Raw genomic sequence first — 115,343 nt, 5'->3', positions numbered from 1 at the left:
AATCACGAACATCTGTCCAAGGCTTCATAGGACCAGGCCCTTTTTGAATGCTATTCGCTTGGGTAAATGGCGCCATAACGGTTGAAGCTGATTTTGTTCCCGCCTTATAAAGACTTGGTGAACTTGCAGCTAACTGGTAGCCCTTCATGGCAAGCTTTTCAGCAAATGGCGATTTTTTCTCATCTTCGACAATTTTTCTCCGGTGCTTAATGAGCAATTCATGCAGCGGTATTTTTACAGGACATGCTTCCGTACATGCAGCACATAAAGAAGAAGCATATGGCAGCTCCTTATAATCTTCATAACCGCCTAATAATGGTGTTAAGACAGCCCCGATTGGACCAGCATAAATCGATCCATAGGAGTGGCCGCCAATATGGCGATAAACCGGGCAAACATTCACACATGCTGCACAACGAATACAATGGAGCGCACTTTGGAATTCAGTGCCTAATATATTGGAACGTCCATTATCGACAATGACAAGATGAAACTCCTCAGGACCATCAACATCCCCTTCATCCTTCGGCCCTGTTAAGCCTGTAATATAGCTTGTTAGTTTCTGCCCGACAGAGCTTCGGCACAGTAAACTTACAAGGATATCAAGCTCTTCCCAGGTAGGAACAATCCGCTCCATCCCCATAACCGTAATTTGCGTTTTAGGTAAAGCGGTTACAAGTCCTGCATTTCCTTCATTTGTTACAAGGCTAATTGATCCAGATTCCGCAACAGCAAAATTACAGCCTGTAATTCCTAAATCTGCAGTTAAAAATTCCTGGCGAAGCTGCTCTCTTGCAAAAAGCGCAAGCTCTTCGGGAATCTCCGACTTATCGTAGCCCCGTTTTTCCTTAAATGTGTCCCGAATTTGCTCTTTATTTTTATGAAGTGCAGGAACGACAATATGGGATGGCGGATCATGATCATCAAGCTGAAGAATATACTCGCCTAAATCTGTTTCAATGACCTCACAGCCAGCCTCCTCAAGGGCAGCATTCAAATGAATTTCTTCTGTTACCATTGATTTCGACTTTACAACCTTCTTAGCTTGCTTTTCTTTGACTACTTTGGAAATATACTCATTTGCTTCTTCCTTTGTTGAAGCAAAGAAAACATGACCCCCGCGCTTCGTGACATTTTCACTTAGCTGTTCTAAATAGTAATCAAGATTTTCAAGCGTGTGTGTACGAATTTCCTCACCAAGCTTGCGCCATTCCTCCCAATTTCCTAATTCTTCAGCCGCTGCCAAACGCTTTCCCTGCATACGCTCCTGGGCGGAGACAACTGCATTGCGCATAAATGTATTGTTAACACCTTTATCAACCCGTTCAAAAAACTTATCATCGCTAATTTTCATTGCCATCTTACTTCACCTCACTATTCAGTACTTCTGCAATATGCATCACCTTGATTGGCTTGCCCTTACGGTTGATTCTCCCACCGATATTCATTAAGCAGCCGCAATCCGCGCCAATTAAAATTTCTGCACCTGTTTCCTCAATATGCTGCACCTTTTCATCGACCATTTGCTCAGAAATCGGCACCATTTTCACTGAGAACGTCCCGCCGAAGCCGCAGCAATCCTGACTGTTCGGAAGCGGATTCACCTTTAAGCCTTCTACATTTTCTAAAAGCTTTCCAGGGGCATCCTTCACACCTAGCAGCCTTGTCATATGGCAGGATTTATGATAAGTGGCACATGCTGGTAAACTAGCATTCACGTTTTCGACCTTTAATACTTCTACAATAAATTGTGTTAATTCATATGATTTGCTTGCTAATTTTTCAGCTTTTTCCTTCCAAACTGGTTCATTTTCAAATAAATGTCCGTATTCACGCAGCATGGCCACACATGACCCTGATGGACCGACCACATAGTCAGATCCTTCAAACGTACGAATCATATGCTTTGCTACTTCCTTTGTTTCCTTATGATAACCGCTATTATAAGCAGGCTGTCCGCAGCATGTTTGTTGTTCAGGAAAATCAACTTCACAGCCCAGTTTCTCTAAAAGTTCTACTGTATGCTTCCCAACATTTGAATAAAATACATCTGCCAAGCATGTAATAAAAAGAGAGACCTTCATTTCATAACCTCCATTCAATATGAACCAATTTCCTCTTTCCTATCTATTAATATGATTATACTACTTTTCTTTTTGTTTTAACACCCGTTTTTGTTTGTTTTTTAAATATATAGCATTTGTTTATTTTGGTTTAATTTGTTTTTCTTCATTGATGGGCTAATTCTAACACGTTTCTCTTCATTAAATTAAAAAATAAGGCCGACCATTTAAGTCAACCTTCTATCTAATAAAAATTCGTTATGTTGAAGGTTCTACCTTTTCCCAGTTAATTATTTTTCGATAAATATCTATAAAATAACTCCTATGATTAGCCCATTACCGATAATTGGTTGAAAATAGATTGGTAAACTTGTAAAGATCTTACTGTCTAACGTATTTTATTACTATTTTCAAATAAAATCGAGAAGCAGTTAACATATTTGTAACATTTTCCCTAAAAAATCATGTAAATACCTGTTGACGAATATTTTAAAATAGCATATGATTTACTCAAATAATATATCGTATCTCCTAAAGGGGAGTAGCTTTTACAATAAAGTCGTCATTACAGAGTGGATGTTAAGCTCTCGGCTTTGTTGGCAACATTCCGTTGTTAGCAAGACCTTTACTTATTGGTAAAGGTCTTTATTTGTTTTCTAAAACCTTTACCAAGACGGTAAAGGTTTTTTTCTGTTGAACATCCTTCTTTAGGGTAACGAAAGGAGAACTATACTATGAAAAAAATGTCATTCGTTGAATTAATAAAAAAGAATAAGGAAGAGCTGCTAAATGATAAAAAACAACTAGAAAAAATTGAAAAACGTCTTGATCAAAAATATATTAAACAAAGCAAATAAAAGGAGAATACGGGAGGAACATGATGTTACTTAGAAAATATATGTCACTATTAGGTGTAGGTTCAGCAATTATTGACCTCATTTTGCCAAAGGAAACGTATCGACGCGGCGAGCTAATAAACGGACACTTTTATATAAAAGGCGGAACCATTGAACAACAGCTTAAACGTATTGACTGTGATTTAGTGATGCACGACCAAACGACTGGTCAAGAAAAGGTAATCGATACCGCGACCATTTTATCATCAAAGAATATTCATTCAGATGAATCAAATACCGTTTCCTTTACATTTAAGCTGCCTGAAACAATTCCTATTTCAAGCGAGAAAATCTCTTATCGCTTTAAAACTCGATTGACCTTTAACGAAGGGGTTGAAAGTAAAGACCAAGACATCATCCAGGTAATCTAAGAAATAAGCAAGCATGAAAATTACCTTAAAAGGGGTGATTCGTTTGATTAAGTTTTTTAAAAGAATAAAATTTATCCTTAAGTTCTGGAAGTTCATTCCTTTCTTAAAAGATTTTTTTCTTTCAAGAGAGGTTGTACTCCATAAAAAGGTACTAGGGGTTTTATTAATATTAACCTATGTCTTTTTCCCATTTGATTTAATCCCAGACTTTTTATCACTACTTGGGATTGTCGATGATGTTGTAATTGCAGGATTTATTTTAGATGGAATGATTAAAATGGCTCCAGCGTCATTAAAAGACAAATATCAGCTTCACTAATCAAGATATATGGAGTTACACCATTTTATAAAAAATAACAAAACCTATAGCATTAGCTTTTTGCTCAGCTTGTAAAGAAAAGGATTCTATTTTCTTTACAAGCTTTCTTTTTTTCAAAAATTAATATTACTATGAAACTTTTTGCAAAATTGGTGCGTATATGTATTCAATGAAAAGAATAACGGAGGGCTATGTTAATGATGGAATGGATTCAACAAACTGATGGAATATGGCAATATGTTATATTATTTGTGCTCGCAGCAGCACCGTTATTAGATGTATTTCTTGTAGTGCCACTTGGGGTAGCATTAGGTCTAAATCCGATGGCAGTCGGGGTTATTGGTTTTGCTGGGAACTTTTTAATAGTACTTCTTTTTGGCTTCTTCTTTAAGCAACTTTCAAAATGGAGAGATAAAAGACGACAAAAGAAAGGTATTACAACTCCGTCAAAAAGGGAAACAAGAGCAAGAAGAATATGGGAACAATATGGACTTCCCGGTCTAGCTTTAGTAGCACCAGGGATAGTTGGAACAGACTTAGCAGCAATCTTGGCCCTAAGCTTCGGATCTTCTCGTCCTCGTGTTATCTCTTGGATGGCTATTAGTCTTGCACTATGGACCATCGCATTGACAGTTGGTTCTGTATATGGTTTCGGTTATATGAATTTAATATAATCATAGATCAAAATATCACTTAGTTTTTCTTATACTATCATCCATAAAATTTTAAAGATCGCTACCTAAAAAGTAGCGATCTTAAATTTTTTTTTCCTTATAAGATTAAGCGGATGTCACTTGCATTTGGACACGAGGCGAGTTCCATAGGTCCAACCATTTCTTAATTGCTGATACCAAAATGACGACCCCAAGTATTAACATAATGACTGATAAAATACCATTTAGAACACTGAAACCAGCTGCCTCAGGATTTAAGTAAACATTTTTTACCATCCAATAGCCGGCATAGTTTACAGTCATAAATAAGTATGACAGCGGAATAAGGCATGTTAACATATATCTTCGTTTATCAGCTATTTTCAAGATCACCGTTGCACCGATTATTAACCCAATTGATGCCATTAGCTGATTCGATACACCAAATAATGCCCAAACAGAACCTATATCTCCCGAATAGAGAAGATATCCCCACATAAAGCATGCAATAGCACTAGCCATAATGTTTCCTGGAAGCCAATCCGTTTTCTTCAGCGGTTGATAAAATTCACCAAAGAAATCTTGAATAAGATAGCGTGCTACACGGGTTCCTGCATCAATGGCCGTTAAAATAAATACCGCTTCAAACATAATAACAAATTGGAAGAAGTAAGATGACAAGGTCTCAAACCACGGAATGCTTGTAAAAATATAGGTCATACCCACAGCCAATGTAACAGCTCCACCTGTTCTTCCCTCTAAATCCAAGCCTATTTCACGGGCAAGCTCAGGCAGGTGAACGACCTCCATTCCTAACGTTTTAAAAACCTCAGGTGTTGAGTTAATGGCAAAATAATCTGCCGGCTGAAGAGCAGTGGCTGCGATTAATGCCATAATGCCAACCAAACATTCAACCAACATTGCTCCAAAACCGACTACTTTAATATCACTCCAGCGATTGAGCATTTTTGGTGTTGTTCCCGAACCGACAAATGCATGGAATCCAGAAATAGCTCCACAAGCAATTGTAATTGAAATAAACGGCCATACCGGTCCGGCTAAAATCGGGCCACCCCCTCCAACAAATTCCGTAACAGCAGGAAAATGAATGGATGGATTAATTATGAAGACACCAATAATTAATGCAATAAAGACGCCAATTTTCATAAAGCTGCTTAAATAATCCCTTGGAGCAAGCAATAGCCACACCGGCAAGGCTGCTGCAAAGAAAGCATAGACTGGTAAAATAATAGCTAATGTTTTTGTGTCAAATGTAAGGAATTCCCCAAATGCAGTACCCTGTATAGATGGTCCTGCAAAAACACCTATCATAAGTAAAATAAAACCAACTGTTGAGGCTAATTTTAGATTTCCAGTTTTCTTATAAAAGAGACCTACTCCCATTGCAATTGGAATGGTGATCCCTACAGCAAAGGTACCCCATGGATTATTTTCAAGAGCATGAAGAACAACCATAGATAAGCCGGCCATTGTAATTGTAATAATAAATAACATGGCAAGACCAGTACAGAAACCAGCTACAGGTCCTAGTTCTTCTTTCGCCACTTCTGAAAGGGACTTCCCTTTTTTACGCATTGATGCAAATAACACGACAGCATCATGTACAGCGCCTCCAATAACCGCTCCAATTAATAACCAGAGCAAGCCAGGCAGATAGCCGAATTGTGCTGCGAGGATTGGACCTACTAGCGGCCCTGCAGCGGCAATCGCTGCAAAATGGTGTCCAAAGGATACCCATTTATTAGTAGGAACATAATCCTTTCCATCATTTAATTCATGTGCTGGGGTTGCCTTTGAATCATCAAGCTTTAACACTTTAACAGCCATAAATGTACCGTACAGCCGATAGGCAATCATCAAGATACACATAGAAGCAACCACTATTGTAACCGCATTCATTTAGTTGCGACCTCCTTTTTATAATGTCTACTTTCATCTTACTATTTGTAAACGCATTGATAAGGATTTCAGCATAGAATGCAAGAATAAGAGTTTGAGTTACAAATTTTTTAAATTGAAATGCATATTAAAAATCAAGTAATTGTTTAAGATCCTTTGTATATGTTCTACTAACCGGTACTTTTTCTCCATCTTGCATAATTAAATTATACGTAGAGTGAAACCAAGGCTCAATTTCCACAATGGCATTCACATTTATAAGATAAGCTCTATGAACCCGAATGATATCATGAGACCTAAGTCTTCGTTCAAAGTTTACCAGCGGTTCACTCACTTGATATTTGTTTTTATCCGTTACAACAATTGTTTTTCCCTCAATCGCACCTAAATATAGAATGTCACTGACTTTTATAATGACAATCCGTTCTTCCACCGTAATGGCTAATCGGTCATTTTCCTCTTTACGTTGTCCCTTGTGAGCTTTCACAGCTCCCCTTGAGTCAAGCAATTGAGAAAGCTTTTTTATCGTTAATTGAACTCGAGATTCATCAAATGGCTTTAATAAATAATCAGCGGCCTGCAATTCAAAAGCTTTTAAAGCGTATTCATCATAAGCCGTCGCAAAAACAATCTCTGGACGATGCTTTAGCTTCAGAATTCTATTTGCTAAATCCAATCCACTTTCATCTGCTAACTGGATGTCTAAAAAAATGACATCCGCTTCAACGATAAGAAGCTGTTCCAGTGCACTCTCAATCGATTCCGCTTCTCCTGCTATTTCTACCTGTTTTGTTCTTTTTAAAAGATATGATAACTCGTCTCTTGCCAGAGGTTCGTCATCAACTAAAAACGCTTTTATCACCCTAACTCCTCCAATAGCTCCCATGATAATGGTAATGTAATGGATACCTTTGTTCCATGATTTTCTATACTATTTATTTGAAAAGAACCCTCTTTCCCATAGAGCTCTTCAATTCTATTTTTTATATTCCAAAGAGCTGTACCAGTCCCTTCATCAGATTGAACGGTTCCCCTTCCGATTGATTCGAGTAAATGCTGAGGAATTCCCTTTCCATTATCCTCGGCTATGAGAATCATTTTTCCACTTTTTATCTGCGCACTAACCAGCACTTTTCCATTTTTCATCTTTGGAAAGGCATGGCGTATAGCATTTTCTACTAGAGGCTGTAAGGTAAACGGCGGAATTAAAACAGACATTAAAGCAGGATCGATGTTAATATCAACCTCATATTTATTTGGAAACCGAGCTTGTTCAAGAGTTAAATAAGCTTTTACATGCTCAAGTTCTTTCTCAAGGGGAATTAATAATTGCCTTGCCCCTTGCAGATTGCTCCGAAAAAATGTACTTAAATTTAATAAAAGTTTCCTTGCTTGATCTGTATCTGTGCGAATTAAGCTGGAAATAGTATTGATGGCGTTAAACAGGAAATGAGGATGAACCTGAGCATGTAAGGCTTTAATTTCAGCATCCTTCAAAAGTTTACGCTGCAATTCCGCTTCAGCAAGCTCTAACTGTGTAGAAAATAGTCTGCTAAGACCTTCAGCAAGTTCTTTTTCAACCTTGTCCAGTTTGCTTGGCTTCATATAATACAGCTTTAAAGTACCAACAGTCTGCTCATGTGCCTTTAATGGCAAGACAAGGGCTGCATGTAAAGGACAATCCCCTTTATAACATTGAATCTCCGCTTTTGAAAGGGCAACTTCAATTTCTCCTGACTCCAGCACTCGCCTTGTTAATCCCGTTGCTAGCTGATGTGAAGGTTTATGATGGTCTTCTCCTGCTCCTACATGTGCTAGTGCACGCTTTTGATTCGTGATGGCAATCGCATCAGCCTTGGTACCGTTTAAAATAATTTCTGCAGCTTCCCTGCACGAATGCGGGTTTAACCCTTGTCGAAAAAAAGGAAGCGTTTGCTGTGCGATGTATAGAGCTTTTTGTGTTTGCAAGGCACTTAACCTTTCTTTTTCAAGAAAAATATTTTGAATAATAAAGATAAATAATAACGTCCCGAAACCGTTAATCACAATCATCGGAAAGGCAATCACTTCAACAAGGTTAAGAGCGGCATAAAAAGGCTTCGCAAGTAGTAAGATAATGCCCATTTGCACACATTCCATTAAGATTCCGATGGCCACAGCTCCCCAAGGTGAGCGGTTTTTCTTCATTCCAAACCTTTTTCCGATTAGACCTGTTACGATTCCAGCTAAAATTGTAGAAACCGCACAGGCAACAGCTGTAAACCCTCCTAAGGTAAGACGGTGTATGCCTGCAATGAGTCCTACTCCAAGTCCAACAAAAGGACCTCCTAACAACCCGCCAATCGCAACTCCCATTATTCTTGTATTTGCAATGGCACTATCCATATCAACATCTGTATTCCAGGTGTGCGCCATGATTGTACCATTATAAACTAAAACTCCCGTATAATTACTAATGATCCCAAACAATCCAAATACAACAATTAAAAGGACTTTTTCTTTTAATGAATGCTCATTATGAATAATTTGACGAAACGATTGCATCCTTGAAAGTAAAAAAGCAACAATAATGAGAATTCCGACCCGCTCAATCATTAACGGCAATAGTTCAATCATAGATAATTCTCCTTCTCACAAGCTTGCACTCCTTTTATACAATTCTTGCATAAATGAAGGATTTTTTCAAAATGTATTAGCGATTAGAAAAACAATGAATATAATAATTCGTAATGAAACTGCAAGTATTAGAAATGAGAAAACATCTGTGTTTAGGCTTTTTATAAAAAAATTAGCTGAATAGTAAGAATTTTATTTACTAAACAAGGCTAATGGGTTAAAATCATATAAACATACTCGGATTTTGATCAGGAGGCTACCAAATGAGTATTAGTATTATGATTATGGGATTAGCAGTTGGTATATTAGTAGGTTTAACAGGTGTTGGCGGTGCCGCTTTGTTAACTCCTCTTTTAATAGCTTTAGGGATTAATCCTACGATTGCAGTAGGAACAGACCTTGTCTATAATTCCATTACAAAATTATTTGGATTTGCACAGCATTGGAGACAGAAAACCATCAATTTTAAACTAGTAAAATATTTAGCTTTCGGCAGTATTCCTAGTGCAGTGCTTGCGATCGGAACTCTTCATTTATTTCCAGCACTTCATCAGCACCAGGAGAAAATCATTACTCATGCTTTAGGATATGTTCTGACATTAGTTGCTATCTCGATATTACTTCGAGTATTTTTCGATAAGAAAATTCGCCCGAACAAGTGGCAGAGCCTGCCATTAGAAAACAAAAAAGCCTTAACGATTTTCATTGGGGTCATCTTTGGATTCATCGTTGGCTTAACATCGATTGGCTCTGGATCTTTATTTGCAATTGCCATGTTATATCTATATAAAATGAAGACATCTGAGCTCGTTGGTACAGATATTGCACATGCCTTTTTGCTAGTCACAGTGGCCGGTATCTTAAATGCTAGCTTTGGCAGTGTGGATTATCTGCTTACACTTAACTTATTATTAGGTTCAATTCCCGGAGTAATTGCAGGCAGCATGCTGTCTACTAAAGTATCTCCTAAACCTCTTCAAGCCGTAATGGCTACAATCATATTAGTTAGTGGATTGAAGCTCATTTAAACAAAGAACCTCTTCAATAAGAAGAGGTTCTTTGTTGTTCTCTGCTATTATTACCGTATGCTGTAGTGCCAAAAAAAATCCTTATGCAATTTGCTTATTGGGAGCAGCACTTGGTCTGAACTCTCCCTCCCACTTGGAGATAACCACTGCTGCCAGTGAGTTTCCTACGACATTCACTGCTGTTCTAGCCATATCTAAAATACGGTCAATCCCTGCAATGAAAGCCAAACCTTCAATCGGAATACCAACTGTACCTAAGGTAGCTAACAGGACAACAAACGAAACGCCTGGAACACCTGCTATACCTTTAGATGTGACCATTAGCACAAGCAGTAAAGAAATCTGTTGTGATAGCGATAAATCAATGCCATACATTTGCGCAATGAAAACAGCTGCTAATGCTTGATATAAAGTCGAACCGTCTAAATTAAACGAATAACCTGTAGGTATAACAAATGAGGAAATGGCTTTCGGACATCCGAATTTCTCCATTTTCTCCATAATTCTTGGCAATACTGCTTCAGAGCTGGCTGTTGAATAAGCTAATAGCAATTCATCCTTTATGATGCGGATAAAGTGAAAAATATTAACTCCTGCTAATTTCGCAACGAAACCTAGTACGACAATGATAAAAAACGCCATCGTTAAATAAACAGTAATCACTAATTTTCCTAGTGGTATAAGAGACTCTAAACCAAATTTTGAAATTGTTACCCCTATTAAAGCAAAAACACCAAAAGGAGCAAACTTCATAATTTGATTTGTCATGTAAAACATGGCGTCAGCTGTGCCTTGGAAAAAGGCAAGGACAGGTTTCCCCCTTTCTCCAATTGCTGTAAGAGCAAAACCGAATAGGACAGAGAAAAAGATAATCGCCAGCATATCGCCTTCAACAAATGATGTAAAGACATTACTTGGTACAATATGGACAAATGTTTCAGCGATGCCATGACTTTCTACATCCTCAGATGTTTCAACATAACTATTAATATCTGTTTTTTCAATTGCTCCCATATCCACACCTGCACCAGGCTGGAAGATGTTCGCAACTGCGAGACCTAATATGATGGCAATCGTCGTAATAATTTCAAAATAAAGTATGGTCTTGCCGCCTAAACGACCAAGCTTTTTTGTATCACCTACACTTGCAACACCAACGATAATACTTGAAATAACAATAGGTACCACAATCATTTTAATCAATCTTAAGAATATATCACCAATCGGTTGTAAGTATGACGCCACTTGTTCATTTCCATAAAAAATGGCTCCTACAATAATTCCGAGGATGAGTCCAATAAGAATTTGCCAAGCTAGCCCAATTCTTTTCAAATTGATTCCTCCTATCTAAATCTAGTTTACATCAATCCCAACTATTTATATTATATTAAATTTTATTTTTTCGCAAAAATAATAGACGCGATATTGGTTAATCTAAAATCGTTGGTTATTCGGCTTCATGACCAACTTGACTGTTAGTTTTTTTACGATTTACAAACGGATAAATAATAATACCTGCTAGAAATAATCCAATTCCCAACGAAAATGTCGTTAAATCTGAGATTCCTGATTTAATAACCCATACCGAATAGATAAGTGCTAAAACTGCAATCAAACCGTCGAACCATCTAGAACCTGCTATACGATCATATGTTTCTCCTTTTATCACAAGCTTTAAGAAGAATAACGCTGAAACAAAATAAGGAATAAGATAGGCCAGTGTTGCAGAAGTTGTCAAAAATGTATATGCCTCACTAATCGTACCTGAAATGACGGAAAGAATAAAAATTTGCGACATAGCATTTGTAACGGTTAAAGCACGAACCGGGCTTCCTTTCTTATTTACCTTGGCAAAAAAGCTTGGAAAAGTTCCTTTTTTTGCCGCTTGATAAGGCACTTCAGCACTTAGAAGGATCCAACCGATTGTCGAGCCAAGCAATGAAACAATCGCAAGGATGGCCATAACGGTTGCACCCATGTCGCCAATCATAACAGAAAGCGCATCTACGAATGGTTTGTCAGAAGCTTTTAATACCTCCTGCGGTAAAACGCCCATGATCAGTAATGTAATTCCTGTATAGATCGTTAACGCGATAAACAAGCCAATAATAGTTGCGCGGCTGACATCGCGTTGAGATTTTGCCCGTCCAGATAAGATCACAGCAGACTCAATCCCAACAAATGCCCATAGGGTCGAAATCATCGCTAAATTGATTTGACTGGATAATCCATGTGTTTGTCCATTAGCATCAACAACAGGTGAATATAAATCTCCTAAATTTGAGGATTGAAATGCAAAAAGCGCTGCGACAATAAATAAAACAAAGCCAATAATTTTTGTAGAAGTTGCTACAACATTTACTTTTCCTCCAACATTTAGGTTCGTTACCAAAATGAAATGTGTTCCCCATAGTAACAGGGTACAAACAATAAATGTCACAAGTCTCCCTAATTCAACATCTTGGTTTCCAATTGTAAACAAAATGGATGGGTTGCTCATGATAGGAAAGAAAGTAGATAGATAGCCTGCAAAGCTTGTAATAATCGCAACGTTACTTATCCAGTTTGCGATCCAATATCCCCAAACCATACCAAAACCGGCAACATTTCCCTTATTCTTTGATGCAAATAATTCACGTGCATAGCTTTGAGGCCCAGCTGTTAAATCAGGCCTGCGGATTGCTAACTTACCAAAGACAAGGGCAATCATCAAAACACCCAGCCCGGTAATGATCCATGCAAAGGTTACCCCTAAAGGACTTGCTGTCTGTGCAAGTGTGCTTGGAAGCATAAAGATGCCCGAGCCTACCATATTTCCAACTACTAAGGAGGTCAAAACTTAAAGCCCCCATTTTTTGTCTATCATAAGAATTCCTCCGAATTGATAAATGATATTAAAAAAACGCATAGATTCATACTCTACGCGTTCTTATTCAAAAAACCCGCATCCTATCCCGTAATAGCTCTCCATAGAAAAAACCTATGACAGTCCTGCACTTATTCAGTGCAGTCCCAGCAAGGATAGCTGTGTGGTCATTCCTTGCTTCGGCAACAATTCCTTTTGTTTCTTCTTCCATGATCCCACCAGATCTCAGTAAGAACTACTCTTAATTGTTGCAACCTCTACCTCACCAGGATAGCGATGAGGATTTTAACTCTATTTAATTAACTAGATTTGAGAATAGCAAATCATCTTATGATGGTCAATCATTCAGCAAAAAGCTCTAATATTCTGTTTCTTCAGAATGATTTCCTTGCTAAAATACAAAAACCTTCTATTCCTTAAAATAGAAGGTTTTATCACAATTTACTCACTTAAGCTAAGATAGATTCATGGTATAAATTTTCATATCTACCAACATTTTATTCCTTTAGATGATAAGGAACTGTAGTAACTACAACATCTTTCCTATACAAAAGCACAGCCCGAATTAACAAGCTTGACTGATTATGAAGAATATAGTGCCATCTTTTCTTCGGAATAAATTGCGGGATTAACACCGTGACCCGATAATTTGACTCATCTGCTTTATGTTCCACTGTATCAATAAATTTTGATAGCGGCTGGATGATGCTTCTATAATATGAGTGTAATGTCACTAGCCGAATATCCGGCTGCCATTTTTCCCATTTCTGTTCAAAGGTTTTTTCATCCTTTCGTTCAAACGAAACATAAACAGCAATGATTTGGTCAGCATTTAAAGATTTCGCATAATTTAATGAATTCTCTACAACATGAGTAATTCCTGCGACTGGAACAATAATCACATTTCCCTCAATTGGTTTAACTGGTTCACATGTTGTGATTCTTAATTGGTTTCCTACTGCGTCATAGTGCTTTTTCACCCGATGAAAAATGAACACAAGAATTGGCAGGAAAACCAACAGACCACACCTGGCCAAATTTAGTGATAAAGAACGTCATCATAACTAAAAAGCTAATGAATGCCCCGACAAAGTTAATTGTCAGCTTTACCACCCAGCCATCAGGCTTTTCACGAATCCATTTAACCAGCATCCCTGTTTGAGATAAGGTAAATGGTATGAATACACCAACTGCATAAAGCGGAATTAATTGCTCAGTATGTCCTCTAAAGGCGATAATCAAAAGAATGGAAGCCACTCCAAGAAATATGATACCATTAGAATACCCTAAGCGATCTCCTCTAATGGTAAACATTCTTGCCAAATATTTATCCTTTGCAAGATTAAAAGCCAATAGAGGGAAAGCAGAATAACCGGTATTTGCCGCTAGAATAAGAATCATAGCTGTTGTTCCTTGAATGAAGAAATACATGAAATTCCTTCCAAAGGTTTCTGATGCTATTTGTGAAACAACCGTTTCCTCTGCTTTTGGTGTTATACCATAGTAATAGGCTAAATAAACAATACCCGAAAATAAAATCGCGAGCAATATCCCCATTGCTGTCAGCGTTTTCGCTGCATTATTCGGAGCTGGGTCCTTAAAATTGGGGATCGCATTCGAAATCGCTTCTACACCAGTTAAAGCAGAACAACCTGACGCAAATGCTCTAAGCAGCAAAAACAAGGTTATACCAGTAACCGGCGACCCAACAGGTGCATGAAGCTCTGGTGAGACATGACCAGTCACAATCTGATATAAGCCTACTCCAATTAAGACAAACAAAGCGAAAACAAATAAGTAAACTGGATAGGCTAAAAAGGAAGCTGATTCAGTAACCCCTCTTAAATTCAAGATAGTTAAAAACACAACAAGTAAACATGCGATGATGACATTGTATGAATGTAAGGCAGGAAAAGCGGAAGTAATCGCATCTGTTCCCGCCGACACACTAACTGCTACAGTCAGAATATAGTCAACCAATAATGAACCGCCTGCAACAAGCCCTGGATTTACTCCAAGATTCTCTCGTGAAACGACATATGCCCCACCTCCGTGCGGATAGGCAAAAATAATTTGCCGATAGGAGTGCCAATAAGAGAAATAATACGCCAATTGCGATTGGGATTGAGTACCAAAAGGCAACGGCACTTACTGTCATTAAAACAAGCAAAATTTGTTCTGGCCCATATGCAACAGATGATAAAGCATCAGAAGATAAAATAGCCAGAGCTTTCTTCTTATTCAGTTTTTGTTCCCCTAATTCTGTTGACTTTAAGGGGCGACCTATTAAGATTCTTTTTACCGTAGATACCATTTCTTACACCACCACGTTTTTTTGATTACACGCTTATATTCCCCACATTCAGGGATATAAGCCTTCAATAAGATCAATTTATATCTTTTTTAGGAACGCCAAAAAGCCCACAAAGGCACCGTTAATAGCTTGTGGACATTCATTTTGTCTGTCACACCAGCTCCACCTTCCTCTCATAACGCTTACGGAGTTAGCTGTCGGGTTCGGGACAAAAGAGTATCCCTACCTGTTAAGGATTCACCCCAAAGGATCAATGATCCACGTGAAAATGGGTCCCCCGTTCCTAATGGATTAAGCGATTTGAATTATGAAACTGATGATTATCATACTCCTAAGATTTTGCTATGTAAATACCTAATCGTAATTTTTTCTTGTTGAACATAAAAAATGAGTCTGGAATATTCATGATGAAAACGTCAATGATAATGATAGGTAAAACGAGTAAAGGGTGAATGACATGTCAAAGGAAAAGAAGCTCTTATTATCGGACGAGTTTTTAAATGAGGTGGCAAGAGAAATTAACCTGCTATATGGACATCCCCAGCCAATAGAAGATCATAATGAGGCAATAAGAGAAGATGGTAATGAAGGTAAATAACCCAATCTCCTCATAAGAAAAGCGTAAGCGCCTTGATCAGCCTAGGGCAAATAAGACGCTCATGAATAGAAGGCGTTCTTTGCCTTCAATTCATGAGTGGCTAGACCCTAGAGGGGCTAGGCGCTGGAGCTAGACACTAAAACTAAGTACAAAATTTTATACTTTCTTACCTTTAAAAAAATACACAGAGGTTTACTCACCTCTGTGCCTGATCTAACCTTTTTTATTCTAGCATCGCAGCTTACACTTGTGGTTCATCTGAATACACACGTTTCTCTTTAAAGGTCTTAATAACACCTTTCTTCTTCAATTCCTTATGCTTCCACTCTCCCCAAAGCTGAGCAGCGATAAAAATAGAAGAGTAGGTTCCAACGATCAAACCAACTAATAATGCAATTGAAAACGGCCGAATCGCCTCGCTTCCAAAGATCAGCAGCGAAAGAACAGTGATCGCAACCATTAAAACGGTGTTAACAGAACGCCCCAATGTTTGTCGTAAACTTGTATTGACGACATCAACGATATCCTCATATGTCTTCAAATACCTTCTTCTTTGCATATTCTCACGCATGCGGTCAAAGGTGACAATTGTATCGTTAATTGAATAGCCGACAACCGTTAAAAGCGCAGCAATAAACGTGATATCTACTTCCAGACCCGTCACACTAAAGAACGGAATGACAAAAAATGTTGCATATAAAAGCGCGATGACGGCTGAAACAGCCATTCGAAGTTCAAAGCGGAAGGTGACAAAAATAATCAATCCTACAACAGAAATAAGCAATGCGGTCAAAGCATTTTTGGCCAGCTCTTTACCAACAGTCGGCGTCACACTGCTTACATTTGGCTCTGCCCCTAATTCCTTGCTAAAGTGGCTCTTTAACGTTGCGATTTCTGATTTTGAAAGGATTCCTTTATATCTTGCAACCGCTAAATTGCTTTCTTCTCCTGAAATGACGATATCATCTGTCGGCAGTTCAATTTCTTCAAGCTCAGCTGCAACCAACTCCGTATTTAGAGGTTTATCAGAAAGCAGCTCCACTCTTGTCCCGCTTGTAAAGTCAATGCCTAGATTCAAACGAAGCACGAATAGGCATATGATCCCTAACAGCAGGATGATTCCTGAAAAAGCAAAGAACTTTTTACGATGCTTTACAAAATCAAAACGATCAAATTTAGTAGGAAGATCAAGAGTATCAAAGTTTTCAGATATATCATGTATTTCTTTTTGCTTAACCCCAAACCAACCAGGTTTTTTATTGAAAATTCTACTATTCACCCATAGGCCAAGCAACCATCTTGACAGATAGACGTTGGTCAAAAAGCTTCCGAGTATCCCAATGATTAAGCTTGTCGCAAACCCTTTTACCGAACTTGTCCCATAAAAGAAAAGAACAGCAGAAGCTAAAAGCGTTGTTAAGTTTGCATCGGTAACGGCAGAAAACGAGCTTTGATTCCCCGCTTTAAACGCAGCTTGCATTGATTTGCCAACTTTAATTTCCTCTCTTATTCGTTCATATGTGATGATATTAGCATCTACCGCCATACCAACACCTAAAATAAGCGCTGCAATACCAGGCAGTGTTAAAACGACGTTCATCCAATCAAAAACGAGAACAGTCAAATAACTGTAAATGGTCAAGGTGATCGTGGCAATAAAGCCGGGAAAACGATAGTAAAAAATCATAAAGAGATAAACTGCCAGTACGCCAATAATACCTGCAAATACTGTTTTATCCATTGCTTGTTCACCAAATGAAGCACCTACTGAAGTGGAGTAGATTTCATCAAGTTTAACAGGCAGCGCACCAGCATTTAAAATGTCTGCTAAATTTTTTGCTTCGTCTATCGTAAAATCCCCTACAATGGATACCGTATTTTGATTAAAAACCTGGTTTACAACTGGTGCTGAAATGTATTTTGGTTCCGGCTTCGCACTTTCTTTAGCAAAAGAGTCCTTGCCTTCTTCGAAGTCCAGCCAAATTACTAAAACGTTGTTTGGAGTGAGATCAACAATTTGCTGGGTTACATCACGAAATTTATCAGCACTTTTTAATTTTATTGAAACACTTGGCTTACCATTCTCATCAAAGGTTTGTTCTGCTCCTCCTTCGGCAAGATCAGAACCATCCATCATGAGACGATCATTTGCATCACGAAAAGACAGGTTTGCTTCTGTTGATAAAATCTCTCTTGCCTCATTTTGATCCTCAACACCTGCTAATTGAACCCGAATGCGATTTTCACCTTCAATTTGGATATTAGGCTCACTCACACCTAAAATGTTTACCCGTTTATCTAAAGCTTCTGCAGTTGCTGCAAGTGCTTTTTGGTCAATCACTTGTCCTTCTTTTGCAGGTTTCACCTCATATAGAATTTCAAAACCACCCTGCAGATCAAGGCCTAATTTAATATTGTTTAAGATGTCCTTAGAAGTCGCCAGCATGATGCTTGAAAAAACGACAAGAAATATAAAAAATGCGACGATGCGATTTTTTTTAACCATTGTTTAAAATCTCCTACCTTCATTATGATAAATCATTACCTTCAAATATTGATAATCAATAGTTAGCTGAGATAATTTGATTGGTATTTCTTCACAATGAGAAAGGACTTATCATGAGGAAAATAGTCGATTATGTTATGTAAGATTTGATCCATCCCTATTAGATGTATAGCGACGTTTTTTTCATTACTATGAAATGCAGTCAACATCTTTGTCACTTTCATTTCTTTAAACACCGCTAATTTGGAAGCTTCTATCTCCAGTTCAGAAATAATAGAAAGAAATTCTTTTTCCAAATCATCATCAGTCAAATGGCCCTTTATCTGAAGAACAGGTGAAATAAACACATAAATAATTATGATGAAAGAAATAGATAATTTCAGCATGTGATTCCACCTTTCCAATGTTTACTTAACCTCCATTATTATACTATAAATAGCGCAAGACAGATAATAGCATTTCTATTCATTATGTATTATTTGCAAAACTGTAGCAAGAATTGACAAAGAATAAGTATATAATGACTTTTCATATGTATAAAAAAGAAGCCATTCACCTTGAGTAAATAAGGCGAATGGCTTCTCTATTAATTACTTTGTAAATGCTTCTGTTAATACAGGAACAATTTGTTTTTTACGTGAAACAACACCTTTTAGTAGGGCTTGGTTGTTGTCAAGCTCAACATTAAATGCTTGCTCTACTTTGCTTGCTTCGTTACCGATGGCTACAGCAACAGAATCATTTGTTAAAATATCTGTTACAACGAATAGGAATAAATCTAATCCCTTTTCAGCGACAACCTTGGAAAGAGCTGCTTCAATTTCAGCTTTATTTACAAGCACATCATTTGTATCAACAGCATTAACCTGTGCGATTTCCACTTTGCTTGAGCCCATTTGGAATTCTTTTGCATCAAGCGAGATTAACTGCTCAACTGTTTTATCGCTTAGATCAGCACCAGCTTTTAGCATATCTAATCCATATGTATTTGCATCAACTCCAGCGATTTCAGCTAATTCTTTTGCTGCGTCAACATCTTGCTGTGTGCATGTTGGTGATTTAAATAGTAAAGAATCAGAAATAATCGCTGATAGCATTAATCCAGCTGTTTCCTTTTCAATTTGTACGCCATGCTCTTTATACAGTTTGTTAAGAATGGTTGCTGTACATCCAACAGGCTCAGCACGGTAATATAGCGGATCGCTAGTCTCGAAATTTGCGATTCTGTGGTGGTCGATTACCTCTAGTACTCGTACCTCTGTAATATCATCCGCACTTTGTTGACGCTCGTTATGGTCAACTAAAATAACTTCGCTTACTTCACCGGCTACTTTTTCTACTAAACGTGGTGCATCTTTTTTAAAGTAGTTAAGCGCATATTGTGTTTCACCGTTAATTTCACCTAAGCGAACAGCCTCAGCGTTTTGTCCGATTTTATTTTTCAGCTCAGCATACGCAATCGCAGAACAGATTGTATCTGTATCCGGATTTTTATGACCAAAAACAAGTACTTTTTCCATAAGAAAGCTCCTTTACACAATAAAATATATTCTATCATATCATATTTTCATCTATTAAAATAACCATCAAATTTGAAAATTATCAAATAATAATCCCAATTTTATCGGATTACACGGCATTGAAGGAGCATTAGTTTTTATTTATAAGCCGCAATGACTCTTCCATTTCCGCTAGCACCTCTTTGATGATTTTTTCAGCTGGCTTATCCTCCTTTAGCAATCTCGTTCCCTGCCCAGACCATAATGACATATAGTTAGGATTATTCTGTGCTGCAGCGGCCTTTCGGATGTCTGCTGTTAATGTATTTTGACTTGGAAAAGGTAAAGGCGGAACACCTGTCTTTTCAAATTCCGTAATAAACTCATTTTGAATCCCTCTGGCAGGACGTCCTGAAAAGCTTTTTGTTAGTACTGTGCTTTCTTCCGTACTACTAGATAATGCTTGTTTATAGATGTGGTGAATTCCAGATTCTTTGCTTGTTAAAAATTGTGTACCCATTTGTATTCCTTGTGCACCTAAAACAAACGCTGCGAGCATTCCTCTTCCATCCATAATCCCGCCTGCAGCAACGACTGGCACTCTCACATGATCAACAACTTGAGGAATAAGCGAAAATGTTCCGATATTCGCTCCATTTGGATGCTCGTGGATATCAAAGGTGCTTCGATGTCCGCCTGCATCACTTCCTTGTGCAACAATAACATCGGCTCCAGTCTCTTCAGCCATGATCGCCTCCCGGACCGTTGTGACCATAGAAACCACTTTTATCCCTTTTCTTTTCACTTGCTCCATTTTTTCTTCCGATAGCAGACCAAATGCAGTACTTATGATCGGCACATTTTCATCGATCACGGCCTGAAATTGTTCCTCAAAATCATCTGCTGTCTTGACTGTTCCTTCTCCTTCTGGAATTCCTAATTTGTTGCGAAAACAATTTAGGACTGGTTGGACCTCTGTGAAATTTTTATCATCATCCTTCATTGAGGTACAAAACAAATTAACAGCAAAGGGACGAGCTGTCCGGTCTTTTATTTTCTTAACGGCTTCCCTTATCATTTCAGGCTTCATATATGCAGCACCTAAAGTACCAAGGGCTCCAGCTTCAGATACATTCACTACTAAATCAACGGTCGTTGCACCGCCAGCCATCCCTGCTTGAATAATCGGATGTGTAATACCTAACACTTTACATAGACTTGATTGCATGGCTTGCCCTCCTTAAATGATCCTCTCTATAGAATTCTATCTTTTTAAATCATTTCCTTTTTCCCTTCCATAGAGACAGGCTGACCCAATTTAAGTCAGCCTTTTTCCGTAATTCATATAATAGTTTATTTTACTGCTGCACCGACAGATGTTTCATAACTCGATGTACTTGCTTCCGGTTCATTAATTGCTGCTTCTATATACCCATTTGGATCAAACTCATTTTCTGACTTCGCAACAACTACTGTTGCAACTCCGTTACCGATTAAATTCGTAATGGCACGGGCTTCTGACATAAAGCGGTCCACACCTAGCAGAAGCGCCATTCCTTCAACTGGAATCATCGGAAACGCCGCTAATGTTGCCGCCAATGTAATAAATCCTGAGCCGGTTACCCCTGCAGCACCCTTTGATGTCAGCATTAGAACACCTAATAATGTTGCAAGCTGCCAGATTGATAGATCAACTCCATAGGCTTGGGCAATGAAAATGGCCGCCATCGACAGATAAATCGACGTTCCATCTAGATTAAAGGAATAGCCTGTTGGCACAACAAGACCTACTACCGATTTAGAACACCCGTATTTTTCAAGCTTTTCCATCATTTTTGGAAGAGCAGATTCAGAAGATGAAGTACCTAAAACAAGCAGAATTTCCTCTTTAATATATTTGATGAAGCTAAAAATATTAAATTGATAAAATTTTGCTATCGCACCAAGAACAAGGACGACAAAGAAAAACATCGTGATATACACAGAGCCCATTAATTTACCTAAATTTACGAGGGATCCAAGACCAAAGTTCCCAATTGTGTACGCCATGGCACCAAAAGCTGCAATTGGTGAAATTTTCATGATCATATTAACAATTGCAAAGAAAATATCTGTTAATTTTTCAAATAACGTGATAACCGGTGATGCTTTTTCGCCTAATGATGCCGTTGCAATTCCGAATAATACCGCAAAGAATAGAATTGGTAATAATTCCCCTCCCGCCATGGCTGCAACCGCATTTTCAGGAACAATACTCATGATAAAATCCATCATTCCATGACTTGATTCTTCAGCTTGTTGTGTGTACTGCGAGACATCTGCCCCTTCTGCTCCATTTGTATTAAAGCCATTGCCCGGCTGAATAATCGTAACAACTAAAATACCGATGGCTAAAGCAAAAGTCGTCACAATTTCAAAATAAAGTAAGGCTTTCCCGCCTATTCGGCCAACCTTCTTTAAATCTCCCATGCTGCCAATTCCAATGACAATCGTAAAAAAGATAATTGGTGCGATTACCATCTTAATGAGCTTAATAAAAATGTCAGCTAATACCTTTAACTGTGCTCCAAACTCCGGGAAAATAAAGCCGATTGTAATCCCGAGGATAATCCCGATAATCACCTGGACAGTTAAATTTCTAAAGTTTACTTTCATTCATCATTCACCCCTTATTGATACCGCTTTCACTTCTTGATTTTTATAATAACTGATAATTTTGAAACTTTATATTTATGGTTTTAATGGTCTTTTTGTTCTTTTTGGTCTTTATTTAGAGTTAGGAATTCCTTTTAAAATAAAAAAGAGCAGACCCAATAATAGGTTTGCTCTAATCATCATATTTTTCATTACTAGAAAATAAAATTACTAGGTAACAATCACCACTCAGCAATACTGCCATCAGCATGTCTCCAAATTGGATTTCTCCAATTATGACCGATTTCTGCCATCTTTCTTACATAATCTTCATTGATTTCAATTCCTAACCCAGGTCCATCCGGGATGTTTACGTACCCGTTTTCATATTGGAACACGCTGTGATCGACAATGTAATCTAATAAATCATTCCCTTGGTTATAATGAATGCCAAGACTCTGTTCTTGGATAAAGGCATTGTGGCATGTAGCATCTACTTGGAGACAGGAAGCTAATGCAATGGGCCCTAACGGACAGTGTGGAGCTGCCGCAACATCAAACGCCTCAGCCATTGAAATGATTTTTTTGCATTCCGTAATCCCGCCTGCATGGGATAAATCCGGCTGAATAATGTCAACATATCCATCCATTAAAAGGTTTTTAAAATCCCATTTTGAAAACATTCTTTCACCTGTTGCAATAGGAGTGGTGACAAGATTGGCAATTTCACGCAGCGCCTCATTATTTTCCGGCAAAACAGGCTCTTCAATAAACATAGGACGGAAAGGTTCAAGCTCTTTTGCTAAAATTTTTGCCATTGGTTTATGTACCCGGCCGTGGAAATCAATTCCGATTCCTATATAAGGACCTACCGCCTCTCTAACCGCTGCAATTCGTTCAATCACCTGATCAATTTTTTCATGGGAATCTACATATTGAAGCTCTTCCGTCCCATTCATTTTTACAGCTGTAAAGCCTTGGTCCACAACCGCTTTTGCTGCATTTCCAACATCAGCAGGACGGTCCCCGCCAATCCATGAATAAACCTTGATTGATTCTCTTGCCTTACCGCCTAACAACTGATGCACTGGTGCGTTGTAGTATTTTCCTTTGATATCCCATAGCGCTTGGTCAATACCGGAAATGGCACTCATTAAGATAGGACCGCCTCGGTAAAAACCAGCCCGATACATCACATTCCAATGATCTTCAATTGTAAGCGGGTCCTTATCCATAAGATATTCCATCAATTCTTCCACTGCCGTTTTTACTGTAGTTGCTCTTCCCTCTATGACTGGTTCACCCCAGCCGGTAATCCCTTCGTCTGTTTCAATTTTTAAAAATAACCAACGTGGCGGTACTTGGAATAATTCATAATTTGTAATTTTCATCAATAACACTCTCCTCTTTAATTGTCAGATGTTACAGCGACTACAAATTGTCTTGCTTTTTCTGCTATTTTTTCGAGATATTCAGCTGTTATCTTTTGCTTCGTATTCACAAGCGCGCTGCCGATTCCACAGCCAACTGCACCTGCTTTCAAATAGTCCTTAATATTGTTTACATCAACACCGCCTGTTGGAAGTAGCGGTATTTGCGGGAGAGGTCCGCGGAAATCCTTTATGTAGCTTGGTCCTAATGTTGCAGGGAATACTTTAATAAGATCTCCGCCATTTTCATAGGCTGCTAGAATTTCAGTTGGCGTAAAGGCACCTGGAATGCTTACTGCTCCATATCTTTTGGTCATGTTTATGGTTTCAAGATGAATAGTAGGAGACAAGATAAACTCGGCACCTGCTAAAATGGCAGCTCTGGCCGTTTCAGCGTCTAACACGGTACCTGCTCCAACCAGAACCTGATTTCCAAGCTCAGCTTTTACTGCTTCTATACCAGCTAATGCTTTTGGAGAATTCATTGTGATTTCGATCATGTTTACTCCGCCTTCATGCAATGCTTTCGCAATCGATACAACATCTTCCGGGTTTGCTCCGCGGATAATAGCAATCAGTTTGTTTTCAAGAATGCTAGACAGTGTATTCATTAACATGCTGTTCCTCCTTTATTTTTCACCTGGAAACATCTTCTTTTCCTGATAGATTTACAAGCGCTTCCAATTAATCTATTAAGTATGAGGAGAAAACTTCCATGTTTCTCCTCCATTTCTGCTTTATGAATATCCAATGCTTTCGGAAATGTTCTTTGCTGTTTGCAGGAGCTTTTCGACGATAAAATCCTTCCTGTTGATCATTCTTTCTTTTGGCCCGGCAACACTAATCGCAGCTTGGATTGTTCGATCTGCGCCAAAAATGGGGGCTGCCAGACAATATAGACCTTCCTCATTTTCCTCATCATCAATAGAATATCCCCATTCAGCAAACTGTTTTAATTTCTGTTCAAACTCCTGGCGATTCGTAATTGTATTATTTGTAATCGGAGTAAGATCAGTTTCGTCTAAAATAGCGTTTTTTTCATGTTCAGGCAAGAATGCAAGAAAAGCCTTTCCTAATCCTGTGCAATACAACGGTTTGCGATAACCTGGCTGAGCTGTTGTTCGTATCGAACGGTTATTGTCTATTTTGGCAATATATACTAACTGCCCCTCAGATAAAACAGCCATGAATACCGTTTCTTGTACATCTTCCATTAACTTTTTCAGAAACGGTGTTCCTTGGGATGAAATATCAAGCGACTCCATTGCGAGCGTTCCCATTTGAATCAACTTTGGCCCTAATCGATATCGTTTATGAGAGTCCTGGTTTAAGTATCCTTCCTGATAGAGAGTACCAATAAGATTAGACGTACTGCTTTGTGGAAATGAAAGCTTTCCACTGATTTCTTTAATCGTTAAACCTTCTGTGTGATGAGCCAATAGCTCGAATACTCTTAAAACCCGTTCAGCAGATTTTACTGACATGTTATTACCTCCAAAATCACATATGAGATTAATCATCATATATATGATTTATTAATTTTATCCTAACATGTCTTTCTACTAAATAACAATAATTTTATTTTTAGATAAAAAAAAGAGGATAAAATAATCCTCCATCCTCGCTCCATAAAGGTAGCTGCCTAAAAAGTAGCAACTTAACAATAATCACTATTTTGAGCAGCGATTGACTCCATATTCTCGCTTTATATAACTTATTTGCTCATTTTGTGATTATTCCAAAAGCCATCATTCATCCCTAAAAGTTTTAAAGTGTTATAGAAATATAAGTAATTGTTGAGCATCATTCATATTTCAAATAATAATAAAAGAAGACACAGATTAATGCGTCTCCAGTTGCTTCCTTCTTTGCTCAATAAAATCCTTCACAAATTCTTCATTCACCTGATTATAAAGCGTTTGATATATAGGCATCAGCTTGTTTAACCACGCTTCCCTTTCTTCATTTGTTAAATAATGAATTTGAATCGAGGAATCTTTGTCGATCACTTTTAGCTGTTGTTTGTTCATTTTCATGGATTCGTTGATCATCCAGGTTGTTGTCTCCTCCATAGCTTCTGTTAAGCTTGTTTGCACATCTTTAGGTAAGCTATTCCAAAACTCCTTGTTCATTAAAACAACATACCCTAAAAATCCATGATTGCTGATTGTCATATAGTTTTGAAGCTCATATAATCTTCGAGAATAAATATTGGAAATGGTGTTTTCCTGTCCTTCAAACCTATTCGCTTCAAGAGAAACATACACTTGATCAAACGGCAGCGGAATTGGCACTGCTTCTAATCGCCTAAACTGCTCTGCAATGATGTCACTCGGCATGATCCGAAAACGCTGTCCAATAAAATCCTCAGGCTTCTTTAGCGCCTTTACGCTGCTGGTCATCTGTTTCAGCCCATTGCTCCACAACGCCATTCCTTTGATGTTTTCATCTTCATGGAGCTTTAAAAAATTTTGGCCAATTTCATTCGTAAAGACAGCTGTGACATCCTCATTTGTTTGAAACAAGAAAGGCAGGTCGAATAATCCCCATTCTGGTGCTAATTTTGTCATTTTTGATACGGATGGGGCGATCATCTGGACATCGTTTTTCATTAATGCATCCAATTCCTCTTCATCTGTATATAACGTCCCATTAGGAACAACCTCAACATTGACTAATCCGTCTGTTTTTTCGGAGGCTAATTGGGCAAATTTTTGTGCTGCTAGTCCCTTTGGTGTGTTTTCTGCAACCACATGACTAAACCGAATCGTAATTTGTTCAGACAAGCCTTTTTGTTCGTCATCGTAACTGATGTTTTCATGTCTAAATAACTCAAAAGGATAGAATAGGAAACATAGGATCACGATGATGACAAGAATACTTGAGGCGAATAAATATTTCATTTTTAACATCTACTCCCATTATTCATCCTGATCATTGTAACATGTGTGATTTTCCATGGTAAAATAAGTTCATCCTCTTTGGAAAGAAAGGAACTCTCAGGATGCATTACGTTTCCATCAAAACAAAAATTATGGGGCTCACCTTTTTTATCGTTAGTTTTTCCTTGTTGCTTGCCGGTATCGTGATTATTGGCAATTTTATTGATTCCCGCGAGGATGATTTAAAGCAGCGCGCCCTGCTGGCAGCCCGTACTGTTGCCGAGGTCCCGGAGATCAGCACTAGTATAACAGGTACGAAAGATGAACGGAACACGATTAATAGCAGAGTCGAAAGCTTACGAATCATCCATGATGCTGATTATATTGTTGTTATGGATATGAACCATATTCGGCTGTCCCATCCTGTTCCCAGCCTGATTGGCAAAAGGTCTCAAGGTGATGATGAGAGGCCAGCCTTCGCTGAGCTTACCTATACAACGAAAGCAAAAGGAGATGCCGGAACCGTTATTCGCGGATTTGTTCCGATTATGAATAAAGACCACCATCAAGTCGGTGTCGTTGTTGTTGGCTACATCCTTCCGACATTTTTAGAAATGATCTGGAATGTCCGTTTTGAAATCCTCTTAACAGGAGGGATCTCCCTTTTATTCGGCGGCTGGGGTGCATGGCTTTTAGCCTTGCGAATCAAAAAAGAAATGTTTAATCTTGAACCACATGAAATTGCTCAATTAGTGATCGAGAGAACAGAAACCTTTAATGCGATGCATGAAGGCATTATTGCGATTGATACAAATGAAACGATTACGATCTTTAATGACAAAGCGAAAAGCATGATGGGCATTACAGGTGACGTTATTGGTCACAACATTAATTCCATTATACCTGATACAAGACTACCAGAGATTCTTGAGCTGCAAAAACCGCTCTACAATAAAGAGTTAACCGTTCGCAATCTAAATATTGTCTCAAACCGCATCCCGATAAAAGTGGAGGAAAAAACCGTTGGAGCTGTCGCGATTTTTCAGGATCGGACGGAAGTGAAAAAGCTCGCCGAAGAATTAACAGGGGTAAAAGCGTTTGTAAGCGCTTTGCGCATTCAAAATCATGAACATATGAATAAGCTTCATACAATAGCGGGCTTGCTCCAGCTTGGCCATAAAGAGAGAGCGTTAGAGTATGTGTTTCAAATAACCGAGGAACACGAAGAGCTAACACGTTTTTTATCCAAAAACATTCATAGCGAGAGTCTATCAGGCCTCCTATTAAGCAAAGTGAGCCGCGGGAAGGAGCTTGGCATTACCGTTCATATTGACCGTCACAGCAGATTGACTTCATTCCCCCCTCCCCTTGATGATCATGACTTTGTCGTCATCCTTGGAAATCTGATTGAGAACGCTTTTGACGCCTTTAAAGACTGCAACGGAAAAGAACAAGAAATATATGTAAGTATAGAACAGCATGAAAAGCTTTTATCCATCCTTGTTGAGGACAATGGAAAAGGAATACCAAAGGAAGCAGAAGCTTTCATTTTTCAAGAAGGCTTCTCTACAAAAGATGGCTCCAACAGAGGGATCGGTTTGTTTTTAGTAAAAGAGATTGTTAAGAAAGCAAATGGCACGATCAAAGTTGAATCCACATCCGAACAAGGTACCTCCTTTATCATCACCTTTAATCTGTAAAGTTATGGAGGAATTTTTCTATGAAGAGTACATCTACACGTGTCTTACTGATTGAGGATGATCCGATGGTTCAAGAAATCAACAAACAATTTGTTGAACAGGTAGAAGGCTTCACGGTTATTGGTTTAGTGTCAAATGGAAAGGAAGGAATCGAGTTTATTAAAAAGGAAAAGCCTGATTTAGCTTTAGTTGACATTTATATGCCTAATCAGGATGGGCTAACAACAATCAAGCAAATTCGTTCCGAAGGGCTAAATACCGATGTGATTGCAATCACAGCTGCCAGTGATATAGAAACGGTCAGACAGGTGCTTCAGCACGGAGCAATTGACTACATTATGAAGCCTTTTAAATCTGAACGCATCAGACAAGCCCTAACAAATTACCGAAACTACCATTTAAAGTTTAAGGAAAAGGACGCAATTACTCAGCAGGAATTGGATTTACTCCGATTTCAAGCATCTAAAACCGAACAAAAGGAGCTTCCTAAAGGTCTAAACGCTCTTACACTGGAAAAAATAAGTGATTATTTAAAAAAGCAAAGTCAAGCCGTTTCCGCGGAAGAGGTGGCAGAAGGGATCGGCATCGCCCGTGTTACGGCGAGAAGATATCTTGAATATATGGAGCAAACGGGAACTGTACAAATCCATATCGAATATGGGGGAATTGGGAGGCCGATCAATCGCTATCGTTTCCTAAAATAGTCAGGGTCTGACTCAAAATCAAGAGTCAGACCCTTCTATTAAAAGTGCGTATATCCTTTTGAAAAATGAATCGTTACCCATTCATTCGTTTGTGCTTTTTCTTTAATAGAAAACCCGCCGGATTCAAATACAGCAATCAATTGATCAATATGCCATTCAACCAAACCTGAGATGATAAAATCATTGCTGTGTTTTAAAAGGTCATGTCTTTCTAAGATGCTCATCGTTTCATTTGCCCCAATATTGATTAAAATCAAATCATATTGATCATCAATTGTATAATCACCTGTAATCAAATCAGCCTGCTCGACCTCAAGTCTATTCGTCAGCTGATTTAGCTCAGCATTATGATAAAGCTCCCTTGCAACCTCCTCATAATCAACGGCAACAACTTTTTCAGCCCCTTTTAGGGAAGCGGCAATCGTCAGCATTCCTGAACCAGTGCCTAAGTCTAGAACGCTTTTTCCTGTTAAATCCTTATCCAAAATCATTCTCAAACAGCCTTGGGTCGTTTCATGAAGGCCTGTTCCAAATGCAGCCAATGGATCAAATTTCAACACATGCTGATCATCATATTGTGCCTTTGAATTTGGATACATGATAACCCAGCCATTCCCTAAATCGATATCTTCAAATTCATAAGTCTCTTCCCAGTCTGTTTCTTCACGGGAAATATAGCTTATACTGTTTCTTGAAATAGACAATGTTTCTTCTAAAAGGGCAAAATATGCTTCTGGTAAATGATCGACCTCTGCATCACTTGCGTAAATTTTTAAATCAACCTTCTCGTTTTCTTTTTCTTCATAGCCATAGCCATTCTGGACTTTAATGATTTCAATGGGTGATTCATAATAAAGATTATAGATTCCCGCTGCATTCAGCAGTTCCGTGTATTCATCAATCCGCTTAAACGGTACATGTAAAGTAAATTCGTGTAACATTAATCGATTCCTCTCTGTTTGGATCAAACTAGTTTGATGGACAGCAATTATCCCTTCACAGTGTAATATATTTCGATTTAGGATAGCAAATAGTTTTTCATAGTTGATGCTGAGAAAAGGGAATTTTTGTTTAGATCCGCCGGAATTTTTTCACATTAAAATAGAGAAGGACAATAAATAGTTATCTATTTATCGACCTTCTCCATAACCCCATCAAGAGGTTAATTATAAGCTATTTCTCTTTATTTTAGAATCTCTTCAATTCTTGAAATGACTTCCTCCGTTAATGTCACTTCAACCCCTTTAACATTTTCAATGATTTGCTCAGGCTTTGTTGCCCCAACCAATGTACTGGCAACACCCGGCTGGCGTAAAATCCAGGCAATTGCTAATTGTGATAAGCTACTATCAAGCTCTTTTGCAATTCCGCCTAATTTTTCCACCTTTAACAAGGTTTCATCTGTTAAAAGATTTCCTATATGCATGTTTGCCTTCGAATCTGTAGCACGGCTTCCTTCTGGTGCACGATTGCTTAAGCTGTATTTTCCTGTTAGAACCCCTTGGGCTAATGGCGAAAACACAATCTGACTAATACCATGCTGTTCACATACCGGTAGGACTTCTTTTTCAATATAGCGCTGTAACATACTATAGTTTGGTTGATTGACAACAATACGGTTTAATAAAAACTTATCAGCTGTGCCTACCGCTTCTTGAATTTGCTGTGCTGTCCATTCACTTACCCCTGCATACAAAATTTTCCCTTGACGAATTAAATCATCAATTGTTCTTAATGTTTCATCAACAGGTGTTTCTGGATCATAACGATGGCAATAATAGATATCAACATAATCTGTTTTTAATCGCTTTAAACTTGCGTGAAGCTGTTCAAATACATGCTTTCTTGACAGCCCTCGATCATTCGGGCCATCTCCCATCGGCCAAAACACTTTTGTTGCCAGTACATATGAATCTCGTGCATATTTGCTAAGCGCTTCACCAACTACTTTTTCAGATTCGCCTCTTGCATACACATTTGCTGTATCAAAAGAATTTATCCCCAAATCGTAAGCGGTCTCAATTGTTTGGATAGCCTTATCCTTTTCGGTCGATGCACCAAATGTTAACCAGCTTCCCAAGCTTACCTCACTTACTTTTAATCCGGATCTTCCTAAACGACGATATTTCATTCATCCCATCCTCCTCTTCATTTACAAACCAAAAATGGTTTCTTTTGGTTCTCCCACTAAAATTATAAATTTTACGAATTTTGTGTACAAGTACTGAAATATTATTGATATACTAAAAATCTAGTAACCTACTATAAATTTTATAGTAACTACCTGAGGGGGATATGATGGAAAAATTAGAGGAAATACAGATTGAATGCTCAATCGAAAAAGCGCTTGAAATTATCGGTGGAAAATGGTCTTTCCTAGTTATTAAAGAACTTTTTGATGGAACGAAGCGATTTGGAGAATTGCAGCGTGCCATTCCAAAAATAAGTCCGAAAGCTTTAACAGATACTCTGCGCCATTTAGAAGCACATGAAGTATTAACACGCGAAACATTTCCTACAGTCCCTGTGACGGTTGAATATACATTAACTGAAAAGGGTCATTCACTTAATAAAATGTTGAAGGAAATGAAAAAGTGGGGAGCGCAGTGGGGGAAATAAATGAGGGATGACATACGTCATCCCTCATTTATTTTATGATTGAAGCATTTTATAAACTTGCTCCACATCCTTGTCTCCTCTTCCGGACAGGTTAACAATAATCGCATCATCTTGATCAAGCTCTTTTGCCAGTTTTATAGCATAGGCAATCGCATGTGAGCTTTCAAGAGCCGGGATGATCCCTTCCACTTTAGAAAGAGTTTGAAACGCTTCTAATGCTTCTTGTCCGGTAACTGTTACATATTCAGCTCGGTTCGTTGTTTTTAAATAGCTGTGCTCAGGACCGATACCTGGATAGTCTAATCCAGCTGCAATCGAATAGGTTGGCTGCGGCTCACCGTTTTCGTCGAGCAATGTTAAACATTTAAAGCCGTGGATGACTGCTGGAGTTCCTTCGGTTAATGATGGAGCCTCTGCAGGTTCAACACCAATTAAACGAACTGATTTTTCGTCAATATAATGGGCAAACGCGCCAATTGCATTACTTCCCCCTCCGGCGCAGGCTACAACTGCCCTAGGAAGCTTGCCTTCTTTCTCGAGGATTTGTTTTTTGGATTCTTCGCTAATAATTGATTGGAAATGTTTCACCATTGTTGGGAATGGATGTGGTCCAACTGCGGAGCCCAACAAATAAAAGGTTGTTTTATAGTTTGCCACTAAATCATTTAATGCTTCATCAACCGCGTCCTTTAGCCTGCCTTGTCCTTTGTCAACAGGAACAACCTTTGCACCTAACAGCTCCATGCGGAACACATTTAATGCTTGTCTTTCTGTATCCAATTTTCCCATGTAGATCGTGCATTCCATACCGCCTACAATCGCACAGGCTGTCGCAGTCGCAACCCCATGCTGGCCCGCCCCGGTCTCGGCAATGATGCGCGTTGCTCCCATACGCTTCGCTAATAATATTTGTCCAATCGCATTGTTAATTTTATGTGCTCCAGTATGGTTCAAATCCTCACGCTTTAGATAGATTTTTGCTCCACCGACCTGCCTTGTTAAGTTTTCAGCGTATGTCAGCGGATTTTCCCTACCGATATATTCCTTCATATAATAATTAAATTCCTTAATAAACTCCGGGTCATTCTTATATGTTTCAAAATTCTCATCTAATACATTCAGCACATTTTTTAAATCCTCAGGTACAAAACTTCCCCCAAATTCTCCAAAATAACCTCTTTCCATTGTTCGATTTTCCATCTCGCCACTCCCCTTCGTCGAATAAAAATGCAAATATTCAGAAATGATCGTCTTTAATGATTATACCATTTCTAAATCGACAAATGTCAGCAAATCTACTACTTTCTAATTTCGTTTAAGCACCAAAGCATTATACCAAACAGCACGATATTCATCAAAATGACTAGATGAAAATACGAAATCTTTCTTTTCATACAAATATCCACCTTTTCTTATAAGTACATCTATAAAGACGCTTTGGGCCGGAGAATAGTTCCATACTCTATAAAGAAAACTCACCGTTTAGGGAGCTTGTAAAGGCGAAGAAAGAGGCATAGTTGCCCTGATACTTCATACCTAAAATTGGCCGCTACGTTGAATAGTCTTCCACGCTGCCAATTTATGCTTTCTTAATGTATAAAAAAACAGACCCCCTGCGGAGTCCGTTTTTATGTCTTTACTTCTCTTCCTCTTCTTGACTTAAATAATTTTTCACCTTATATTCTTCTTTTTTCTCTTCCAACCATGTTGGATATTCAGTCTGCATTTTTTCATCAAATAAGATGTCTTTAATTTCTTCTTTGCTGTCCTCAAAGTTAGCTTCGGCTGCTTCCTGGATGTCTGTTACTTTAATAATATGATAACCATATTCTGATTTAACTGGTTCGCTGATTTCGTTCACCTTCATTGAAAAAGCTGCTTTTTCAAATTCAGCAACCATGCTGCCTTCACCGAAAAATCCTAAGTCACCGCCATTTTCTGCTGAGCCTGTATCTGTTGAATATTCTTTTGCAAGTTCAGCAAAATCTTCACCTGCGTCGATCTTTTCTTTGACCTCATTCGCTGTTTTCTCATCTTCTACTAAAATATGGCTTGCTTTTACTTGCTTTGTTTTGGCAAAGGATTCTTTGTTTTCATCGAAATATGTTTTCATTTCTTCTTCGGTAATTTCAATACTTGGTTCTAATATTTTCTCAATTTGAAGATTTGTTTTCACATCTTCCTTTACATCTTCTTCCGTTAATCCGCTCGCAGTTAGCTGTTGGTTAAATGTTTCCTCACCGCCGTAGGAATCGATCAGCTCTTGAAGCTCTGCATCGACTTCTTTATCAGAAACAGAAACCTTTTCCTTTTTTGCTTCTTGCTCGATGATGCTTTTCGTAATCAGTGTATCGACTGCCGCTTCACCGTTTTGTTCAACAAAGAATGTATATAAATTGTCTTTTGTTATAGATTCATCCCCAACCTTTGCGACAACTTCGCCTCGTGTGGAAAGAAAAATAAATACTGCAGCTGCTGCTACAACAAGCACTGCCAAAATCGCAATTGTTTTTTTACTCGAAAATAGTTTCTCAATCATCATACGTCTCCTTAATCAAAATAATCTGCATATTAGCCTTCTTTTTATTGTAACGGAAAATTATTAATAAACTATGAACAAATGATGAAAAAATGAAAAAAGTTACTAGAATTGCTCCAGTAACCATTAATCATGAAATTGGCAGCTTAATCGTAAACTTCGTCCCTTTATTTTGCTCGCTTGAAATAGAGATTCTCCCTTCATGCAGCTCGACAAGACGTTTAACAATCGAAAGTCCTAAGCCAAATTCGCCGAACTGGCTGCTGGTTCTTGATAAGTCCGCTTTATAAAATCTCTGCCAGATGGATTCAACCTCATGCTTATCTATGCCTATTCCGGTATCTTCAATTTCAATGATTGTTTCATGACTTGTTTGGCTGCCGCGAAGCCAGACTGAGCCTTGATTTGTAAACTGAATGCTGTTCTTTGTAATGTTCATTAAGATCTGAATAAGCCGGTCATAGTCAGCAAAGACGATACTCTTCTCATCAACGTCAATTTGCAGCTCAATTCCCTTTGCTTCCGCTTGATAGAGTAAATGATCCTTAATGACTTCCAGTACCTCTTTCAACTGGATCTTTTCTTTCAGCAGCTTCAGTTGATTTGAACGAATCCGTTCATAATCAAGATTTTCATTCACAAGACGAATTAACCGTTTTGTTTCCTGGCTTACAAGCTGAATGCCTTTTTCCTTTTCACTATCGGCAATCATATTGTTTTTAAGCCCTTCAATCACACCGCTAATCGTTGTCAGCGGTGTACGGAGCTCGTGGGAAACATCGGCAATAAATTGTCTTCGCCGTTTCTCCAGGCGATCGATTTCATCGTTTTGCGATTTTAATTGATCAATCATTTCATTAAAATCATTCGCCATTTCTGCTATTTCATCGAAGTTAGAAGCAGGAATATAGGCATCATAATCACCTTTGGCAATTTTTGAAGTGGCATTTCTTATTTTTTGGATCCGATTGACATGAATTTTTGAAAGAATCCAGCTTAACAGAAAGGACACTGATAACGCAATAACCACAGTGTAGAGCAAAAATTGATTCATTTCACTAATAATTTGCCGGGAGCCGCTAACCGGGGAGATGAGCAATATTCCTCCGATCAGCCCTCCTCCGCCAATATATGGGATAGCGACTAACGAAACCTGTTGGTCGGCCCATTTAATATTATGCCTTGTTACAACTTTTTCACCATTAACAAGCTTGTTCCAGTCTTCTTCCGTTATTCGCGTTCTTGGCGAGCTCGGGGAAAGAGGATAAACAATTCTGCCTTGCTGATCAAAAATACTGAAAAAGATATTTTGTGAGCTTAAGACATTATTATATTGGGCTAAAACAAATTCCTGTCCGGTCTGGTTAAAATCATCAAGGATCTGTTCCCCAAACTCGGTTAGTTCTGATACTTTATTTTCGTACACCAAATTTTCAACATAGTGGGCAAACAGCAAACTTAAAATTAAAAAGGCAATGATCAATATACTGATATGACTTAAAAAAAGCTGATAAATATATTTAATCCTCATTCGCTTCTACCGATTCATCAAATTTATAGCCCACTCCCCATACGGTATGAAAAAATGGATGTGTTTCTGTCTCGATCTTCTTTCTCAATCGCTTAATATGGACATCAACCGTACGTTCATCGCCATAAAATTGATAACCCCAAACCCGTTCTAACAGCTGCTCTCTCGTGAATACTTGGCGGGGATGTTTTAGAAAATAATAAAGCAAATCAAACTCTTTTGGAGTAAGATTCGTGATTTTCCGCCCTTGCAAATAAACCTCACGTGTTGATTGGCTCATTTTAAAGTTTTCCGTTAGCAAAACATCTGAGCTGCTTACCTGCTGATCCTGTTCGGCTAGCTGATAGCGGCGCGTGACAGCCTTTATTCTTGCCATTAAGGCTAATGGGCTGAACGGTTTTGTCACATAATCATCTGCCCCCATTTCAAGTCCAAGCACTTGATCTGACTCACTATCTTTTGCTGTAAGCATGATGATGGGGATCGTGCTTTTTTCTTGCCTAATCTTTCTGCAGAGTGTGACACCATCCATTCCTGGAAGCATCCAGTCGAGAATTAATAAATCCCACTCATGCTTTTTATACTCCTCATAGCCCTTAAGTCCATCATGAACAAATTTACCGGTTATTCCTTCTTTTGAAAAGAACATCTCAAGCATCGAACAAACACTTGGATTATCTTCAATCACTAAAACGTTCATTTTCCACCTGCCAGTTGTATCTAATACCTAAATATAGTTCTACATTTATTCATTTTATCGTTTTCTCACCCGGTGTACAAATAATTCAAGATTGGACTTCTCCATTTAGCATGTAACGGCTTGTTGGGCGTAAAAAAAAGACCCCGAAACCGGAGTCTTTTATTAGAGCTGCCTATGCAGCGTTATTTCATTATTTTTGAACGTTTGCAGCTTGTGGTCCACGAGCGCCTTGCTCAACTTCAAAAGTAACTGTTTGGCCTTCTTCTAAAGTTTTGAAACCTTCACCTTGGATAGCAGAGAAGTGTACGAATACATCGTCTTGGCCTTCTACTTCGATAAATCCAAAACCTTTTTCTGAATTAAACCATTTTACTTTACCTTGTAACATTGTTTTTCCTCCTGTGTGGAATAATTAACCCACATTGTATTACTATTCTTGCTAGACAACGACCTTTCAAGAGGAAACTTTTAAAGCAACTTCCATCAATAATCCTTATCCGAACAAAAATAATTAATATTATTCTAACACTTTATTTTCCCAAAATCAAGGATCGAAACAGATATCTTTGATTTACATAATTATTATAAAGGTGATCAGAAAAATAAGAAAGTTTCCCCACTATCTTTATTGGAAAGGGAGGTTCTATGAATACACCTGACTTTGACGACGTGCAAAAGGTAAGGGAAAAGCTTCAAGAGACCAGCTTTGATCATTGGTTTCATGATGATGTTTTTGCATTAGCATGGTGGATCTTGCTTTTATCGACAATCCTTCCTTATATTCTATGGTGGAAAATTGTTGATAAAACCAATTTATTTGAAATTGCTGCATTCGGGTTGATATGTGCTGTTTTTGCTTCCTTTTTGGATTTAATTGGTGTATCGCTAGGTCTTTGGGGATATCCAGATAAATTAATCTCCATTATTCCTCCACTCATTCCAGCTGATTTAATCGTTATTCCAGTTGGCTCTATGATCGTCTATCAATACTCTTCTACTTGGTTTTCTTACATTTGGCGCTATGTCCTATTTGCATTTTTGCTGGCCTATGTCATAGAGCCTTTATTTACCCTCCTTGATATATACCAAAGCTACAAGTGGTGGAATCACACCTGTTCATTCATTGGATTGTTACTATTCGGAATCAGCATCAGGGCGTTTATTAGCTTTCTCAAAAAACATGATCGGTCTTAAAGGAAAGAGGCCGTCTCTATCTATTTGAGACAGCCTCTTCCTAAACATCACTTATGCTCGTTTAAACGGCCACCAGTTTGCGGCACCAAATGTTTTGACCATAACCGGAACAAATAGAGGTAAAACAATTAATGCGTAAAGGAGCAAGCCTGTTAAAATAATTGAAGCAATTTGGATAAGGGAAAGCATGCCTGAAGGAATCATAGCTGCAAATGTCCCGCCAAGGATGACTACAGCCGAAATAATAACGGTTCCCATCTTTTTCATCGATAAAAGCATGGCCTCTCCTACTGATAAATCCTTATACTCATTAAAACGATCCATTAAGAAAATACTGTAGTCAACACCCAGGGCGACGAGAATCACAAAAGCAAAGAATGGAACAGCCCAGCTGATTCCTGTATATCCTAATAGATTCACAAAGATCACTTCATTTATTCCAATGGCTGTGTAATACGTTAAGATCAAGGAGCCAATCAAATAAAGCGGCATGATGAGTGATCTAAATAAGAAAACTAGAATAATCGAAATACCGACAAGCATTAAAATAACGGTACGTGTATAGTCGTTATTAGACATTGTATTTAAATCAGCATTTGTACTTGTAATTCCTCCGATTGCGACCTTGGCATTTTCTAACTTCGTAGCCTTTGTCGCACGTTCAATCGCCGCATTAATGGCATCAACCTGATTGATTGCTTCATTAGAGTAAGGATTTGCCTCAAAAATCACATCAAATGTCATGACTTTACGGTCACCAGATAAATAGGTATCAAGCGCCTGTTGGAAATCCTCACTTGTTAACACGTCTTCAGGCAAGTAAAAGCCTGCTGTCTCGGATGTTTTCGCTAAGTCGGCTAAATAATCCTGAGCAGAGCCGAGTCCATTTGATACTTGATTTAATCCTGTAACACTTTGATTTAATCCACTTGTTAATTGATTCATTTGTCCATCAAGATCGCCAAAACCATCTAGCAGCTGCTTTTGACCTGTTGTGACACTTGAGAGACCATCTGATAATTTTGGCATATTGCTTACAATTTGGCTCTGTCCGTTTGCAAGCTCATTTAAGCCTGCTTGCTGCTTTTCTATTCCGGCAATAAGTTGTGCTAATCCTGCTGAGATTTGTTTATGGCCCTCAATCAGCTGAGCGAAGTTTTCATTTGCCTTACTTAAGCCGTTGCTGATACCACTTTGTGTTTCGGTTAATTTACCAATTCCTTCTGCTAGCTTAGGAAGCTGTGTAGCTGTAGTTTGGACCGTAACTTTGATATTTTTATAATCTCCATCGTCAGTCAGCTCTGGATACTTCGCTTCTAGATTTTTAAAACTTTGATCTAATTGAGACAAGGCACTAGATAGCCCTGTAATCCCGTTGCCAATCTTGCTATACTCTGAAGTTAAAGCATACAGACCATTTGCTGCATTTTGATATCCCGAAAGCAGCTGGCTGCTTCTGGCTTGAAGCTCTTCAACTCCTGCCTTCGCTTGAGCTAAACGCTTCTTTATCTCATCAGAACCGGCAGATCCTTGACGAATTCCAGCCTCAATTTTGGCTAGGTTACTCTGAACTTCTGACATTCCTGATTGAATTTCCTCAGTACCCGAGATCAAATCATTTATTCCACTTGTTGCCTCTTGAAGCTGTGGCGACGATTTGGTGAGTTCGCTTACCGCCTCTGCCATTCCTTTACTTATCGTGTCAATCCCATCTTTTCCATCATTAAGACCTTCTTCAAGCGTTCCCGCTTGGTTAGCCACATAGAACTCGTCTATTTTTTCACCAGTCGGCCTAGTCACAGAACGGACGGAATCGACTAAATCAACTGTTTCGAGCTCCTGACTAATCTTTTCAGCTAAGCTGATATATTCTGTTGAATCCATTTCTTCATCATTTTTTAAAACAATTTGTGTCGGCATAGATTCCCCTGGACCAAAGCTGTCTGAAATCGCATTAAACGCTTTTATTGAGTTGACATCACTCCCGATTTCCTCTAAGGAGTTATATGATAATTCGCCATCATATTGCACTAAAAATGGGACAGATATCGCTGCAACAATTAGCAGAGCGATGAGTGGACGGGTAAGCGAAAAACGGCCGACAATTGCCCATAATTTACTATCCTTATGTTCAAGAGTTCCTTTTGATGGCCAAAAGATTTTATTCCCAAGTACCGCCATGAAGAAGGGAACAACGGTAAACAATGCGACCAACAAGACGGCAACTCCAACCGCTACAGCTGATGCGGATTGATAAAGCTTAAATTGGGAAAACCCAATGGCAGCAAAGCCGATCATGACAGCTATCCCGCTGAAAAAGACAGTGCGTCCAGCATGGCGATACGTCGCAACAATCGCTTCTGGCACACTTTCATGATGTGACAGTTCTTCTTTAAATCGACTTAACAACAAAATACAATAGTCTGTACCAATTCCGAATAAAACAGCCACTAAAAAGATCTGTGTAAAATTTGAGATTGGAAAGTTCACAACATCAACTAAAATCGCAACAATTGATTGTGAAGCCAAATAGGTAATCCCGACGGTAATAAGCGGAATAAGTGGTGCAATAACAGATCGAAATACAAGGAGCAGGACAGCTAAAATAAACACAACGGTAATCCCTTCCGTTTTCTTTAAGCCTTCCTGTGAGCTTGTCATGACATCTTGATCAATCATCCAGCCGCTCGTATAGTAATGATCCACATTGACATCTTCAATTGCCTTATAAAGTAATGCTGATACTTCCTTGGCTTCCCGGTCATTCCAACTAACCGACACAGACGCTAAAATGGTTTTACCGTCCTTTGATACTAGCTGTTCCTTTAAACTTTCTTCATTAAAGTGAGTAAGAATTTCTGTGACGCCAAGCTCTTTGTTCTCCTCGAGCAATCGAATCGCTCTTTCAGCTTCCTTGATTTCCTTAGTTGACAGTTTATCTTCATTATGAAAAACAAGGGCCACCTGTGTTTCATCTCCGGCATTTTCCTGCCTCTGAACATCCTCCAAAATCTCACTTGCTAAGGTTGAAGAATATCCTTCCGGGACGCTAATCTGCCCTTTCTCACGCACAAGGTCTGCCATATTAGGCGCAGCAAAAAATAACCCTGCTACTACAGTAATCCAAGCAACAATAACAAGCCATTTTCCTTTAATGATGGTGTTCATCGCTATTCCTCCAAATGACAGTTTTTAAGAGACTTTAAAAGTCTATCAAGCTTTTCATATGTTTCAATAAATGCGACAATTTCGCTTTCCTCAAAACTTGTAAGTATGGATCCTACTAAGTTGCAAATTTTATCCTCTGTTTTTTTGTATAACGCTTCCCCTTTCTCCGTTAGTGTTAAGTAGATGACACGGCGATCATTTTCATCACGTGTCCGCTTAATTAACTCTTTGTCTGTTAGGCGATTGATGATCGCAGTAATCGCGCTTTTCTTTACCTCAAAGACCTCTGCAAGCTCGGTGGATGTACATGTTCCGGCCTGGTGGATGTACCGCAATGTGTAATGCTGGTCATTTGTAATTTCTTCACCGATACTGTCCTTAATTAGGTTTTCACCCTTTTTTGTTACGGAAAAGGACACGGAAAGGTACCGGTTAATCAAATCTTCTATCTGTTTTTCCTTCATAAAGAAGCCGCCCCTCTTATTAGTTCAATGATTTAACTATTCAACTATTTAACTATATATCGGCATTCGACTGCATGTCAATGAATATTCTGATACGTATTAAACTAGAACATGGAATCATCATTATAGGCATATAATAGGAAACAATAATCGGAATGAGGAGGGAAAACAGTGAAGCTTTTGTTCAGTCGTAAGCAGTTTTTCAAGAGAAATCAACAAGATCTTTCATGGCTCTTTTTTTTCATTTTCGTTATCCTGCTAATCGGCTATGCAATTGATTTTCTCATTTATAAGGATTGGTCTTTTTTGTATGTAACAATTGCAGCACCACTTATTTTTGGCTTGATTTATAGAGGGAAAAGCAAAGGATAGAAACCCTCACCATTCCTGAAGAGTTTTCCTCGTATCCCTCAATGTATTATCCAGCAATGCTTCCTCTTTCTCGTTTTTTAAAGATGGCATACTTTACTTTTTCGCAGGGAAAAATAATGAAAATGAAATGCTTTGGGGGTGTCAAAAGTGAAAAAAATGCCATTGACCTCTATCACGAGTGGAATGGGAATTGAAGTTCTTCCAGATGTTTTTTGTTTATCAGATCAAATTGTCAATCTCTGTTTTATTGGAAACCCAAGAGAGACGAATGAGTTTGTCTTGATTGATGCCGGAATGCCGGGATCTAGTGAATTCATTATAAACGAAGCGGAAAAAAGATTCGGGGAAGGCTGCAGGTTGAGCAGCATCATCCTGACACATGGACACTTTGATCATGTTGGTGCTTTACCTGATTTGCTGTATAAATGGGATGTACCGGTCTATGCTCACCCTTTGGAAGCGCCCTATTTAACCGGAAAAAGTGATTATCCGCCGCCAAACCAAGAAGTGGAAGGATTTGTCGCAAAAATGTCTAAAAAGTTTCCAAGACATAGCATCGATATTAGCTCACATCTAAAGCTGTTAAGTAACGATGGTATCCTGCCTTCCTTACCGGACTGGCGTTATATCCACACACCAGGACATACACCAGGTCACATTTCATTGTACAGAGAGCATGACCAAGCATTAATTGCTGGAGATGCGTTTACCTTGGTTGAACAGGAATCATTATATGATGTCATCACACAAAAACAGGAAATGCATGGCCCGCCAGCCTACTTCACGATTGATTGGCAGGATGCATGGGAATCTGTCAAAAAACTAGATGCATTAATGCCCTCAATCGCTATTTCAGGACATGGACTGCCAATGGCAAATGATGAGTTAAGGACAGAGCTGAGAAAACTTGCACTTCACTTTGATCAAACCGAAATTCCGAAAAATAGAAAATGATATCATACAATTTTGTTTCCTATCTCTAACCTTTCTTCTCTCCACATACACTTTAGTGATAGGAGGGAGAAGATGATTTATATAGGAAATAATTTTGTGCAGGAAAATCAATTGTACACATCGACACTTTCAGAGGAAGAAAGAGAAATGATTGATCGTATGGGCCGGTATCCAATCAAGTATACCTTTTTGAATAATGATCATTTTCTGTTTGTCCTTCATTTGCGCTCTTCAATTATTAAGGCATCAAGAGATTTGTTTGCTAGTGAAGCCAGGTTCACCACTTTTGAAAACGCCCGTTGTAATGAACGGTATTGGAGATTAACAGTGCAAGGAGGCTTTAAGCTTAGAGACGGAATTCGTCCGTCCGATGCGATCAATGATATTTTTCAAAATGGCGCCAAGTACGGGTTTGAGTGTGCGACTGCGATTGTAATTATTTTTTATAAAGCCGTTCTTGATTCGATAAATCGCACCCAATTTGACCGAATCTATCAAGGCATGTACTTACGTGACTGGCAATCGGATGATGACCTGCCCATTTATACAAGAAGGGGAAATGATTTTATTCCCGGTGATTGCCTATATTTTAATAACCCGCAATTTGATCCAAAAAGGCCACAATGGCGCGGGGAGAATGTGATTGATTTAAGTAAAGGACTATATTTTGCTCATGGAATAGGGATAAAAACAGCAGAAGGTGTTATCGAGGCTTTAAATAAGCGGAGATATCCTAACGCAACTATATCAGCCTATTTACTGTCACAGGTGACTCGAATTGATGATTATTATCTCTATCAATTTGAAAATGACAGTCATCGTCAAGGAAATGTTCCGCGATTTATCTCACAAAAGAAAATAGTCGGCAGGATTGGCACACACTTATATTATGATTAACTGAAAAAGGCTGTCTAAAATGGATTAGGCCCATTGAGACAGCCTCTTTATTTATTCAGGCCGTTTTTTTAATGATCGCCATCAGAAAAGAAATGATCGTTGATAACAATGTATATCCGAGCACCCAAATAAAAAATGTTTCGTTAAAAAACAGGAGCAGAATAAATGATAAGAGAACAAAAACAACAGCAGGTGCAACATAGATTTTTTTGGTCATCATAAACCCTGCAATTGAAACTAAGATGACTATAACAAAAAAGAATATTAGTAAGAATTCCATACATCACCTCATACTGACACTTCCTAATAGATCATATTAACATATCAAACATAGAGTAAGCATTCCAAATTAACTCCCATTAAGATTGGGATAAAGATTTTATATAAAAGGTTCTTTGTCTTGGACCGTCAAATTCACAAAAGTAAATGCCTTGCCATGTTCCTAAAAGCAATCTCCCATTCGTAATAATTACTGTTTGTGATGCCCCAACAGTGCTTGCTTTCATATGCGCTGCCGTGTTACCTTCTGCATGCAAGTCTTTTACGACATTCCACGGATAGACTTCATCAAAGCGTCTAATCATATCCCGTTTTACATCTGGATCGGCATTTTCATTTATCGTTATTCCAGCCGTTGTGTGCGGACAATAAATTAAGACAGCCCCTTCTTGTATTCCTAATTCACTCACGAAGGCTTGGACTTCTTCTGTTACCTCAATCATCTCATCGCGTTTATTTGTACGCAGCGTTTGTTTTTTTAACATGTCAGTCTCTCCCTTTATCAGAGTTACATTCCGTTGGATAAAACCCTTTGCAAGATATTTATTACGGATAATCCCATTGGTTTATTTAAAGTTGACAATCTCTCTTCTTATTTTAAACCATCCTGCTATTTTTTCCAGCAGACTAATTTTCATTACCATTAAATTGTATAATTTTCGCAAGCTATTTTAGGAAGTGCGCATACTAAGAAAAGCGAAAGCGCCTTAAAGAGGATATGTTGAGAAGGTGTGGTGATTTTTTGAAAGTCAGTGAAGAGGAAAAAAAGCAGCTTAGTGAAGCAATTGATAAGATGAACGAAGGCTTAGATACATTTATCGGATTTTATAATGATTCTGAAGAAGATAAAGGATTAATTGAGTTCTCAGAGGAAACCATCAAAACGATCGAAAACGCAATCGAAGTTTATGGGAAAGAAGAAGTCACAGCAAAAATAAATACGATTATTAAAGAAGTTTTATCATTCTTACCTAATAAGAAGGGTTGAGTTCAATGGCCAAAACGAATAAAACAATTATCCAATGGCTGAGATGGCCCATACATTACCGAATATCATTAATCGTGCTTTTTATGATCCTTGTCTTTGGAGAAATCATCTCACTAGTGGAACCTAAAGAATTTCCTACAACGTTTGACGGGATTTGGTGGGTTGTTGTGACGGTCTCAACTGTGGGATTTGGTGATTATGTTCCTGAAACCTATTTAGGACGGGGAATAGCGATCATCATGATCTTAGCAGGCGCAAGCTTTGTTTCAGCTTATTTTGCCAGCATCTCTGCAGCGGCGATTAAAAGGCAAAATTCACATGCAGAGGGCACTATTTCATTTAAAGGCTCAGATCATGTTGTCATTATTGGCTGGAATGAAAAAGCAAACGAAATGATCGAATCACTTCAATCCGTAAAACCGTATAAACAAATTGTCTTAGTAGATGATTCTTTAAAAGAATCACCGCTAATTGAAAATGTCCACTTTGTACGCGGAAACCCGCTCCATGATAAAACCTTACTGAAAGCAAATATTTTAAAAGCCGATGCGGCCATTATCACTGCTGACCAGCATAAAAATGAGCATGATGCAGATATGCATTCCATTCTTGTCTTATTAACATTAAAAGGAATCAACCCTAGTCTGTACTGTATAATTGAAATTTTAACCGAGCTGCAAACGAAAAACGCAGATCGTGCCGGTGCCGATGAAATCATTCGCTCCTATAAGCTAACTAGCCATTTTATGATGAGCAGCTATTTAGCAAAAAATGGACTATCTAAGTTTTACTCTGAGCTGAATCCAGCAAGTGGAAATTTATTTAAAATCTTGCCAGTATCAGATGAGCTAATTGGAAAAACATTTAAAGAAGCAAGCCATGAGCTTCTTGAAAAAGAATCGATTTTAATTGGAATAAATAGAGGAGAGGAAACAAAAGTCAATCCCCCCCTCACCTATGAAATTCAACCCTTGGATTCATTAATTGTTTTTACACACTAACTAAGCAGCTCCGCTTCCAATTGCTTAACAAGCTCCTTCCCGGTCTCAACATATTTTTCAGGGAAGGCAGCATCCTTTTCTTCCGGCTCCTGGAACTGATTAAACGAAGCACTAAAATTCCCAATTTTCGCATGATCATCCATATCTTCCTGATATCGATGGGATAATAAAAATGGTGTGCCAATTTCAACCATCGTATTAGGTGTGTCAAGCTGACCATCTGTCGCTTTGAAGGGAACTCTTAAATATTGATAGCCATTTTGAGAATCAATTTTATAATCAAAATATCCATGATCATACTCCCAATTGCCGCCAATTGAATACCCCATAGGCTTTAGCTTTTGTTCAAGATCATACAATTCAATCGTTTGCCCTTCTAATCTTGATTCAATCTCGATCATTGTTTAACCCCCTTTTACCTTTAGATTTTCCTAATGATAAAAAAACATTCTTTTGCAGCTAAAGATGTGTTGAAATGAGTGGGGCTGCTTTTTCGCTCGCGCCAATCATTGCTCGATTACGTCGATATCAACTTCAATTCTGCCGTTCTTATTTCTATTTCGCCAATATCAACCTTACTTCCGCTATTTTATTTTCTATTCCGCCGATATCCTCCCTCGATAACTTTTAGATTCATTTTAATTCAAATGAACTTATAGACAATTATTTTTATCTATGGACAAATGTCCACCCAATTTTTCACTAAGTGAATACAATGTAAAAACAAAAATACCCAGGGAAGGAATGACTAGTTTTGGAGCAGCTTATTACACCATGGGATTCAGATGAAATATTAGATGATTTATACGTTCCACAATATATAGAGGAAATGGCTCAACAAGTAATTAATCAATACGACTTTAAAGTGAACAGCATGGAAGTTATTACAACAAAGGCGGATAAGGGTGGACTAATATGGAAAATCAATACGAGCAAGGGGCCAAAAAGCTTAAAAATACTCCATCGGAGACCATCCAGGAGTTTATTTAGCATTGGTGCACAGGAATATTTAGTCAATGTTAAAAAGGCTAGAGTACCACCGATTGTAAAGACAAAATCGGGCAGCAATATAGTGGAAATGGGAGGGAAAATCTGGTTTGTTGCTGATTGGATTGAACCTCTTTATCAAGTATCTGCAGATATTGAAGGGGCAAAGCTACTAAGCAATGCCATTGGCGAATTTCATCAACTTTCTCAAGGATATGTTCCTCCTAAAGGAGCAGAAAATGCTTCAAGACTATTTCGATGGCCAAATGCATATAAAAAGATTGTTAGAAAAATGACCTGGTTTAAAGATGTAGCCAAATTATATTCAGAAATGCCCGCTAGCAGGACCATTTTAAACACAGTAGATATATTTGAGGAGCAAGCAAAAAAAGCATTAACTATGCTGGAACAATCCTCATATCAACAAATGGTCTCCAAAGGAAATAAGGAATGGGGATTAGTGCATCAGGATTATGGATGGTCGAATGGACAAATGGGACCAGGCGGCATGTGGATCATCGACCTTGATGGAGTAGCGTATGATATTCCTATTCGAGATTTACGCAAGCTCATTACCGGCTCTATGGATGATCTAGGAAAATGGGATATCAATTGGATTGTAGGAATGCTGGAAGCATACAATGAGGCGAACCCTATCACAGACGACTTGTTTGAAATTCTATTGATCGATTTTTCATTACCTAATTTATATTATAAAAATGTAAAAGAAATGTTGATTGAGCCAACCATAGCTTTAAATAGTGAATTGGATTCTGTTGTCCAAAGAATCGTAGAAATTGATAAGACAAAATGGCCAATAATTGAGCAATTGCGGAAAGAATGGAGAGGGGGAAATAGGAAGTGAAAATACTAATAGTTAGTACGGAAAAACTCCCAGTGCCACCAGTAAAAGGGGGGGCAATCCAAACATTCATCGCTGGAGCTATTCCAAACTTAAGAAAAAACCATACTATTACAATAATAGGAAGGGACGATGAAACATTACCAGATACGGAAACAAAAGATGGTGTTCATTATGTAAGGGTCCCAGGCGGGTTATTGGAGACATATCAGGAGGGTGTTGTAAATTTTCTTAAAAACAATACCTTTGACTTAATTCACATTTTTAATCGCCCCCGCCTCGTTTTACCGATACGGGAAGCGGCACCAGGTTCACGTATCATTTTAAGCATGCACAATGATATGTTTAAGAGGGAAAAAATAGATCCTGAAGAAGCTCAGAATGCAATTAATCAAGTAGATAAAATTATTACAATAAGTAATTATATTGGAGGAGAAATAGTAAAGCTTTACCCTGATGCCCAACCTAAAATTCAAACGATTTATTCTGGTGTGGACCTGGATCGATTTGTTCCAACATATTCGGAAAAAGGCAAAAGAATTAGAGCTTCCATGCGTCAAAAACACGGCCTTGAATCAAAAAAGGTTATTTTGTTTGCTGGGCGGCTTTCAGTGAACAAGGGGGCAGATGTGCTCCTGCGAGCGATGGTGGATTTAGCTAAGAAGCACCCAAATGTGGCTTTAGTTCTAATGGGAAGCAAAGGCTTTAGTGATAATCGAATGACCGATTACATTTCTTATATTAAAGCGATTGCAGACCGCCTTCCTATCCCAGTGATCACTACTGGTTTTGTGCAGCCAGATCAAATTCAAGACTGGTTCGCTGCTGCAGATATCTTTGTTTGTCCTTCTCAATGGGAAGAACCGTTAGCCCGGGTACATTATGAAGCAATGGCAGCAGGATTGCCAATCGTGACAACTGCCCGTGGAGGAAACCCTGAAATAATCGAGATTGGAAAAAATGGGTTTATCGTTGAGAAACCAGACGATCCTCAGGAATTTGTCACACACTTATCTAAATTACTCTCTAGTCCTTCCCTCTGTAGGGAAATGGGACAATATGGACGGCACATTGCAGAAAAAAATCATAACTGGAATCGAGTCATCGATGATATATCCCAAGTTTGGAGTGGGATTGAGCATAAAATTAAAAATAACATTGACATTAGCAGTCCTTCAATAATTCATGATGAGAAAGACATTAGTACTCCTTCAATAATTAACGAAAAGAAAGATGAGCAACCGTTAACTGAAAAAACAGCAACTGAAAAGACCCCATTAGAGAAGAAGCAAGTTCGAGAAAAACTAAAGAAGCCAATTAAGAAATTCCCTCTTCCTTCAACGCCATGGTTTAATAAAGAAAATATGGCTATCAAGGTAAATACGATTGAATCTTAACCTTTTGAATGGCGGGTAAAAGGTTGGCTGGCAACCTAAAGTTTCCCCTTTGGAAAGGACATTTTAAGAAAAGCACAAGGCGCTAAGCATTCGACGACAAGCATAAGTCAAATAGGAATAAAAAGTGCTCTTTACCTTCTATTCCTATTTGACTATTTTTTCACGTTAAAAAAGTATAAATGCAACTAGGCAATCGCCGGCGCCTTAAGGCATGGCGCTAGCCAATTTTTCTTTACACTTTAAGAAAGCATAAATTGTCAGCAAAGATGAAAGTTCGACGTAGAGGACAATTTTAAGTTTAAAGTATAAGGGCAACTAGGCAATCCCCGGCAAACTTAATGCATGGCGCTAGCCAAGTATTCTTTATCATTATACATATAAGTACCCTATAAAGCAGACATAAAAATAAAGTCTACCCTATAGGGTACGGTTTAACTTTTTGCTTACCCTAAATATTGTTAAATGAATCAGAATCGAAATAACGGCAATCCAAACTTTTTATGAAATTGATCTTCCTTGAGTTTTGGAATCAATTCAGAATAAACGTTGGTTAATCGGCTTGCTACATGATGGAATTGGAAATTTGATTCCACCAATTTTCTAGCATTTCTTGTAATTCTATCTGCTGTAACAGGATTCATCAAATAAAAATGGATTCCCTTTGCAAATTCACTAACTTGATCGTACGCCTCTATTAAATAGCCAGTTTCTTTATGGGAAACGACCTCTGCATTTCCTCCTCTATTAGTTGAGATAGTTGGAATTCCAGCAGCAAATGCTTCATAGTGAACCCGTGCTAACGGTTCTTGCCATTGGGAAGAGCAGACGAAAATATCACTCATTAAAAAAATATTCGAAATTTCCTTTGCAGGAATAAAATTCGTGAAAATAACTTTGTCTCCTAATGGTTGGGCTAATTTCTTTAAATAACGAATATATTTATTGATCCCATCATCACTAAACCACTTTCCCCCTGTAATCACAAGGACCGCGTTAGGATGTCTTTTAGCAATGGCTTTAAAGGCAGATATCAGAAGATGAGGACCTTTATTTTTTGTGAGCCTTCCAACAAATAATATGACCTTCTTATCTCCGATATTGTATTTTTGTCGATATTCCTTGCGAATTTGTTCTCCCTCTGGCGACCAGACAGGGGGATATTCCATTAAATTTACTCCTGAGTAAACTACTTTTATTTTGGACTCTGCTTCAGGAAACCGCTCCAAAACAGTTTGTTTTATATAATTACTTACAGTAACAATTCTTTCCACAGAGTTTACAATTTCCTTCCCTTTCTCCAGAGAAACTTTTTTTTCGGAAAGCATTTCATTATGAAGTCCTAAAACAAATTGGCTTGATGGGGAAGCCTTTTTATAAAGGGGGATACTTAATGGTCGGTTAAAAACATGAACAATGTGAAACGCTTTTTCAGCAAGTATTTTAGCAATATTTACTTCATAATTTTCAGGCGGTAATCGAATGTATTGTACGCCGCTACGTACTTCATAATCAGGAAGGGATGGATCGGTGACAGAGAAAATAGTAAAATTATATTCTTTACTGATAAATGGCGTTACACCGTCGATCATCATTTGAATAGCTCCACCCTTTATGGCAGGAGAAGGGAGCTTTTCTGTACAAATAAAAGCGAGTCTCATTACTCAACCCCCTTATAAATAACTAGTAAATCCTCTATTTCATGGAGTAGCCCCTCTTTTAATGACACTACTGGCTTATATTGAAGTATTTTCTCCGCTTTTGAAATATCTGCCCAAGTATGTCGCGGTTCCCCACGAGTTTTCCCAATAAAGTCAAGGGTTGCTTTTTGCCCCATTATCTCTTCTAATATTTCAATGACTTCTAATATAGATTTACGTTCCTTGCCACCGATATTAATTGTTTCTCCAAGGGTATGCTCCGCATAAAGAGCGGCAACAGTTCCTTCAACACAATCTCTTACAAACGTAAAATCACGTGTTTGTTTCCCATCACCGTATATTGGAATAGGTTTATTCTTTAACATGCATTCAATAAATCGATGAAACGCCATATCAGGCCGCTGTCTAGGTCCATAAACAGTAAAATATCGAAGAATGGTGATAGGAAGGCCATCGTTTTCACTGTATACCTTACATAAATACTCACCTGTAAGCTTTGTTACTCCATAGGGAGAAAGAGGGGAAGGCATACTATCTTCCGAAACCATGCCAACCTTTTCTCCATATATAGAAGAGGTGGAAACATAAATAAACTTCTTTAAAGGAACATTCTTACAAGCCTCTAACAGTCGTTGGGTAACGAGTATATTATTTTCTACATACAATTGGAAGTTGTTCCCCCAGCTAGAACGAACACCAGGCACAGCTGCTAAATGAAAAATTACATCATCTTTAGAAAGAATTTTACTCCAATCAATTTCTAATAAATTTTGATTAAAAAATTGAAAACGGGGATGGATCAGAAGATTTTCTAAATTTTTTAATTTAATTTGCTTCTTGGAAGGGTCAATAAAGCCATCAATGCCAATAACTACATTCTGTTCTTCCTTTAATAACCTTTCGCATAAGTGAGAACCGATAAACCCAGCAGCTCCCGTTACGATAATTCTCATTTTCTAGCCACCCCAATATAATGAAATTGATGGCTTGTTACGATTTTAGGGTCAATAATATTCCGGCCATCCACTAAAATATTTCCCTTCATAAAATCCTTTACCTTTTTCCAATCAACGGTTTTAAACTGATTCCATTCTGTAGCAATAATTAATGCGTCTGCTCCTTTAATAGATTCATACATATCTTGATGAATGGTAATGGCAGGTTCATATAAATGGACAATAGGGTCATAGGCATGGATCTCTGCCCCTCTTTCGAGCAATTTATCGATTAATAATAATGATCTTGATTCGCGTATATCATCTGTTTCAGGCTTAAAGGATAATCCCCAAACGGTCATTTTTTTCCCATCGAGGCTTGTTAATTTATTCACTAGTTTATCAATATATAAATCAATTTGAGAGTCATTCACATTTTGAACAGCCATTAACATCTCAGGAACGATATTTTTCTGTTTGGCAGCATATTCTAATGCCCGCACATCTTTTGGAAAACAAGATCCACCATAGCCTAATCCGGCATTAAGAAAATAAGGACCAATTCTTTTGTCCGTTCCTAACGCATTTGCAATATGGGATATTTCTACATTATAGGCGTCACAAATACGTGCCATTTCATTAATGAATGATATTTTTGTTGCCAAAAAGGCATTACTGGCATATTTAATCATCTCTGCACCCGTTAATGAAGTAATAATATAAGGGGCATGCAGCTTCTCATACAGCGTTTTTACTATTTCAATAGGTTTCGTTCTTCTTGCACCCAACACAATTTTATCGGGATTCATCATATCAAATACAGCATTTCCTTCTCTAAGAAACTCTGGGTTGGATACAACGTCAAACATACTAGAGTCAATCCCTTTTTCTATTAAAGACTGATGTATCCATTCATTTGTTCCTGGTAATACCGTACTTTTAGTGATTATGGTTTTATGGGAGGTTATCGTCGTCTGTACTATGGTGTTTATGACTTCTATAATGGCAGTCAGGTTTTGACTTCCATCCTTATTTGTGGGAGTACCGACTGTGATGTAAAGGATTGGGCAGTCTTTCATCACGCCCTGAATATCAGTTGAAAAATGAAGGAGACCCCTTTTTTTATTTCGGACAATCAGTTTCTTTAATCCTGGTTCATAGATGGGGATTTCCCCCTCCAGTAATTTCTCTATTTTCAATTTATTCTTATCAACACAGTGAACCTCATGACCTAAGTCCGCCAACACAGCACCAGTAGTTAAACCAACATACCCTGTACCAATGACACATATTTTCATCATTATCAACCCTCATTGGCTATATGTTAGAAACATTCAATATACTAATATCTTATTTAGCTTTATACAAAACGTGAAAGTGGGTTAAGTATTTAGAATGAAATGGGTGCAAAAATAAGAAATGCGCAAGCGCCTTGGTCATCGCCGTACAAACTGGAGGAGCATCGACTGAGATAAAGGAAACACGGTAAGCGAAGCGAACCGATGTTGACTTATCGTAGGGAGATGATCTGAAGTTTGATAGGCGATAGGCGCTGGAGCTGGACACCAAAACTAAGTACAAAATTTTATACTTTCTACCTTTGAAAAAAAGCGCAAACGCCTTGATCAGCCTAAGGCAAATAAGACGCTCATGAATAGAAGGCGTTCTTTGCCTTTAATTCTAAATTGGCTAGACGCTGCAGATAGACACCAATACTAAGTAAAAAATTATACTTTCTCACCTTTTCTGATCGGACAAATTACCAAGTAAATATTATAGATTAAAATATAGAAAGTGAAGAGGAGAGGTTTATGATGAAGACAGTAAAAAAAGCAATCATTCCTGCTGCAGGTTATGGAACGAGAAGTTTACCAATAACAAAGGTAGTTCCAAAAGAAATGTTTCCCATTGCAGGTAAACCAGCCATACAATATATTGTTGAAGAAGCCATAGAATCAGGAATTGAAGAAATCTTAATTGTGGTATCCCGCACTAAAAATATGATTTTAGATTATTTTGACCGCTCACTAGAATATGAAGCTTTTTTAGAAAAGACAGGGAAGCATCATTTATTGAAAAAAATCGTGGAGCCTGCTATTTCTATTCAATATATACGCCAACCCTTTGCAGATGGACTAGGTGCGGCGATACTTTTAGGCAAGGGATTTGCTAATAAAGATCCATTTGCTGTTCTTCTTCCTGATGATATATTTCTAAAAAATGATCAGCCAGCTTTACGAGAGCTTTTAGACGTATATAAAAATTATCAATCTACAGTAATTGCCCTAGAAAAAGTAAATGAAAAATTATTAAAGAACTATGGGGTAGTAAAAGGAATTGATATAAAAGATAATATCTATGAGATTTATGATATTGTAGAAAAACCTCGTTCCAATCCCCCATCTAATTTGGCGGTAAGCGGGAGGTACATTTTTGAACCATCTATTTTTTCACATTTAGAAAAGGGACACAAAGGAGTTGGAGGAGAAGTTCAACTGACCGATTCAATAAAAGAATTTTTAAAGCTAGAAAAGTGCTACGGAGTGGAAGTCTCCAGCAAACGTTATGACATTGGTACTGAAGAAGGATATTTCAAGCTAATCCAAAAAGTAATGAGCAAATCAGAGCAAGAGGATGAATAGACAAAAGGATCACTCGTCCTATAACAGTGAGCTTCAAATTTGCTTCGTGTACCTCAGACAGAGGATTTGTCCCCAGGGTTGCCTTCAGATTCCGCGTTACCAAGGGGGCACCCTTGCCTTCATCTAATTGTTCGTATCCCCCACACATAATGACTCTCACAACCAAGTTGATAAACATTCCCGGCACACTAAAATGACTCCCAACATAAAAAATGCTGAGAGCCTTTTGCATTATATTTTAGTACTTTTTCCCTTTTATTTCAGATTATTAAGATGTTTTCTAAGATAATCATTGCGATTCGAAATAAATTCTAGGATAAATTCTGGCTCTTGATCAAATAACTCAATGGTATTCTTTTTATAAGGATCTAATGATATATAGGGGCGCAATAGCTTGTGGAGATTTGTAATTCGGGGTTCAAATTCCGAAACTGTAAAATATTTGTCTAATATTTCTTCTAGGAGTAAGCGATATTGAACGCGGAATTCCTTTACATCAAGAAGTCGTGCAGTGAGTGTATTATATCCTTCTATGGGCACCCGATTAAACTTCATAACTCCTCCATTCCAATTCCTTCCAAATGTTGCATCAAAATCCCATGGAATCATTTCGTACAACCCTGTTTCACCATTTCGATAAAGGGCATAATTTTGAATGAATGCATCATAGTTCTGTGTACAAACCACACCACAAAGCCAAATTAAATATTTTTTGACATCCAAGTACTTTACAATTTCTTTGCCAAAATCAAATCGCGGAATCGTATTGATTTTTATTATTAGACTTTCTAAATCAAGGTCATCCTCATCATTTCCTAATTTGCGCAAATATCCTGAAATAAGTGAAGCTTTGGGCTCTCCCTTCGTGGTTAATAAAGAAAAGTTAGTTTGATGATTTGTTGCATAATAAATAGGTCCATATAATAGCTGTCTTTTTTGCAAAAACAAATCATCGACAGATTCAAGCTGCAAGTAAATTCCTGAAGGCATTCCATTAACCTCAATTAAAACATACCTGCAATCAGGTGAAATACTCCCTATTTGCTTAAAAAAATCAAAAGATAGCTTATTTCGAATGAAAGAAGGATCACAATATTCTGCATTAAGGTGAACTTCACGCGCTGCAAATTCCTCATTAAATGTTCCAAAGTCGATTTTATAAGATTTTTTACTAAATTTTCGTGTGTGATTTCCACGATAAGTAATACCGATATCGTATGAAGTATTGTTTGCAACTAATTTTGAAGGAATAGGTTCTTCATGCCAAACATTTCCTTCTAAAAATTCAAGAAGTTTGGGTTGAATAGAAATACTTAATGTAGGTATAGTATTTTTCTGCATCTACATCATTGCCTCCCACTTTTCTCACTATCATATGAAAAAATAGGGCGTTTGATAATAAATTAATGAACTAGTTTAGAACCAATTAAAAAATATTTCATAAAATACACTACCTTATTTATTAAGGATCATTGTTGAAAGGTGGTTTTATAGATGGGAAGAGAAGAGATAAAAAAGATACTTAAAGAGGCAAAAGATGCTGGAAATGAAGAATTCCTAAGTAGAAACCCAGGATCAAAAGCTAATGGTAAACATTCTGGCTCCGGTTCTGGCTCTGGTTCTGGTTCCGGCTCTGGCTCTGGTTCTGGTTCTGGTTCCGGCTCTGGTTCTGGCTCTGGTTCTGGTTCCGGCTCTGGCTCCGGCTCTGGTTCTGGCTCCGGCTCTGATTGATAATGCGATCCTGTTTATGCTTCGGAATAAACCTGAAATAAAAATGGTACCCTTCAATAAATATACTTTCGCGATATCTAAATATGTTAACAATAACATTCTCGAAAAAGTAATCTAATATTACGTGCTGCGTTGACATTCCATTTGGAAGTTTTGTAATTGAAAACGCTTATTTAATGTTATTTATTCGATTTATTATTTTGTTAATTTATAACTTTAATTGTCAGGAAATGAAAACTGAATCAATTGATCATTTGCAAATCATATGGCTGATGTGACCAATTTTAACTAAATATGGTCACATCATTTTTTCACCCATATGATTAAAGCTTAAGTTCAGTTTTAAAATATACTATTTTTAGTGGGAAAACTCTTATTTCTCCAGACGGCTCTCTAATTCAGCCTTTTTCTCTTCAAAGCCTGGTTTGCCTAGTAACGCAAACATGTTTACTTTATAAGCTTCAACACCTGGTTGGTCAAATGGATTTACTCCAAGCAGATAGCCGCTCATTGCACAAGCTTTTTCGAAGAAGTATGCTAAATAGCCAAATGTATACTCGTCCATTTTTGGAATGGATACAACTAAGTTTGGTACTCCGCCATCTGTGTGAGCTAGCATTGTACCTTGGAATGCTTTTTTGTTAACAAAATCAACAGATTTTCCTGCTAGGTAGTTTAAGCCGTCTAAATCGCTTTCTTCTGCCTCAACAATTAGCTCATGACGTGGAGTTTCTACATTGATAACTGTCTCAAAAATGTCACGACGTCCTTCTTGAACATATTGTCCAAGTGAATGCAAGTCTGTTGAGAAGTTTGCAGATGAAGGATAGATGCCTTTTTGATCTTTCCCTTCACTTTCACCAAATAATTGCTTCCACCATTCAGAGAAATATTGAAGCCCTGGCTCATAGTTAATAAGCATTTCGATTGTTTTCCCTTTGTTGTAAAGGACATTGCGAACTGCTGCATATTGATATGCAGGGTTTTCTTCTAGCTCAGATTTACCGAAGTCCTCACTTGCAGCTGCTGCACCTTTCATCATTGCTTCAATGTCAACACCTGTTGCCGCAATTGGCAATAAACCAACAGCAGTAAGAACTGAATAACGACCGCCAACATCATCAGGAATAATGAATGATTCGTAGCCTTCTTCTGTTGCTAGAGTTTTTAATGCGCCGCGCGCTTTATCTGTTGTTGCATAAATACGCTGCTTCGCTTCTGCTTTTCCGTATTTCTCTTCAAGAAGCTTTCTAAAGATACGGAATGCAAGCGCAGGCTCAGTTGTTGTACCAGATTTAGAAATAACGTTAATTGAGAAATCTTTGCCTTCAAGTAGATCTTGAACATCCTTCATATATGTAGAGCTAATATTGTTTCCAACGAAGATCACTTGAGGAGCGTTTCTTTGCTCTTTAGATAAAGAATTGTAGAAAGAATGGTTCAGCATTTCGATTGCTGCGCGTGCTCCTAAGTAAGAACCGCCGATCCCGATTACTAAAAGAACATCTGAATCAGATTTGATCTTTTCAGCACTTTTTTGAATGCGGGAAAACTCTTCCTTATCATAATTTTTAGGCAGATCAACCCATCCTAAAAAGTCGCTTCCAGCACCTGTTTGTTCATGAATTGAATGATGTGCAACTTTCACAAAGTCACGCAAGTATGTAAGTTCATGCTCATTAAAAAAAGAAAGTGCATTTGAGTAATCAAAGCGTACATGTGTCATACCATTTTCCTCCAATATTCATCAAAATAATTATAGCTATTATCACTTTATCTAAACTAAAGAGGTAAATCAAGACAAGCTTCCTATGTAAGCGTAACCAATAATATTTTTTTCGTTAATACCAAAAGACTAAAAGGGCTGACCACTTAAACACAATCTGTTAGAAGAGTGTTTCATGAATGGGTCAGCCCCTATTGAGTAAGCCTTGAAATATTATAATGATGCTGTCAAAATCGCCACTACATCCTGTTTATTTAGCTTTTTAAAGTTGCCGAATTCACCATTTACCATCGCTTTATCTGCCATGAGTTCGATATTCTCATCACCAATTTGGTAGTCTTGTAAACGGCTTGGCGCTCCGATGCTGCTCCAGAATTCACGAAGCTTTTCAATCCCTTCTAATGCAATCGTTCTGACATCTTTTCCGCTTGGATCAACATCAAAAACATTTACGGCAAGCTTAACAAATCTCGATACATTTTCATCAAGAGTATGCTTCATCCAATTTGGGAATAGAATGGCCAGTCCCCCGGCATGCGGAATATCGTAAACGGCTGAGACTGCATGCTCAATATTGTGGGTTGCCCAATCTCCACGATAGCCCATTTGCAATTGGCCATTAAGAGCAATCGTTCCAGAATAAAGAATCGTTTCACGCAGTTCATAGTTCTCTAGGTCTTCGATTAATTTTGGTGCCGTTTCAATCACCGTTTTTAATAGTGATTCACAAAAGCGGTCCTGGAGCGGTGTGTTTTTCGTATGATGAAAATACTGCTCAAAAACATGTGTCATCATATCAACCATTCCATATACCGTTTGATCCTTTGGAACTGTGAACGTATTTACCGGATCTAAAATAGAAAATTGCGGGAAAGTAAGCGGGCTGCCCCATCCATACTTTTCTTTCGTTTCCCAATTTGTGATGACAGATCCTGAATTCATTTCAGACCCAGTAGCTGCGAGTGTTAAAACTGTGCCAAAAGGAAGCGCCTCTGTTGGAATATGTTTTTTTGTCACAATATCCCAAGCATCTCCGTCATATTTTGCGCCAGCAGCAATGGCTTTAGTACAGTCAATAACACTGCCTCCGCCTACGGCTAAAATAAAGTCAATCTTCTCCGCTTTGCATATTTCCACACCACGATGAACCGTTGATAATCTAGGGTTTGGTTCGACACCTGATAACTCATATAAGTTAACATTAATTTTCTTTAACACATTGACGACATCATCATAGAGACCATTTCGCTTAATACTTCCTCCACCATATACAAGCAGAACATTTTTTCCATATTTTGGAACTTCAATTTCTAATTGTTGAACCTGCCTTTTCCCGAAAATCAGTCTAGTTGGATTATAGTATGTAAAGTTTTCCATTTTCAGATCGCCTCCATAGTTAGATTATGTACATTACCATTTTTATTGTAAAGAAAACTGCTTTTCCCATGAATTCCCACTGAATATAATTTCCTTTTCTACACAATCTAATCATGTAGTCATATTCAAAGGAGGTTGCACAATGAGCGCCATTCAACGTATAGCACTTGTTCTTACAATAATCGGAGCAATTAACTGGGGTCTTATCGGATTTTTCGATTTCAATTTAGTAGCTATCATCTTCGGCGATACTGCATTATCACGTATCATTTACGGTCTAGTTGGAATTGCAGGATTAATAAACCTCGGTTTGCTCTTCAAGCCTTCAGCTGAAGTTGCAAGAGAACCTCGTCCAGAAGCAAGATAATAAGAAAAGCGCAAGGCGCTAAGCATTCGGCGACAAGCATAAGGCGAATAGGAATAGAAGGTGTTCTTTACCTTCAATTCCTATTTGACTTATGACCTCGAGCCGATGGCGCCTGGAGCTAGACACTAAAACTAAGTACAAAATTTTACATTTTCTTAAACTTTAACAAAAGCGCAAGCGCCTTGCTCAGCCTAGGGCAAATAAGACGCTCATGAATAGAAGCCGTTCTTTGCCTTCAATTCATGAGTGGCTAGGCGCTGGAGCTAGACATCTAACTAATCTTGCGCTTACCAATGAAAAAAGGATGGAACGCAATGCGTTCCATCCTTTTTTTGTACGTTAAGCGAAAGTATAAATTGGCAGCGTAGAAGACTATTCGACGTAGTGGCCAATTTAAAGTATGAAGTATAAGGGCAACTAACCCCTCTGTCTTCACCTTTACAGGCTCGCCAATCGGCGAGTTTTTTTTATCCGATCATTTATTTTTTGATTTCTTCACGCTTCGATTGTTCGATCCATTCTTCGAGCTTATCTTTTAATGTATTGAATCCTTGTGGAGTTTCAGTATCGGTTTTAACAGTTGCTTGGTGTTTTTTAGGTTTTTTCGGTGCTTCTTTCTTTTCTTCAGCTGGCGGCTCTTGTGTTGCGCGAATGGATAAGCTGATTTTCCCTGAATTTTCGTCTACAGAAAGCACCTTAACTTGTACTTCGTCGTTAAGCTTTAAATGTTCGTTTACATCCTTTACAAATCCATGAGTAATTTCTGAAATATGAACTAATCCTTGAGTTTCTTCATCAAGTGCAACGAACGCTCCGTATGGTTGAATTCCTGTAACTTTACCTGTATGCACACTTCCTACTTCGTACTTTGTTGTCATGATAACACTCCTAATTTTCTTATATTTAAAGGTCTCTTTATACGCAATAAAAAATTATATCACATTTACACCTTTTTTTCAAAAGGTTTTTCTATTGTCAGCCATAGTATGCCAAAAAAGCAACGATTGAAGTCGTTGCTTAAGAAAGTGGTTGATACTCAACTTTTGGAAGACCGTTCTCACGTCTCATCTTAAAAAGGACTGATTCGCCAGTTTCTTTGATGAGAACATGCTCGATTACTTCACCTTCCTCTTTATAATTTGTTCTTACATATTTTACCTCGTTTGATAATGCTTGATAATCAGCCTGTGCAGCTTTCATTTGTTCAATAAACACATCTAACTCAGGCAAATCAGAGTCTTTTCCATGATATGAAAGTTGATAGGCAGTCTCAAAATCGCCTTTTGTAATGGCATGCATGTATATTCTTGCGACTGCAAATTCTATTGAAGTATTAGCCCCGCTATATTCTTCACTGTAAACAGTTGTATCGCCATTTTGTTTCAAAGCCTTATATCGAGCAAGCATTTCCTTTGTAATTGGCAATAAATGCTTTTCCAAAGAATATTCTTCAATTTTTGGCTTTAACAAATCGGGCAAGCTAATTTCTTCTGCTCTTATTTCATCAGTCAATATAAATTGTGCATCCTTTAATTTTTGATAAAATGCTTCTACCGTTTTTGCCGTTTCTGAATATTTATTGTCACTAATTAAATTTTCAAAATTGGTTTTTATCTCCTCTTTTATTTTCCCACCATCCGTTACAATGCTTGTGTTGTTTGTTCCTTTTAAATAGAGAGTAAGGTAATGCCGATACTGTAGTTTAAGCTCCTCTACTATAGGTGAAGATGGTTTTTTTAAAATAAATTCTTCAATTGCGAGTAATCGTTCTCCAAGTTCAGTATGACTAATTACTAAAGCCCCATCCATCATTGCTTTCTTCTCTGACTTGATTTTCAAATATACTTTCGCATCATCTGTTAAAGCTCTTTCTAAATCGTTATAAACGTTCGTATAATCAGGCGCAAAATTAATACTTCCCTCACCTTCATGGAAAAAGGTATAGCCATATGATCGAAGTCTATTTGTATAGTCAATAAATTCTTGATCACCTGTTATGGTTTCACCACTATTGATACCTTCTACGTAAGCTTCAATATCCGTAATATTTTGCTGATTTTCAATATATAATGGATACCATTCTTCATAGAACAATTCGGAAAGCAGCTCCAATTTATCAAGATAGCTATATATCTGGCTGACAGGTATTTCTTCCCCATCTTCTGCCGTCTGTTCGAAAGTTTCAAATTGTTCATTAGGCATTGAAACGCGATCGTCTATAATCTCCATTACCTTGTCCCTATATGTTGTAAGTTCTCTTTGTGTTGCATAATTTTTCCGTTGTTCAAATTTCTCTACGGCCGCTTTTGCTTCCTGTACAAATTTATATTGCTCAGCCTCTTCGAAGTCTAGCTCCTCAATAAGCTCATCGAGTCTTCGTTCATAATAACCTCTAATTTCATTATTGGCGGTTTCTATATCCTTAGCTGAGACAGGTTCCTTTATTGGTGTTTTTTCTCCGCTTATAAAAAGGTTTGATTGTGAAAGCAATTGTATTCCTAAAATTCCTCCGATCAGGAGAACCCCAATAAAAGATGCGACAAATGGAAGCTGAAAGAAGATTCGTTTCTTTACTGGCTTTTCTTGTCTTTTTAGCTGATCCATTATTTTATCTGGCGATGATACCGTTGGGATTTTCCCGTAGGATTGTTTTAAATTTCTCATTCGTTGTTCAAATTGTTTGTCATCCATTTATGTCACCCTCTTTCTTATTAAGGTCCTCGATCACTTTTTTCAGCATCGTCTTTCCTCGTAAAATTCTTGTTTTGACAGTTGATAGCGTAATCGACATGATTTCAGCAATTTCCTCATATTTTTTCTCGTGAAAATAATATAAAACGATCGGTATTCGATATTTCTCATCAAGTTTTTGAATCGCTAAATGTAACATTCGATCTTCTTCACTTTTTAACACGGCTGCTTCTGTTTCAGGATAATCATCATTTCGAAAGTCCTGTTGTATTTTAAAAACCTTCCGAAGGTTTGATTGTCGTTTTCTAGCAAAATCCCTTGTAACATTTAAGGTGATTTTATATAACCAGGTTGAAAACTTCGCCTTCGAAAATTGGTCAATAAACCGGTAGACACGAATAAAAACCTCTTGAGTGATATCCTCGATTTCATCATGTCTATTCCCTAATTGATAGGCAAACTTTTCAACAACAGGATAATGAAGCTCAACAAGCTGCTGAAACGCATTCATATTTCCTTGCTTAGCCTTTTTTATCAGTTCTTCTTCAGACATTTTCAACTACCCTCCCTTTTCGCTTATAAAACGGGACTTATTATTCAATTGTTTCATAATGGAATACATTTTAGGTGTGGTAAATGAGGCAGAGATGAAAGATTTTTCCTTTAGAAAATATCTTAAAAGTGGTTTATGTTCATAAGAAAGGGGGAATAAGACAAGCGCAAGGCTTTCTAGTATTCCCCCCTTTCTCTATATGAGACTGACTGAACTAATCAGGACAGTCTCTTTTTTACACGAGCTTTTTTACAAAGCGATTCATTCTTTTTAATGCCTCTTGCAGCTGATCTAATGAAGAGGCATATGAGCAGCGAATGTACCCTTCCCCGCTTTCGCCAAACACACTTCCAGGAACAACGGCTACTTTTTCTTCTAAAAGCAATGCTTCCGCAAATTCATCTGATGAAAGATTCGTTATTTTAATTGATGGGAAAGCATAAAAAGCACCACCAGGCACATGGCATGTCAAGCCAATATCATTTAAAGCGCCAACAAATAAATTTCTCCGCTGTCTATAGCTTTTCTTCATATGAAGAACATCTTCTTTCCCATTTTTCATCGCTTCGATTGCAGCGTATTGTGCCATTGTTGGTGCACACATCATGGAATATTGATGAATCTTTAACATTGCACTTAAAAATTCAGGATTTGCAGCCACATAGCCTAAACGCCACCCAGTCATAGCAAACCCCTTTGAAAATCCAGAAACCAGAATGGTACGTTCAGCCATCCCTTTAATTGAAGCAAAGCTTGTATACGCATCATCATATGTAAGCTCCGCGTAGATTTCATCTGAAATGACCAGTAAATCATGCTTTTCAATTACTTCTGCAATTCTCTCTAGATCTTCTTTTGCAAGAACAGTACCTGTTGGATTATTTGGCGAGCATAAAATAATCGCCTTTGTTTTTTCTGTAATTGCCGCTTCAAGCTCTGCCGGCTGGAGTTTAAACTCCATTTCACCACTTGTTTGGATAGACACAGGAACACCGCCCGCTAATGAAACGAGCGATGCATATGATACAAAGCTAGGTTCAATCACGATAACTTCATCACCAGGATTGACGATTGCTCTTAACGCAATATCTAATGCCTGGCTCGCACCTACGGTTACGAGTAGTTCTGTTTTTGGATCGTAGTGAATCGCTGTTTTCTCTTTTAAATAATCGCTAATTTCGCTTCTCAATTCAATTAATCCTGCATTTGCTGTATAAGAAGTATATCCTTGCTCAAGCGAGAGGATACATGCTTCCCTGACGTTCCAAGGTGTTACGAAGTCAGGTTCTCCAACACCTAACGAAATAACCCCTTCCATACCGGCAGCTAAATCGAAAAATTTGCGAATACCGGATGGTTTTAAATTTTTGACTGTACTCGAGAGGTAATGAGAAGGCTCGATCATGGTGACACCACAATTCTCTTATCCTCATCATCTTGTTCAAATATTGTTCCATCATGCTTATATTTCTTTAAGATAAAATGAGTTGTTGTTGATAAGACTGAATCTAATGTAGATAATTTTTCTGATACGAATTGAGCGATAGCTGACATAGATTTCCCTTCGATAATTACAGATAAGTCATAGGCACCTGACATTAAGTAAACAGATTTCACTTCATTAAATCTATAAATACGGCTTGCGATTTCATCAAATCCGACTCCGCGTTTAGGCTGTACCTTCACATCGATCATTGCTTTTACACCTTCATGACCATCAACCTTTCGCCAATTTACTTGGGCAGTATAGTCAACAATGATGCGCTGATCCTCTAAATTTTTTATTAACTGTTTTGTTTCTGCTTCGGTTAAATCAATCATTTTGGCGATTTGTTCTGCAGATAGGCGACAGTCATTTTCTAAGATCTCTAAAATCTCGACTTCCTTGTCTGTAAACTTCATCTTCACCACTCCCACTATTCAAATCTTCAGATAATTATACCATTATACAGCATGGTTTCATATGTTTCACCGAAAGAATTAAGGGTAGATTTTACATGAGTGATTCTTTTTTTTTCGGTGAAAATATAAAAAAAATAAAATTCATTTGCATTGCTGGTAGATGATCTCGCACTTTTTTTGCAAAGTGGCAATGCTAATCGACATTTCATTTTAACATAAGATTACTTTTTATCTATAGGAAAAACGGAGTGAATGCTTATGGAAAAGAGTCATTATTATTGCAGTACTATGAACATTCTTGGTGTAAACGTTCACTATGAAGTATATGAGAAACACCCTTCAAAACCGACCATGGTGTTAATACATGGATTTTTATCTTCTAGCTTTTGCTATCGAAAAATAATTCCGTTATTGGAAAATGAATTTAAACTTATAGCAATTGATTTGCCGCCTTTCGGGAAAACAGAGAAATCAACAAGGTTTGTTCATTCTTATCGGAATATGGCAAAGCTGGTAATTGAATTAATCGAAAGCCTGCAAATCAAAAAGGCATATATTGTCGGTCATTCGATGGGAGGACAAGTTTCGCTGATTGCTGCGAAGGAAAGACCTGATTTATTTGAAAAGGTTGTACTCCTTTGCAGCTCTGGATATATGAAACGAGTTCATCCAAGCTTGATCGTTGGCTCATACATTCCTTATTTTTATTTAGGGATCAAACATTGGCTTGCAAGCCAAGGAGTATTAAAAAATTTATACAATGTTGTGTATGACAGGTCGCTGATTGACCAAGAGATGATGGATGGATATATGGAGCCATTTCATGATGACCGAATTTTCAGGGCGCTTAACAGAATGATACGTGATCATGAGGGAGATCTGCTTCCAGAGGAGTTAAAGAAAATCGAACAGCCCAGTCTTCTGATCTGGGGCAATGAGGACAAGGTCGTCCCTGTCCATATCGGCAAAAGACTCAAAAACGACCTGCCTAATTCCAACTTTTTTTCCTTTAAAAACACGGGTCATTTAGTCCCTGAAGAAAGACCGGAGCATGTGTCAGATATGATTTTTGAATTTTGTCATGCCAATTAAGTTTTCCTGCCTGAGGCAAAGTGTTAGCACCTTTTGCCTCAACCTTTATTATAATTCACAGCTTAAATTATTTTTTATCAGAAGCAGCTGCTTAGCTAAGCTTTCGCATTTTTGCAGAGGGATAATTTCTTCAAATGAAAACTCATAGATCGCTTGAATTTTTCTAGCAAGGAGCATGACATCATCATATTGATGAACAGCTTGAAGGACGTCCACTACTTCCGTTTCATAGCTACCCTCTCCATAGCCTAGCGGATCCCACTGTAATAAAAGCTCCATTAATTTTAGATTCGTTTGCTGTGATTCCATTTTTTCACCTTTACCAATCTTATTTTTTGCACTGTCATTGTATCACATTTATCATTAAAGATAATAGGAAAAGCAAGGTGAGCAAGCAATCTTATACCTGAGGTGAAAACAAGTGAGCAGATTTGATGAGGTACTGAATCGAATGAATACAAATTCCGTGAAATGGGATACAAAGAGAATCTTTGGCATGGACGATATCTTGCCAATGTGGGTAGCCGATATGGATTTTAAAGCGCCGGATGAGGTGCTCAATGCTCTGCATGCACGTGTTGAACATGGGATTTTTGGTTATACCATCCCTAGTGCGCAAACAGAGCAAGCTATTCAAAACTGGTTAAAAACCCGCCATCATTGGGAAATTGACACAAGTATCATTACATATAGCCCTGGAATCGTAACGGCGATTAGTTTGGCAATCCAGGCATATACAGGTCCCGACGACAAAATTGTCGTTCAGCCTCCAGTTTATTATCCATTTTTTGAAGTAGCCAAAAAGCATAATCGCGAGGTCTTATATAATCAGCTTTTATTAAACAATGATCATCGTTATGATATTGATTTTGATGACCTTGAAGCAAAGCTTTCTGATCCAATGACGAAAATGTTTATTCTCTGTAACCCGCATAATCCGAGCGGGCGTGTATGGAGGAAGGAAGAGTTAGAAAGAATTGGGGAACTTTGTATCAAGCACGATGTTCTGATAGTTTCAGATGATATCCACTCTGACTTGTTATTATTTGATAACCACTATACACCAATCGCTTCAATTAATCATGAAATAGCGGATCGGACCATTACATGTATTGCCCCAAGCAAAACATTTAATTTAGCAGGACTTCAGGCATCAGCTGTCCTCATTTCAAACGATACACTGAAAAGAAAATATAATGCTGTCCTTCAGCTCTATGGTCTTTTTACATTAAACACACTTGGTACAGATGCTATGGAAGCAGCTTATACCCATGGAGCTAAATGGCTTGATGAGCTTATTGACTATTTACAAGGAAATATTCATTTTATTGAAGATTTCCTGAAAGAGCATCTTCCAGAGTTAAAAGTGATGCGGCCAGAGGCTACCTATCTTGTTTGGCTTGATGCCCGCTATCTAAAGAAGACAGACAAAGAAATAAAAGAACTTCTTCTCACAAAAGGAAAGCTTGGTTTAGAACCTGGCTCTAAATTTGGTGAAAACGGTGCTGGATTTTTAAGAATGAATATTGCCTGCCCAAGAGAAACGGTTGAGGATGGATTAAATCGTTTAGTTAGAGCATTAAAATAGAAGTTGTCAGAAGGGGCAGTCTCAATGAGTCTGCCCTTTGAGCACTTCTTTAATAAAATGTAAACGTAAATTTATTAAAAATTAACCCTTCTTGCGAAGATTTAATGGTATAATTAGGCAAACTACTTCTAAGGTGACAATCTAATGGAACTGTTAAAAGATATCATCCTGCAAATTACATTTATTATCTTTCCAATTTTCATCTATCATTTATTTTGGCTAAGTAAAACACATGTTCAAGTATTAGAGCCAAACAAAATTCTTATTTCTTGCAGTACGATTCTATCTTCCATACTATGTATTCTTTACCCGATTGAACTTGCGGAAGGAATATACGTTAACCTTCAAGGGATTCCTTTATTTATCAGTATTGTTTATGGAGGATTTATTCCAGGTTTATTAACATTGATGCCAACTTTAATTTACCATTTTTTCCTATTACATCTAGAATGGTATTCGGTTATTTTATGTTTAATTGCTTATTGCACGCTTCCCTATCTGCTTCGAATCAAATGGCAAAGTTTCGGGTTAAAACGGAAGCAAGGCTGGGCAATTGTTTATGGTGCAGTCCTCTTTGGATTTTCAATTTGTTCGCTCGTTGTTGAAAGCGTTTTTAAAAATGCGATCATTCCAGTAAAAGACCTTTATATGACGAATGCATTCAACCTTGTACTGACGATGATCCTTTTAGTTACCATCTATTTAATTGAATATACGAAAGAAAATGCATTGATTCGCATGGAACTGGTGAAAGCTGAAAAAATGTCGATGGTCAGCGAGCTTGCAGCAAGTGTTGCTCATGAGGTTCGCAATCCTTTAACCGTTGTAAGAGGCTTTGTTCAATTAATTGGAAATTCAACAGATAACAATATAACCGAAAGAAAAGAGTATATGAATCTTGTGCTTGCTGAATTAGATCGTGCTCAATCGATTATTTCGGACTATTTAGGTTTAGCGAGCCAGCAATACATAACGAAAGAAAAAATCGATTTAGCAGAAACACTAGAAGAAATTAAAACACTGATGACCTCCTATGCCAATTTTAAAACAGTAACAATTAACGGAAACATTAACAAGCAACTATATGTAATAGGCGATCATGCCAAATTAAAACAGGTATTTATTAATATTATTAAAAATGCCATTGAAGCAGTACCTAATGTTGATGGCAAAGTTTCAATTCAAGCATATGTTTCACATGAATTTGTTAGAATAAAAATTATGGATAATGGAATAGGCATGTCACCAGAACAAATTGCCAGAATTGGGGAGCCTTATTTTACCTTAAAGGAAAAAGGGACAGGCTTAGGATTAACCGTTACCTATTCGATTATAAAAAATCACGGTGGCTCCATCCGCTATAAAAGTGAACCAAACAAAGGAACAATTGCTATAGTTTCTCTGCCTTACTATGTTTCGGATAATGAGCAAGATGCAGGCTAAACAGCTGTTTTAAAAAAAGCGCAAGGCGCTTAGCATTCGGCGACAAGCATAAGGCGAACAGGAATAGAAGGTGTTCTTTACCTTCAATACCTGTTTGACTAGACCCTAGAGGCAGTTAAAAACTAGGGCGGCCTTATCTCTTAACTGCACTTGCACGTCCTGTGCTTCGCCGATGGCACCTGGAGCTAAATTCAGAAACGCAAGCTATGTTAAGAAAATATATAAATTCTGGTGTATTATTAAAAAGGTCAGACCCTCTAAAAATCACAATATATAAGTTCTGACTTTCTTAGATCTTGTATATTGTGGTTTGGTTAGGGATCTGACCTTTTTGGTTACCTAATTTTTTTCTTTCTGCTCTGACTTTTTTATCAGCTCGTCTACTTCTTGCTGTTCTTTCTTCGATAGCTTTATGATAAAACGAAAAGCGATGAAGGCTAAGATGGTAAAGACCGCCATCGTAATACCTGCTGGAATATATTCCGTTTTATCTTCCGGAAAATATAAAAACAAACCTAAAACAGGGATGAATTGGATCATATTGTCACGACCTTTCTTACCCTTACTATAACAAGTTTTGCTCCGATTCACTAGGCTGTATTTGCTTTTCATAAAACATTCAATATTATTTTTTTATTCTAGCATGTTAAGATAACAATAGATTAAGCTCGTACAATTAGAAGAAAAGGGATTGATGCGAAATGGAAGAAAGAAAGTTAGGAGAAATCGTTACAGGAATCTACAAAACCGGAAAATATATTGGAGAAATTACGGATATTCGTCCAATGCATTATTTGGTTAAAGTAAAAGCTGTCCTTAAGCATCCGCAACAAGGCGATTTACATCATCCAAAACAAGCAGATGTTCAGCTTTTTCATGAAAGACGTGCATTAGCGTACAATGAACAAACAAATATTCCTAAGCAAATGGTCAAACCTTATGATGGATCTATCCCAGAATATGAGGATTCGCTAAAGCAAGCGGTTGTTGCTCTAAAAAGCGAATTAGAAGTGATGGATACCCCATGGGCGCAAAAATCACTCACCATGATTTCTTCATTAGAGGCAGATTACTTCCCCAATAAAGCGTAATCGGTCAACATGACTCAATAACAATAAGTATTCGTACACCAAAACGACAACTATTGTTATTGAGTATGTTATCTATGAATGGTATAGTCTGTGTTTGGTTATGTTGCATACTTATTTAATACCTTCGCTAGATCAATTCTATCACCAATTGTAGGAGGCGTTGGTTTCTGTAAGTATCGTTTGTCCTCTTCAACCAACTTAAATATATTATAGGTTGTTAACGCATCATCTAACGCACAGTGATGCTTACCTGTTGCTTTTTTCCCATATTCCTCCACCGCCTTCCACAGGCCAGTTTGGTTACGGTCACCAAAAAATTTTTTATATTCCATTGATAGGTCTCTGATATTCCCGGTAAACGGAAAGACCTCACCATTCATCTGACAATTTTGCCGCAATACCTTCATGTCCATGTTCCCCCAAGTAATGATAGTAGCAGGAGATGGATCATTGTATTTTGTTAACGTTTTTAGAAGTTCTGAAAAGGAAATTCCCTCATCAATTTTAGCTTGAGAGATCTTTAGAAAGGTTTTACAGCGCTCGCTTAATAAGGGGAATCGCATCGGTTTAACATATGAGGAAAATTGCTCTTCTATTTCATGGTTTAAAACAGAAACAATGCCAACTTCAATTATTTCTGGATAAAACCCTTTAGGCTTTGCCTTTCCTTCCGGCATTGTAAATTCAAAATCGATAAAAATTAATCGCTCTTGTCCCTTCATACTATCTCAACCCTCCTTTTTGTAAAGTCAACAGTTTGTTTCTATTATTATATCATCGGAGCTGCCAATTTAACTTCAATTTTTCAAAAAATAATGAATTATCCCTTGTCTATTTTTTCAATTGGATTAAGTAATAAAAGGTTTTCCTCCTTCATGCAAAAAATTTTTCCGCTAATTGGAAAGAATCGGTTACAATGAAGTTAGTAGGTGGATTTTCCTACTGTGATGGCAAAACTTATCGAAACTTTACATGCAGATTCTTCACTACATATTAAGATTAAGATAAGACTAGAATAATTGTTAAGAAAGAGTGTGACTTAGATTGCGAAGTGTATTTGGATGGATTTGTGTTGTCCTCATGGTGCCAATTTTTCTTTTCAGCGGATTTGCTGCTGGTAAAGAATCGAAAGCCGTTAAAGGACTAGGGACTGTTTTGGAGAAAAAGATCCCGATCGAAGCAATAGAATTAGCACAAAACAGTTATATCTTTGATCATGAAGGAGAGCTGATTTCAGAAATCACCTCTAACCAGCAAAATCGGGTATATATACGTTACGAAAACATACCTGAGGCTGTTAAAGTTTTATATATTGCATCTGAAGATCAACGATTTTTTGAGCATATTGGGTTTGATGCTGCCGGAATGCTGAGAGCCGTTTTTATCAACGCGAAAAATCAAGCTGTGGAGCAAGGCGGCAGTACGATTACACAGCAACTTGCACGTAATGTTTATTTATCTCATGAACAAACCTATAACCGCAAGCTGAGTGAACTCCTTTATTCTTACCAGCTTGAGAAAAACTTTACAAAGGAGCAGATTCTTGAGGCTTATTTAAATGCAATCTATTTTGGAAACGGCACGTACGGGATCGGAACAGCAGCAACCTTCTATTTTAGCAGACAGATCCAAGAGCTTCATTTAGCAGAGCTTGTTTTTATCAGTGCTATCCCTAATAACCCAACCATGTATGACCCAATAAAAAACTTTGGTAAAACAAAGGATCGCCAAGAGCGCCTGTTAAGCCTGCTTTATCAAACCGGGACCATTTCAAAACAGGAAATGGAAGAAGCTGTCCACTACCCTATTACTCTTTCAATTAACAAAAAAGTGGATAGTTATCCTGATTATGTTACGTTTGTTCATGAAGAATTAAAACAATTAATTTCAGAAAAAGAAGGCTATGCTAAAAAGCTTGCTAAATCACAAAACAAAGAGCAAATCGAAAAACAGCTTTCAGAACGAGTTAACGACATCATAAGCAAAGGGATTATTATTCATACAGCATTAGATTCGTCCATACAAACGAAGCTTGATAACGCACTCGAGCAGCATATACCTTCTGACCGAGTGCAGGGTGCAGCGGCAGTAATTGATCATCAATCACATAAGATTGTTGCCCTTTCTGGCGGAAAGGACTATAAAAAGTACTCGTTCCATCGAGCATATCAAGCATATCGCCATCCGGGTTCTGCGATAAAACCTTTGCTTGATTATGCACCTTATATTGATTTAACCGGGGCAACAGCAAATTCTAAGATTGACGCAGGAGCTTTCTGTAAAGCTGATTACTGTCCGGAAAATTATAGTAAAAAGAATTATGGGATGGTGAGCCTCGAAACAGCCTTAAAATATTCATATAATACTGCAGCGGTACGCATGCTAGATAAAATAGGAATTGATACAGGTTTATCCTACTTAGAGCCATTTGGATTTTCTGCTTTATTACAAAATGATTATGAACTATCAGCAGCATTAGGTGCTCTTGACATTTCACCGTTAGAAATAACCGGGGCCTATACAGCATTTGCTAATAATGGACTTTATGTTGAAAATCATGCGATACATAAAGTCACCGACTTATCTGGAAAAACGCTCTATGAATGGAAGGAAAATCCTGTTCGAGTTTGGAAGGAAACGACAAATGATCAAATGCGCAAGCTTTTAGCTGCTGTTGTAAAAAGTGGAACAGGACAGAAGGCGGCCGTTAGTAGCGAATATGTCGGCGGAAAAACTGGCACATCCAGTGACTATCGCGACCTTTGGTTTGTCGGCTTAACAGATCGATACACAGCAGGTGTTTGGGTTGGAAAAGATCAGGCTGGTAATGTTAGCAATCTTTATGACCAAGGACCTCAACTGCTGATTTGGAGAGATATCATGAAATAGAAAGAAGGCTGTAAATGAACATTTCAGATGAACGCATATTGCTTTTTGATGGGGTATGTCATTTTTGCAATCATTCGGTTCAATTTGTTATTCGGCATGATAAACAGGGAAAATTTAAGTTTGCGGCCCTTCAATCACCTATTGGGCAAGAACTGCTAAAAAAGCACAATCTTCCTTTACATGATTTTGACAGCTTCGTTCTTATCAAAAATAACACTTGCTATCAAAAATCAACAGCTGCCATCCAAGTATGCAAAGAATTTGGAGGGCTTTGGACATTATGCTCCTTGTTCATCATTGTTCCAAAACCGCTTAGAGACGCTCTCTACAATTTTGTAGCGAAAAATCGCTATAAATGGTTTGGGAAAAGCGACCAATGCATGATTCCTTCCCCTGAAGTTCGGAAACGATTTTTATCATGAGAAAAAGATGGAGCGACTTTATGTCAGCTCCATCTTTTTAATGCTTATCATTTTATCGGCGGATTTCGAATTATATCGGCGCTTTTCTGTTTTTATCAGCGGATTTCAATTTATATCAGCGTTTTTCTGATTTTATCGGCGGATTTCAGAATATATCGGCGTTATTCTGATTTTATCGGCGAATTTCAGAATATATCGGCGTTATTCTGATTTTATCAGCGAATTTCAGAATATATCGGCGTTATTTTAATTTTATCGGCGAATTTCAGAATATATCGGCGTTATTCTGATTTTATCAGCGAATTTCAGAATATATCGGCGTTATTCTAATTTTATCGGCGAATTTCAGAATATATCGGCGTTATTCTGATTTTATCAGCGAATTTCAGAATATATCGGCACTATTCTGATTTTGTCAACGAATTCTTTTCTAATGATATCCGCCGCAACCGCCTCTAAACCGGCAAACTTGCCATTATACTGTTATACAATCTAAAGCATAAATACATCGTTCCTAATAGAAAAATAAACCAAAATAGGACATGAAACAAAACCAAGCCGATCAAAGAAAAGGAAGTGAGCGAGTTACTGATTTTGTAGACAATATAGACAAAGTAACAGCCTGTTGCTACAAGAAAGATCGCTACAATCACTAATGGGAATTGAATTGCAGCTAGAGATAGTGCTCCTGCGATCAAGTAGATGGCTGAACCGCCTCTTATTTTTGAAAGATTCTCACCTGTAACATCCTTCGAGAAAAATAAAAGGGAAAGCTCGGTGACTGTGTTTGCAATTAATTTTAATGCTGAAAAAACCATAAAATAGAGCAGCGCAAATAAAATAAATAAAGCCAGTTTAATTCCATTATTCGAAAAAAACTCTAGCATACCTTCATAGATTCCAAAAATCTGCAGATAATCGATCACCGCCATAACGGTCGCAATCGACAAGGATGTACTGAATAATAAAATCGTAATAAGTGGAAAGTAACTAGTAAAATATGTATTTTTCATTTTCATTCCTCAAATTATCTTTGATTTTTCATCTTCATAATTATGAGGTAGAATTCTCTATTTGACAAGTAAATTTTTACAGTTTCTATGAATATGTACCTATAAAAACAGAATGCTTCTATGTTTACATCCTGTTTACCGGGTAACGATCCGAACATATTCCCGTGGTTTAAATTTTTCAAATACTTTTTCTTCCTGAAGTAAAAATTCAACTTCTGCCTCTGTATTAATAAGTTGAATAGTTGACTCTCCCTCTATTATCGAATCAACATATTCTCTTTTGATTTTTTCATTTAGAAACCATCCGCTGCCAAACATGCATGAAAACAAGCATCCAGCGACAAGAAGCTTCATTTTTTGCATGAAATCACCTCAAGATTTAGGATGCTCTTTAATCTTAAGAATATACAAGTTCACAGAAATTTGTTATCATTTTTATGTTCATATGAACTTGAAATGGACATTTCAGGTGACGATTTCATACCAATCTGCATTCTAGAACATAATAAATTAGTAAAGCAGCAACCAGATCATTTACCAAATAACGCCAATACTGTAAGGGGGTTAAAAAATGACATTATTACATTTGGCCATTTTATCACCATTTTTAATAGCCATACTTGTTCCAATCCTGTATAAATTATTCAATAGAGTTCATACAGGCTGGTTCGTATTGGTTTTACCAATTCTACTTTTTATCTATTTTTTCCAATATATAAACACGACAATGAACGGTCAGCCAGTCATCTCTACAGCCAATTGGATTCCTTCTCTTGGCATTAATTTTACTGCATACATAGATGGCTTAGGCTTGCTTTTTGCATTGCTCATCACAGGAATTGGTGCACTTGTTATTTTATATTCGATTTATTATCTATCAAAAGATAAAGAGCAATTACATACGTTTTACGTTTATTTGTTACTGTTCATGGGTGCTATGCTAGGTGTTGTCCTATCAGATAACGTAATTGTTCTGTATACGTTTTGGGAATTCACCTCCCTTTCCTCCTTTCTCTTGATTGGGTACTGGTATAAGCGTGAGAAATCCCGCTATGGTGCACAAAAATCGATGTTCATTACGATTTTTGGCGGACTGCTTATGCTTGGCGGATTCATTATGCTTTATATCATGACAAATTCCTTTAGTATTAGAGAAATCATTGGACAAGTGCCTGAAATCACTCAACATGACTTGTTCATCCCTGCATTAATTTTGATTTTATTTGGGGCATTTACGAAGTCTGCACAGTTCCCTTTTTATATCTGGCTGCCAGATGCTATGGAGGCGCCTACACCTGTTAGTGCCTATTTACACTCTGCAACAATGGTAAAAGCCGGAATTTATTTAGTTGCCAGATTCAGCCCTGTATTCGCAGGAACACCTGAATGGTTTTGGATTGTTTCGGCATTTGGGATCTTCACGATGTTCTGGGGCTCTTTCCATGCTGTTAAACAAACAGATTTAAAGGGAATTTTAGCGTTTTCAACCGTAAGTCAACTCGGGATGATTATGTCCATGCTTGGTGTCGGATCTGCTGCCATCGCACTAGATTCAATTGATGATAATCTTTTTATCGTCGCAACACTCGCAGCGATCTTCCATTTAATCAACCATGCTACATTTAAGGGAAGCTTATTTATGGTCGTAGGAATTATCGATCATGAAACAGGTACGCGTGATATTCGGAAGCTTGGCGGTCTAATGAGTCTAATGCCGATTACCTTTACAATTTCAATAATCGGGGCCTTCTCAATGGCAGGCTTGCCGCCATTTAATGGATTTTTGAGTAAAGAGATGTTCTTTACTAGTATGCTTCATGTTCTTGAAATGGACTTTTTTAATGCTGAAACGATCGGGCTTTTATTCCCGATTATCGCTTGGGTCGGAAGCATCTTTACATTCATATACAGCATGGTTCTTGTGTTTAAAACATTTACCGGGAAATATCAGCCTGAGAAGCTTGAGAAAAAGCCGCATGAGGCGCCAATCGGGATGCTGATTTCACCGATTATATTAGCGTCGCTTGTGATTATTTTCTTTTTCTTCCCTAACATTTTAGCGTACACGATTATAGAACCTGCCATGGCTTCCATTTTGCCAAACTTACTTAGGGACGGTGGACATTTCCATGTTCATCTAAGCCAGTGGCACGGCCCTACACCTGAGCTCTATATGACGATTGGTGTAGTCTTGCTGGGAGCACTGGGCTATTTCACATTGACAAAATGGCGCGGCGTTTATCGCATCGTTCCAGAAAAGCTTACATTAAATAAAGGATATGACCGAGCCTTATATCGTCTTGATAAATCCTCTCTAGGAATAACAAAATTCTATATGACAGGATTTATTCGGGATTATTTAGTTTATATCTTTACATTTTTTATCGTTATTTTAGGAACTGCGCTTATCTTGAAACAAGGATTTTCTTTTTCGCTAAAAGGCACGGCACCTGTGGGAATTTATGAAGCGGTTCTTGCTGCGGTAATGATCATTGGAACGATCACTGTTTTATTTTCTAAATCCCGTTTAACAGCAATCATTGCCCTTGGATCAGTTGGGTATTCGTTAGCACTCTTTTTCGTTTTATTTAGAGCTCCGGATCTAGCTCTTACTCAATTATGTATTGAAACCGTTTCAGTTGCTCTGTTCTTACTTTGCTTTTATCATTTACCAGAGTTTAAGAAGAAGGAGAAAAAGCTTCGGTTTAGAATGACGAACCTGATCATTTCCTTAGGGGTAGGAACGATTGTGACATTGATCGCATTGTCAGCCAACAGTCAGCGTGTTACAGACACCATTGCAAGCTATTTTATTGAAAACAGCTATAAGCTTGCTGGGGGGAAAAACATGGTAAATGTCATCCTCGTCGATTTTAGAGGTTTTGATACATTGTTTGAAATTACCGTTTTGGGCATTGCCTCGTTAGGTATTTATGGCATGATACGCCTGAATGTAAAAAGGGAGGAAGAAGGGTGAAGAAAACAAATATAAAAACAAATGATCTCATATTCCAAACGGTAACAAAGATCGCTGTGTTTATTATTATTATTTACTCCCTCCATCTCTTCTTTTCTGGACACTATACTCCAGGAGGAGGATTTATCGGCGGATTAATGACAGCTTCAGCAATTGTGCTGTTACTTTTAGCTTTTGATATAAAAACAGTTGTGAATTCGTTAAAAATTGACTATATCAAATTGACGGCAACCGGTCTGCTTATTGCTCTAATGACCGGGGTAGGTTCATTCTTCTTCGATGTTCCATTTTTAACCCACACGTTCAGTTATGTTGATCTCCCTGTACTTGGGAAAACCTCATTAGCAACTGCCGTCCTATTTGATCTAGGTGTTTATCTCGTTGTTATTGGTGTAACAATGACCATTATCCAAACGATTGGAGAGACGGAATAATGGAAGTTTTAATGTCTATCGTGGTTGGTGTTCTTTTTACTGCTGCCGTTTATTTAATGCTTTCCAAAAGCTTATTGCGCATCATTATTGGAACTGGTTTACTAAGTCATGGCGCTCATTTATTAATTTTAACAATGGGCGGACTAAAAAAGGGAGCTGCTCCCCTGCTTGGTGAGCATGCTCAAAGCTATGTTGATCCATTGCCGCAAGCGTTAATTTTAACAGCGATCGTAATTAGCTTCGGGGTTACATCGTTTTTCCTCGTCCTAGCTTATCGATCCTATCAGGAGCTTGGAACAGATGATATGGATCAACTAAGGGGAAATGATTATAATGAATAACTTAATTATCTTACCAATCGCTATACCTTTATTTGCAGGGATCATCTTAATCTTTTTTAACAAAAACATCAAGATTCAGAGATGGCTGAGTGCGATCGCTTCATTAGCCGGAATCATGATTTCGTGTATTATTGTTCAAACGGTTCACACAAATGGAATTCAAACATTGGAGATTGGCAATTGGAAGGCGCCCTATGGCATTGTTTTTGTTGCGGATATGTACTCAAGCTTACTCGTTTTAACAACTAGTATTATTGCCTTTACATCGTTATTGTTCGCTTTTTCATCGATAAATATGGAGAGGGAAAAATTCTATTTTTATCCTGGTGTACAATTTCTCATTTTAGGTGTATCAGGCGCTTTTCTAACTGGTGATATTTTCAACCTGTTTGTTTTCTTTGAAGTGATGCTCATGTCTTCGTATTTATTAATCGTATTAGGGAGCTCGAGATTTCAGCTTCGTGAATCAATTAAATACATTCTCGTAAACGTCATTTCGTCTGCGCTTTTCGTTATCACGGTTGCGTACCTTTACGCTGTTACTGGAACATTAAACATGGCGGATTTAAGTGTAAGAATAGCTGAAATGGGGCAAACGGGGCTGCTAACCGTTATTTCCCTCCTATTTTTAATTGTATTCGGTCTGAAGGGTGCCCTTTTTCCGCTATATTTTTGGCTGCCTGGTTCATATCAAGCACCGCCATCCGTTGTCACTGCCCTATTCGGTGCGCTGTTAACAAAGGTTGGAATATACTCATTAACGAGAGTTTTCACGCTTATTTTTTATCATGATCCATCCTTTACCCATCAATTATTGGCATGGTTAGCTGCCTTCACGATTATTTTCGGAGTCATTGGTGCAATCGCATATTGGGATGTCAAAAAAATTGTCATCTACAATATTATCACTGCTGTAGGCATTATCCTATTTGGCGTGGCTGCAAATACGCCAAATGCTGTTGAAGGGTCCGTGTATTATTTAGTTCATGATATGATCATTAAGGGAGCATTGTTTTTCTTAGCTGGAGCGATCATTGCGATAACTGGAACAAGCAATTTACGAAAAATAAGCGGGTTGATTGCAAGTCATCCGTTTTTGGGCTGGATGTTCTTTATTGCTGCATTAGCACTGGCAGGAATTCCGCCGTTTAGCGGATTTGTTGGAAAGCTGAAAATCATCCAAGGCGGTTTTGAAGCTGGGGAATATACGATTTCCTTTATCGTCCTTCTCTCAAGTCTGCTCGTCCTTTATTCTGTCATGAAGATCTTTATTAACGGCTTTTGGGGAGAACCGAAGCCGGAAATGGCATCCAAAAAAGGATCGGCAAAAGGAATGCTCTTACCGATTGTCATCTTGCTCACATTAACTGTTGCATATGGATTAGGTGTTGAATGGATTTCACCTTATATATCGCAAGCTACCGAAACTCTGCTTGACCCGACAATCTATATTCAAGCAGTAATGAAGGAGTAGTGAATATGGCATTTCAAATTTTACTTAATTTTTTTCTAGCGTTTATATGGATGTTTCTATCAAATGATTATTCAACTCTAGCATTTTTTAAAGGTTATTTCTTTGGCGGACTTATTATCTTTGCGTTCAGGAAATTTTTTGACCATCGCTTTTATTTACTAAATGTGATTGCTGTCATCAACCTTTTCTTTATTTTTTGCATTGAGCTTGTTAAAGCAAATATCTCTGTGTTAAAAGTCATTTTATCACCGAAGCTTACAATGCGCCCAGGCATTTTTGCCTTAGAAACAGAGCTTGAGAAGGATTGGGAAATTACCATCCTATCGAATTTAATTACCTTAACACCAGGTACACTCGTGTTAGAGGTTTCTGAGGACAATAAAACCCTCTACATTCATGCAATGGATATTGAGGATGTAGAGCAAGCACGCCTTGATATTAAAAATTCATTTGAAAAGGCTATTAAGGAGGTGAGCCGTTAATGTTTAAATTTGTCATCGGCCTATCGCTGCTCATTGTTGCAATTTCAACTTTATTATTTGTTTACCGCCTTGTGAAGGGGCCTTCCACACCCGATCGAGTGATTGCGCTAGATGCGATAGGCATAAATTTAATTGGCATTACGGCCATCATCTCAATCGTTCTCAATTCAAATGCATTTGTGGAGATCATTCTCTTAATCGGGATTCTAGCATTCATTGGAACCGTTGCTTTTTCAAAATGGCTGGAGAAAGGAGAAATCATCGAAAATGATCGAGATCAGTAAATTTATCGTCGGCTTTCTCGTTCTCCTTGGCGCCCTATTCAGTTTAGTGGCAGCGATCGGTGTTGTCAGGCTTCCAGATACGTACACACGCAACCATGCTGCCTCAAAAAGTTCAACCTTAGGTGTTTTAAGTATTCTGTTAGGCTTATTTATGTATTATTTACTAATTGATCATCATGTTAGTGCCCGTGTGCTCTTAGGAATTGTTTTTGTCTTTATTACATCACCTGTAGCTGGTCATCTCATTATGAGGGCTGCCTACAATACGGGTGTTCCTTTATGGGCTAAGAGTGTCCGTAATGACTTGAAAAAAGCACGGAAAGCTAAAAAAAGAAGATGAACCCATCTTCTTTTTTTAGTGCTTCTTTTTTAGAATAGCCATTGTACACCGTGACAAACAAATTAATTCATTCTCTTCATCAACAATCTTAACTTCCCATACCATTGTTGTTTTTCCCCTATGGGCAGGCTTAGCGTATGCGGTCACGGTCCCTGATTTTTTCCCGCGAATATGATTTGCATTGATTTCCAGTCCGACACAAGCTTCTGTTTCCTGGTCAATTAAAGAATAGGCGCCTATGCTTGCGACTGTTTCCGCCAATGCGACAGAAGCACCGCCGTGTAATAATCCAAACGGTTGATGTGTACGGTGATCAACCGGCATTGTCGCTACTACTCCCTCTGCTGAAACCGATGTGATCTCTATACCTAATGCCTCCATTAAGGTATTCTTCACATTAAAGTCCACTTCACTACCTCCTTCATCTTATAATGTCTTTATGTAGAATACAATGAGTATAACACAGCCTAATCGTTATTTTCTTAGTAAAACCACCACAAAAAGCAAATAGAAACATAGAAATAGCAATGTAGGTGTTATAGCCAGAATGTCCATATGATAACCTCCTATCTTATGAAAACGGTTAACCGTTTTCATGCAGGCTTTGTTACCATCATAAAGCATGAACATCATGACAATGTTTATCCTATGTTTAGTTTTCGTAAAAACTAAATTAGACTTTGTAAATTCAAAAAAGAAGCCAAATGAACAGGCTCCTTATCCTCTACTATTCAATGATTCCCTCTGCTTTTGCAATGAGAACTGCCTCTGTACGGGTACTGACATTTAATTTATTGAAAATGGATGTCAAGCTGTATTCAATCGATCTTTTGCTTAAATGCAACTGATCGGCAATTTCTTGATTGGTTAACCCTTTTTCAACCTCATGCAGAATCGCTTTTTCACGTTCGTTAAAGACATTTTGAACAGAGTCAGAATCAGCAGTTTTTGATTGTTTATGATGAAGCAGATTTCTTAAATATTGATAAGGGACGACTATATCTCCATTAATGGCATGACGAACACAGGAGAGCAGCTTTTCCTTCGACTCGGTCTTGCTGATTGCTCCATGAATGCCAAGTCGAAGTGACTCCTCTAAATAATCCTCCACATCATAGCCAGTATACAAGATAATTTTGCATGAATGCTCCATGCGAATAATCGTTTTAGAAAGCTCCATTCCGTTAATGTCCCCAAGATTCAAATCCATTAGTATCGCATCAAATGGGGAAAAATCATATTGTTCAAAAGCCTCAACTGTATAGGGAGGATTTAAGCAATCTACCTGAACCCCGGGCTCCGCTTCCAGAATAGCTTTTGTCCCTTCTCTTACTGCTGGATGATCATCGATAACTAAAATGGTTATTTTTTCTTTCATTTTTTTCACCCTTTAATAAAGTACTTAGCAATGAGATGTCCAATTAAGAAGGGGCTGTCTCATGAAGGGTTGGACCCCTTCGTTTTGAGAAAGCCCCTTTAGTAGACGCTGAACCTAAATCTCAACATCAATTTTTAATCCATTACCTTTTGCTGTGTCAATGTTAATTGATCCTTTTAAGGCTTTTACCCGCTCACTAATTCCTGACAATCCCATGCTTTCGGTTTTATCATACATATGATTATAATCAAACCCGACCCCATTGTCCTCATAATGAAGAACTATTTTTTCTTTTATACAAACAAGAATGATTAAAACTGAGGATGCTTTTGAATGCTTATGAGCATTTGTCAGCAATTCTTGAACAATACGATAAAGATTTAATTGTGTATCAATATCGAGATTCATTGTAAAGTTTCCTGTATTTAATCTTATATCAAAGTCTACAATTTCCTGATACTGCATCACAAGCTTATTAAGCGCCTTAACCAAGCCCAAATCATAAAGCAGTTGCGGCCGCAATTCCTGGCAAGTTTCGCGTGTGGTTTTAATGATTTTGGTCATATTGCTATTCATTTCTTGCAGCTGCTTTTTTAATTCTGTTGAGTCCACATCAATTCCAGTTAGGACAAGCTCACACTGTCTTTTTAAAGAAACCAAATCCTGAAGCACTGAATCATGAAGGTCCTTTGCAAGATTAGACCGTTGCTTTTCTTCAATTGAAAATAACAGCTTTGTGAGCCATGCCGGATTTTGCCCCTCAGTTTCAATCTTCTGCAAATGCTGCATGAGCTCGTCAATTTTTAAAAAGTTTTCTAACGAAACATTGGTATAAAAAGATAAGGTTTTCAGCCATGATATTTCATCACGTGTAAGTCTCGGCGTATTTAAGATGGACAGACAAAGCAGCACATAGTTCTTATCCTCGGTTTCTCCAACATTGATGACAAATCCCTTATCAAGTTCAATAATTTTCCCAATTTCATTCGAAACAGCTTTTATTTCTGAAAGATATGGTCCATAGTCCGCCTCTTTCGCATGTGGGTCAACAGACCTAATCTCTTTTTGCTTATCCACCTCAATAAAAAAGGCCTTGCTGACAAGCAAAACGTCCACGATCACCTGTTTTAGCTCGGAAACAACCTGATCCAAATTGCTCGACTTCCGAATGCTTTGCGTATATTTAAAGATACTGTCCTGGTAATTGTATTTTTCCGAGAATCTCTTTAGTCTAAAGCGGAAGTCGAAGATTTCTTTAATATAAAATACTCCAATTATAGCTAAATAAATATATACTGAAAGCTGAATTGGATAAAAACCAGGATTATTTTCCTTTAAATTCAACATGATCCCAACCAAAATAATGGCAGGAATGATCGCTAATAATGAATAATACCTTAGCCTGCCCAATAAAAATTCTATGTCATATATTTTAGTAGCAATAAATTGATAAACTAACGAAAAAGGAATTAACAATAGGAATGCTGATAGAAATGTCGGTGAAAACACATATCTCTGAAAGATCAAATATGGCATTACGTAAAATAATAAAAACGGTGTAAAAGCAAGAACATTTGTTACAATTAAGATCTTAACGATATATGCTTGTTCTGAATATTTTATTTTTTTCAATCCTGTAAACTTTAATACAAAGGTTAAGATAAGCATAATAAAAAAAGAACTAAGGTTTAATAATCTATTAATACTGAAATTTACCAATAACATATTAAAAACTATTTCTGCAACGATATTAATAAAAACAAGCAAATAACCGAAACGGATGAAATTAAAATGAAAAAGCTTTTTTCCTAGTTCTTTGAAATATTGATAAATAAAATGAAGATAGCTCACTGGAACTAATATAAATAGCGTTAGATTAATGTATCGGCTAATTATATCCCCTCTGGAGGAACCACTTGCACTTATATAAGCTAATGCAATTATCAATAGAAACAAATTTAATAAATGGGCAGATTTTAGGTTTGCTTCTTTATTTGAACGATAAACAAAATAAATACAAAATAAGCATAAAAAAAGGACGGTTAAAGGTATGACCGTTATAAATAAAATTTGAAAACTCATTAAGGTTTTAGGAACTTTATATTCCCGTATTATTCCTTTTTTTTCTAATTTAAATGTAAAAACTTGCTCAAAAAGACCATTTCTAACAGCAGGATAATGTAACATAGGATCTTTATTATTGATCTCTACTACAACATCTCCAACATTTATTCCTACTTTTTCAGCCCATGTTTTTGGTTCTATATTAGCTATAATCATTTTATTTTCATTTGTTACTTCTACTCCAGCTCCAACGTAGGGATACTTGAAATTTAGCAGTATTATATAAGCAACTAGAATTATACTGAATATTACTGTTAGTTGGAGTATCCTATTAAAAGTAAATCGCATTACAAACACCTTTCAGCTTAAATTAATACCAATAAAAATTCTTTAAAGAGCCTGTTCCAAGAATTCCCTCAACCACACCCAAAACATCATCTACATCCACACCAAGTAAGCTTGCTTGACCATTAACAACTTTCTCTAGTACATCGGGATTTTCAATTAAAAAGTTTACAATTTCGTTCATGGTTTTATCACTCCTTAGAATGTTTTATTAGTTTTAATGATATTAGTTTTCAAGGTTTCAATTTGCTTTGCATCGATTTTCAATTCTTCGATCATTCGTATCGCCCTGTTGATGGAAACTTGTCTAATAACATTTAAATACTGGGCAACTCCAGAATCGATGAGTTTTTGTTTATAGTTTTTGATATCGCCAAATTCCTCATTAATCTCTTTTCCACTCGCAAAAAACGTTAACAGGTCATGAGCATGCTTGTTGTAGCCCTTTTGCAAATATAAAATCGGCAAGGATTTCTTTTGGAGCGAACGGTCATTTTTCATCGGATGAAAGAGGTCTCTGAAATCGTTATCAGCTTGGGCAGCAATACCAATCTGATAAGAATATTCCTCTACCTCAGGGTAATTGGCATTAGCCATTAGCATTCCGCTTACAGAAGCAAGTGCAATTAGTGACCCTGACTTAAGTTTCATCATCTCTAAACATTCTTCTTCTGTTTGTATGGAGTTTTGCAAATCATCGTGCTGCCCTTCCATTGCTTGAAGAGCGTATTTATTAACAGCATGCAAAATCTGATGTTGAAGCGGTGAAGATAGTGTTAAAAAAGTGTGTTGGCTAACTGTATACAGTGTCGTAGCAGCATTTAAAGCAATGGCAGGATCAATTTGCATCCAAGGCTCAAGCTTATTATCCAAGTCCTCCAGGTCATCAAACATATCAAACGATAAAATTAACAATTCAATAGCTGCTGCCATCCGCAGAACTACTGGGTCTTTTCCCCCGAACACCTTATGATGAACTAGTGCCAAATGACCAAAATTAAAACTTTTTTTTTCATTAACAAAGGAATGTAATAGGTTTTGCAGATTAGGATTCTTAACATTTATGGCAATGGCCTGGTTCATCTGTTGCTTTATAGATTGAAAGTCTACATCTACTATCACAATCACCCCTTCGGCTTAATATTACTATACAAAAGAGGATTTGAGTAGTAAAAATAGTATATTGTACCCTATTCCATTCCATTTTTACCTATTTCACTTAAAAATGTCAATTAATAACACAAAAAAACTTGGCAAAAGTGCCAAGTTTTTTTAAGCATATTCATTTAAGAGACGTTCAATACTGCATATTTATCATACTTATCAATACTTTTATTTATACTGTGTAATGATTCTTTCGTTTCTTTAATTTCTTGTTCAAGTTTCAGTAACAGCTTCGTCATTTCTTCAATCTTTTGCTGATCCATCGTTTCACACTCCTTATAAGTTGGTAAGCGAATGCATGGCCAACGTACACAACATTATTGTTCTATCTATTAAAATTCTAAAATACTTTCCGTTGATTTTCACCGAAAATAATACATAATACTCAATGCGTGATACCGCAAACAAACGCAATAGTCCAAATTATGTATTTTCGATACATCTTTATACCTGATTCAGTCATCTCTATATCTTTTTTCTCCTGCTAAACGATACGTGTCTTCTTAGAAGCAAATTGGGGGGATGCTGTTATTTTTATTCAAAACAAAAGGTTGACTCCCTACCGTATTCAAACATACATACGGAGGAAGTCAACCCATTTGTTTTTATACTGTTAGGATATTATGATCAAAAATATTCTGCGCCTTTATAATTGCTAGTTCAATTAATTCTGCTTTTTTCTCTTTAGGCCCCTGATACTCTAAGGTGTAGTCTTCAATTCCAGTTTTTGAAAACAAACATTCCATTTTAATTTTGCAATTGTCTTTCATAACCGAAAATACTGCAACCATCTTATCGTCCAAGACAAAAAATGTTGGCTGCCCTCCCATAGAGATAAAGACCTCCTTTAATTGTTCATTTTCAACAAAGGCTTTTACAATTATTAAAATTCTACGGCCTATGTATGTTTCCTTTTTATTTTTCTTAATTTTTTAATTTTTTGTTTGTAGGAAAAAAATTTTAAAAAAAGTCAAATTCTTCGACCTTATATTTTTCTTATTACTCATTATGCACTAAAACACTAGAAACTTACGCTATTTTCCTTTACCCATTGGTGTTAAATCTTAACAAGGATACATTGCTTCATCCCGTCAAAACTAGAAGAAGTGGGGTGAAAATAAAATGGATTTTTTCTCTATTGAGTTTTTTACTGCACTTCTGTCAATCGTAATGATTGACTTAGTTCTTGCCGGTGATAATGCTATTGTCATTGGGCTTGCTGCGCGTAATCTTCCTAAGGATCAGCAAAAGAAAGTGATTCTATTAGGAACGGTAGGGGCCATTATGATTAGAGCACTTGCAACTTTGGTTGTTGTTTATTTGCTAAAGATACCTGGACTTCTTCTTGTTGGGGGTTTGGTTTTATTATGGATTGCCTACAACTTAATGACGGAAGAAGATAGTCATGAGGTAAAATCAACCTATAGCTTCTGGGCAGCGATACGCACCATTATCATTGCAGATGCAGCAATGGGGCTTGACAATGTGCTGGCAGTAGCTGGAGCAGCACACGGAAGCTTTTTATTAGTCATTTTAGGCTTGTTAATCTCCATCCCAATTGTTGTCTGGGGGAGCACAGTCATTTTGAAATTCATGGAAAAATATCCGCAAATTATATTAGTGGGCGCCGCAGTTGTCGCTTGGACAGCTACAAAAATGATTGTAAAAGAACCTTTTCTTCAAAACCTTTTTGCGGATGAATGGGTTCAATATGCCTTTGAAATCATTGTCGTGGCAGCCATCTTAATTGTGGGTTATATTAAAATGAAGCGCAACATTTTACGTGATGAAACAAGAGAAAAAAGTGCTAGTTAGTGAAAGTTAACTAGCACTTCTAATATTGAAATCATATCTGAAATTAACATTTATAAAATCGAAAGTATTAAAAGTGTTTTAAAAAGCTAATTGTCATCTTTATCCAACCGAAAAAGGATAACCACAATGGGATACTTAATAATGTTGCCCAAAACATACCTTTCATAAAGTTTTCTTCGTGCATTTTCCTCACACCTCTCAAAATTAGATGTTAATCCTATCTTTTCCATGGTGTATGTATTTAAACATTTAGAAAACGCTTACATTATTTATTCCTTCTTGCTATTATCTTTATTCCGTTTCTAGAAGGTTAATTCCTTCGAAAAGATTTCTTCATTTTCTTACATTGTTTTTAACTTTCCCTATTTTTAAAAGATAAAAACACATTAATTATTTCATCCGCATATAGTGTTACATATTATTGGTAAGGAGTGGGAAGGGTGCCTGCCATTAACGGGAAACAGTACTTAGCACGTATGAACCAATTAAAGCCCGAGGTGTGGATAAAAGGTGAAAAGATAAAAGGGAATTTATCAATGCACCCTGCATATAAAGGGGCGATGATGACAAAAGCAGCTCTTTACGATTTACAGGTTCATCCTGAGTTAATCAATAACATGACATATAGGTCGCCCAAAACAAATGATCGGGTCGGGTTATCGTTTTTACAGCCTAAATCAAAGGAAGATCTTGAAGCGAGGAGGCATATGATCAAGATTTGGGCGACAAAAACGGCGGGAATGATGGGACGAACGCCTGATTATTTGAATACAGTTCTTATGACGTTAGCCGCTTCGGCAAGTATTCTTAATGACCAAGATGAAGAGTTTAGCAAAAACCTTATCAATCTCTATGAAATGGCGCGTGAGAAAGATCTTTCTTTTACCCATAGCTTTATCAATCCACAGGTGAATCGGTCTTCAAGCTATGTTGAACAATCTGCTCAGCCAATTGCTCTCACGATTATGAAAAAGACCTCGGATGGACTTATCGTGAACGGAGCCAGACTTTTGGCGACTCAAGGGGGCATGACTGATGAGGTCTTTGTATTACCATCAGGCTCTTATCCAATGGATGAAGAGTATGCTTTTTCTTTTAGTATTCCGACTGATACAAAGGGCTTAAAGTTTGTATGCCGCGAATCTTATTATCAAGGTGAATCAACGGTTAATTATCCCCTTTCATCGCGTTTTCATGAAATGGATACAATCATGATTTTTGATAAGGTGCTGGTACCTTGGGAGCGTGTATTTTTTTATCACCGGCAAGATATAGCACAAAAACTCTTTTCCAAAAGCAGCTTTACATCACAAGCGCTTCACCAAGTTGTGATTAGGCAAATTACAAAAACTGAGTTCATTTTAGGGCTTGCCCAGAAAATGGTGCTCACTTTGAATGTATCAGAATATCAGCATATTAAGGAAAAAATAAGTGAAATCATCATCGGGTTAGAAACGATGAAGGCGCTATTGGATCGCGCTGAGCTCCAAGCTAGTGAGGATGACTGGGGATCCGTAGTTCCGAATGTGAATTCATTATATGTTGCCATAACGATGTTTCCAAAGCTATATCCACGGATCATTGAAATCTTACAGCTTATTGGGGCAGGGGGCTTAGTTTCTCTTCCAAATGAAGAGGATTTCCAGTCCGAATTAAATGTAGAAATGGCTCAGTATTGCCAGGGAGCTGCCTGTGATGCAATCACAAAGACGAAAATTTTCAGGCTTGCCTGGGACTTAACAATGAGTGCCTTTGGAACGCGCCAAACACAATATGAACGTTATTTTTTTGGAGACCCAGTGAAGCTGGCTTCCAATATCTATAACGGCTACCCAAGGGATGAATATATTAAACAAGTTGAAGATTTTTTAGAATAAATTAAAGAGGCTCACTAATCTAAGAGCCTCTACTAATTGCTTTACATTTCTCCAACCCAGTGAATTAATTTAGCCGTCAACTCTTCCGCTGTATTTTCCGCTGCGTTTTTCGACAAGGACGCAATAAGCCGAGCTTTAAGTTCTTCTCTTTCCTCCTCATATTGCACCGTTGTTGACCATTCAATTTCAGGTATCGCAATCATGGTGAATTCCTGTTTTTTATTTTCATATATGTAAACATTTTCTATAAAAGCATTTCCATTATGTACGTTTGCCTTTCTTATTTTCATATACAACATCCTTTCCAACTTTCATCTGCTATAATTATAGTAAATTTTGCATAGCAAAAAAAGGGTGTGACCCGTTTTTATAATGTATCCTATAGAGTAGACACTAAAAAAAAGTGCTCTTTCTATAGGGTACATTTTAGTTTGGAGTCTGCCCCTTTTTTTGTTAGCTATTAAAGAAATCGGATTGATCAAACAGGTCAATATCACTAAAATTTGTTATATTGAATAGATTATGCATTTCAATAAAATCCCCGCTATTGGCTACACCAGAGCCTGATGAAGACTTATCTGCACTTTTTGGAGATAAGCTAAATGAATCTCCTACCTTAAAAATCGCATTTCCCTCAATAGAGTTCAATTGAACCGGACCGACAATTGCAGGCATTGCTCTTCCTCCCTTTCTTGCCCATAAAGCAGCTTTAACGTCATTATATGGGCAAAAGGAAAAAGGGTTCTACTTACCCTTCAGCTTTCTCCATCTTAAGCTCCTTTTTGTATTTCATTCTTAATTTTATTAGTCTAATAATATTCAGAATGACCGCCTTTAACACGGCATAGGTTGGAACAGCTAATATCATCCCGATAATTCCTCCAAAGCTTCCTGCACCAATTAATAATAAAATAATCGTTAACGGATGTGTGTTTAATCGTTTCCCAATAATAAGAGGTGAGAGAAAGTTCCCATCGATCTGCTGAACAACAAGTACGACAAGAGCTGCCAAGAGCGCCTTCGTTGGTGACTCAAGCAGAGCGATAATCACAGCAGGTGCAGCACCAATGAACGGTCCTAAATAAGGGATAATGTTCGCAACAGCCACGACAATTCCAAGAACTAACGAATAATCTAATCCAATGATTGTATAACCGATGAAACACCCTAAACCAACGGCAAGTGACACGATTAGCTGTCCTTGAATATAAGCTGATAAGGTTTCATTTAAATCATGGAAAATTTTAATTCCCTCACGACGATAGGCAGAAGGAAGGATTTTCACTGCGGTTGAAGGCAGCTTGTGACCGTCCTTTAGCATATAGAATAAAATAAACGGAACCGTAATGATTGTTAACGTAATATCTGTTACAACGCCTAAAATCTTTGTAAAACTGGCAGTAATGTTTTCAGGCAAGCTTGTTGCATAGCCTGATAGTGTAGCCTCGATTTGCTCAAAGGAAACATACTCCTGTTCCATCAGCCATTTAAATCCAGGTGATTGCGACATATTTAAAATAAACTCTGTTATTTCTCCAACATATGTAGGAAAATTTTCAACCAAGTCAGTGGCCTGGTCCGAAAGAATCGGGCCAATAAAGGCAATAAGTGCGGAAATAACTCCGATAAACACAATATATGGAATTAATATTGCCAATGTTCTTGGAACCTTTCCTCTTTCAAGCAGCTTCACTAATGGAGCAAAAATAAAATACAAAATCCCCGCAATGAGAATCGGAAAGAATAGCGTCGAAGCAAAGACAATGATCGGTTCAAACAAAAAGGATACCTTTGTACCAACATAAATAATTAAGAGCAGCAATAAAATCTGCAATGTCCAAAAATGAATCTTTGATTTAAACACACTTTTTCCTCCTGTTTCGTGAGAACCTTTTGTTCTAGGCAAAATGGCTAGAGCAGGCATAAGAATTAATTATGTATACGAACGTTTTTGATAAATGGTTTCAAAAATGTCTTTCTTTCTATAACAAATGTACAATATTTATCTTACGTTTACCAATAATATCCTGTTTCCTTACATATTTTCTTTTTGTAAAACGAAAAAAGCAGCTAGACTTATAATCTAACCACTTCTCCAATTACGTAAACCTAATCCTCAACTTCCAGTAGCTGTACTGGTTCTAGCTCAGGTATTTTTTGAATTTCAACTGAGCGGATGAGATGACCTTCCATATCAAGAATATGGAACTCAAAACCATTGTAATTCAGCTTATCTCCCTGTTTACTCTCAATATTTTGGGTAAGAATCCAACCGCCAAGTGTATCAATGTCTTCATCATTTATATCTAAGCCTAGCATATTATTAATCTCGGAAATAAGCACTTTTCCATCAATTACAAAATGCGAGTCACCGCGCTTCTGAATGTCCGGTACCTCATCCTGGTCAAATTCATCGCGGATATCGCCGACAATCTCTTCAATGATATCCTCTACTGTCACAAGACCGGCTGTGCCTCCGTACTCATCAACTAATATTGCCATATGCACGCGCTCTTTTTGCATTTTAATTAATAAATCATGAATCGGAATGGATTCAATTACTTGAATCACGGGACGAATATATTTTTCTATCGTTGTTGCATTTCTTCTTTCGGGTGTTAAATAATACAAATCTGTAAAAATTTCTTTTAGATTAACCATACCAATGATATGGTCTTTATCCCCGTTTACGACAGGATAACGGGTGAATTTTTCGTTTCTCATGATTTCTATGTTTTCATGAAACGTTTTTTCCACTGATGTTGTTACGATTTCTGTCCGCGGCACCATAATTTCTTTTGCGATTCGTTCATCAAATTCAAAAATACGGTTTACATATTTAAATTCTGACTGATTGATCTCACCGCTTTTGTAGCTTTCAGAAAGAATAATTCGGAGCTCCTCTTCTGAGTGGGCTAATTCATGCTCTGATGCGGGTTTCAGACCGAATAACCTAACAAGCAAATTAGCTGATCCATTTAATATCCAAATAAATGGGAACATCACCTTGTAAAATAAGATAAGCGGTCTTGCAAAGGCTAATGTAATAAATTCCGCTTTCTGAATCGCCACTGTTTTAGGAGCAAGCTCTCCAATGACAACATGTAAAAATGTAATGGCAAGAAAGGCAATCACAAAAGTTAAAAGGTGGACAAGCGACTCATTCAAATGAAAGGTTTCAAAAAGCGGATGGAGCAATCTTTCTACTGTCGGTTCTCCGAGCCAGCCCAGTCCTAATGCAGTGATGGTTATTCCTAGCTGACATGCCGATAAATAGCCATCAAGATTTGAAGTCACTTTCTTCGCAGCTATTGCAGAAGTGCTCCCCTCTGCAATAAGCTGATCAAGCCGTGAACTTCTTAATTTAACGATCGCAAATTCCGAAGCTACGAAAAATGCCGTTATTGCTATTAATATCGCAACAATTACCAGGTTAACTATATCCAAAATAAGGGACTGGCCTTCAATAGTAAACCATTAACTTTCTCGCTTGGACAGTCCCAGTCACCTCCTAGGAAATGAAATTTTCTCTGTCAGGTTATTCTTCCTCTCTTTAGAAGAAGATCATAACAAATCTTAAACTTTCAAAAAGAGCCATTCATTCTCCTGCTACATATGTTAAAGCAGCGGCACTTAACCATTTATTTATACAATGTTCTTCATCGTTAAGGATCATTTTTTACACACGAGCTTGTTACATATTATTCCTCGCTATTATTCATCCCTGTAAACATTAGGATAAAACGTAACAATTCCATTATAGCAACTATTGTCGCAGCAACATATGTCAGAGCAGCAGCGTTTAAGACCTTTCTCGCTCCACCCTCTTCGTTGTTTCGAATCATACCAGAGCTCACCATAAAATCATGTGCTCTTGATGAAGCATTGTACTCAACCGGCAGAGTAACTACCTGAAAGAGTACAGAAGCCGCGAAGAATACGATTCCAAGGAGTAACATTCCGGAAGCCTGCATCAGTATACCAGCTAGAATAAAGAAAAAGGATAGGTTTGAACCCCAGTTCGCCACTGGTACAAGAGCGTGTCTGATTCTAAGCGGGGCATAGTTCACTTGATCTTGAACAGCATGACCACATTCATGTGTGGCTACTGATATAGCCGCTATCGAATTTCCATAATAATTGTCCTGAGATAAACGTACTGTTTTACTTCTAGGGTCATAATGGTCCGTTAGTTTACCTCTTACTGCTTCAACTTTAACATGATATAATCCATTCTCGTCTAAAACCCGCCTTGCAGCTTCAGCACCGGTAATGCCCGATGATGTACCTACATTTGAATATTTATTATAAGTGTTTCTTAAATACAATTGAATCAATAATGGTACAGCCATTATGATAATAAAATAAATAAGAAATCCCATATTGGTAAAACCTCCTATAAACAAATTTTTTAAAATCTCACTGTCTAGTGAGTTTGAATTTTATTTGCATCTATTATACCCCTGTTTATTCTGGCCCTTCTTATGTTTTATTAAACAATTAAAACTGTTGCAAAAGAAACAACAACGATTGCATTAGAGCCCTGCTTTGCGGAGTAATCTGCTTTGAAACCTTTTTTTGTGAATCCTTGCTTAAGCGATCAAAAATCGGCTTCAATTCGTTAATTTCAATTTCAAGCTGCTTCATATGGGCTGCCAAAATTTCCGCCTGTTTTAAGCATTTATCCTGCTGTTGGCCCGATTGCCTTCCCGAACGCTTCAGCTCCAGACGTTCTTTAATATCCTGTAAGCTCATATTTAATTCTTTGCACATTTCAATAAAGCGAATATCATTAATCGATTGTTCAGAATATAAACGGTAGTTTGAGGAAGAAGTTGATTCCACCTGCAGCAGTCCTATTTGAGTGTAATAATCAATGGTCCGTTTCGAAACATTTGCCTTTTTTGCTATTTCACCAATTTTATACAGCGTAACCCCATCAAATCACCTCGTACTACTAGTAATACCTTCATTTTATCGTTTTAAAACTGTACAGTCAAACGTTATGGTCTGTTCATTTATTTCATATGCAAATAACTATGTATATAAAGAAATGGTAAAACCTGCTTTTAATAAGAAAGCTTGTTTTACCATGATCTATTTATATTATACTGTTTTTCGATATTTCGTTAATAACCGGTCTATTTCCTGATCCAAGCGTTCGACTATTTTCAGCGCTTCTTCTTCACTAATTTTCCGATAATGATGTTTTCCAAGAGGCTCTTCATCCATTTCATCCGCCATACGAACTATCTGCTGCAGTGACGTTTTCTTCATTGAGTTTTCTGGCAAATAGGAATCTGTATGCAATAAAACAGCTAACGCTATTTCCTTTGCATTTTGCCGATCCTCGCCAAGTCGGATGAGAAGCTTATGGGCACGCTCTGCCCCCTTAATAGCATGAATGTCATTTTTTCTATATTCCTCATAATCCCATTTTCCATTTGTATACCATTCATAATGACCTATATCATGAAGCAAGCCTGCTTTAGCTGCGATATCCGGATTTACTCCATGCTTAATGGCGAGTTGAACAGCATATTGGGCAACCCTAATCGCATGTAAAACACCAGATCGATTTAAATACTTTTGTGCAATAGGATGGATAAATATATCCATGATTCTTACTCGTCGCATGGTCATCCTCCTTTTGTTAAATATTCAGATCAATGTAACATATCCAGTCAGCATCTTCAACTAGAAAGGCAGGTTTTCTTTCAATTATAAAGCATTTTTATTATTATATGTAAAATGTTGAAGAATGGAACAATTTTTCAATTTAATGAAGAGAAAATCTAGTAAAAATAAGAGACTGTCAAAATTAAGGAATCAGCCACTTCCTTTAAGACAGTCTCAAGATTTTATTGGAATTGTAATAACAAAGATTGTGGAATTTTTATTGGAATCAACCTCAATTATTCCGCCATATTGATCAACTACATGTTTGACAATACTAAGCCCATCTCCTCTTGGAACTCCTCTTCTCTCTTCTTTTGTTGAAAATCCCGCCTTGAAAATTTCCTTTTTTAATTCATTTGGAATTTTCGGTCCTATGTTTTCAACCTTAAAAATGTACAGAGATGGAGTTGCTCTGACTTCAATGCTAATGAACCGTTCAGCCTCAGGAAGCATCATCGTTGCGTCAAATGCATTATCAATCAAGTTTGAGAGAACCTTGATGATATCAATTGATTTCATTTTGTGAAAAGGATCATCATCTACTAGCAGGTGCATATCTACCTTATCATTTTGTGCCCTTACCCACTTTGACTGTAATAAAATATAAAGAGCCGGATGGTTTACTTTTTGTGGCAATTCCATAGATTCTACTTCTTTCGTTAAAGAATTCACATATTCATATGCCCGGTCTTCCCTTTTTAGCTTTAATAAACCTTGTATAACTTGAATATGGTTAATATAATCATGTCGAATCGACCTCATTGTCTGAAGCATCGATTGATACTCCCCCTGGTAGGTTTCTTCTGCATCACCTACTTGTGAGATCGCATCGCGCCGAAGCCATAATTGAAAAGCTAGAAAAATACTAAATGTAAAAAACGTAAACAATCCGCTATATAGAAAAAATGGAAAACTGCTTTTTATCACTTTATCCACTATATTGTCTACCGTTGCAGCATTTTCTTCGATAACAAGTGATCCAATAGATTGCCCGCTATTGTTTATAATAGGGACCCCTGCCAGCACATATGTCCCATTTATGTCATCCTTTACCCTAATAGAAAAGGACTGATTTTCTGTAAATTCCCTCTTGAGTTCATTGGAAAGTTTGCAGCACTCTCCGCTAATTGATACAGAAGCGTCTACTGTAATACTATCTGCAACCACCTTTAGTTGGTGGTTTTTACCAACCTTTAAGATATAAGCATACTTTACACCGATATCCTGTTTTGCATTTCGCAAATTTTCTTCAAGCCTTTGAAGTTTGGACATAGAATCCTCGTCTTTTAAATAAGCCTCATATGTATGTACATTAAATTGATTCAGCACAGCTCTAGCTGTTGAGATTCCTTGGTTTGCAATTGTTACTTCAATCGTTTTGCGCGTACTAGCATAGGTTGCATATAAGTTTATGAAAGATAATAACGCAATAAGTAAAATTGTTACGGAGATGATGACTGCAACCTTTTTTTGTTTTATCCGATTAATATTCAGCCACCTCTAAACTGTTTACAATATATAAAGAAAAGCGCACATTAAGCCACTTTTTACCTTCATCAATGATCGCTCTACGTGAAACATAAGCAGGAAGGTTTTCATAAGCCAGCGTGATGCATCCTCCCCATTTCCTTCATAAAATATTATTGCATCAGTTGACAATTTTTGCGAATCTTTTTTTATAATAAAATAGAAAATTTACAAAGAATTTATAATTCGGCCTAGACATACTCCTTTATATCGTATACCCGTCCATTTTCTAATGAACCTGAAAGAAGCTGGATCAACACATTAGCAACAAATTTCGGTGACCGTAATAACCCTTTTTCATGGTAGTCTTTAAACTGTTCAAGTGATGAAAAGTTTTCCTTTCCTGCAGAACGTATCGTCCCTTGCATTTGTGTATCCATAATCCCAGGCGAAAAAGCAATGGCAGTTACTTTATTGTTACGCTCACTTTGTTCAACACCGATTGTGTTTGTAAACATATTTAATCCTGCCTTTGTACTGCAATAGGCGCTCCAACCTGATGTCGGCCGGTTTGCAGCACCTGAGGTAATATTAACAATGACTGCTTCACATTGAATATCTTTCATTTTTTTCATAAAAAACTCACACAACAGCATCGGCGCGAGTAAATTAAGCTGAACATTGGCAATGATATCATTCTCCTCGGCATCGCCAACAATTTTAATCGGCTCTACCATTCCTGCATTATTCACCAATGTAATCTTCGCTGCCTTAAATACATCGATTTTTGCAAACACACTTTCTATAACCGCATTTATTTGAGCAACATTAGTTAAATCACATTCGATAAATTGAAGGTCAGTTTGGTTTTCCAAAGCAGCTTCCTCAAGGGAATGAATTTTTGTCCTAGACAAATAAAATATCGTATTATCCTTTTCTAACAATTCGCTTACTATAGCTTCGCCTAACCCACGAGATGCACCCGTTACAATGTAATAATTCATTCTTTTCATCCCTTCATTAGTAAATTTCTTACCCGTTCAAGCATGATTCACTAGCCATTTTTTCATAGCTTTTATTGAAAAGCAAGAATGACAAGCGATAAAATAATGCATGGGGAGTCAAATAAATGGCTCCTATCCTCATCTATAAGAGTAAAGTAGGGATATGATGAATGAGCTTTCAAATAATCCATTTCACTATCATTTTGATAGATTAGAAGATGTTGCAGACAAAATAAGTGAAGTTTTGCAATGTCCAATTACCATTGAAGATGTTAACCATAGATTACTAGCCTATAGTACACATGACGAATCCACTGACCAAGCAAGAATTTCTACGATTATCCGGCGACGTGTTCCCGAAAAGGTGATTAATAGCTTATGGAAGGATGGGACCATCCCAAAGCTGTTAAGCACAGATGAACCGATTCGGGTTGGACAGATTGATGAGGTTGGTTTAGGGAATCGAATCGCAATTTCCATTTGGAAAAATAATGAGGTATTAGGCTTCATTTGGGCGCTGGAAATTGAAAAGCGCCTTCAGGAGAACGAACTCCATCTGTTAAAAAAGGCTGCCCAAGCTGTTAAAAATAAAATGTTGCATTTGCAAATAAGAAAAACGGAAAAAGCTGAACGGAACCAGGAGTTTTTTTGGAAGCTATTGACCGGACATATTTCAACCGAAAATGAGATTCGTGAAGGCTTTCATGAGTTAAACTTAACTCTTCCCTTTATCTTTTCCGTAGTTGTTTTTAATCTCCCACATGAGATAAACAGTGCAGCGGAAAGAAAGCTCTCCTATTTATTACAAACAACACAACAGGCTCACATCGTGCTTGATACCATTGATTACGATGAGTTAATCATATTATTATCTACAAAAAACGCTGCGCCTTTAACGGACATAAAACTGTTCACCCGCTCGCTTATTCGTCAGCTTAATGAACGTTATTCGATGAAGGATGTTATCGCTAGCATTGGCGGCATTTATTCACAGCCTGGTTTTATTGAAAAAAGCTATAAGGAAGCACAAGCTGTCCAAAGTATCAAAAAAAGATTTCCGGCCGAAACAAACGAATTATCCTGTTTTTCGGAACTAGGGATCTATCAGTATTTAGATCTCTTATTCGAACAACGTAAACAACAAGGATACACAAACTACTCCTTACAAAAATTAAAGGACTATGATAAGCAGCACAAAACCAATTTGGTCCAAACACTAGAGGTCTTTTTAGACCATGACAGCCAAGTCCATGAAGTATCCAAAGCGTTAAATATCCATGTGAATACGTTATCGTACCGGTTAAAAAGAATTGCTGAAATTGCAGAATTAAACTTGAAAAACCCGAATCAAAAAATGACCATCTACCTCGATTTAAAGCTCGATCGCATGTCTTTGTAAAATTTCACAAAGACAAGAAACATTTTTCTCTTTTTTAAACAAAGATGTTTAGAAGCATTTTCTTTATACTTTTTTATAAGAAATATAGCTTCTAGGGAGATGGGTTTTTATGATTATCGGGATTCCAAAAGAAATAAAAAATAATGAAAACCGTGTTGCACTAACACCAGGCGGAGTAACTCAATTGGTTGCTTGCGGTCATCGTGTATTAGTAGAAAAAAACGCCGGGATAGGGAGCGGCTTTGAAAATGAAGCCTATTCATTAGCAGGCGCTGAAATCATTGAAAAAGCTGAAAGAGTTTGGGAAGAAGCAGAAATGATTATGAAGGTGAAGGAGCCGCTTCCATCAGAATATAGTTATTTCCGTAAAGGTCTTATTTTATTTACGTATTTACATTTAGCAGCTGAGCCTGCTTTAGCTGAACATTTAAAGATTAAAGGGGTAACAGCGATTGCCTATGAGACAGTGACAGTGAATAAGACATTGCCATTGTTAACACCAATGAGTGAAGTGGCGGGCCGAATGGCAGCGCAAATCGGAGCGCAATTCCTTGAAAAGCCAAAGGGCGGTAAAGGCATTCTGCTTGCAGGTGTTCCAGGCGTTAACAGAGGAAAAGTTACGATCATCGGCGGTGGTGTTGTTGGAACAAATGCAGCAAAAATGGCCATTGGGTTAGGTGCTGATGTAACAATTATCGACTTAAGTGCGGAGCGTCTGCGTCAACTAGATGATATTTTCGGAACGCAAATCAAGACATTAATATCTAATCCGGTTAACATTGCAACTGCTGTAGCAGAAGCTGATTTACTCATTTGCGCTGTATTAATTCCAGGTGCAAAGGCGCCAACCTTAGTTACCGAAGAAATGGTAAAAGCCATGAATCCAGGCTCTGTTATCGTTGACGTGGCCATCGATCAAGGCGGAATTGTGGAAACAGTTGACCATATTACAACACATGACCAGCCTACCTATGAAAAGCACGGGGTTCTCCACTATGCTGTTGCCAACATGCCAGGGGCTGTTCCACGTACATCAACCATTGCCCTTACGAATGTAACGGTGCCATATGCTTTGCAAATTGCCAACAAAGGTGTTTATCGAGCAATCAGTGACAATGACGCTCTTAAAGCCGGCGTTAATGTACTCGCTGGCGAAGTAACCTATGAAGCTGTTGCCCGTGATCTTGGCTATCCTTACAAAACAGTTGAAGAAGTATTAGCGAAGGAACAATTAATGTATTAGGATAAAAGGAGACAGCTTGTATGAGCATGTCTCCTTATTTGTATATGACGAAAAAACTAATGGAGGTTTTATCAATGTTTAGTCAACTTTCTAAAGACGCAAAGGAAATGATGAAGGAAGAAATTAAAAGCTTTTTTTACAATGAAAGAGATGAAGAAATTGGAGAAATTGCTGCAGATTCTTTCCTGGATTTTTGCATGGAAAAGCTTGGTCCTTACTTTTATAACGAGGGTGTACAGGATGCCATTAAAATCATCAACGAACGAAATATGAATGCCGAGGAAGACCTCTATTCGCTTAAGCGCCCTGTTTCTCGGTAACGGCTTGCTCTGCTTTATTATTGCATAATTATGTCATCCTTCACAAATAATAAAAGAAAAAAGAAGGGTGATGTAAATGCAGCATATAAAAGCACTGATTATTAAAGCGGTCGCGACTTTCGTTCTCCTTTTTGTCATTTTAGGAATTGGCTTCGATGTTTCCTTTGGCAATATTCTAGCGATTACATTTTTATTAGGGATTATCTCATATATTCTTGGTGATCTCCTTTTGCTTCCAAGAACAAGCAATACAACAGCAGTTATTTCAGATTTTGCTTTAGCACTGCTCTTAACATGGTTTTACCTCGCAAATATAACCTACAATGATACGAATGCCTTTATCGCATCACTAATAATAGCAGTCGGTGTCTCCTTGTTTGAAGCCTTCTTCCATCGCTATATGAAAGCAAACGTATTGAATAACGTTGAGACGAATGAAAAGCTGAACAATGTAAGGTTTCAAACTGAAGCTTCTGAGGAGCTAACACCAGAACGACGGGAATTGGATAAAGAGGATCGTTGAGAAAATTGAATATTGAATAAAAAAGCGTCTAGATGGCGCTTTTTTGTTTAGATTATGGGATTACACTGGGGAATATATGGTGATTTGCTGGTATTTTGGGAAGGTACTGGATAACTTGCTGATATACAGGAAAGGCGCTGAAATATCGGCACAAACCGCTGATATTTTATTTGTAAACGCTGATAAATGGAGAAATACCGCTGATTTCCTCTAAAGGCGCTGATAAATCAGAAAAACGTCCCTACTTCTTGCAGGAACGCACAAACTAAATTTTCACTTTTCAGCTGAGATCATTAAAAACATCGGTCTCCGGAGTTCATCTTTCATATCAGGGTACTTCTTTAACATTTCATCAGAAGGAGTTGGTTCCTTGACTGCATTGATACGAAAACCGGCATTAATTAAGGTATTTACATAGGTTGACATGCCATTCGCCTGCACCTTCAAGTCCCTTTACTGAACGTGGCATTTTTTCATATTTAGCAAAGAAAGTTACATCATCATACTTGTTTTGCTTCATCCTCTATCATCTCCTATTAGTAAGATTGCCACCTAAAACGAAACCAACAGCTATTTTAGGAGCTTATTCCTCTTCTACAGAACCACTTAAAACTCCTTAACATATACTGCATTTCCCGTAATCTCGATATCATAATTGTCATTGTTTTTTAAGACCTGTACCATAACCCGGCCGTCCTTTCCGATTTCATGACCTTGTTCAACTACAAGATTTAGAGATTTTTCAAAATCGGAGTTTATGTATGTTGCATAATATGCTCCCATTACCCCTGAAGCAGTTCCCGTAACTGCATCCTCGATCGTCCCGGAGTAAGGTGATGAAAAGTGCCTAGCATGCATATCTGCGTTAGGGTCATAGGTTTCTAAACAAAACGGATGAATAGATGCATTTGGCATTTCTTTTAAAATAGTTGGAAATAGCTTATTATTTGGTTTCATTTTTTTAAAGGAATCAAGTGTGTTTATTGGAATTAATAGGGTCCAAGTACCTGTACTACCATAAAGAATAGGGAATTCACCAGCAAGATCCTCTATTGTTAACCCGATTGAGTTAGCTAAATCTTCCTTTGAACCGTTAAATTCTTTAAATTGTGGTGAAGCTTGTTTCATCGTGATGGATGTTTTAGGAGTTGACCTAATCTTTATTGGTAAAACACCTGCTTTTGTTTCAATGGTAAAATCTGTTTTATCACCTAATAATCCGTTCATTTTTAACGCAAACACAGTTGCCATTGTTGCGTGCCCGCATAAATTCATTTCATGCCCTGGGGTAAAATAGCGAATTCCAAAGTCAGCGATAGCAGATTTAACCGGAAAAGAAGTTTCATTGAAACCTACTTTTAAAGCAATCTCTTGCATTTCCTCATCGGTAAGATCCTCTCCTTTGAAAACAACACCTGCTGGATTCCCTTTATTTGGTTGATTACTAAATGCATCATAATGATAAACCTTAACTGCTTTCACAAATAATTCCCCCCATTATTTAAGTTCAGTTCCTATTATGATTTTACCATTTATTACTAGGAACTTGTTCAGCCATCTTAATTTGGGATGGTATAAAAGGAAAAAGACCTTGAAAAGCTCAAAGCCTTAAAAGTCCTCAAATGATCGTATTTTGACACGTGAAGGTTTTTCTCTAATCAAAACTATATCTCTCCTCCTTCCAAGGATTCCCCTTCATATGATACCCGTTCCGCTCCCAAAAGCCTGGATGATTTTGTTCGGTAAACTGAATCCCGCGGAGCCATTTCACACTTTTCCAAAAGTAGAGATGCGGGAATACGCCTCGCAGCGGAAATCCATGCTCTGGTGTTAGCGGTTCATTATTAAACGAATGGGCGAGCAGACTGGTTTCTTTTAAGAAATCTTCAATGGACAGATTGGTTGTCCAACCTTCTTCAGCATGTAAAATGACATAATGGGCATTTTCCTTAATGTTTATGTCCTTTACGATGTCCTGTGTACGAACTCCTTTCCAGCTGGCATCAAGCTTTGACCAGCCTGTTACACAGTGAATATCATTAGAAAGGTCGACCTGCGGAAATAATGTCATGATATCATCAAGAGTATAAAGCTTCGGATTTTCTACTAAACCATAGATTTGCAAATTCCATTTCGAGATATCTTCATAATAGGGGACATTCCCGGCATGCAGTACCGGCAGCTTGGTGGTTACATTTTGATTCGGCGGTACTCGGTCTGATGAATGTGTTTTTCGCTTTTTCCCAAAATACATTTTTACTTATACCCTCCTCTTTAGTTAACCATAACCAAAAATAAGTTGACACACTAATTATCCTCGATTATTCTTTCTTTAAGAGATCTTAACATGTAAGGGGGATCACGATGAAAAGAAAATTAACTACATATGATATAACATTGGTTGGAATGTTTGCTGCTTTAATGGCTGTTGGTGCTAATATTACATCCTGGGCGCCATTTCTTCAAATTGCAAATGTTCCTTTATCGATGCAGCCGTTTTTCTGTATTTTGGCAGGTCTCCTATTAGGGAGCAGGCTGGGCGCATTATCAATGACGATTTATGCGTTAATAGGGATTGCAGGCGCCCCTGTTTTTGCTCAATTCAGCGGCGGGATCGGCGTTATTTTTGGCAGTACTGGCGGATTTATTCTTTCCTATATTATTAGTGCATATGCTGTTGGCAAAGTCATTGAGCTAAGCAAGGAGAAAAAGCAGGCAACATTTTTTACGGCATCCTTTGTGGGAATTGCCCTTATTTATGTAATAGGTACAACCTATATGTGGCTTGCTTTAAATGTTTGGATGAACGCACCAATGTCTTATGGAGCTGCTTGGGGAGTTATGGCATGGTTTATTGTCAAGGACGCATCACTTACCATTTTAGGCGCACTTATTGCCCCGAGAATTTATTTTGCTGTGACGAAGGCAGCACAAAGGCGAATCGCTGCATAAAAAAAGCGCAAGGCGCCTGCCTATCGGCGACAAGCATAAGGCAACAGGAATAGAAGGTGTTCTTTACCTTCAATTCCTGTTTGACTTATGACCTCGAGCCGATGGCGCCTGGAGCTAGATTCAGAAACGCAAGCTATGGTTAAGAAAATATATAAATTCTGATAGTATAACAATAAGAAGACAGCCAAGGCTGTCTTCACTATTTTATACTACTCTTATAATCCTCTAAATATTGCTGTTCTTCCTCAGGAGACAAAACTCCTGTCGCCTTTCCAATCGTTCCACCTTGCAAATTCCAAATCGCATTATGGTCCTTATCTGCCTGAGTGAAGTCGCCCTCAGCCCAGCGATTTAGAATGTCTAAATAGAGATCCTCATTTTTAAAGCTTCCATTCTCAACAATAGTTAGTAAAAATCCAATTCGTTCCTCAGTCATTTCATAATGAATCCATTTTTCTTCAGCTTCAACCTTTTGATGGGACATGCCATGCATATAATTAAGGAGCTCATCCTCTGTTAAGCTTGAATTTCCATGATCAAAAGGGTTTTCTGTTACCGCTTCCACATTTACTTGTTCAGAAGTTGACGGAGCTGAAGCCGCATGATCCTTTGTTGATGAGGCTTGTGTAGAAGATGAGACAGCTTTTTGATCAATCATATCTACTAAAATAATGCCTAATCCCCCTAAACAAATAGCGAAGACAATCATACATGTCACAATAAGCCTATGTTCCTTTATCCAGCTCATGAAATTCCTCCTAAAAATTAGGATATCTTCATGATACAACGTTAAAAACAAAGTAGACAAGAGAAAGAATTGTCGAAATTTCCCACAATCGTACTTTTTTACTATTTTTCCATTTTAAAGGTATAATTGATACTAGTTTTGACCATAAAAATAGTAGAGTACATGAAGAGGGTGTGAATGTAATGAAAACAATCGTGGTTAAAAAATATTTTTTAAATATAAATGAAAGAGAACAGCTTGAAAAAGAAATGCTAGAAAAACATCCTGAGCTAGCAGAAACAATACTAGAATGGGATGACGAGGAGTTACTGGAGAGAATTAAACATATTAGATAAAATGAAAAAGCTGATGCTGTTTAAAAAAAGGTTAACCCTTTTGCGACAGCATCAGCCTTTTTTGTTTTTTATAGAATAAGTGCTGCAATCCAGCCAAAGATAATCAACGGGATATTATAGTGAATAAATGTCGGAACACATGTATCCCATATGTGATTATGGTTCCCATCAGCAGATAAGCCTGAGGTTGGCCCAAGCGTACTATCAGACGCAGGGGAGCCTGCATCACCTAAAGCACCTGCTGTCCCAACAATAGCAATTGTTGCCATAGGGCTAAAGCCCAGCTCCAAACATAATGGAACAAAGATGGTCGTAATGATCGTAATCGTTGAAAAAGAAGAACCAATTCCCATTGTGACAAGTAAACCGACGATAAGCATTAATAACGCACCAATTGCCTGACTGCCATTAATAATCGTTACGGAGTCTTCTACTAGCTGTTCAACATGACCTGTTTCATTTAAAACACTAGCAAAGCCGGAAGCAGTCATCATGACAAATCCAATAAATGCCATCATCTTTATTCCATTTGTCACAACAACATCCGCCTCTTTACGTTTAAGAGTACCCCCGATATACAAAACAATTAAACCGGCTAAGGCGCCAAAAATCATTCCGTCAACTTCAAGCTTTTGGGAAAGAAAAAGCTGAACAGAAAGAGAGGCAATGATTGAAACAACTGCAACAATGAGAGATTTTTTCGTATATGGTTGAGTGATTTCTTGGCCTGATCGTTCACGAGTTTCATACAATCTTTTTTTACGATAAGAGAAGAATACCGCTACCAAAAGTCCAACAACCATTCCAATCGCAGGAATAGCCATAGCCGTTGGAATATCTGCCAAAGATACAGTTAAGCCGCTTTCCTCCATGTTTTGCTGCATAATTCCATGGAAGATCGCGCCAAATCCAACTGGTAAAAACATATAAGGTGTAATTAATCCAAATGTTAAGACAGATGCAATTAATCTACGATCCAATTGGAGCTCATTAAACACCTTTAATAACGGTGGGATAAGGACTGGAATAAAGGCAATATGGACAGGGATCACATTTTGTGAAAGGATCGCCATGATTAAAATCATGAAAACGATAAGTACCTTAGAAAGAGTTTTTCGGTTTGTCTCCCCTTCACGACCGACAAGCTTGATCGCACTTGCAACCATCGCATCTGGCAGCCCTGTTTTTGAAATCGCAACAGCAAATGCTCCTAATAAGGCATAGCTAAGAGCAACCGTTGCATTCGCGCCTAAACCACTAGTAAAGGTTTCGATCGTTGTAGCCACGTCCAACCCGCCTGTTAACCCGCCAACAAAGGAGCCAACAATAAGGGCGAACACCACATTTATTCTTAATAAGCTCAATATGAGCATCACAATGACAGCTATTACAACAGCATTCACCAATAAAACCTCCAAAAATCCTTTAGTTTACTAATATGGTAGAGAAATAAAAACAACAGAACTAAATTTATCACAACCTTTTTTATCGTGTCAACTAAGAAATTTATCTAATTAGCAGACTAAAGTAAAAGAGAGACATTTTCTAAGCTTTTAGAAGTATAATGAAAAATTTTAGTGTGGAGATTTTTTTCGAAAAAGCTTACCTTTTCTTGCAAACTTTTCATTTATTCTAGCAACTTTACGATTCTTTCAAGCAATTATTATAGATTCAAAAAAATCGGCCATTACGGCCGATTTTTTACTCTCCTGTTTCAAAGCGTTCAACAAACGCTGCTAACGTTCTTGCCATTACACCAGTTGCTCCTGAAGGGCCAAGGTCAGTTTCCTTTGATGTGGTAGCTGTTCCGGCGATATCCAGGTGCACCCATGGCGTATTTTCCGCGAACTCGCCTAAGAAAGTTCCGGCCATTATTGCATGTCCTTCTCGGCCTGGTGAATTATTTAGGTCAGCCATCTTGCTGTTACGAACACGTTTTTTATCTTTTTCTGTAATCGGCAGGCGCCAAATTGGCTCTACACATTCATGAGAGGCTTGCAAAACTTGTTCAAATAATTGTTCATTATTTGTCATAGCGCCAGTTGTATCGTTTCCTAATGCAATGATGACACCGCCGGTTAAGGTTGAAACATCCACTAAATAATTGGCACCATGGTGCTTAGCATACGTTATTCCGTCAGCAAGGGCTAATCTGCCTTCTGCATCCGTATTTAATACCTCAATCGTTTTTCCACTTAAAGATACAATAACATCGTCCGGCTTAAATGCTTTGCCGCTAATCATATTATCTGTTGAAGGAATAACAGCTACAACATTTTGTTCAGGTCTGATCTCACCTATGATCTCCATTGCCCCCAACACAGCAGCAGCACCGCCCATATCTGTTTTCATCCCGACGATGCCAGCTTTCGGCTTAATCGAATAGCCGCCCGTATCATAGGTAATCCCTTTACCAACTAAGCCGATAACATCTGTCCAGTCGTCTTTTCCTTGATATTTCAGAACAATCATCTTTGGCGGTTCTTCAGACCCTTGGTTGACAGCCAGCAGAGCCCCCATGCCAAGTCTTTCCATTTCTTCCTTCTCAAGCACTTCATACTCAAATTGATATTTGTTTGCTAACTCTATTGCATAGTTTGCTAATTCCGTTGCTGTTAAAAGATTAGGCGGCATGTTTGTTAACGTTCTTGCACTGTTAGTTCCATTTCCGAAAGCATAGCCGACTTCTAATGCTGTTTTTATTTCGTCCAGCTCTTCCCCATCAATCACAACATTGATCGTTTCTATATTTTTCTCAGGCTCATTGGATTTTTGCTTATAATCGACAATTTTATAAGTAGATAACGCAAATGCTTCTGCCAGTGTATAGGCAGCTTCACTGCGGTCAAAATCTTCTGTTACAAATGTGTCTAAAGCAATGGTGACATCTTGTAATTTTGCTTGTTGAACAGTCTTGAACAGTTTTCCAAACACTTCTCTTCCATCAGCAAATGTCAATTCCTTTCCTAATCCAACAAAAAAGATGCGTTTGATTCCCAGTCTTCCGAGGGTATGTAATTTAGTAATCGATTTCTGCTTTGTGGACAGATCTCCTTCTTTCATCAATTCAGTGATTTGCCCATCTAGTAGCTGATCCAGTTCAGCAGCAAGTCCTGATAATTTCCTGTTTTGCTGAAACATACCAATGATAAGTGTTTCATTCATTTTATTAAGTTCTAATTTATTATGTACCTTAAACAAATGCGGCACCTCCGAATTCATGATAAATACGATCGAACATTTTTAAGATGTGCTATAATGAAGGAAATCTTTTGCAGAACGATCGATTGATGATACTCTACTAGTATACAAAACGTAGCAGTCAGACTCTATGTAAGCATATCAAAAACAAACGTGAAAATTAATCATGGCGGTTTTCTGTACATCTATGAAAGGGGTATACACTTGGATTTACTTTATAATTTTCCTTTACTTTCCTCATTAGCAGCAATATTTTTTGCCCAATTTATCAAAGTGCCTATTCAATTCATCGCTACACGACAATTGGATTGGTCCCTCCTAACAAGTACAGGCGGGATGCCCAGCTCACATTCAGCAGCGGTTACAGCTTTATCTACCGGGGTTGCACTTGATCATGGACTTGACTCCTCCATTTTTGCCGTTTCAGCAGTGTTTGCCATTATTACCATGTTTGATGCAACAGGCGTGAGAAGACATGCTGGAGAACAGGCAACGGTTTTAAACCAGCTTGTGCTTGATTTTAATCGTTTTGTTGAGGAAGCAAAGGTTTGGCCTAAAAAAGCGGAGCAGGATAAACAAAAAAAATTAAAAGAGCTGCTAGGCCATCAGCCAATTGAAGTGTTCTTCGGCGGATTAACTGGAATACTTCTCACTCTATTTTTATACTTTGTTGTAGGAGGATTACAATGAGACTTATTTCGATTTGTCCAAGCAATACAGAGCTTGTCGCTTATCTCGGATTAACCGATCACCTTGTTGCACTGGATGATTATTCCGATTGGCCGCAGGAGATTTCCCACCTGCCGCGGCTAGGGCCTGACCTCTCCATTAATATCGATTTATTAGAGACATATAAGCCTGACTTAGTGCTTGCCTCATTAAGTGTCCCTGGAATGGAGAAAAATGTGGATGAATTAATAAACCGAAACATTCCTCATATTGTGTTTCATCCCCAATCCTTCCAAGATATTGCCGAAAACCTAAAAACACTCGGAAACTTGATGGGAAAAGAAAAAGAAACCTCACATGCTATTAAAGACTATCAACACACTCTTGATACATATCGGCAAATCGCTGCAACTATTGAAAAGCCTAAAACTGTTTATTTCGAATGGTGGCCAAATCCTATCTTTACTCCCGGGAAAATCAACTGGCTTACTGAGCTTAGCCAATTAGCCGGGGCAAAGAACATTTTTGATGATGTTGAGCTTGCAAGTGTGAAAACAACCTGGGAAGATGTATACAATCGAAATCCCGAGCATATTTGCTTATCATGGGTAGGTGTAAAGCAATCAAGAATGAAGCGGGAGCATGTACTAAAAAGGGAGCATGCTGCAAACCTTGAGGCTGTGAAAAATGACCACATCCATTTACTAGAAGAATCACTTTTTTGCAGACCTTCACCACGTTTGATAGAGGGATTAAAACAGCTTGCCCATCTTTTACATCCCGCTTTGTTTCCAAAGCCAACTGAAACAAAGAGCTAGAGGAATGCTGCTAGCTCTTTGTTTTATTCTTTAAATATTTTTGTCTAAAAACTTGCATCGACTCATCATTATTCAAACGCTCCAACTGTTCTTCCGTTAATGTTCCATCGCCCATTTTGATGACATATACATCTAATTGTTTCTTTCCCCAATTATTATATACATCTTCTACTGTCTCATAATAAAGGTCTAATCGATTGCCCTTTATGGCCCCGCCAATATCAGCGACAACACCGTATCCATACTCCGGAATAAATAAGATTGTTCCTATAGGAAACACATTGATATCTGCTGCAACAGTTGAGTATAAATCACGTTTAACCTTTACTCCTGAATACGTAATCCCATAGCTAGGATGATCGGTTTTTTTTCCAGTCGACTCAACACCGGCTGTGTACCCTGTTGCAACAACCTTCTTTGCAGGATACTTAGACCAATCAAATGCATCCTCTAGTGAAACATTGCGATTACTTGCCTCAACACTTGAGGATATTTGTGTTCCAACAGTTGGTTCACTTTTCATTGATTTAAATGTTAAGCCTAAAAATCGAAATGTATTGTCATTATCTTCATTGTCTTGATCCGAGCTTTCACTTGAATTTGAATAATCATGAGTATACCAATGCACAACATCCTCTGCTTCAACACCTGAAATCGCTTCATATGTTGTCGTTAATGCTCCTAAAAATAATAGGCTCATTAACATCCTTTTTCCAATTCTCTTTATACTTATCATATATTTCCTATTCACTCCTCTCACAAATCTAATCGTTCCCAGATTGATGAGAGAATATTCATAAATAAGAAAATTGATCGTTTGCACATATTCTTGAAATGGTTCTCAAATCTTGACGTTGTTTCCCACTGCAAATGGATCCCTTTAAGCGACGGTTTGGGTGCTCTTTTAGCTCCCTTTAACTTGCATTTCCCGAAGGAGTATCAGCAGTAAATAAAAAAGCGCAAGGCGCCTGCCTATCGGCGACAAGCATAAGGCGAACAGGAATAGAAGGTGTACTTTACCTTCAATTCCTGTTTGACTTATGACCTCGAGCCGATGGCGCCTGGAGCTAGATTCAGAAACGCAAGCTATGTTAAGAAAATATATAAATTCTGATATTAAAACAAAAGCGCAAGCGCCTTGATCAGCCCCGACAAGCATAAGCCAAATTGGAATAGAAGGCGTTTTTTGCCTTCAATTCCAATTTGGCTTATGACCTCGAGGGGCTAGGCGCTGGAGCTGGATGTCAAAGCGCTTATCCACAGTTCAAGAATTTTATAATTTCCTGGTAAACGATAAAAAAACCTGCCATTGTTATTGATGACAAGTTTTATCATGAATCTATCCAGTATTATATAGAAGTTTAAGCAAAGCGCTTACTCTTTTCTCATACCTAAAACATTTGATAGCCCCTTTTACGAAGCATTTTAATCACGATACCAGAAAGAATGGCTCCGGCAAGGCCGCAAGCTAAAATAAGGATATCGGCAAGTGCTAATGAAACAATTTTATTGCCTAAGGCAGAAAATGATTCACCAGGACTTACAAAATATTCAATCAACCTCACATTATCTATAATAAAGATACAAACAATTGGATACACAATCGCCATGATCCATGACATCCGTAATAGCATATTTAGTAAAAATCCGATTCCAAAAAATAAGACTAAAAATAATAGCATTGAAATTAATAAAACAGGTAAGCTTAACATGCCTATCACCTCCATTACACCTATTTAAGTGTACTAAAATGAAAGATAGACAGTCAATCCTAAGTCAGTGAACGTTTTATGACTTCTTACCTGTTCCATCGCAGCTTTTGCATGTTTCGGAGCCGCCTAGTAATAACTGAAAATAGCCGTTCCCAGAGCAATAAGGACATTCTTGTGTCTTAACTTCTGTTGTAGTATTCATAAATGTCTCCCCTTTAAAATTGTAATAGATCTTGATAATATACCAAGTATTCTGACAATTTTAAAGGAAGATAATCTGACATATTTTTTGATGTAAGCGAATACATATTGTATTCTCTTTTGAATACTCTGTTTTTCGTAGAATTAAGAAAATTACAAAAATAGTCTATACGCTGTATAGCCAAAATGGTCTCCAGGATTGTGATGATCATATTTTTTCAACTCAGTATCAAAGGAAGAGTTAGCAAAGTTCACAAGCAATAAAGAGGCATCAGGATTATGAATAAGCTGCTGAGGATGAATAAAAGCAGCCTCCTCCAGCTCTTTTTCTTGAACAATAATAGAGGTGGTTTCAGCTTGGAGCTTAAAGATGATCATATTGTCACTTATCACATCTTTAATGACACCGGATCGTATTCCAATAACACTTTCAACTTTTGCGATAATTCCTGTTTCTTCACGAATTTCTCTCACAACCGCTTGATCAATTGTTTCTGCTTGTTCAACAAAACCAGCTGGCAATGACCATTTCCCCTTTAACCCGCCATATTTTTTCTTGACAACCAGCCATTCACCTTTTTCATTCTGAACAATACCTGCTACAGCCAGCCAGACATTTCCCCGTTTTGACTTCAACATCGTTTCTAACCCCTTTTACCAAATTGATCATAAAAAAAGCGCAAGGCGCCTGCCTATCGGCGACAAGCATAAGGCGAACAGGAATAGAAGGTGTACTTTACCTTCAATTCCTGTTTGACTTATGACCTCGAGCCGATGGCGCCTGGAGCTAGATTCAGAAACGCAAGCTATGTTAAGAAAATATATAAATTCTGATATCATTAGAAATACTTGGCTTGTCGCCAAGTCCTCATGGCGAAAGCCTTAGTATTTCTTATACTATCATCCATAAAATTTTATACTTTCAGATAGTATAAAAGAGGCTGTCTCCAAAAACAGCCTCTTTTACAAAAAATATGATGAAATTAAAGAATGTTAAACTTACCTTTTTTCAATACTAATGAAGGTCCGCCAACCATATATAATGCACGGTTATCGATCATTTTTTTCATGAAGGATGCTTTTGTACCGACTAACTTTTTACCGAATACAACACCAACTGCATCGTCTTCACCTAAAGATGCTACAGATCCTTTAATATCTGGTGAAAACTTCTCCATTTCACCACGCTCGCGAATCGCAACTGCAAGGTTTTTAGCACATGTTTCACCTTGCTGCATCGCAATTTGCGCTGTTGGCGGGTAAGGACGATTGATTTCTTCATTGATGATTAATGAGCAATCTCCGATAATGAACACTTCTTCATGTCCTGGAGCACGTAAGAAATCATCAACTTTTACACGGCCTCGCATGTTTTCAAAACCTGCTTCTTCCACAACGCTGTTACCGCGAACACCTGCAGCCCAAACTACAGTGCCAGCCTTGATTGTTTCCATTTTGTCATCTTTTGCAACAATGATGCCGTCTTCGATACATTCTTTAATCGCTGTACCGATTTTAAATTCAACGCCTTTTTTCTGTAAATGGTTTACAGCGTACTCAACTAACTCAGGATCGAAACCTGGTAATGCAGTTGGTGCTGCTTCAACACAGATAATGCGTACCTTTTTAAAGTCAATATCATACTCTTTGCAAAGCTCAGGAATTCTGTTTCCTAACTCACCTAAGAATTCAATTCCGGTAAAGCCTGCTCCACCTACAACAATTGTTAAACGCTCGTCTTTTTTCTCAGCTTCCATGTTATAAGTAGCAAATTGATATTCAATATGCTCACGTAACTGACGAGCAGAATCGATGCTTGTAATCCCAAATGCATATTCCTTTAAGCCTTTGATACCGAATGTTTCCGGATGCGCACCTAAAGAAATAACTAAATAATCATACTCAACTTCGCCATTTTCAAGGACAACTTTCTTTGCTTCTTTATCAATTGACACAACAGTGTCCTTTACAAATTTCACACGGCTGTTATCAATAATATCCTTAATTTGATAACGAGCACGATCATGGTGTAAAGTACCAGCTGATGCTTCATGCAACCATGTCGTTTCATAGTGATAATCATTTTTATTTACTAATGTAATGTCTGCTTCGTTTACACCAATTTGCTTTTGTAAACGTGTAACTGTAATTAATCCACCATAACCTGCACCTAAAATGACAACTCTTGGCTTTCTCACCGAATACAACCACCTTTTTTAATAATTGTTAAAATAAAACGAATAATGTCTCTTACTATCATCCACTGAAGGACTACATTTTATTTTAGGATAAGAGATAAAAGTTTGTGAAATCATTCACTTACCTTCACATAAAGAAGGAAAAAGCTTATCAAAAATAGAAATAGATATAATTATGCCTATATTCCATATTACTATTTAAAATTATTTTTTCAAGTAATTTTTTCTTACAAAGGAGTACATATTTTCTAAAAATAATCTATAATCTTATATTGTTTTTTACACCCGCTTTTTAAAACGCTTACATATAACATTAAATTCAAATGAATCTCACGAATAATGTCATATGATAGTTGGGACAATGAAGCAAAAGTAAATGAAATCCTTTATCGACCTATGGTAAGATTTTTACATAAGTTCCTTATACCTTTAAAGAGGAGGATGGCAAATGCAAGAAGATACGAAAGTATATGATATTACCATCATTGGCGGAGGGCCAGTCGGTTTGTTTACTGCCTTTTACGGCGGAATGAGACAAGCAAGCGTTAAAATTATCGAAAGTCTTCCGCAATTAGGTGGTCAGCTTTCTGCGTTATACCCTGAAAAATACATATACGATGTCGCAGGCTTCCCAAAAGTAAGAGCACAGGAGCTTGTTGACAATTTAAAAGAACAAATGGGTATGTTTTCCCAATCAGTTGTACTGGAGCAAGCGGTAGAACATGTGGAAAAACAGGCTGATGGCGTCTTTAAGCTAACAACAAACGCTGAAATTCATTACACGAAAACAATTATTATTACTGCCGGTAACGGAGCGTTTCAACCTCGTAAGCTAGAGTTAGCTGAAGCCGTAAAGTACGAAAACAAAAACCTCCATTATTTTGTCGATGATTTAAACAAGTTTGCTGGCAAACGTGTCGCCCTTTGTGGGGGAGGCGATTCTGCTGTGGACTGGGCGCTTATGCTTGAACCAATTGCCAAAAGCGTCAGCCTTATTCACAGACGTGATAAATTCAGAGCACATGAACATAGTGTCGAATTATTAAAAAAATCAAAGGTAAATATCCTAACACCATTTGTTCCTACGGAATTAGTCGGTGAGGAAAACATTGAGAAAATTTTATTAGAGGAAGTGAAAGGAGACCGTAAAGAAGCACTTGAAATAGATGATTTAATTATCAACTATGGCTTTGTTTCCTCCCTTGGACCAATTAAGAATTGGGGCTTAGAAATTGAGAAAAATTCAATTAAAGTAAACTCCAAAATGGAAACAAATATTGAAGGAATTTATGCTGCTGGAGACATCTGCACGTATGATGGGAAAGTGAAGCTGATTGCTAGCGGATTTGGTGAAGCCCCAACCGCTGTTAACAACGCAAAAGCCTTCATCGATCCAAAGGCAAGAGTTCAGCCATTGCACAGTACTAGTTTGTTTAATTAATTTGGCAGTCACATAAGGGTCTGCCCCCTCCCACAACTATCTGTATATAGGAGTTTTGTGCTAGAGGGGATCAGATCCTATTTATTTTTTCACTCTTGTAAAACTTCAATTGAGGAGATATGGGTCGGATTAATCGTAATTTTTTTAGCTCGATCCAAATAAATAAAGCCATTAAACAATTCCCTTCCCTCAGGCCGGTCATTGTAAAGAGTTTTTTTAAAGTCATTTACTGAATAATTTTCTTCTACTATCACATACTCTTTTCCACTATTCATAATAACTTTAATTTTCATGTCTCCACTCTCCTAACTATTATCTTAGTTAGTTATTCGATAGAAGAAATGAAAAATCCTACTTTGTTTTAATAAATTCATATGCACGTTACTA

The 115,343-nt window shown here is 37.7% G+C and carries 116 protein-coding genes, 2 pseudogenes and 2 riboswitches (1 of these 120 cut by a window edge); of the genes and pseudogenes, 44 read left to right on the top strand and 74 right to left on the bottom strand.

Going from position 1 to position 115,343, the window contains the following annotated elements:
• On the bottom strand, positions 1-1,360 hold the 5' portion of the coding sequence (locus Q1B07_RS04290) for a LutB/LldF family L-lactate oxidation iron-sulfur protein (protein WP_299087224.1). 65 nt of this gene lie to the left of the window's left edge; only the first 1,360 of its 1,425 coding nucleotides appear in the window; it begins with the start codon at positions 1,358-1,360; its stop codon lies beyond the left edge, outside the window.
• 1 nt (position 1,361) lies between these two features.
• Positions 1,362-2,084 (bottom strand): (Fe-S)-binding protein, encoded by a 723-nt coding sequence (locus Q1B07_RS04285; RefSeq protein WP_299087226.1) that lies wholly within the window; start codon positions 2,082-2,084, stop codon positions 1,362-1,364.
• 713 nt (positions 2,085-2,797) lie between these two features.
• On the opposite strand from Q1B07_RS04285, the gene Q1B07_RS04280 reads away from it, so the two are divergent.
• The 4 genes from Q1B07_RS04280 (at position 2,798) to Q1B07_RS04265 (ending at position 4,323) form a co-directional block, all read left to right on the top strand.
• Positions 2,798-2,920, top strand: coding sequence for an FbpB family small basic protein (locus Q1B07_RS04280; RefSeq protein WP_084822273.1), 123 nt, complete (start codon positions 2,798-2,800; stop codon positions 2,918-2,920).
• Positions 2,921-2,940: 20 nt separating this feature from the next.
• A complete protein-coding gene (locus Q1B07_RS04275) occupies positions 2,941-3,330 on the top strand; it encodes a sporulation protein (protein ID WP_299831965.1) in 390 nt (129 codons plus the stop codon).
• 46 nt (positions 3,331-3,376) lie between these two features.
• Positions 3,377-3,649 (top strand): DUF1232 domain-containing protein, encoded by a 273-nt coding sequence (locus Q1B07_RS04270; protein WP_299087567.1) that lies wholly within the window; start codon positions 3,377-3,379, stop codon positions 3,647-3,649.
• A gap of 197 nt (positions 3,650-3,846) precedes the next feature.
• Positions 3,847-4,323, top strand: a complete 477-nt coding sequence (locus Q1B07_RS04265) for a small multi-drug export protein (protein ID WP_299087233.1) — start codon at positions 3,847-3,849, stop codon at positions 4,321-4,323.
• Between the two features lie 105 nt (positions 4,324-4,428).
• Here the strand turns inward: Q1B07_RS04265 and cstA are convergent, their stop codons facing one another.
• The 3 genes from cstA to Q1B07_RS04250 all read right to left on the bottom strand — a co-directional run bounded on the left by cstA (position 4,429) and on the right by Q1B07_RS04250 (position 8,838).
• Entirely contained in the window at positions 4,429-6,222 is a 1,794-nt protein-coding gene (gene cstA, locus Q1B07_RS04260; RefSeq protein ID WP_299087235.1) for a carbon starvation protein CstA, read from the bottom strand.
• 127 nt (positions 6,223-6,349) lie between these two features.
• The gene (locus tag Q1B07_RS04255; RefSeq protein ID WP_299087237.1) at positions 6,350-7,084 is read right to left on the bottom strand and encodes a LytTR family transcriptional regulator DNA-binding domain-containing protein; all 735 of its coding nucleotides are present in this window, start codon (positions 7,082-7,084) and stop codon (positions 6,350-6,352) included.
• Positions 7,081-8,838 carry a sensor histidine kinase gene (locus tag Q1B07_RS04250; RefSeq protein WP_299087239.1) on the bottom strand — a complete coding sequence of 586 codons (1,758 nt, stop codon included), beginning with the start codon at positions 8,836-8,838 and terminating at the stop codon, positions 7,081-7,083. Before Q1B07_RS04250 ends, Q1B07_RS04255 begins: the two co-directional genes overlap by 4 nt.
• Positions 8,839-9,101: 263 nt before the next feature.
• Here Q1B07_RS04250 and Q1B07_RS04245 point away from each other — a divergent pair, with 263 nt between their 5' ends.
• Positions 9,102-9,866 (top strand): sulfite exporter TauE/SafE family protein, encoded by a 765-nt coding sequence (locus Q1B07_RS04245; RefSeq protein WP_299087241.1) that lies wholly within the window; start codon positions 9,102-9,104, stop codon positions 9,864-9,866.
• Positions 9,867-9,947: 81 nt separating this feature from the next.
• Here the strand turns inward: Q1B07_RS04245 and Q1B07_RS04240 are convergent, their stop codons facing one another.
• The 3 genes and pseudogenes from Q1B07_RS04240 to Q1B07_RS04230 form a co-directional block, all read right to left on the bottom strand.
• On the bottom strand, positions 9,948-11,198 hold the full coding sequence (locus tag Q1B07_RS04240) for a cation:dicarboxylase symporter family transporter (RefSeq protein ID WP_299087243.1): 1,251 nt from the start codon (positions 11,196-11,198) through the stop codon (positions 9,948-9,950).
• Positions 11,199-11,313: 115 nt separating this feature from the next.
• A complete protein-coding gene (locus tag Q1B07_RS04235; protein ID WP_299087245.1) occupies positions 11,314-12,702 on the bottom strand; it encodes an amino acid permease in 1,389 nt (462 codons plus the stop codon).
• 116 nt (positions 12,703-12,818) lie between these two features.
• Positions 12,819-13,000: riboswitch (Lysine riboswitch) on the bottom strand.
• Between the two features lie 229 nt (positions 13,001-13,229).
• Positions 13,230-15,046 (bottom strand): annotated as a pseudogene (locus Q1B07_RS04230) (APC family permease).
• A 165-nt stretch (positions 15,047-15,211) separates the two neighbouring features.
• Positions 15,212-15,354: riboswitch (cyclic di-AMP (ydaO/yuaA leader) on the bottom strand.
• A 149-nt stretch (positions 15,355-15,503) separates the two neighbouring features.
• Between Q1B07_RS04230 and Q1B07_RS04225 the strand changes: the two are divergent.
• Positions 15,504-15,644 (top strand): bacitracin ABC transporter ATP-binding protein, encoded by a 141-nt coding sequence (locus Q1B07_RS04225; RefSeq protein WP_299087247.1) that lies wholly within the window; start codon positions 15,504-15,506, stop codon positions 15,642-15,644.
• 241 nt (positions 15,645-15,885) lie between these two features.
• On the opposite strand, the gene secDF is transcribed toward Q1B07_RS04225, so the two are convergent.
• The 9 genes from secDF to Q1B07_RS04180 all read right to left on the bottom strand — a co-directional run bounded on the left by secDF (position 15,886) and on the right by Q1B07_RS04180 (position 26,616).
• The gene (gene secDF, locus Q1B07_RS04220) at positions 15,886-18,150 is read right to left on the bottom strand and encodes a protein translocase subunit SecDF (protein ID WP_299087249.1); all 2,265 of its coding nucleotides are present in this window, start codon (positions 18,148-18,150) and stop codon (positions 15,886-15,888) included.
• Between the two features lie 62 nt (positions 18,151-18,212).
• Positions 18,213-18,536: a hypothetical protein gene (locus Q1B07_RS04215; RefSeq protein WP_299087251.1), complete on the bottom strand. Its 324-nt coding sequence runs from the start codon at positions 18,534-18,536 to the stop codon at positions 18,213-18,215.
• A 204-nt stretch (positions 18,537-18,740) separates the two neighbouring features.
• On the bottom strand, positions 18,741-19,670 hold the full coding sequence (locus Q1B07_RS04210) for a manganese-dependent inorganic pyrophosphatase (RefSeq protein WP_299087253.1): 930 nt from the start codon (positions 19,668-19,670) through the stop codon (positions 18,741-18,743).
• A gap of 130 nt (positions 19,671-19,800) precedes the next feature.
• On the bottom strand, positions 19,801-20,877 hold the full coding sequence (locus tag Q1B07_RS04205; protein WP_299087255.1) for a nitronate monooxygenase: 1,077 nt from the start codon (positions 20,875-20,877) through the stop codon (positions 19,801-19,803).
• Between the two features lie 125 nt (positions 20,878-21,002).
• A complete protein-coding gene (locus Q1B07_RS04200; RefSeq protein ID WP_299087257.1) occupies positions 21,003-22,304 on the bottom strand; it encodes a dicarboxylate/amino acid:cation symporter in 1,302 nt (433 codons plus the stop codon).
• Positions 22,305-22,525: 221 nt separating this feature from the next.
• The gene (gene dgoD / locus Q1B07_RS04195; protein WP_299087258.1) at positions 22,526-23,674 is read right to left on the bottom strand and encodes a galactonate dehydratase; all 1,149 of its coding nucleotides are present in this window, start codon (positions 23,672-23,674) and stop codon (positions 22,526-22,528) included.
• Positions 23,675-23,691: 17 nt separating this feature from the next.
• Complete coding sequence (locus Q1B07_RS04190; protein WP_299087569.1) at positions 23,692-24,324, bottom strand: bifunctional 4-hydroxy-2-oxoglutarate aldolase/2-dehydro-3-deoxy-phosphogluconate aldolase; 633 nt, start codon at positions 24,322-24,324, stop codon at positions 23,692-23,694.
• Positions 24,325-24,450: 126 nt separating this feature from the next.
• Positions 24,451-25,197: an IclR family transcriptional regulator gene (locus Q1B07_RS04185; RefSeq protein WP_299087259.1), complete on the bottom strand. Its 747-nt coding sequence runs from the start codon at positions 25,195-25,197 to the stop codon at positions 24,451-24,453.
• A 357-nt stretch (positions 25,198-25,554) separates the two neighbouring features.
• Positions 25,555-26,616 carry a DctP family TRAP transporter solute-binding subunit gene (locus Q1B07_RS04180; RefSeq protein ID WP_299087260.1) on the bottom strand — a complete coding sequence of 354 codons (1,062 nt, stop codon included), beginning with the start codon at positions 26,614-26,616 and terminating at the stop codon, positions 25,555-25,557.
• Positions 26,617-26,717: 101 nt separating this feature from the next.
• Between Q1B07_RS04180 and Q1B07_RS04175 the strand changes: the two genes are divergently transcribed.
• Both Q1B07_RS04175 and Q1B07_RS04170 read left to right on the top strand, forming a co-directional pair.
• Positions 26,718-28,295, top strand: a complete 1,578-nt coding sequence (locus Q1B07_RS04175; protein WP_299087261.1) for a sensor histidine kinase — start codon at positions 26,718-26,720, stop codon at positions 28,293-28,295.
• Between the two features lie 20 nt (positions 28,296-28,315).
• The gene (locus Q1B07_RS04170) at positions 28,316-28,999 is read left to right on the top strand and encodes a response regulator (protein ID WP_299087262.1); all 684 of its coding nucleotides are present in this window, start codon (positions 28,316-28,318) and stop codon (positions 28,997-28,999) included.
• Positions 29,000-29,037: 38 nt separating this feature from the next.
• On the opposite strand, the gene Q1B07_RS04165 is transcribed toward Q1B07_RS04170, so the two are convergent.
• On the bottom strand, positions 29,038-29,940 hold the full coding sequence (locus Q1B07_RS04165) for a 50S ribosomal protein L11 methyltransferase (protein ID WP_299087263.1): 903 nt from the start codon (positions 29,938-29,940) through the stop codon (positions 29,038-29,040).
• 242 nt (positions 29,941-30,182) lie between these two features.
• Positions 30,183-31,130, bottom strand: coding sequence for an aldo/keto reductase family protein (locus Q1B07_RS04160; protein WP_299087264.1), 948 nt, complete (start codon positions 31,128-31,130; stop codon positions 30,183-30,185).
• Between the two features lie 167 nt (positions 31,131-31,297).
• Between Q1B07_RS04160 and Q1B07_RS04155 the strand changes: the two genes are divergently transcribed.
• Entirely contained in the window at positions 31,298-31,618 is a 321-nt protein-coding gene (locus Q1B07_RS04155; RefSeq protein WP_299087266.1) for a helix-turn-helix domain-containing protein, read from the top strand.
• Between the two features lie 33 nt (positions 31,619-31,651).
• Here Q1B07_RS04155 and trpB read toward each other — a convergent pair whose 3' ends face one another.
• The 5 genes from trpB to Q1B07_RS04130 form a co-directional block, all read right to left on the bottom strand.
• Complete coding sequence (gene trpB / locus Q1B07_RS04150; RefSeq protein ID WP_299087268.1) at positions 31,652-32,818, bottom strand: tryptophan synthase subunit beta; 1,167 nt, start codon at positions 32,816-32,818, stop codon at positions 31,652-31,654.
• Between the two features lie 436 nt (positions 32,819-33,254).
• Positions 33,255-34,157: a peptidylprolyl isomerase gene (locus tag Q1B07_RS04145; protein WP_299087270.1), complete on the bottom strand. Its 903-nt coding sequence runs from the start codon at positions 34,155-34,157 to the stop codon at positions 33,255-33,257.
• Between the two features lie 130 nt (positions 34,158-34,287).
• Positions 34,288-35,688 carry a HAMP domain-containing sensor histidine kinase gene (locus Q1B07_RS04140; RefSeq protein WP_299087272.1) on the bottom strand — a complete coding sequence of 467 codons (1,401 nt, stop codon included), beginning with the start codon at positions 35,686-35,688 and terminating at the stop codon, positions 34,288-34,290.
• Entirely contained in the window at positions 35,678-36,388 is a 711-nt protein-coding gene (locus Q1B07_RS04135; protein WP_299087274.1) for a response regulator transcription factor, read from the bottom strand. Before Q1B07_RS04135 ends, Q1B07_RS04140 begins: the two co-directional genes overlap by 11 nt.
• A 190-nt stretch (positions 36,389-36,578) precedes the next feature.
• Complete coding sequence (locus Q1B07_RS04130) at positions 36,579-36,776, bottom strand: cold-shock protein (protein ID WP_046587614.1); 198 nt, start codon at positions 36,774-36,776, stop codon at positions 36,579-36,581.
• 257 nt (positions 36,777-37,033) lie between these two features.
• On the opposite strand from Q1B07_RS04130, the gene Q1B07_RS04125 reads away from it, so the two are divergent.
• Positions 37,034-37,582: a CBO0543 family protein gene (locus Q1B07_RS04125; protein WP_299087279.1), complete on the top strand. Its 549-nt coding sequence runs from the start codon at positions 37,034-37,036 to the stop codon at positions 37,580-37,582.
• Between the two features lie 51 nt (positions 37,583-37,633).
• On the opposite strand, the gene Q1B07_RS04120 is transcribed toward Q1B07_RS04125, so the two are convergent.
• Entirely contained in the window at positions 37,634-40,750 is a 3,117-nt protein-coding gene (locus Q1B07_RS04120; protein WP_299087281.1) for an MMPL family transporter, read from the bottom strand.
• Positions 40,751-40,752: 2 nt separating this feature from the next.
• Entirely contained in the window at positions 40,753-41,214 is a 462-nt protein-coding gene (locus Q1B07_RS04115) for a MarR family transcriptional regulator (RefSeq protein ID WP_299087283.1), read from the bottom strand.
• A gap of 171 nt (positions 41,215-41,385) precedes the next feature.
• Here Q1B07_RS04115 and Q1B07_RS04110 point away from each other — a divergent pair, with 171 nt between their 5' ends.
• The 3 genes from Q1B07_RS04110 to Q1B07_RS04100 all read left to right on the top strand — a co-directional run bounded on the left by Q1B07_RS04110 (position 41,386) and on the right by Q1B07_RS04100 (position 43,437).
• Positions 41,386-41,586, top strand: coding sequence for a hypothetical protein (locus tag Q1B07_RS04110; protein ID WP_299087285.1), 201 nt, complete (start codon positions 41,386-41,388; stop codon positions 41,584-41,586).
• A gap of 156 nt (positions 41,587-41,742) precedes the next feature.
• A complete protein-coding gene (locus tag Q1B07_RS04105; protein WP_299087571.1) occupies positions 41,743-42,540 on the top strand; it encodes an MBL fold metallo-hydrolase in 798 nt (265 codons plus the stop codon).
• Positions 42,541-42,612: 72 nt separating this feature from the next.
• Entirely contained in the window at positions 42,613-43,437 is an 825-nt protein-coding gene (locus Q1B07_RS04100; protein WP_299087287.1) for a protein-glutamine gamma-glutamyltransferase, read from the top strand.
• Positions 43,438-43,492: 55 nt separating this feature from the next.
• Here the strand turns inward: Q1B07_RS04100 and Q1B07_RS04095 are convergent, their stop codons facing one another.
• Both Q1B07_RS04095 and Q1B07_RS04090 read right to left on the bottom strand, forming a co-directional pair.
• Positions 43,493-43,717 carry a DUF2651 family protein gene (locus tag Q1B07_RS04095; protein WP_299087289.1) on the bottom strand — a complete coding sequence of 75 codons (225 nt, stop codon included), beginning with the start codon at positions 43,715-43,717 and terminating at the stop codon, positions 43,493-43,495.
• 79 nt (positions 43,718-43,796) lie between these two features.
• Positions 43,797-44,201 (bottom strand): secondary thiamine-phosphate synthase enzyme YjbQ, encoded by a 405-nt coding sequence (locus Q1B07_RS04090; protein ID WP_299087291.1) that lies wholly within the window; start codon positions 44,199-44,201, stop codon positions 43,797-43,799.
• Between the two features lie 257 nt (positions 44,202-44,458).
• On the opposite strand from Q1B07_RS04090, the gene Q1B07_RS04085 reads away from it, so the two are divergent.
• Entirely contained in the window at positions 44,459-44,704 is a 246-nt protein-coding gene (locus Q1B07_RS04085) for a hypothetical protein (protein WP_299087293.1), read from the top strand.
• Positions 44,705-44,709: 5 nt separating this feature from the next.
• Positions 44,710-45,705: a TrkA family potassium uptake protein gene (locus Q1B07_RS04080; RefSeq protein WP_299087295.1), complete on the top strand. Its 996-nt coding sequence runs from the start codon at positions 44,710-44,712 to the stop codon at positions 45,703-45,705.
• Here Q1B07_RS04080 and Q1B07_RS04075 read toward each other — a convergent pair.
• Positions 45,702-46,106, bottom strand: coding sequence for a YugN-like family protein (locus Q1B07_RS04075; protein ID WP_299087297.1), 405 nt, complete (start codon positions 46,104-46,106; stop codon positions 45,702-45,704). The genes Q1B07_RS04080 and Q1B07_RS04075 overlap by 4 nt on opposite strands.
• A gap of 353 nt (positions 46,107-46,459) precedes the next feature.
• Between Q1B07_RS04075 and Q1B07_RS04070 the strand changes: the two genes are divergently transcribed.
• Positions 46,460-47,557, top strand: coding sequence for a CotS family spore coat protein (locus Q1B07_RS04070; RefSeq protein WP_299087299.1), 1,098 nt, complete (start codon positions 46,460-46,462; stop codon positions 47,555-47,557).
• A complete protein-coding gene (locus Q1B07_RS04065) occupies positions 47,554-48,951 on the top strand; it encodes a glycosyltransferase family 4 protein (protein ID WP_299087301.1) in 1,398 nt (465 codons plus the stop codon). The genes Q1B07_RS04070 and Q1B07_RS04065 overlap by 4 nt, the downstream gene beginning before the upstream one ends.
• Before the next feature lie 467 nt (positions 48,952-49,418).
• On the opposite strand, the gene Q1B07_RS04060 is transcribed toward Q1B07_RS04065, so the two are convergent.
• Genes Q1B07_RS04060 through Q1B07_RS04050 form a run of 3 tightly spaced genes read right to left on the bottom strand, consistent with a single transcriptional unit; the run spans position 49,419 to position 52,842 of the window.
• Positions 49,419-50,609 carry a glycosyltransferase family 4 protein gene (locus tag Q1B07_RS04060; RefSeq protein WP_299087303.1) on the bottom strand — a complete coding sequence of 397 codons (1,191 nt, stop codon included), beginning with the start codon at positions 50,607-50,609 and terminating at the stop codon, positions 49,419-49,421.
• Positions 50,609-51,562 (bottom strand): NAD-dependent epimerase/dehydratase family protein, encoded by a 954-nt coding sequence (locus tag Q1B07_RS04055; protein WP_299087305.1) that lies wholly within the window; start codon positions 51,560-51,562, stop codon positions 50,609-50,611. Before Q1B07_RS04055 ends, Q1B07_RS04060 begins: the two co-directional genes overlap by 1 nt.
• Entirely contained in the window at positions 51,559-52,842 is a 1,284-nt protein-coding gene (locus tag Q1B07_RS04050; RefSeq protein WP_299087573.1) for a UDP-glucose/GDP-mannose dehydrogenase family protein, read from the bottom strand. Before Q1B07_RS04050 ends, Q1B07_RS04055 begins: the two co-directional genes overlap by 4 nt.
• A 513-nt stretch (positions 52,843-53,355) precedes the next feature.
• Between Q1B07_RS04050 and Q1B07_RS04045 the strand changes: the two genes are divergently transcribed.
• Positions 53,356-54,186, top strand: a complete 831-nt coding sequence (locus Q1B07_RS04045) for a UTP--glucose-1-phosphate uridylyltransferase (protein ID WP_299831936.1) — start codon at positions 53,356-53,358, stop codon at positions 54,184-54,186.
• Positions 54,187-54,441: 255 nt separating this feature from the next.
• Here the strand turns inward: Q1B07_RS04045 and Q1B07_RS04040 are convergent, their stop codons facing one another.
• On the bottom strand, positions 54,442-55,527 hold the full coding sequence (locus tag Q1B07_RS04040; protein ID WP_299087309.1) for a CotH kinase family protein: 1,086 nt from the start codon (positions 55,525-55,527) through the stop codon (positions 54,442-54,444).
• Between the two features lie 153 nt (positions 55,528-55,680).
• On the opposite strand from Q1B07_RS04040, the gene Q1B07_RS04035 reads away from it, so the two are divergent.
• The gene (locus tag Q1B07_RS04035) at positions 55,681-55,917 is read left to right on the top strand and encodes a hypothetical protein (RefSeq protein ID WP_299087311.1); all 237 of its coding nucleotides are present in this window, start codon (positions 55,681-55,683) and stop codon (positions 55,915-55,917) included.
• Between the two features lie 373 nt (positions 55,918-56,290).
• Here Q1B07_RS04035 and Q1B07_RS04030 read toward each other — a convergent pair whose 3' ends face one another.
• Together Q1B07_RS04030 and Q1B07_RS04025 are read right to left on the bottom strand one after the other, a co-directional pair.
• Complete coding sequence (locus Q1B07_RS04030) at positions 56,291-57,643, bottom strand: glucose-6-phosphate isomerase (RefSeq protein ID WP_299087313.1); 1,353 nt, start codon at positions 57,641-57,643, stop codon at positions 56,291-56,293.
• A 213-nt stretch (positions 57,644-57,856) separates the two neighbouring features.
• Positions 57,857-59,020, bottom strand: a complete 1,164-nt coding sequence (locus Q1B07_RS04025; protein ID WP_299087315.1) for an iron-containing alcohol dehydrogenase — start codon at positions 59,018-59,020, stop codon at positions 57,857-57,859.
• Between the two features lie 142 nt (positions 59,021-59,162).
• Here Q1B07_RS04025 and Q1B07_RS04020 point away from each other — a divergent pair, with 142 nt between their 5' ends.
• The gene (locus Q1B07_RS04020) at positions 59,163-59,387 is read left to right on the top strand and encodes a DUF378 domain-containing protein (protein ID WP_299087317.1); all 225 of its coding nucleotides are present in this window, start codon (positions 59,163-59,165) and stop codon (positions 59,385-59,387) included.
• A 479-nt stretch (positions 59,388-59,866) separates the two neighbouring features.
• Here the strand turns inward: Q1B07_RS04020 and yugI are convergent, their stop codons facing one another.
• From yugI to Q1B07_RS03995, 5 genes are all read right to left on the bottom strand, one after another.
• Complete coding sequence (gene yugI, locus Q1B07_RS04015) at positions 59,867-60,265, bottom strand: S1 domain-containing post-transcriptional regulator GSP13 (RefSeq protein WP_299087319.1); 399 nt, start codon at positions 60,263-60,265, stop codon at positions 59,867-59,869.
• 139 nt (positions 60,266-60,404) lie between these two features.
• Entirely contained in the window at positions 60,405-62,078 is a 1,674-nt protein-coding gene (locus Q1B07_RS04010; protein WP_299087320.1) for a hypothetical protein, read from the bottom strand.
• Positions 62,071-62,631 (bottom strand): sigma-70 family RNA polymerase sigma factor, encoded by a 561-nt coding sequence (locus Q1B07_RS04005; RefSeq protein ID WP_299087322.1) that lies wholly within the window; start codon positions 62,629-62,631, stop codon positions 62,071-62,073. Before Q1B07_RS04005 ends, Q1B07_RS04010 begins: the two co-directional genes overlap by 8 nt.
• A gap of 235 nt (positions 62,632-62,866) precedes the next feature.
• On the bottom strand, positions 62,867-64,036 hold the full coding sequence (locus Q1B07_RS04000; RefSeq protein WP_299087323.1) for an aminotransferase: 1,170 nt from the start codon (positions 64,034-64,036) through the stop codon (positions 62,867-62,869).
• A complete protein-coding gene (locus Q1B07_RS03995; RefSeq protein WP_046587649.1) occupies positions 64,033-64,533 on the bottom strand; it encodes an Lrp/AsnC family transcriptional regulator in 501 nt (166 codons plus the stop codon). The genes Q1B07_RS04000 and Q1B07_RS03995 overlap by 4 nt, the downstream gene beginning before the upstream one ends.
• 258 nt (positions 64,534-64,791) lie before the next feature.
• Here Q1B07_RS03995 and Q1B07_RS03990 point away from each other — a divergent pair, with 258 nt between their 5' ends.
• Complete coding sequence (locus tag Q1B07_RS03990) at positions 64,792-65,625, top strand: alpha/beta hydrolase (protein ID WP_299087326.1); 834 nt, start codon at positions 64,792-64,794, stop codon at positions 65,623-65,625.
• Positions 65,626-65,673: 48 nt separating this feature from the next.
• Here Q1B07_RS03990 and Q1B07_RS03985 read toward each other — a convergent pair whose 3' ends face one another.
• The gene (locus tag Q1B07_RS03985; protein WP_299087328.1) at positions 65,674-65,934 is read right to left on the bottom strand and encodes a DUF1871 family protein; all 261 of its coding nucleotides are present in this window, start codon (positions 65,932-65,934) and stop codon (positions 65,674-65,676) included.
• Positions 65,935-66,046: 112 nt separating this feature from the next.
• Here Q1B07_RS03985 and Q1B07_RS03980 point away from each other — a divergent pair, with 112 nt between their 5' ends.
• Together Q1B07_RS03980 and Q1B07_RS03975 are read left to right on the top strand one after the other, a co-directional pair.
• Complete coding sequence (locus tag Q1B07_RS03980) at positions 66,047-67,213, top strand: MalY/PatB family protein (RefSeq protein WP_299087330.1); 1,167 nt, start codon at positions 66,047-66,049, stop codon at positions 67,211-67,213.
• A gap of 144 nt (positions 67,214-67,357) precedes the next feature.
• Positions 67,358-68,656, top strand: a complete 1,299-nt coding sequence (locus Q1B07_RS03975; protein ID WP_299087332.1) for a sensor histidine kinase — start codon at positions 67,358-67,360, stop codon at positions 68,654-68,656.
• 339 nt (positions 68,657-68,995) lie between these two features.
• On the opposite strand, the gene Q1B07_RS03970 is transcribed toward Q1B07_RS03975, so the two are convergent.
• Positions 68,996-69,196 carry a hypothetical protein gene (locus Q1B07_RS03970; protein ID WP_299087334.1) on the bottom strand — a complete coding sequence of 67 codons (201 nt, stop codon included), beginning with the start codon at positions 69,194-69,196 and terminating at the stop codon, positions 68,996-68,998.
• 161 nt (positions 69,197-69,357) lie between these two features.
• On the opposite strand from Q1B07_RS03970, the gene Q1B07_RS03965 reads away from it, so the two are divergent.
• On the top strand, positions 69,358-69,747 hold the full coding sequence (locus Q1B07_RS03965; RefSeq protein ID WP_299087336.1) for a kinase-associated lipoprotein B: 390 nt from the start codon (positions 69,358-69,360) through the stop codon (positions 69,745-69,747).
• A 98-nt stretch (positions 69,748-69,845) separates the two neighbouring features.
• Here Q1B07_RS03965 and kapD read toward each other — a convergent pair whose 3' ends face one another.
• Positions 69,846-70,469 (bottom strand): 3'-5' exonuclease KapD, encoded by a 624-nt coding sequence (gene kapD, locus Q1B07_RS03960; protein ID WP_299087338.1) that lies wholly within the window; start codon positions 70,467-70,469, stop codon positions 69,846-69,848.
• Between the two features lie 358 nt (positions 70,470-70,827).
• Between kapD and Q1B07_RS03955 the strand changes: the two genes are divergently transcribed.
• Positions 70,828-72,636, top strand: coding sequence for a transglycosylase domain-containing protein (locus tag Q1B07_RS03955; protein ID WP_299087575.1), 1,809 nt, complete (start codon positions 70,828-70,830; stop codon positions 72,634-72,636).
• Between the two features lie 14 nt (positions 72,637-72,650).
• Positions 72,651-73,058, top strand: a complete 408-nt coding sequence (locus Q1B07_RS03950; protein ID WP_299087340.1) for a thiol-disulfide oxidoreductase DCC family protein — start codon at positions 72,651-72,653, stop codon at positions 73,056-73,058.
• 455 nt (positions 73,059-73,513) lie between these two features.
• Here the strand turns inward: Q1B07_RS03950 and Q1B07_RS03945 are convergent, their stop codons facing one another.
• Both Q1B07_RS03945 and Q1B07_RS03940 read right to left on the bottom strand, forming a co-directional pair.
• Positions 73,514-74,071 (bottom strand): DUF5366 family protein, encoded by a 558-nt coding sequence (locus Q1B07_RS03945; RefSeq protein ID WP_299087341.1) that lies wholly within the window; start codon positions 74,069-74,071, stop codon positions 73,514-73,516.
• Between the two features lie 135 nt (positions 74,072-74,206).
• Positions 74,207-74,434 (bottom strand): hypothetical protein, encoded by a 228-nt coding sequence (locus tag Q1B07_RS03940; RefSeq protein WP_299087343.1) that lies wholly within the window; start codon positions 74,432-74,434, stop codon positions 74,207-74,209.
• Positions 74,435-74,642: 208 nt separating this feature from the next.
• Here Q1B07_RS03940 and Q1B07_RS03935 point away from each other — a divergent pair, with 208 nt between their 5' ends.
• From Q1B07_RS03935 to mnhG, 7 genes are read left to right on the top strand one after another with little or no spacing between them, the layout of a single operon-like run.
• Positions 74,643-77,048, top strand: coding sequence for a Na+/H+ antiporter subunit A (locus Q1B07_RS03935; RefSeq protein ID WP_299087345.1), 2,406 nt, complete (start codon positions 74,643-74,645; stop codon positions 77,046-77,048).
• Positions 77,049-77,059: 11 nt separating this feature from the next.
• Positions 77,060-77,482 carry a Na(+)/H(+) antiporter subunit B gene (locus Q1B07_RS03930; protein WP_299087577.1) on the top strand — a complete coding sequence of 141 codons (423 nt, stop codon included), beginning with the start codon at positions 77,060-77,062 and terminating at the stop codon, positions 77,480-77,482.
• Positions 77,482-77,823, top strand: coding sequence for a Na(+)/H(+) antiporter subunit C (locus Q1B07_RS03925; RefSeq protein ID WP_299087347.1), 342 nt, complete (start codon positions 77,482-77,484; stop codon positions 77,821-77,823). The genes Q1B07_RS03930 and Q1B07_RS03925 overlap by 1 nt, the downstream gene beginning before the upstream one ends.
• The gene (locus tag Q1B07_RS03920) at positions 77,816-79,297 is read left to right on the top strand and encodes a Na+/H+ antiporter subunit D (protein ID WP_299087349.1); all 1,482 of its coding nucleotides are present in this window, start codon (positions 77,816-77,818) and stop codon (positions 79,295-79,297) included. The genes Q1B07_RS03925 and Q1B07_RS03920 overlap by 8 nt, the downstream gene beginning before the upstream one ends.
• Before the next feature lie 5 nt (positions 79,298-79,302).
• A complete protein-coding gene (locus Q1B07_RS03915; RefSeq protein WP_299087351.1) occupies positions 79,303-79,779 on the top strand; it encodes a Na+/H+ antiporter subunit E in 477 nt (158 codons plus the stop codon).
• On the top strand, positions 79,779-80,063 hold the full coding sequence (locus Q1B07_RS03910; RefSeq protein WP_299087353.1) for a Na(+)/H(+) antiporter subunit F1: 285 nt from the start codon (positions 79,779-79,781) through the stop codon (positions 80,061-80,063). The genes Q1B07_RS03915 and Q1B07_RS03910 overlap by 1 nt, the downstream gene beginning before the upstream one ends.
• Positions 80,047-80,403, top strand: a complete 357-nt coding sequence (mnhG, locus tag Q1B07_RS03905; protein ID WP_299087355.1) for a monovalent cation/H(+) antiporter subunit G — start codon at positions 80,047-80,049, stop codon at positions 80,401-80,403. Before Q1B07_RS03910 ends, mnhG begins: the two co-directional genes overlap by 17 nt.
• A gap of 15 nt (positions 80,404-80,418) precedes the next feature.
• On the opposite strand, the gene Q1B07_RS03900 is transcribed toward mnhG, so the two are convergent.
• From Q1B07_RS03900 to Q1B07_RS03870, 7 genes are all read right to left on the bottom strand, one after another.
• Positions 80,419-80,784 (bottom strand): hotdog fold thioesterase, encoded by a 366-nt coding sequence (locus tag Q1B07_RS03900; RefSeq protein WP_299087579.1) that lies wholly within the window; start codon positions 80,782-80,784, stop codon positions 80,419-80,421.
• A gap of 346 nt (positions 80,785-81,130) precedes the next feature.
• A complete protein-coding gene (locus Q1B07_RS03895) occupies positions 81,131-81,781 on the bottom strand; it encodes a response regulator transcription factor (RefSeq protein ID WP_299087357.1) in 651 nt (216 codons plus the stop codon).
• Between the two features lie 114 nt (positions 81,782-81,895).
• Positions 81,896-84,061 (bottom strand): histidine kinase, encoded by a 2,166-nt coding sequence (locus Q1B07_RS03890; protein WP_299087359.1) that lies wholly within the window; start codon positions 84,059-84,061, stop codon positions 81,896-81,898.
• Positions 84,062-84,215: 154 nt separating this feature from the next.
• A complete protein-coding gene (comX, locus tag Q1B07_RS03885) occupies positions 84,216-84,374 on the bottom strand; it encodes a competence pheromone ComX (protein ID WP_299087361.1) in 159 nt (52 codons plus the stop codon).
• Between the two features lie 14 nt (positions 84,375-84,388).
• Entirely contained in the window at positions 84,389-85,312 is a 924-nt protein-coding gene (locus Q1B07_RS03880; protein ID WP_299087363.1) for a polyprenyl synthetase family protein, read from the bottom strand.
• Between the two features lie 164 nt (positions 85,313-85,476).
• Positions 85,477-85,617 (bottom strand): DegQ family regulator, encoded by a 141-nt coding sequence (locus tag Q1B07_RS03875; RefSeq protein ID WP_046587683.1) that lies wholly within the window; start codon positions 85,615-85,617, stop codon positions 85,477-85,479.
• Between the two features lie 342 nt (positions 85,618-85,959).
• Positions 85,960-86,184, bottom strand: coding sequence for a hypothetical protein (locus Q1B07_RS03870; RefSeq protein ID WP_299087367.1), 225 nt, complete (start codon positions 86,182-86,184; stop codon positions 85,960-85,962).
• Between the two features lie 292 nt (positions 86,185-86,476).
• Here Q1B07_RS03870 and Q1B07_RS03865 point away from each other — a divergent pair, with 292 nt between their 5' ends.
• Both Q1B07_RS03865 and hpaB read left to right on the top strand, forming a co-directional pair.
• Complete coding sequence (locus Q1B07_RS03865; protein WP_299087369.1) at positions 86,477-87,169, top strand: TerC family protein; 693 nt, start codon at positions 86,477-86,479, stop codon at positions 87,167-87,169.
• A gap of 440 nt (positions 87,170-87,609) precedes the next feature.
• Positions 87,610-89,046, top strand: coding sequence for a 4-hydroxyphenylacetate 3-monooxygenase, oxygenase component (gene hpaB, locus Q1B07_RS03860; RefSeq protein ID WP_299087371.1), 1,437 nt, complete (start codon positions 87,610-87,612; stop codon positions 89,044-89,046).
• 41 nt (positions 89,047-89,087) lie between these two features.
• On the opposite strand, the gene Q1B07_RS03855 is transcribed toward hpaB, so the two are convergent.
• The 9 genes from Q1B07_RS03855 to Q1B07_RS03815 form a co-directional block, all read right to left on the bottom strand.
• On the bottom strand, positions 89,088-89,336 hold the full coding sequence (locus Q1B07_RS03855; protein ID WP_299087374.1) for a YueH family protein: 249 nt from the start codon (positions 89,334-89,336) through the stop codon (positions 89,088-89,090).
• 163 nt (positions 89,337-89,499) lie between these two features.
• Positions 89,500-89,721 (bottom strand): spore germination protein, encoded by a 222-nt coding sequence (locus Q1B07_RS03850; protein ID WP_299087376.1) that lies wholly within the window; start codon positions 89,719-89,721, stop codon positions 89,500-89,502.
• A 73-nt stretch (positions 89,722-89,794) separates the two neighbouring features.
• Positions 89,795-90,910: an AI-2E family transporter gene (locus Q1B07_RS03845; protein ID WP_299087378.1), complete on the bottom strand. Its 1,116-nt coding sequence runs from the start codon at positions 90,908-90,910 to the stop codon at positions 89,795-89,797.
• Positions 90,911-91,155: 245 nt separating this feature from the next.
• Entirely contained in the window at positions 91,156-92,493 is a 1,338-nt protein-coding gene (locus tag Q1B07_RS03840) for a hemolysin family protein (RefSeq protein ID WP_299087380.1), read from the bottom strand.
• A gap of 254 nt (positions 92,494-92,747) precedes the next feature.
• Positions 92,748-93,428, bottom strand: coding sequence for a zinc metallopeptidase (locus Q1B07_RS03835; protein ID WP_299087381.1), 681 nt, complete (start codon positions 93,426-93,428; stop codon positions 92,748-92,750).
• A 118-nt stretch (positions 93,429-93,546) separates the two neighbouring features.
• Positions 93,547-93,966: a MerR family transcriptional regulator gene (locus Q1B07_RS03830; RefSeq protein ID WP_299087582.1), complete on the bottom strand. Its 420-nt coding sequence runs from the start codon at positions 93,964-93,966 to the stop codon at positions 93,547-93,549.
• A gap of 186 nt (positions 93,967-94,152) precedes the next feature.
• Positions 94,153-94,683, bottom strand: coding sequence for an HD domain-containing protein (locus tag Q1B07_RS03825; RefSeq protein WP_299087383.1), 531 nt, complete (start codon positions 94,681-94,683; stop codon positions 94,153-94,155).
• Positions 94,684-94,899: 216 nt separating this feature from the next.
• Complete coding sequence (locus tag Q1B07_RS03820) at positions 94,900-95,997, bottom strand: sensor histidine kinase (RefSeq protein WP_299087385.1); 1,098 nt, start codon at positions 95,995-95,997, stop codon at positions 94,900-94,902.
• Between the two features lie 446 nt (positions 95,998-96,443).
• The gene (locus Q1B07_RS03815; protein WP_299087387.1) at positions 96,444-97,196 is read right to left on the bottom strand and encodes a (S)-benzoin forming benzil reductase; all 753 of its coding nucleotides are present in this window, start codon (positions 97,194-97,196) and stop codon (positions 96,444-96,446) included.
• Between the two features lie 166 nt (positions 97,197-97,362).
• Here Q1B07_RS03815 and Q1B07_RS03810 point away from each other — a divergent pair, with 166 nt between their 5' ends.
• From Q1B07_RS03810 to Q1B07_RS03795, 4 genes are all read left to right on the top strand, one after another.
• Positions 97,363-98,595, top strand: coding sequence for a CdaR family transcriptional regulator (locus tag Q1B07_RS03810; protein WP_299087389.1), 1,233 nt, complete (start codon positions 97,363-97,365; stop codon positions 98,593-98,595).
• A gap of 109 nt (positions 98,596-98,704) precedes the next feature.
• Entirely contained in the window at positions 98,705-99,838 is a 1,134-nt protein-coding gene (gene ald / locus Q1B07_RS03805; RefSeq protein WP_299087390.1) for an alanine dehydrogenase, read from the top strand.
• Positions 99,839-99,858: 20 nt separating this feature from the next.
• Positions 99,859-100,158 carry a DUF2164 domain-containing protein gene (locus tag Q1B07_RS03800; RefSeq protein ID WP_299831917.1) on the top strand — a complete coding sequence of 100 codons (300 nt, stop codon included), beginning with the start codon at positions 99,859-99,861 and terminating at the stop codon, positions 100,156-100,158.
• Positions 100,159-100,234: 76 nt separating this feature from the next.
• Positions 100,235-100,681 (top strand): YndM family protein, encoded by a 447-nt coding sequence (locus Q1B07_RS03795; RefSeq protein WP_299087394.1) that lies wholly within the window; start codon positions 100,235-100,237, stop codon positions 100,679-100,681.
• A 273-nt stretch (positions 100,682-100,954) separates the two neighbouring features.
• On the opposite strand, the pseudogene Q1B07_RS03790 reads toward Q1B07_RS03795, so the two are convergent.
• The 4 genes and pseudogenes from Q1B07_RS03790 to Q1B07_RS03775 all read right to left on the bottom strand — a co-directional run.
• Positions 100,955-101,107 (bottom strand): annotated as a pseudogene (locus Q1B07_RS03790) (SAM-dependent methyltransferase); the annotation flags it as partial.
• Positions 101,079-101,201 (bottom strand): hypothetical protein, encoded by a 123-nt coding sequence (locus tag Q1B07_RS03785; protein ID WP_299087396.1) that lies wholly within the window; start codon positions 101,199-101,201, stop codon positions 101,079-101,081. The gene Q1B07_RS03785 and the pseudogene Q1B07_RS03790, both read right to left, overlap by 29 nt.
• A gap of 86 nt (positions 101,202-101,287) precedes the next feature.
• Positions 101,288-102,163: a PhzF family phenazine biosynthesis isomerase gene (locus Q1B07_RS03780; protein WP_299087398.1), complete on the bottom strand. Its 876-nt coding sequence runs from the start codon at positions 102,161-102,163 to the stop codon at positions 101,288-101,290.
• 172 nt (positions 102,164-102,335) lie between these two features.
• On the bottom strand, positions 102,336-102,935 hold the full coding sequence (locus Q1B07_RS03775; RefSeq protein ID WP_299087400.1) for a sulfite oxidase-like oxidoreductase: 600 nt from the start codon (positions 102,933-102,935) through the stop codon (positions 102,336-102,338).
• Positions 102,936-103,045: 110 nt separating this feature from the next.
• On the opposite strand from Q1B07_RS03775, the gene Q1B07_RS03770 reads away from it, so the two are divergent.
• On the top strand, positions 103,046-103,633 hold the full coding sequence (locus tag Q1B07_RS03770) for a biotin transporter BioY (RefSeq protein WP_299087402.1): 588 nt from the start codon (positions 103,046-103,048) through the stop codon (positions 103,631-103,633).
• Between the two features lie 199 nt (positions 103,634-103,832).
• On the opposite strand, the gene Q1B07_RS03765 is transcribed toward Q1B07_RS03770, so the two are convergent.
• Entirely contained in the window at positions 103,833-104,381 is a 549-nt protein-coding gene (locus Q1B07_RS03765) for a DUF6241 domain-containing protein (RefSeq protein WP_299087404.1), read from the bottom strand.
• A gap of 182 nt (positions 104,382-104,563) precedes the next feature.
• On the opposite strand from Q1B07_RS03765, the gene Q1B07_RS03760 reads away from it, so the two are divergent.
• A complete protein-coding gene (locus Q1B07_RS03760) occupies positions 104,564-104,716 on the top strand; it encodes a hypothetical protein (protein WP_299087406.1) in 153 nt (50 codons plus the stop codon).
• Positions 104,717-104,784: 68 nt separating this feature from the next.
• On the opposite strand, the gene Q1B07_RS03755 is transcribed toward Q1B07_RS03760, so the two are convergent.
• Complete coding sequence (locus tag Q1B07_RS03755; RefSeq protein WP_299087408.1) at positions 104,785-106,119, bottom strand: Na+/H+ antiporter family protein; 1,335 nt, start codon at positions 106,117-106,119, stop codon at positions 104,785-104,787.
• 298 nt (positions 106,120-106,417) lie between these two features.
• A complete protein-coding gene (locus Q1B07_RS03750) occupies positions 106,418-107,917 on the bottom strand; it encodes a leucyl aminopeptidase (RefSeq protein ID WP_299087410.1) in 1,500 nt (499 codons plus the stop codon).
• A 204-nt stretch (positions 107,918-108,121) separates the two neighbouring features.
• Between Q1B07_RS03750 and Q1B07_RS03745 the strand changes: the two genes are divergently transcribed.
• Together Q1B07_RS03745 and Q1B07_RS03740 are read left to right on the top strand one after the other, a co-directional pair.
• Positions 108,122-108,607, top strand: a complete 486-nt coding sequence (locus tag Q1B07_RS03745; RefSeq protein WP_299087412.1) for a divergent PAP2 family protein — start codon at positions 108,122-108,124, stop codon at positions 108,605-108,607.
• Positions 108,604-109,404 carry a cobalamin-binding protein gene (locus Q1B07_RS03740; protein ID WP_299087414.1) on the top strand — a complete coding sequence of 267 codons (801 nt, stop codon included), beginning with the start codon at positions 108,604-108,606 and terminating at the stop codon, positions 109,402-109,404. The genes Q1B07_RS03745 and Q1B07_RS03740 overlap by 4 nt, the downstream gene beginning before the upstream one ends.
• Positions 109,405-109,414: 10 nt before the next feature.
• Here the strand turns inward: Q1B07_RS03740 and Q1B07_RS03735 are convergent, their stop codons facing one another.
• The 5 genes from Q1B07_RS03735 to Q1B07_RS03715 all read right to left on the bottom strand — a co-directional run bounded on the left by Q1B07_RS03735 (position 109,415) and on the right by Q1B07_RS03715 (position 113,524).
• Positions 109,415-110,140 carry a 3D domain-containing protein gene (locus Q1B07_RS03735; RefSeq protein WP_299087416.1) on the bottom strand — a complete coding sequence of 242 codons (726 nt, stop codon included), beginning with the start codon at positions 110,138-110,140 and terminating at the stop codon, positions 109,415-109,417.
• Between the two features lie 655 nt (positions 110,141-110,795).
• A complete protein-coding gene (locus Q1B07_RS03730) occupies positions 110,796-111,116 on the bottom strand; it encodes a YuiB family protein (protein WP_299087418.1) in 321 nt (106 codons plus the stop codon).
• 76 nt (positions 111,117-111,192) lie between these two features.
• On the bottom strand, positions 111,193-111,318 hold the full coding sequence (locus Q1B07_RS03725; RefSeq protein ID WP_299087420.1) for a YuiA family protein: 126 nt from the start codon (positions 111,316-111,318) through the stop codon (positions 111,193-111,195).
• Between the two features lie 152 nt (positions 111,319-111,470).
• Positions 111,471-111,956 (bottom strand): NUDIX domain-containing protein, encoded by a 486-nt coding sequence (locus Q1B07_RS03720; protein WP_299087422.1) that lies wholly within the window; start codon positions 111,954-111,956, stop codon positions 111,471-111,473.
• A gap of 344 nt (positions 111,957-112,300) precedes the next feature.
• Complete coding sequence (locus Q1B07_RS03715) at positions 112,301-113,524, bottom strand: NAD(P)/FAD-dependent oxidoreductase (protein ID WP_299087424.1); 1,224 nt, start codon at positions 113,522-113,524, stop codon at positions 112,301-112,303.
• 439 nt (positions 113,525-113,963) lie between these two features.
• On the opposite strand from Q1B07_RS03715, the gene yumC reads away from it, so the two are divergent.
• Entirely contained in the window at positions 113,964-114,956 is a 993-nt protein-coding gene (gene yumC, locus Q1B07_RS03710; RefSeq protein ID WP_299087426.1) for a ferredoxin--NADP reductase 2, read from the top strand.
• Between the two features lie 89 nt (positions 114,957-115,045).
• Here the strand turns inward: yumC and Q1B07_RS03705 are convergent, their stop codons facing one another.
• Positions 115,046-115,249, bottom strand: coding sequence for a hypothetical protein (locus tag Q1B07_RS03705; RefSeq protein WP_299087428.1), 204 nt, complete (start codon positions 115,247-115,249; stop codon positions 115,046-115,048).
• Positions 115,250-115,343 lie beyond the last annotated feature (94 nt).

Origin of the sequence: uncultured Metabacillus sp., from assembly GCF_947503125.1 — a bacterium.
GTDB lineage: Bacteria > Bacillota > Bacilli > Bacillales > Bacillaceae > Metabacillus.
The sequence above is the reverse complement of the archived record's forward strand: the minus strand, read 5'-3'. Positions and strand labels throughout refer to the sequence as shown.

What these genes read in the sequence shown, in the direction of transcription:
- yugI (WP_299087319.1), bottom strand. Translation starts at nt 60,265, where the DNA reads ATGACAACAAAGTACGAAGTAGGAAGTGTGCATACAGGTAAAGTTACA.
- Q1B07_RS03735 (WP_299087416.1), bottom strand. Translation starts at nt 110,140, where the DNA reads ATGATAAGTATAAAGAGAATTGGAAAAAGGATGTTAATGAGCCTATTA.
- Q1B07_RS03890 (WP_299087359.1), bottom strand. Translation starts at nt 84,061, where the DNA reads ATGATTATAGCTAATATAGAACCAAAAACATGGGCTGAAAAAGTAGGA.
- Q1B07_RS03865 (WP_299087369.1), top strand. Translation starts at nt 86,477, where the DNA reads ATGGATTTTTTCTCTATTGAGTTTTTTACTGCACTTCTGTCAATCGTA.
- Q1B07_RS04205 (WP_299087255.1), bottom strand. Translation starts at nt 20,877, where the DNA reads ATGCAATCAAGTCTATGTAAAGTGTTAGGTATTACACATCCGATTATT.
- Q1B07_RS03740 (WP_299087414.1), top strand. Translation starts at nt 108,604, where the DNA reads ATGAGACTTATTTCGATTTGTCCAAGCAATACAGAGCTTGTCGCTTAT.
- Q1B07_RS03850 (WP_299087376.1), bottom strand. Translation starts at nt 89,721, where the DNA reads ATGCCTGCAATTGTCGGTCCGGTTCAATTGAACTCTATTGAGGGAAAT.
- yumC (WP_299087426.1), top strand. Translation starts at nt 113,964, where the DNA reads ATGCAAGAAGATACGAAAGTATATGATATTACCATCATTGGCGGAGGG.
- Q1B07_RS04130 (WP_046587614.1), bottom strand. Translation starts at nt 36,776, where the DNA reads ATGTTACAAGGTAAAGTAAAATGGTTTAATTCAGAAAAAGGTTTTGGA.
- Q1B07_RS03895 (WP_299087357.1), bottom strand. Translation starts at nt 81,781, where the DNA reads ATGAAAGAAAAAATAACCATTTTAGTTATCGATGATCATCCAGCAGTA.
- Q1B07_RS04005 (WP_299087322.1), bottom strand. Translation starts at nt 62,631, where the DNA reads ATGTCTGAAGAAGAACTGATAAAAAAGGCTAAGCAAGGAAATATGAAT.
- Q1B07_RS03820 (WP_299087385.1), bottom strand. Translation starts at nt 95,997, where the DNA reads ATGTCCAAACTTCAAAGGCTTGAAGAAAATTTGCGAAATGCAAAACAG.
- Q1B07_RS04025 (WP_299087315.1), bottom strand. Translation starts at nt 59,020, where the DNA reads ATGGAAAACTTTACATACTATAATCCAACTAGACTGATTTTCGGGAAA.
- Q1B07_RS03800 (WP_299831917.1), top strand. Translation starts at nt 99,859, where the DNA reads ATGAGCATGTCTCCTTATTTGTATATGACGAAAAAACTAATGGAGGTT.
- Q1B07_RS03995 (WP_046587649.1), bottom strand. Translation starts at nt 64,533, where the DNA reads ATGAAGTTTACAGACAAGGAAGTCGAGATTTTAGAGATCTTAGAAAAT.
- Q1B07_RS04090 (WP_299087291.1), bottom strand. Translation starts at nt 44,201, where the DNA reads ATGTTAAAAAAACAAACGCTGCGTACAAATAAACGCGATGAGATGATT.
- Q1B07_RS03835 (WP_299087381.1), bottom strand. Translation starts at nt 93,428, where the DNA reads ATGGGATTTCTTATTTATTTTATTATCATAATGGCTGTACCATTATTG.
- Q1B07_RS04120 (WP_299087281.1), bottom strand. Translation starts at nt 40,750, where the DNA reads ATGAACACCATCATTAAAGGAAAATGGCTTGTTATTGTTGCTTGGATT.
- Q1B07_RS04000 (WP_299087323.1), bottom strand. Translation starts at nt 64,036, where the DNA reads ATGATCGAGCCTTCTCATTACCTCTCGAGTACAGTCAAAAATTTAAAA.
- trpB (WP_299087268.1), bottom strand. Translation starts at nt 32,818, where the DNA reads ATGGAAAATCGAACAATGGAAAGAGGTTATTTTGGAGAATTTGGGGGA.
- Q1B07_RS03875 (WP_046587683.1), bottom strand. Translation starts at nt 85,617, where the DNA reads ATGGATCAGCAAAAGATTGAAGAAATGACGAAGCTGTTACTGAAACTT.
- Q1B07_RS03915 (WP_299087351.1), top strand. Translation starts at nt 79,303, where the DNA reads ATGGCATTTCAAATTTTACTTAATTTTTTTCTAGCGTTTATATGGATG.
- Q1B07_RS04155 (WP_299087266.1), top strand. Translation starts at nt 31,298, where the DNA reads ATGGAAAAATTAGAGGAAATACAGATTGAATGCTCAATCGAAAAAGCG.
- Q1B07_RS03765 (WP_299087404.1), bottom strand. Translation starts at nt 104,381, where the DNA reads ATGAGCTGGATAAAGGAACATAGGCTTATTGTGACATGTATGATTGTC.
- secDF (WP_299087249.1), bottom strand. Translation starts at nt 18,150, where the DNA reads ATGGTTAAAAAAAATCGCATCGTCGCATTTTTTATATTTCTTGTCGTT.
- Q1B07_RS04180 (WP_299087260.1), bottom strand. Translation starts at nt 26,616, where the DNA reads ATGAAATATTTATTCGCCTCAAGTATTCTTGTCATCATCGTGATCCTA.
- Q1B07_RS03965 (WP_299087336.1), top strand. Translation starts at nt 69,358, where the DNA reads ATGGAAGAAAGAAAGTTAGGAGAAATCGTTACAGGAATCTACAAAACC.
- Q1B07_RS04280 (WP_084822273.1), top strand. Translation starts at nt 2,798, where the DNA reads ATGAAAAAAATGTCATTCGTTGAATTAATAAAAAAGAATAAGGAAGAG.
- Q1B07_RS04165 (WP_299087263.1), bottom strand. Translation starts at nt 29,940, where the DNA reads ATGTTACACGAATTTACTTTACATGTACCGTTTAAGCGGATTGATGAA.
- Q1B07_RS03760 (WP_299087406.1), top strand. Translation starts at nt 104,564, where the DNA reads ATGAAAACAATCGTGGTTAAAAAATATTTTTTAAATATAAATGAAAGA.
- Q1B07_RS04275 (WP_299831965.1), top strand. Translation starts at nt 2,941, where the DNA reads ATGATGTTACTTAGAAAATATATGTCACTATTAGGTGTAGGTTCAGCA.
- Q1B07_RS04175 (WP_299087261.1), top strand. Translation starts at nt 26,718, where the DNA reads ATGCATTACGTTTCCATCAAAACAAAAATTATGGGGCTCACCTTTTTT.
- Q1B07_RS03870 (WP_299087367.1), bottom strand. Translation starts at nt 86,184, where the DNA reads ATGGGAGGGCAGCCAACATTTTTTGTCTTGGACGATAAGATGGTTGCA.
- Q1B07_RS03795 (WP_299087394.1), top strand. Translation starts at nt 100,235, where the DNA reads ATGCAGCATATAAAAGCACTGATTATTAAAGCGGTCGCGACTTTCGTT.
- Q1B07_RS04135 (WP_299087274.1), bottom strand. Translation starts at nt 36,388, where the DNA reads ATGAACGTTTTAGTGATTGAAGATAATCCAAGTGTTTGTTCGATGCTT.
- Q1B07_RS03770 (WP_299087402.1), top strand. Translation starts at nt 103,046, where the DNA reads ATGAAAAGAAAATTAACTACATATGATATAACATTGGTTGGAATGTTT.
- Q1B07_RS04170 (WP_299087262.1), top strand. Translation starts at nt 28,316, where the DNA reads ATGAAGAGTACATCTACACGTGTCTTACTGATTGAGGATGATCCGATG.
- Q1B07_RS04190 (WP_299087569.1), bottom strand. Translation starts at nt 24,324, where the DNA reads ATGAATACACTGTCTAGCATTCTTGAAAACAAACTGATTGCTATTATC.
- Q1B07_RS03935 (WP_299087345.1), top strand. Translation starts at nt 74,643, where the DNA reads ATGACATTATTACATTTGGCCATTTTATCACCATTTTTAATAGCCATA.
- Q1B07_RS04030 (WP_299087313.1), bottom strand. Translation starts at nt 57,643, where the DNA reads ATGACACATGTACGCTTTGATTACTCAAATGCACTTTCTTTTTTTAAT.
- Q1B07_RS03705 (WP_299087428.1), bottom strand. Translation starts at nt 115,249, where the DNA reads ATGAAAATTAAAGTTATTATGAATAGTGGAAAAGAGTATGTGATAGTA.
- Q1B07_RS03970 (WP_299087334.1), bottom strand. Translation starts at nt 69,196, where the DNA reads ATGATCCAATTCATCCCTGTTTTAGGTTTGTTTTTATATTTTCCGGAA.
- Q1B07_RS03955 (WP_299087575.1), top strand. Translation starts at nt 70,828, where the DNA reads ATGGTGCCAATTTTTCTTTTCAGCGGATTTGCTGCTGGTAAAGAATCG.
- cstA (WP_299087235.1), bottom strand. Translation starts at nt 6,222, where the DNA reads ATGAATGCGGTTACAATAGTGGTTGCTTCTATGTGTATCTTGATGATT.
- Q1B07_RS03725 (WP_299087420.1), bottom strand. Translation starts at nt 111,318, where the DNA reads ATGAATACTACAACAGAAGTTAAGACACAAGAATGTCCTTATTGCTCT.
- Q1B07_RS04200 (WP_299087257.1), bottom strand. Translation starts at nt 22,304, where the DNA reads ATGAAAGTAAACTTTAGAAATTTAACTGTCCAGGTGATTATCGGGATT.
- Q1B07_RS03785 (WP_299087396.1), bottom strand. Translation starts at nt 101,201, where the DNA reads ATGAAGCAAAACAAGTATGATGATGTAACTTTCTTTGCTAAATATGAA.
- comX (WP_299087361.1), bottom strand. Translation starts at nt 84,374, where the DNA reads ATGAACGAAATTGTAAACTTTTTAATTGAAAATCCCGATGTACTAGAG.
- Q1B07_RS04210 (WP_299087253.1), bottom strand. Translation starts at nt 19,670, where the DNA reads ATGGAAAAAGTACTTGTTTTTGGTCATAAAAATCCGGATACAGATACA.
- Q1B07_RS03855 (WP_299087374.1), bottom strand. Translation starts at nt 89,336, where the DNA reads ATGAAAATAAGAAAGGCAAACGTACATAATGGAAATGCTTTTATAGAA.
- Q1B07_RS04100 (WP_299087287.1), top strand. Translation starts at nt 42,613, where the DNA reads ATGATTTATATAGGAAATAATTTTGTGCAGGAAAATCAATTGTACACA.
- Q1B07_RS04105 (WP_299087571.1), top strand. Translation starts at nt 41,743, where the DNA reads ATGCCATTGACCTCTATCACGAGTGGAATGGGAATTGAAGTTCTTCCA.
- Q1B07_RS03720 (WP_299087422.1), bottom strand. Translation starts at nt 111,956, where the DNA reads ATGTTGAAGTCAAAACGGGGAAATGTCTGGCTGGCTGTAGCAGGTATT.
- dgoD (WP_299087258.1), bottom strand. Translation starts at nt 23,674, where the DNA reads ATGAAAATTACAAATTATGAATTATTCCAAGTACCGCCACGTTGGTTA.
- Q1B07_RS04020 (WP_299087317.1), top strand. Translation starts at nt 59,163, where the DNA reads ATGAGCGCCATTCAACGTATAGCACTTGTTCTTACAATAATCGGAGCA.
- Q1B07_RS04035 (WP_299087311.1), top strand. Translation starts at nt 55,681, where the DNA reads ATGGGAAGAGAAGAGATAAAAAAGATACTTAAAGAGGCAAAAGATGCT.
- Q1B07_RS04125 (WP_299087279.1), top strand. Translation starts at nt 37,034, where the DNA reads ATGAATACACCTGACTTTGACGACGTGCAAAAGGTAAGGGAAAAGCTT.
- Q1B07_RS04115 (WP_299087283.1), bottom strand. Translation starts at nt 41,214, where the DNA reads ATGAAGGAAAAACAGATAGAAGATTTGATTAACCGGTACCTTTCCGTG.
- Q1B07_RS04225 (WP_299087247.1), top strand. Translation starts at nt 15,504, where the DNA reads ATGTCAAAGGAAAAGAAGCTCTTATTATCGGACGAGTTTTTAAATGAG.
- Q1B07_RS04140 (WP_299087272.1), bottom strand. Translation starts at nt 35,688, where the DNA reads ATGAGGATTAAATATATTTATCAGCTTTTTTTAAGTCATATCAGTATA.
- Q1B07_RS04055 (WP_299087305.1), bottom strand. Translation starts at nt 51,562, where the DNA reads ATGAGAATTATCGTAACGGGAGCTGCTGGGTTTATCGGTTCTCACTTA.
- ald (WP_299087390.1), top strand. Translation starts at nt 98,705, where the DNA reads ATGATTATCGGGATTCCAAAAGAAATAAAAAATAATGAAAACCGTGTT.
- Q1B07_RS04050 (WP_299087573.1), bottom strand. Translation starts at nt 52,842, where the DNA reads ATGAAAATATGTGTCATTGGTACAGGGTATGTTGGTTTAACTACTGGT.
- Q1B07_RS03900 (WP_299087579.1), bottom strand. Translation starts at nt 80,784, where the DNA reads ATGGAGGCATTAGGTATAGAGATCACATCGGTTTCAGCAGAGGGAGTA.
- Q1B07_RS04185 (WP_299087259.1), bottom strand. Translation starts at nt 25,197, where the DNA reads ATGTCAGTAAAATCTGCTGAACGGGTTTTAAGAGTATTCGAGCTATTG.
- Q1B07_RS03775 (WP_299087400.1), bottom strand. Translation starts at nt 102,935, where the DNA reads ATGTATTTTGGGAAAAAGCGAAAAACACATTCATCAGACCGAGTACCG.
- Q1B07_RS04040 (WP_299087309.1), bottom strand. Translation starts at nt 55,527, where the DNA reads ATGCAGAAAAATACTATACCTACATTAAGTATTTCTATTCAACCCAAA.
- mnhG (WP_299087355.1), top strand. Translation starts at nt 80,047, where the DNA reads ATGATCGAGATCAGTAAATTTATCGTCGGCTTTCTCGTTCTCCTTGGC.
- Q1B07_RS03810 (WP_299087389.1), top strand. Translation starts at nt 97,363, where the DNA reads ATGAATGAGCTTTCAAATAATCCATTTCACTATCATTTTGATAGATTA.
- Q1B07_RS04075 (WP_299087297.1), bottom strand. Translation starts at nt 46,106, where the DNA reads ATGATCGAGATTGAATCAAGATTAGAAGGGCAAACGATTGAATTGTAT.
- Q1B07_RS04285 (WP_299087226.1), bottom strand. Translation starts at nt 2,084, where the DNA reads ATGAAGGTCTCTCTTTTTATTACATGCTTGGCAGATGTATTTTATTCA.
- Q1B07_RS03920 (WP_299087349.1), top strand. Translation starts at nt 77,816, where the DNA reads ATGAATAACTTAATTATCTTACCAATCGCTATACCTTTATTTGCAGGG.
- Q1B07_RS03925 (WP_299087347.1), top strand. Translation starts at nt 77,482, where the DNA reads ATGGAAGTTTTAATGTCTATCGTGGTTGGTGTTCTTTTTACTGCTGCC.
- Q1B07_RS04160 (WP_299087264.1), bottom strand. Translation starts at nt 31,130, where the DNA reads ATGAAATATCGTCGTTTAGGAAGATCCGGATTAAAAGTAAGTGAGGTA.
- Q1B07_RS04215 (WP_299087251.1), bottom strand. Translation starts at nt 18,536, where the DNA reads ATGCTGAAATTATCTATTTCTTTCATCATAATTATTTATGTGTTTATT.
- Q1B07_RS04245 (WP_299087241.1), top strand. Translation starts at nt 9,102, where the DNA reads ATGAGTATTAGTATTATGATTATGGGATTAGCAGTTGGTATATTAGTA.
- Q1B07_RS04060 (WP_299087303.1), bottom strand. Translation starts at nt 50,609, where the DNA reads ATGAGACTCGCTTTTATTTGTACAGAAAAGCTCCCTTCTCCTGCCATA.
- kapD (WP_299087338.1), bottom strand. Translation starts at nt 70,469, where the DNA reads ATGAAGGGACAAGAGCGATTAATTTTTATCGATTTTGAATTTACAATG.
- Q1B07_RS03910 (WP_299087353.1), top strand. Translation starts at nt 79,779, where the DNA reads ATGTTTAAATTTGTCATCGGCCTATCGCTGCTCATTGTTGCAATTTCA.
- Q1B07_RS04045 (WP_299831936.1), top strand. Translation starts at nt 53,356, where the DNA reads ATGATGAAGACAGTAAAAAAAGCAATCATTCCTGCTGCAGGTTATGGA.
- Q1B07_RS04010 (WP_299087320.1), bottom strand. Translation starts at nt 62,078, where the DNA reads ATGGATGACAAACAATTTGAACAACGAATGAGAAATTTAAAACAATCC.
- Q1B07_RS03985 (WP_299087328.1), bottom strand. Translation starts at nt 65,934, where the DNA reads ATGGAATCACAGCAAACGAATCTAAAATTAATGGAGCTTTTATTACAG.
- Q1B07_RS03975 (WP_299087332.1), top strand. Translation starts at nt 67,358, where the DNA reads ATGGAACTGTTAAAAGATATCATCCTGCAAATTACATTTATTATCTTT.
- Q1B07_RS04145 (WP_299087270.1), bottom strand. Translation starts at nt 34,157, where the DNA reads ATGATTGAGAAACTATTTTCGAGTAAAAAAACAATTGCGATTTTGGCA.
- Q1B07_RS03950 (WP_299087340.1), top strand. Translation starts at nt 72,651, where the DNA reads ATGAACATTTCAGATGAACGCATATTGCTTTTTGATGGGGTATGTCAT.
- Q1B07_RS03730 (WP_299087418.1), bottom strand. Translation starts at nt 111,116, where the DNA reads ATGTTAAGCTTACCTGTTTTATTAATTTCAATGCTATTATTTTTAGTC.
- Q1B07_RS03825 (WP_299087383.1), bottom strand. Translation starts at nt 94,683, where the DNA reads ATGCGACGAGTAAGAATCATGGATATATTTATCCATCCTATTGCACAA.
- Q1B07_RS04250 (WP_299087239.1), bottom strand. Translation starts at nt 8,838, where the DNA reads ATGATTGAACTATTGCCGTTAATGATTGAGCGGGTCGGAATTCTCATT.
- Q1B07_RS04095 (WP_299087289.1), bottom strand. Translation starts at nt 43,717, where the DNA reads ATGGAATTCTTACTAATATTCTTTTTTGTTATAGTCATCTTAGTTTCA.
- Q1B07_RS03990 (WP_299087326.1), top strand. Translation starts at nt 64,792, where the DNA reads ATGGAAAAGAGTCATTATTATTGCAGTACTATGAACATTCTTGGTGTA.
- Q1B07_RS04080 (WP_299087295.1), top strand. Translation starts at nt 44,710, where the DNA reads ATGGCCAAAACGAATAAAACAATTATCCAATGGCTGAGATGGCCCATA.
- Q1B07_RS03945 (WP_299087341.1), bottom strand. Translation starts at nt 74,071, where the DNA reads ATGAAAAATACATATTTTACTAGTTACTTTCCACTTATTACGATTTTA.
- Q1B07_RS03815 (WP_299087387.1), bottom strand. Translation starts at nt 97,196, where the DNA reads ATGAATTATTACATTGTAACGGGTGCATCTCGTGGGTTAGGCGAAGCT.
- Q1B07_RS04265 (WP_299087233.1), top strand. Translation starts at nt 3,847, where the DNA reads ATGATGGAATGGATTCAACAAACTGATGGAATATGGCAATATGTTATA.
- Q1B07_RS03940 (WP_299087343.1), bottom strand. Translation starts at nt 74,434, where the DNA reads ATGCAAAAAATGAAGCTTCTTGTCGCTGGATGCTTGTTTTCATGCATG.